Source organism: Actinomycetota bacterium (genome assembly GCA_040757835.1).
Lineage (GTDB): Bacteria > Actinomycetota > Geothermincolia > Geothermincolales > RBG-13-55-18 > SURF-21.
Genome location: JBFLWJ010000006.1, coordinates 1 through 115343 on the forward strand (window position 1 = coordinate 1; position 115343 = coordinate 115343).

The following is a 115343-nucleotide window of genomic DNA, read 5'->3' on the forward strand; positions in this document are numbered from 1 at the left end:
GCGAGCAGCATATACCATCGCGCGCTTGGTCTTTCGCGGGTGATTTTTCGCCAGCCGGTACGCCCTATCTGCGTATGATTCTTAAGGGGGAGCAAGCGGAATGTCAAGCAGTAAATGGTTTTTTTTTTACAGCTGTGGTCGCATTGGTTTATGCATCACGGTATGGACCGCTTCCCTATAGGATCACCAATACCACCAGGAGGACCGCAGCGAGGACCAGGCGGTAGATGGCGTAGGGGCGGAAGGTGCCGGACTTGAGGCGCGAGAGCAGGAAACCGATGGCGAAGTAGCCGGTGAGGGCCGCCGCCGCGGCGCCCACCAGCATGGGCCAGAGCTGGTCCCCGGTGACACCGTCCAGCACCAGTTTCAGGCCCTCGTAGGCCGCGGCCGCGCCGATGATGGGCACCGAGAGCAGGAAGGCGAAGTCGGCGGCCTCCTCGCGCTCCAGGCCCGCCGCCCGGGCCACCGAGATGGAGATGCCGGAGCGCGAGACCCCCGGCATCAGGGCCAGGGTCTGCCCCACCCCCACCGCCAGGGCCTCCCGCCATCCCGCCGCCTGCCAGTCCTTCGTCTGCGGACCCAGGGCGTCGGCGGCCCAGAGCACCAGCCCGAATAGGGCCAGCATCACGGTCATCAGCAGCGGCATGCCCTCCATCATCTCCGAGGACTCAGCGAACAGGGCGCCGATGATCAACCCGGGGATGGTGGCCAGGAGCAGCAGCCAGCCCAGCCTGGCCTCGGCCTGCCCGCGTTCCTTACCCGTCACTTCCCTCCACATGGAGGCGATGATTGCCCCCAGCCTGCGGCGGTAGTACCACACCACCGCCAGCCAGGTGCCGACATGGAGGGCGACCAGGAAGGAGAGGTCGGGCTCGCCCCAGCCGAAGATGTGGATGAGCAGCGCCAGGTGGGCGGAACTGGAAATGGGCCAGAACTCGGTCAGTCCCTGTACAGCCCCCAGCAGGAGGGCCGGCAGTATCCCCATCACACCCCCCGGGAACGCAGATAGTCACCGCGGTCGGCGAGTATCGACAGGACGCGCGCCGCCCGCTCGGGGTTGGTATAGATGCACAGCCGGTCGTGGGGGAAGGCGTCGGTGCCGTCCTGGGTCACGTCCATGTACTGCTGGGGCATGCCCACGGTGACGATGGGCTTGCCCTCCTCGGCGGTGAGGCCCACCACCCGCTGCGCGAAACGCAGGCTGCGGTCCTTTACGTACATCCTCTGGACCTCCGCCGCACGCTTCTCCTCTTCCTCCCGCTGCTCGTGCTTGAGGCCGAAGGCCGAGGAGGCGTTGATGGTGCCCAGGGAGAAGACCGCGTCGTATTCGTCGCTCTGTGTCAGCAATTCAAGGCAGCGGGTATGGTCGTCCAGGTTGAGGATGCCCACCAGGTCCACGGGGTTGCCCTTGCTCCAGTAGGAGGGCAGGAACGAGCCGATCTTTTCGCGCAGGCCGTCGGACAGGGGCACCACGTCCAGGCCGCCGCGCTCGCACAGGTCGGCCGCGATGACCCCCCACCCGCCGCCCCAGGAGAGGATGGCCAGCCGGCGGCCCCGCGGCACCGGCAGCTTGGCCAGGGCATCCGAAAAATCCAGCATCTCCTCGGTGGTCTCCGCCTGGATCATCCCGGTCTGGGCGATCATGCCCTGGTAGATCTCGCGTGAGCCGGCCATGGCGGCGCTGTGCGAGGCGGCCGCCCGGCTCCCCGCCCCGGTACCCGCCGCCTTGTAGATGACGATGGGTTTTTCGAGGGAGATTTCCTCGGCCAGCTCCAGGATGCGCCGTGGCTGCTTGAAGCCCTCCACGTAGAGCAGGATGACCCTGGTCAGCTCGTCGCGGGCGAAATATTCCAGGTAGTCGGCGAACTCGAGGTCGCACTCGTTGCCGATGCACACGAAGCGGGAGAAGCCGATGCCCCGGAAAGAGCCCCAGCCCAGCATCTGGGTGCCCAGGTTGCCGCTCTGGGCGGCGAAGGCCACGTGGCCCGGGCGCGGCCTGACCGGGGGCATGAGGGCGGTAAGGCTCCAGGGGGCGGAGTAGATGCCCATGGTGTTCGGGCCGACGACCCGCATGCCGCAGGCGTGGGCCTTGGCGACCATGCTCCCCTCCATCGCGCGTCCCTCGGGGGAGGACTCGCTGAAACCGCCCGAGATGGCGATGACCGTCTTGGCGCCCGCGGCGGCGCAGTCCTCCAGCACTCCCTCGACGTTCTCCGCCGGGATGGTGATCATGGCCAGGTCGATCTCCTTGCCGATCTTTGCCGCGCTGGGGTAAAAATCGATGCCGTTGAGGCTGCCGCCCCGCGGATTGACCAGGTAGAGTTCCCCCTTGTATCCGTCCCGCATGATATTGCTGGGGACTATCCTCCCCCACTTGGCCAGGTTCTCGGAGGCCCCGATGACCGCCATACGGCGGGGGTTGAAGAGCGCCTCTACCGCGTCCATGCCTGTATTGCTCAAAGCAGACCTCCCGTGTTCGCCGCTGGCCTCGCCGCGCGGGCCGGTACCGGCGGGTTGATGCCTACAGTTTCTGGATCCTCTCCGCCAGTAGCTTTCCCTGTTCTATATATGGGTCGACGCTGCCGCTCAGGCTGACGAGATAGGTTATAGCCTCGTTCCACAGCTCCTGTGCCTGGGAGACCGCGTTGGAGAACCACTGCCGGAACTGCACGAAGGAGGCGAGGTCCTCAGGTTTGACCGCCTGGTCCACGGCGGCGACGGCCTCGTCGATGGAGCGGAAGAACTGCGTCAGCTTGTCGCGGTAATCCCGCAGCTTTTCCGGGGGCTCCATGTTCTCGAGGTCCTTGAGGTAGCCCTCCATGGTCTTGCGGTCTTCCGCCGCGGCCGCCTTGATCTCCGGTACCCCGGCGCTGTCGGGCAGGGCGGGCAGGGCCAGGTTCTCGACATCCTGCAGCATGGGCAGGACCACCTCGAAGAAACCCAGGGCGTCCCGCACGTCGCGCATGCCCTCCGCGCCGTCGGCGTAGAACTGGAGCAGGTCCACGTGCAGCGGCACCGCCAGCTGGGGTGGATACATGGGGTCGGCGCTGTCCCAGGCGGTGCCGAAGATGCCTTCCGCCTTCTCGAACACGGCCCGGATCTCCGGCAGATCGTAGTAATCCGTGAAGTCGAACTGGTTCAGCTCCTCGATGGTCACCCCCAGGTCCCAGGCCACCCCGTCATGCAGTTCGGAGATGCTCTTGCGGTACTCGGAGAGGCCCATCTCCCCGTCGCCCCCGCATCCAGCCAGGAACAGCAGCAGGCCCACGGCCAGCAGAACGACTATGATCTTTCCTCGCACTTATTCCCTCCCGTGTCGGGGTTCAAGGTCCAGACCATTATAATATCTAAACGCGGATAGCCTGAAACGGAGCCGGGGAGCCGGCATACATAATTCAGTGCATTGTTCATTAACCTTGCGCGGCGGTGCTAGAATATATATTTGCGGCCTCTAGAGAATCGTTTCGCGGGGGAGAGAGTTGCACAGGCGAGAGACATTGCTGAGTGGAAACGGCAGCGAATCGGCCAGCACGGCATATAAAGTCCGTATCACCAAGGGGTTCGTCGACGCCGACTTCGGGGACGGTTTCCTGGTGGAGGTGTGGGATTTCCGCGTGCAGCGCCTCGTCTACGGCGAACGCTATAAGGAACTCGGGGAAGCCCGCCGCCGCCAGACGGAGATCAGGGGGGACCTCGACACCATGAGCCTCGACCGCTTCCGCACGGCGTACCTGTCGCGCCATCCCCGCACCTGAGGGGTGCCGGACCGCGGGCGCCTACGCGTAGAAAGAGAGCATGCTACGCAGGCGCGCGCGCAGCCTCTCTTTTAGCTCCGGCGGCGAAAGGACCTCCACCCCGGGGCCGAAACCCAGGATCTCCCTCTCCAGCCAGGACAGGTTATCGGTGTTTACCGTGCATACCAGGCGCCCCCTGACCATCTCGGCGTGGGAGAAGATGGGTTTCTCCGCCGCCCTGCGGGCCAGCGCGGGCGAGAAACGCAGGCGGACCTCGATCTCCCCCCCGGCGGCGCCGTAGGCGCTCCGCGGGGTCTCCTCCGCTTCCTCATCCGGCGGCGGCTCGAACTCGCCCGCGGTCACCTCCATGTCCTTGATGCGGTCGACCCGGAATACCCGCACCTCCTTGTTGCGCCGGTCCCAGGCCCGCAGGTACCAGTTGCCCATCCCGAACTCCAGCGAGAGGGGGTGGACCAGGCGGCGCGTGATCTCGTCCCGGCCGTAGGTGTAGTACTCCATCTCCACCACGCGGCGCTGCTCGCAGGCGCGCGAGAGCTCGGCGACGATCTCCAGCCAGGGGGTGGGAGGGCTGAACTCAACGCTGTCCCGGATGACCTCCCTCGGCACGGACCCCTCCTCGAGCACGCCGGCGATCTTGTCCATGGCCGAGGTGAGGGCGGAGGAAGCGGGGGGCCCGGAGAGCCTGCGTACCGCCTCGCACGCCAGGTAGAGGCCGGATAGCTCAGCCGAGGTGAAGCGCAGGGGGCGTGCGAAATAATCGGCCATGCGGATGTGGACGCGGTCGCCGTCGATGTCCACCTCGATAAGGTCGGCCGGGGTGTAGTCGGGCTGTCCGCACATGAAGATGAGGTCGAGGTCGCTGATGATCTGGGCCTGGGACACCCCGAAGACCCCGCTGAGCTCTCCCAGCGTCACTCCCTGGTTCTTGAGGACGTAGGGGATGAGTGCGAGCAGCCGCTGGATCTTGCCCTCGGGGTCAGGCATCGCCGCCACCCCCCAGCCCGTCCAGCATGAGCGACAGCCGATCCTTCACGCTCTGCCGCAGCTGCGGCGGGGAGAGCACCTCTGCGTCCTCCGCGAAGGAGAGGACCCAGGCGAGGAAGGCGTCCTCGTTGCGCACGGTGACGCCGAGTATTCCGCCCCCGTCCTCGCCGGGCTCGAAGGGATAGACGTCCCCGAGGTCCTTCTCCACCTGCCAGGCGATACGGGGCGAGAAGCGCACTCTAGCCTCGTATTCCGCTCCCTCCTCGAATTCCCAGGGCAGCATACGCGAGTAGTCACCGAGCCTGAAATCAGAGGGGCGCTCGAAGTCGGGGCCCTCCTCTCCGGCTCGCGCCAGTTCCACATCCGACTCGATGCGGGAGACCCGGAAGGAGCGGACCTCCTTGCGCAGGTGGCAGTAGCCCACCAGGTACCAGGCCCCACGGTCGAAATAGAGCCCGTAGGGATCGATCTCCCGCTGCCTCGCCCTGCCCCTGGCTTTGCCCTTATCCATGGTGTGATAGACGAAGCGCACGGTGCGCCTGCCGGCCGCGGCCTCCCACAGCACGCTGAGCCCCTCCAGGGGCTCTGGCGGAGGAGCGAACCTCCAGTGGCGGGACCTGGTCTGCACCTGGCGGCTGCCGTCGCCGAGGTCCGGGCTCAACTTATGCAGGGCCGCACCGGCCTCTCGCGAAAGGGGCGTGACCTCCTCGGATGAGAGGCGGTTTACCAGCAGCAGGGCCACCTTCTCCTCCGGGGTGAAGGCGATCTCCGGCAGGTAGTATTCCTCCTTGGGGATGCGGTAACCCATCTCCTCGCCGAAGGCGTCCACCGGCTCCACCAGGATGGGTATGCCCATCTCGCGCAGCTCGCTCTTGTCCCGCTCGAACATGCGCTTGAAGGAGGGCATGGTCGCCTGCCCGTAACCCGGGATGGAGTGGCGGATGCGCTCGAGGGTCACCGGGCGCTGCGCCTCCAGCAGCATGGCGATGAGGTCGATGAGCCGCTCGGCCTTGTTCATGGCCCGCACCCCCGTCCCGCGCCCGGGCGGCGCGGACTGCGGCGGCGGCCCTTGTCACTGGGAGGTGCTAGCATCTCACTTGGAGCGAAAAGATCTGAAAGGCAGGTAGATGAGACCATGAGATCGTTGCGGCCGGCAATGTTTATATCGGGCCTTGTCCTCGCCTCCCTGGCCGAGAGCGCGGGGCCTTTCTGGTTCCTGGCGGCGGCGGGCAGCTTCCTCTCCTTCGCCGTCCTGCTGGTCCTTTCGGTGCGGGGCGAGGCCGTCGCGAGGAGGCACGCCGAAGAGGGGCGGGAGGTCACCATTTCCCTTCCCCCTCCCCTGTACCTCGAGGAGATGGCGGGTGCCGCAGATCCAGTGTCTTGCCCGACGCATCCAGGCTGGATGCCGACTGACACGCCTCTTCCAGCGTCTGTCCGGCGGCAGAGCTGCCGTGTCCCCTGACCATGGCTGCCTTGTAGTTACGTGTGAATTGTTTCAGCATGCGCGGTTTCCCCCGTTATAACGCGGCCATCTTCCTAACAATATATATCATGGTGGAAATGGGGTCAGCCCCTGGCATGTGACATTATGAAGAACCGGCCGGATGCAGAATTTATCAATCGTTATAAATGCCACATGCCAGGGACTGACCGTGTCGGCGGGAAATCCGTATGTTTTTTTGCTATCATTTAGCCATTACGCCATGCGCTTGGCGCCCACAAAATTGCCGGTAAGGACAAAGGGGGGATATCCATGGACGGGAACACCCGTACGGGCAAAGGCGACCGCCTGAAAAAGACCGTCGAGAGCCTGGACAGACACGGCCTCAAACTGCTCGTTCCCCTGGCCATCCTCTGCTTCCTCCCCCGCCTCGCCGCCAAGGCCATCGAGATGGAGGGGGAGAGCAAGGGGTTCGGGGTCAGGCAGTTCAAGCTAACCACCAGAGACGGCACCACGCTATCGGCCGTCCTCTACACCCCCAAGGGTGAGGGGCCGTTTCCAGCCCTGGTCATGGTCCACTCCTGGATGTTCTCCCGCTGGCAGTGCCATCTCTACGCCCCTTATTTCGCCTCTGCGGGATACGCAGTGCTCTCCTACGACTGCAGGGGCTGGGGTTCCTCCAAGGGAAGGGTGCACTGCGCCGATCCAGAGCGCGAATTGAGCGACCTCCAGGACGCTATCGACTGGCTGCTCGCGGAGAGCGGCGTTCCGATCAAGGATGGGGCGCTGGGAGTGACCGGTATCTCCTACGGCGGGGGCCACTCCTTCCTCATCGCCTCCCGCGACCCGCGCGTGCGGGCCGTGGCGCCCATGTGCGGGTGGACCGAACTCAAGGAGAGCATCACCCCGCGCAACTCGCCCAAGATATTCTGGAGCTTCGGCCTGCTGCTCACCGCCTCCTGGGCCACCAGGATGGACCCCCGCAACATCCTCTACCGCTGGTTCGGGACGGTCCTCTTCAGGCGCGGCAGGATCGCCGACTACGAACGGGACATGCGCAGCCGCTCCTGCCTCTACGACGTGGAGAACACGAACACGCCCATGCTCATCGTCGGCTCCTGGAACGACGACCTCTTCGAGCCCAACCAGATGATGGAGTATTACTGCAGGCTCGACGCCCCCAAGATGCTATACATAGGCAACGGGCTGCACGGGCTGGACCCCGGCCTGGGGCCGCGCTGGGCCGGCAAGGAGATCTGGGAACTCACCCGCCGCTGGTTCGACTACTGGCTCAAGGGTGAGGACAACGGCATCCTCTCCGAGCCCGCCGTGCGCCTGTACAAGCCGTGGAAGCGCCGGGTGGAGCCGGAGGACGCCTGGCCGCCTCCAGACGTCAAGACCCACCGCGTCTACCTGGGCAGAGAGAACGGGGATTTCAAGATGAGCTCCCGGCCCAAAGGGGAAAAGGGCGAGCGCGAGCTCAAGCCGAAGCTGCTGAGCCCCGCCCACTCCGGGCCTTCGGTGGTGCGCCCGCAGGCCTTCGGCATCCCCGTGAAGGGGCCGAGGGAGGACGAGGGAGAGGGCTTCTTTTCCTTCACCACCGCGCCCGCCAAGAAAGACTTCGAGCTGGTCGGCGTGCCCAGGCTGCGGGTCACCCTCAAGCCCAGACAGGAGAGGGTGCAGATCAACGCCCTGCTCTACGACGTGTCCCCCTCCGGGGACGCGCCGAAGCTGATCACTTATGGCACCGCCACCCTGGAGGGGATGACCCCCGGCAGGGAGACGGCGCTCTCCCTGGACCTGGTGGCCGCCTATCACCTGCTCGAAGCGGGGCATTCCTTCCGCCTCACCCTGAGCGGGGCCAACATCCCCTTCGTCCTCCCGGTGTTGGGGAAGGGCGCGCAGGTGCTGTACGGCGACGGCGAGAGCATCCTCGAGCTGCCGCTGCGGGAGGTGGTCGCGGTCTGACGCCCCGCCCGCTGCCGCAGCCGCCGCGGCGCGGCCCCCAAACGAAGTCACGGGAGTGGGCTACAATAGGGCGGAGGGCTCGACCGTTCCGGCTGCGGAGGTGAAAGGCCGATGACCGTACGCCCGCCCAGGACAGCGACCTTGCTCGTGACGGTGATGATCCTGTGCCTCGCCGCCCTCCTTCCCGCATGGCCGCAGGCCGCGTATGCCGGGGACGGCACCTGCGGTGAGGCCAGCGCCGCCGCCTCCACCACGTGGTACTTCGCCGAGGGCTACACCGGGCCGGGCTTCCAGGAGTGGCTGACCCTCTTCAATCCCCAGGAGTCACCGGTTAGCCTGGACCTTCACCTCCTTTACAACGGAGGGGCATCGCAAACGGTGCCTGCCGAGCTTCCGGCCCGCTCGCGCGTGACCTTCAATATCAACGACCTGGCCGGAGCGGACGCGGAGGTCTCGCTCTACCTGGAATCGCTGCAGCCAATCGTCGCCGAGCGCCCCATGTATTTCACCTACCGTGGCAAGTGGAAGGGATGCACGGTGACCAGCGGGGCGACGGCGCCCTCCAAGACCTGGTATTTCGCCGAGGGCTGCACCCGCGCGGGGTTCGAGGAGTGGCTGCTGCTGGCCAACCCCGGGGACATGGGCGTGTCGGCGACGGTCCACTTCGTCCTGGAGGACGGCTCCGTGGTCCCGGTGCCCGTGGAACTGCCACCGCGTTCCCGCCGCACCGTCTTCGTCAACGCAGCCGTCGGTGAGGGGCGGGATGTCGGCGCCCGTGTAGAGGCGGACGCTCCCATCTGTGCCGAGCGGGTCATGTATTTCAACTACTACGGCATGTGGCCGGGGGGCCACGCCTCCAGCGGCCTGGCCCAGCCCCGCCAGACCTATCTCTTCGCCGAGGGCTATACCGGCGCCGGCTTCCAGGAGTGGCTCACCCTCTACGCGCCGCGGCAGAGCAGCGGAGAGGACGGCACCGAGATCACCCTGGACTGCCTTTTCCAGGGCGGAGAGGTACAGACCTTTCAGGTGCATCTGGACCCCGACACCCGCCGCACCCTGTATATCAACGACATGGTGGGGGCCGGAAAGGACGTCTCCCTACAACTGTCCGCGGACGAGCCCTTCCTGGCCGAGCGCCCCATGTACTTCAACTACCTGGGGGTGTGCCGGGGCGGCCACGTCTCCAAGGGAGTGGAGGAACCGGGCACCCACTGGTACCTGGCCGAGGGCACCCTCTACTACGGGTTCCATACCTACCTCTGCCTCATGAACCCGGGCGAGGAAGCAGCATCCGTCGAGGTCGATTTCGTGTACGCGGAGCAAGGGTTCGAGATGCCGGAGCAGTACGATCTCCCGCCGCGCTCGCGCCTGACCCTGAGGGTAAAAGGAGAGGTGTCGTATTACTCCGATGTCTCTTTCGAGATCACTTCGGATACCCCAATAGCCGTCGAGAGGCCGCTTTATTATCCGGGCAGCAGCTTCGAAGCGGCCAACGCCATGGACACTATCTGGGGCCTCAGTGCGATCATCGGGCAAAGAGTCGAGGGTACGCAGGGAGAGCTGGCGGCCGCCCAGTACCTTGCGGGTGCCCTGACGAATTATGGATATAAGCCGCAGATCCAGGAGGTACCCTTGCCCAACGGCGCCGTCACCCGCAACGTCATTGCAACCTGCGGCCCCGACTGGGCGATCCAACCCGGTTACGAGAAATACCTGGTCGTGGGAGGCCACTACGACACCAAGATGAACACCGGCAGTCCCGGCGCCAACGACAACGCCTCCGGGGCGGCGGTGGTCCTGGAACTGGCCCGCTGCTTCGCGGAGCACCCTCCCCCGAATTTCATCATCCAATTCGTCTTCTTCGGAGGAGAGGAGCGTCTGGTGGAGAACAGCGACCTCCACCACTTCGGCTCGCGATACTACGTGGGCAATCTGACGACGGACATAAAAAGCAGGATGATCGGCGCCATCGTCGTGGACATGGTGGGGGTGGGGAGCCAGCTCTACGCCCGCACCATGGGCATCGGGCCCATGGACCTCTGCAACAGCCTCATGGCCTACGCCCAGGGGACAGGCGTATACCTGCCCTACATGCAGGATTACTCCTACTCCGACCACGAGCCCTTCGAAAAAGCGGGCATCCCCGCGGTTTGGCTTGAATACAAGGACGACCCCTGGTACCACACCCCCGGCGACAGTTTCGACAAGATAAACCCCGCCTTCATCGAGCACACCGGCCGCCTCCTGGAGGGCTTCATCCGTACTTCGGTCAACTGTCCGACGTGAGGTTCCCTTTGAGGTCCGGTGCGGACCCATAATCGTTTGAGGGCTAGCGGCGGGAGCCTACCACCTGCGCGGGAACGCCGGCGGCGATTGCGTAAGGCGGCACGTCGGAGTTGACCACCGCACCTGCCGCCACCACCGCGCCGTCCCCGATGGTCACCCCCATGAGGATCACGGCGTGGGAGCAGATCCAGCAGTCCTCGCCGATGATTACGGGGCCGTAACTGCCGCACTGGAAACGCATGGGCCCCTCACCGCAGTCCATGCCGTGGTCGGCACAGTTGATGTTCACGTAGGGGCCGAGCATGGAGTTCCTGCCGATGCGGCAGTCGTCGAAGGCGTTGATGATGTTGAAGGGGCCGACGGCGGCGCCGTCCTCCAGCCGCAGGGTGGCGTCGTTGGCGGCGAAGAGGCGGGACCAGGTGTCCAGGGAGCAGTTCCTGCCGATGATGATCCGTCCCCGGTCATTGCCCCTTATCTGCACCGGGGTGGGTATGAAGGTGCCGTCCGCGATGGAGCAGGTCGCGTCGCCGCACAGCGCCACGTCGGGACTTGCGCTGATCCAGACGTAGGGGCCGCACTCCACCCCGCCCCGCCGCAACTGCCACTGGTGATAACGGATGCCGGGGTGCATGGCGGCGAAGCGCAGGCGGTCCCACGCGCTACCAGGTCCTTTCAACCCGCAACCTCCTCTCGAAACGCGCCAGCTTGTAACCCGCCCACATGGCGTACATCAAGTGTACCTTGAGCAGCTCCCTCTCCTCCAACCACTTCATGTCCGGTCCGTAGGCGATGTCCCGCACCAGAGCCTCGGCTATGAACTCCACCCCCTGGGGCTCCCCTTCGAAGGGTATGGCCCCGACAGCCTCCTCCTCATACATGACGCGCAGCTTGTCCACCCCCACCTCCACCGACTCCCGCCGCCCGGGGTCGGTGAACAGCACCGGCTCGGCGCCCAGGTCGTCCGCCGCCCTGGCCAGTATATATCCCTCGAGGAAGGTGGAGTTGATGATCCCGCTAATATCGCTTATGAGGCTGCGCGAACTCACGCGGGGAAAGCAGTTGCGTACCACGCGCTCCATGAAAAGGTCCAGCCACAACATGGCCATGGAGCGTGAAGCCAGGTCCAGGTCGGTGAACCTAATACGGCCGCGGTAGTCCTCGTATCTCTCCCGTAAGTTCATCTTCTCAGAGCTGCACCATCTGGTCGGCGTAAGCATCATAGTCGTCCCCACAGGTGAAGATGATCACCTGGCACCTGCGGGAGAACTCCCTGAGTACGTCCATGGCCCGGTCCAGGCGTCGGGGGTCGAAGGTGACGAAGGGGTCGTCGAGGAGGAGCGGGGGATGCTTCTCGCCGCATATGACCTCAACCAGGGCCAGGCGCGCGGCGAGGTAGAGCTGGTCGATGGTACCGCGGCTCAACACGCCCGGTTCGACCTCGCCCCCCTTCTCCCCCGACCACACCTTTATATCGAAGGTCCCCTCGTCCACCCGCACCCGCTGATAGCGGTTGTCGGTGATGCGCGCGATCATGTCGCCGATCATGCCCTCCAGGAGGCGCGCCGCCGAGGAGAGGGTGGTGCTGGACGCTCTCTCCAGCCATCCCTGCGCCAGTTCCAGTGCTCGCGCCCGCCGGCGCAGGCGGTCCAGCCTCTCCTGCAAGAAGGCTATCTCCTCACAGGTCCGCAGGTGCTCCTCCTCCACACCCTCCTCGCTGACCGCGACCTCCATGCGTATACGTTCCTCTTTGAGCCCGTCCAAGCGGGAGCGCAGGGCTTCCTTCTCGCGCAGGACTTCCTGCAACCGCGCCGCGTCCACGGTACGCCCCCGCAGTTCCTTGAGCCTTCTCTCACGCAGGCTGACCTCCGTGGCCAGCTGCCGCGCCTCCTTCTCCACCCGCGCTATGTCGCCGTCGGGGACGAGCACCTCGAGCTTGTCAGCGATCTCCTTGCGGCGCGCCAGCAGTTCCAGGTAGCCGAGCTTCATCTCGGTGAAGCTCTCCAGCGAGTCGCAGCCGGCCTCGGATATGATCCCCTCCGCCTGCGAGTTGATGCCCCGTTCCCGCTCCTCCAGCTCGCGCACCTGCTCCTCCAGGGCCACGTGTTCCCTGCCGCGGCGCAGGAACCCCAGGTAACCGCCGGGCACGAGGGACAGGACCAAACACGCCACGCCAGCCAGGGAGATAAAGAGCATGTAGGGGGAGAGCGCGATCCCCGCCAGCCCCACCAGGACGAGGGTGATGCCCACCAGGAGCACGTAGGGCGCCCAGGCCCGGTAATGCGTCCTCCTGGCCTCAGCCAGCCTGCCGCGCATGATACCCAACCCCTCCGAGACTCCAGCCCGGCGCAGCTCTATCTCCCCCAGTTCATCCCGCCTGCTTTCGAGGATTCCCTTTAGCCCGCCATACCGGGCACTCTCTTCCTCCGCCAGCCTGGCGTCCTCCGCGATCAGAGATGACGCTGACTCGAGCTGACGGTAGCGGCGGTGGAAGTCCTCGATATCCTCCTCTATATCCGCGCGCTCCGACGAATCCTCCGACAGAGCCATCAAGGCCTCCAGCCTGCCCTTTAGTTCCTTTGTCTCCGAACCGATCTCCTCCAGGCGCCGCCGCGCCTCTCTCCTGGCCTCGACCAGGGCCGCCAGCTCGTCGCGCCTCTCCCGCCATCTCTGCAGCTCGTCCTCGGCCTGGGCGATGGGGCCAGGGTTCTTCGCGGGTCCGCGCGTGCCGCGCAGCAGTTCGGACAGCTCGCGCCCCAGCGTGGTAAGCGCATGCGTCGCCCCCGTGCCCGCATCCGAGCCGGTGACCGTGCGCTGGAGGCCCTCGCTCAGCTCCTTGTTCCCCGCCGAGATCGCGGCGACCTCGTCCTGGCGGATGCCGGCGGTGGAACGGTAGGCGACATCCGAACCCACCCCCAGCCAGTCCTTGATGATCTCGTCGATAACCGCCTGGTCGCGGGTATCCGTATCTCCCCAGACCAGTGACGCGCTCTTCGCCGCGAAGTCCTTGACCAGGCGGAAGGGCCTGCCGGACGCCTCCCCCGCCACCTCCAGGGCGAAGCCGTCCTGTTCGCCCCAGGTGACGCTGTCGCGCACCTCCTTGCGCGTAGCGTCCACCTTCCAGAAAAAGGCAGCGAGGAGCGCCTGGAGCAGGGTTGACTTCCCGGACTCGTTGGGGCCTTTGATCACGTTTATCCCCTCGTCCAGGGAGATGCTCACCTGCCGGAAGCGACGGAACCTGCGCAGGGTCAGCTCGGTGACCTTCATCGCTCACGGCCTCCCCGAGAGGTGGGCAAGCCCCAGCCGCAGGGCCTCCTCGGCCACCAGCAGCTCCTCGCCCTCCAGGCCTGCCATCTCCTCCCGCGCCAGGCGGATGAAACGGCCGGTTACCGTCTTCTCGGCGTAGGTTTCCAGGTCGTGCTCGGAGAGCCCGGAGGGAGTGATGACCAGCTTGAGGTGGAAGAAGAGCGGAGACAGGTCTTCCTCCATCCTGTCCCAGTCGCAGATCACCCATTCCTCGCCCCACAGGCCTTTGATGCGGACCTCCAGGGCGAGTTCGCGATCGGCCAGGCGCCTCAGGTAGGCGTATAGCTCAGCCGGGCCGCCGACCTCCCCGGCGTCCAGCTCCAGGCGGGACATGCGCCTGCGGCCAACGGGGATGGTCTGCACCCGTGCCGGGGCACCGTCCTCCAGCTCTACCAGGATGACCGTACCCTCCTCACCCTTGCCCATATCGAGGGGCTCCGGGGGACCGCTGAAGAACGCAGCCGTGCTCCCCTGACTGTAGTCGCCGCGGGAATGCCAGTGCCCAAGCGCGAGATAGTGGAGGTTGCTTCCGCCAACGCTGCGCGCGGAGACGAGCATCTCGTCCTGCTCGACCTTCCCTGGCACCACGAAGGAGGCGTGCAGCAGGCCCACGCGCCAGCGCGCGGCATCCCCGGCGCGGAACCCGCTCAGGACGTCCAGGCCCTCGCCGCTCGCGGCCATGCCATAGACGTCGAGGCCCAGTCCCGCAACGGAGAAAGGCGACATCTCAGCGCCCCGGAAGACGTGCAGGTGCTCAAGGGTGGAGAACTCGGGGCCCTCGTAGACCCCGCCGGGCTGCAGGCGGTCGTGGGTCCCGGGGACGATAAAGGTCCAGATACCCTCGCCATCGAGGCGGCGCAGTTGATATATCACCTCGCCTACCAGGCCGGGTTGGGGATAGGCGGAATCGAAGAGGTCGCCCGCGATGAGCAGGGCGTCCACCTGGGAGGTGAGGGCGAGATCGATCACCCGCGAGAAGGTGGCCTTGAGCTGGTCGCGCTGTTCCCTGCCGCGCCGCCCCAGAAAGGCGAAGGGAGCGCCCAGGTGTACGTCGGCCGTATGCAGGATCTTAAGACCAGCCATCCGTCCTCCTACGTCGATGAATCACAATCATTATAAGGCAGGGCGGGGACGAACGTTGCATACAGCGAGTCCCGGCCCTGTGAGCGGCGCAGGCCTTAGGTGACAGGTTTGGCCATTGATACAGACCAGGTGGGAAGTGATGGCGACGCTGGCCGTGGCTTATGGGAGCTGGGGTGGCAGCGTAGATGTATAATCTTGTCATGGATGTGTGGGTTTATGTCGTTATCATCGTCGGCGCACTGCTGCTGCTCGCCCTGGTGCTGTTCTTCAACCACATGATCAGGCTGCGCAACAAGACCAGGAGGGCTTGGAAGGACATCGACGTGCAGCTCAAGCTGCGCCACCAGTTGATCCCCCTCCTGGTATCGACGGCGGAGGGCTACGCCCTGCACGAGAAACAGGTCCTGGAGAAGGTCACGCGCACGCGCGCGGAAGCGGTGGCGGCTTCCGGTGTGGCGGAGAGGGGGGCCAGGGAGCTGTCCCTCGCCGCCGCGCTGGGTGAGATATTCGTGCTGAGGGAGAGATATCCCGAGCTCAAGGCCGACGAAAGCTTCCAGAGGCTCTTCGAGGAACTGGTCACGGTGGAGGACCACCTCGCCGCCTCGCGCAAGTATTACAACGGCTCGGTGCGCATCTACAACACCTTCATCCAGAGCTTCCCCCAACTGCTGCTGGCGCGGCTCTTCGGCTTCCGTACGGCCGAATACTTTCAGCAGGAGGGCGGCGAGGTCTAAGTGGGGTCGTGTCTTCAGAATTCAATTTCCCCGCAGGTAGGCGGGCAGACCAGCCGTCTCCTGAAACAGAATTCATGAAGACACGACCCCTTATACGCCGTATCCGGGATTGCGCAACAGGCTCCTTACCCCTTAGATGGTAGGTTGATCGCTCTCGTTGCCGGTGGACACCAGCAGCCTCAAGGCCTTGTTCACGTATTCCGCCACCTGAAGAACGTAATCCCTGTCCTCCCCGGCAAGGCGTTCCACCTGCCGTGCCACCACCTCGGCCTGCTTGTCCCTCATCGCCTCCATCCTGCGCTTGCCGCCCGGGGAGAGCGTGACCACCACCTTGCGCCTGTCGCTTAAATCGCGGGTGCTCTTCACCCAGCCCCTCTGTTCCAGGGTGTAGACCATGCGGCTCACTGTGGAGGGGTTGATGAAGAGCATCTTCGCCAGGTCGCTCTCGTTCAAGGCCCCGTGCATGTAGATGGTGATCAGGGTCACGTACTGGGTATAGTTGATATCGCTGTCCTTGAGGATGGCGCCGAATTCGCCGTACTGCTCGTGCATGAAGAGGAAGACCGTCTCCACCATGTCGGCGAAGACGCTGCTGGTCTCCTTGCCGTCTGGTGATAAATTTGCATTCTTCATATTTTTCATGCCACAATTATTGTAGAACCCCTCGTCCCCGCGGGTCAACAACACGCCGGTGGCAGGCCCAAATTGACCTCATCGAACTGGGGCGATAAAATATGACTGATAGTCATAATTTCTGTGAGGGTATATGAGCAAGGAAGAGAAGGCCCCGGCTCCCGTTCGCGGCGTGCGTTTCGCCCAGGACCGTTCACGCGAGACCCTGCGCCGCATCCTGGACGCGGCGGAAGGGGTCTTCGCCGAGAAGGGCTACGACAAGACCACCGTTGCCGAGATCATCTCCCGCGCCGGTATCGGGCACGGCACTTTCTGGCTCTACTTCCGCAACAAGGACGACCTCCTCGGCTTCATGCTCCAGGACATGGTCAAGGAGTTCGAGGCCTTCGACTGGTACGGCGGGGACGCCCTGGAGGGACCCTCCGTGCGCACTCCCGAAGAGGTGGAGGAGATAATCCGTGGGGTCATGGGCATCTTCGCCCGCTATGCGACTATCCACCCCCTCATCGTGCGCGCCTCCCTGGACAGCGAGGAGTTCCGCATCCTGCTGGAGGAGTTCAACCAGCCCTTCCTGCGAATCGTCGAGACCAAACTCCGCGAGCACCTGGACAAGGGCTGGTGCAGGGACCTGGACCCAGAGATCACCGCCCTGATCATCGTGACCCTGCTGGAGTACGCCAACCTGCAATGGCAGCAGAAGGGGCGGGCCCTGGACGGGGACGCCCTCATCCACAACCTGAGCATGGTCATCTACCACACGTTGAACCACTAGCGAAGGTCAGGGTGGCGCTCCCGGAAAGCCCGCACGGCGTCGCGCACGGTGTGGAACATGTTCTCCTCGCCCACCCTAGCGGTGATGCCGTCCCGGCGCATGAACGACCTCACGGGTGCGTGCACGCGCGCGACGAGCACCTCCACGCCTTCCTCCGCCAGAGCGGCGTGGAGGGCGGTGAACTCGTCGCTGGCGGTGGTGTCCATCTCGTAGATCATCTCGCAGTCGACGATGACCGTCCGGGGACGCGGGTCCGCTCCCTCCACCAGTCCCCTGATGTCGTCCGTGAACTCGTCCACATTGGAGAATATCAGGGGAGCGTCGAAGCGGTAGATGATCAGGTAGGGAGAGTAGGGCTTGCACTCTGGGCGTTCGGCGATGTCCCCATGCTGGGTGCCGCTGTCGTCGACGCCCAGTACGGCGGAATGGGGCGTACTGGTCCTCAGGATCAGGCCGGCCAGGGAGAGCGCGACTCCGATGATGATGCCGAACATCACGCCGAAGATGAGCACGCCGAAGAATGCTCCCAGGGCGAGGGCATAGTCGGCCCTGCTGGAACGGGCGTAGCGGACGAAGGGCCCGACCTTTATGAACCTGCCCACGGCGAAGATCACGATGGCCCCCAGGGCGGCCTGGGGAAGGTACTTCAATGCGGAGGTCAGGAAAAGCGTGGTGAAGACCAGCGCCGCGCAGAAGATGGATGAGAGCTGCGTCCTGCCTCCGGCCTGCTGATTGATGGAGGTGCGCGAGAAGCTGGCATCGACGGCGAAACCGCTGAGAGCCCCGGCGCCCAGGTTCGCAGCCCCCAGGCCGATCATCTCCTGGTCGGCGTCGATCTCGCGGCTGTCCCCGGCAAACGATTTGGCGATGGCCAGCGACTCGGCGAAGGCCAGCAGAGCCAGCCCGATGGCTCCCGGCAGGAGGTGGACGATGTCCAGGGCCCCGACGCCCGCCATGGACGGCCACGTCATCCCCGGGGGCACTTCCCCGACCAGCGCCACGCCGTGCTCCCCCAGGTCGAAGGCGAGGGCGATCACGCTCGCCAGCACTACCAGCACCAGGGCCCAGGGCAGCCTGGGAGCGAGACGCCGCGATATCACGAGAAACAACAGGCAACCGGCGCCCAGGGCGAGGGTCGTCCAGGACCACGAGCCGGCCTGGCGGAAGACGTCGGCGAACTCGGCGAAGGTATTGCCTCCCGAGGTCTGGATGCCGAAGAGCTTGTGGGCCTGGCTCACCGCGATGAAGATGGCGGCGGCGGACATATATCCCGCCAGCACCGGCTTGGCCAGGAATTTGGCGAGGAAGCCCGCCCTCGCCAGGCCGCCGATGATGAGCAACAGCCCGACTGCCAGCGCCAGGGCCGTGCTCAAAGCGACATACCTCTGTGGATCGCTCCCGGCGAAAGCGCCCACCGTCGCCGCCGATACGGCCGCGATGGCGGCCGTGGGCCCGACGTTCACGATGCGGGAAGTCCCGAAGACGGCGTAACCCACGAGGGAGAGGCACGCCGCGTACAGGCCGTACTGCACCGGCACGCCCGCGATGCCCGCGTAGGCCATGGCCATGGGTACCGTCGCCGCCCAGACCGTGAAGGCGGCAGCGATATCACCGGCCAGAAGACCACGCCGGTAGGACGGAAGCCACTTGAGGACAGGCACGTGGCGCTCCAGGAACTCTTTCTCTTTCCCCGGGCTGCTGTCCATTATCTTCCTGACCGATGATCCGCTATCACATCATGCCGGCTCCTTGCCGGAGCAGAGCTTCCGTCTGCTTCCAAGGTATCACAAGCAAGCACTCCCATGTGCCCTCACACGGTGGTGCGGCCCGCGGCCGAGATCACGGACCCGGCGAGAACGGCGGGACGGGCAGCGCCGCATTCGTTGTATGATAATACCGTCTCGAACGAGTGTCAGGAGAGGCATCCATGAGCAAGGGGACGAAGGACGGGCCCGGTTTCTGGCACCGCCACGTGCCCATCGCCTACTGGCTCCCGGACTACGAGAAGAAATGGCTCGGCGGCGACCTGGTGGCCGCCCTGACGGTGTGGGCGCTGCTGGTCCCGGAAGCCCTGGCTTACGCGGGCATCGCGGGCGTGCCGGTGCAGTACGGCCTCTATGCCGCCCCCCTGGCGCTGCTGGCTTACGCCGTCTTCGGCTCGTCGCGCCACATGGTCTTCGGCCCCAGTGCCGAGGGCGCCGCCGTCTCCGCCGCCGTGGTGGCGCCCCTGGCAGCCAGCGGCGATCCCGACAACTACCTGGCCCTCACCATCACCCTGGCCCTGATGGTGGGGGTGATCATGATCGTGCTCGGCCTGGCCCGCATGGGTTTTCTCGCCAAGTTCTTCGCCGCCCCCGTCCTGGACGGGTTCATCGTCGGAGCCGCCATCTTCATAGCCGTGGGCCAACTGGGCAAGGTCTTCGGCGTATCCACCCAGGGCGACAACACCTTCGCCAAGTTCGCCGACGTCTTCCGCCAGGCCGGCTCGTGGTCCTGGACCACCATCGCCGTGGGCGCGAGCTGCCTGCTGCTCCTCTTCGTGCTGCACCGCTTCGTCCCCGGACTGCCGGCCGCCCTGACCATCATGGTGCTGGCCATCATCGTCACCGCGGCCTTCGGCCTCTCCGATCACGGCATCTCCATCGTGGGCGAAGTGCCGTCTGGTTTCCCGAGCTGGTCGCTGAAAGGGGTCGGTCTGAGCGATATCACACAGATGTTCCCCGGCGCCCTGGGGCTGGTGGTCCTGGTCTTCGCGGAGTCCCTGGCCACGGCCAAGGTCTACGCCACCAAGTACGGCTACCGCCTGGACCCCAACCTCGAGATGGTCTCCTACGGCGCGGCCAACCTCGGTGCCGGGCTCTTCCAGGGCTTCGCGGTTACCGGCAGCGTCTCCAAGACCGCCGCCAACGACGCGGCGGGAGCCCAGACCGAGCTGGCCATGGTCTTCTGCTCGGTGCTCTCCCTGCTGACCATCGTCTTGTTCGCCCCCCTCTTCAAGTACCTGCCGGAAGCGACCCTGGCCGCCGTGGTCATCCACGCCGTCGCCAGGCTCATCCGTTTCAAGGAGCTGCGCCGTCTCCACCGCGTCAGAAGGGTGGACTTCCTGTTGGCGTTCTCAGCCTTTCTGGGAGTGCTTCTCTTCGGGCTCCTGGAGGGCATCCTCATCGGCGTCCTCCTCTCCCTGGTCCTCTTCATCAGGAGCGCCAGCAGCCCGCACTGGGCGGTGCTGGGGGTGGACGGCAGCGGAACCCGTTACGGGGACCTCAAGGAACACCCCGACTGCCGGCCTGTCGACCCCGGGCTCATCATCTTCAGGTTCGACTCCCCTCTCATCTTCTCCAATGCGGACGAGTTCGCGGGAGAGGTCCTGCGCCTGGTGGAGGAGGCCGACCCGCAGCCGCGCACGGTTATCGTGGACGGAGAGGACATGTTCGATATCGACACCACCGCCGCGGACAAGCTCATCGAGCTGCGGGAGGGGCTGGAGGCCAGGAACGTAGCGCTCTACCTGGCCAGGGTCCATGCCCCGACCCTCGAGTTCATGCGCCGCGAGGGCGTGGTGGAGGCGGTGGGAGAGAGCAACATCTTCCCCACCGTCGCCGATGCGGTAAAGGCCTTCGAGAAAGGGCTTTAGCGCGCGGGATAGGGACCTTTGCCGTACCGTGCGAGCGTTAGATCCATATAGACGGAAAGGAGCAAGTGGTGGCGGATTATCTTACCTATACGGACGGCGAACCGTTCCCGGGGACCATCGGACGCACCCAGGCCGATTCCGTGCCCGCGTGGCCGGTACCGCCGCGGGCGCCGGAAGGCGCTCCCAACATCCTCATGATCGTCCTCGACGACACCGGCTTCGCCCAGGTAGGGTGCTTCGGCGGTCTGGGCGGTCTCATCGACACGCCCAACATCGACCGCCTGGCCGCGGGCGGCCTGCGCTACAACAACTTCCATACCACCGCCCTCTGCACCCCCACCCGCGCCTGCCTGCTCACCGGGCGCAACCACCACAGCGTGGGGACGGCGGTGATCATGGAGTTCCCCAACGGCTACCCCGGCTATAACGGCTACATCCCCAAAGAGGCGGCCATGCTCCCCGCCGTCCTTGTGGAGCGGGGATACAACACCATGTGCCTGGGCAAGTGGCACATGGTGCCGCCCGAGCACGCCACCGCCTCGGGCCCCTACGACCGCTGGCCCCTGGGGCAGGGGTTCGAGCGCTTCTACGGCTTCCTCCTGGCGGAGACCAACCAGTGGGAGCCTGAGCTGTGGTACGACAACCACCGCGTGGACCCTCCCCGCGGCGCCGAGGAGGGCTATCATCTCAACGAGGACCTGGCGGACAAGGCCATCGAGTGGATCAGCGAGCAGCAGGCGGTGACGCCTTCCAAGCCGTTCTTCATGTACTTCGCGCCCGGCGCCACCCACTCGCCCCACCACGCCCCCCGGGAATGGATCGACAGGTACAAGGGCCGGTTCGACGAGGGCTGGGACGTCATCAGGGAGAAGACGCTGCGGCGGCAGAAGGAGATGGGCATCGTGCCCGAGGATACCGTGCTCCCGCCTCGCAACCCCGGCGTGCGCGCCTGGGACGGATTATCCGAGGACGAGAAGCGCGTCTTCCGGCGCCAGATGGAGGTCTTCGCCGCCTTCCTCTCCCATACCGACCACCATATCGGGAGGGTGCTGGACTTCCTGGAGCAGGCCGGGATCATGGACAACACCATGGTCGTCTTCCTCTCCGACAACGGCGCCAGCGGCGAGGGAAGGGCGGACGGCCTGGTAACGGAGATGAGCTTCTTCAACTTCGCCCCCGAGACCCTGGAGTTCATGCTGGAGAAGCTGGAGGAATGGGGAGGCCCCACCACCCACCCCCACTACGCCACGGGCTGGGCCGGAGCCGGCAACACGCCCAACCGCTGGTACAAGCAGATGGTGCACGAGGGCGGTGTACGCGACCCCCTCATCATCCACTGGCCAGCTCGTATCGTGGACAGGGGCGCCGTCCGCTCCCAGTTCCACCATGCCGTGGATATCATGCCCACCCTGCTCGAGGCCATCGGCATCGAGATGCCGGCCCAGGTGCGCGGGTACGCGCAGATGCCCCTGGAGGGCGAGAGCATGGCCTACAGCTTCACGGACGCTGACGCCCCCACGCCCAAGACGGTGCAGTACTTCGAGATGCTGGGCCACCGCGCCCTGTGGGCCGGCGGCTGGAAGCTGGTAACCGCGCACCCCTCTCTCATCTTCAGGTGGTCGAACAACCTCCTGGAAATGGAGGCGCACGACGGCGATTTCGACGCGGACACCTGGGAGCTCTACCACATCGACGAGGACTTTTCCGAGATGCGCGACCTCGCGTCGGAGCGACCCGAGAAAGTGCGCGAACTACTCGACCTCTGGTGGGCGGAGGCCGGCAAGTACAAGGTGCTGCCCCTGGATGACGCCATCGTGGCGCGGGCCGTAGCGGACGAGCGGCCGCACGTCCTGGAGGAGCGAGAGGTCTACACCTACCACCATCCGGTGAGGCTGGTGCGCATGGGCTCCCCCGACCTCAGGGACCGCTCCCACGTCATCACCGCCGAGGTCGAGATACCGCCAGGCGGGGCGGAGGGGGTCATCGTCTGCAACGGCGGCCTCGACGGGGGCTACTCGCTGTGCGTGAAGGACGGCAGGCTGCATTACGTCAGCAACTGGCTCTCCCGCGAGCATTACGTGGTCACCTCCGAGGACCAGCTGCCGGAGGGGCAGGTGGCCCTGCGCATGGAGTTCCGCAGGACCGGGGACCTCGCCGGCACAGCGGCGATCTTCGTGAACGGCCGCAAGGTGGGAGAAGGCGACATACCCCATACCAACCCGACGGTCTACGCCTTCACCGAAGGGCTGGAGGTGGGCTCCGACTCGGGCTCGGCGGTGTGGCCGCAGTACCGGCCACCCTTCTCATTCACCGGCACCATCAGGAAGGTGGAGATAAGGATGGACGGCCCCGGCTATAACGACCCCGAAGGCGAGGCCCGCGTGGCGCACTACCGTCAGTGACCCCTGATGGGGGAGACGCTTGCGCGCGTCTCCGAGTGGATCACCGGGACCAGGCGAGCTGCGCCGCTCGTATTGACCATCATGGAACCGTAATACACTCAGAGCCGGTCTATAGGAGGTTTAAGAATAGCAAGGGTGGAAATAATACAAGGGTTTCACGGCCAGAATCCCACATCCACACCTTACCGGGTTGAGCAGAGAGGGGGACCATGGACATCAAGGACTTGCGTGACGCGGTGGCTGCCATGATGCCGGAGGTGCGGGAGGACCTGGAGCGGCTGGTGCGCATACCCTCGGTATCACTGGAGGGCTTCCCGCCCGAACCATTGCGCGAGATGGCCGATGCCGTCGTGAAGCTCGCGACCTCGGTCGGCTTCGCAAACGTCCGCCTCATGGACATGCCCGACGGGTACCCCACCGTGCTCGGGGAGATAGAGGGGCCTCCCGGCGCGCCCACCGTCCTGCTCTACGCCCACTACGACGTGCAACCGCCCGGACCTGAGGAGGAATGGACCTCGCCCGCCTTCGAACCGGCGGTGCGGGACGGTCGCCTGTATGGACGGGGGGCCGCGGACGACAAGTCCGGCGTGGTCATGCACGCGGCCGCCGTGCGCGCTTTCAGCGGCAGGCCCCCCGTGGGAGTGAAGCTGGTCATCGAGGGCGAGGAGGAGTCCGCCAGCCACCTGGACGACTACGTGCTGGAGCACCCGGACCAGTTCCAGGCGGACATCATCGTGGTGGGAGATATCGGCAACTGGAAGGTCGGGGAGCCGACCCTCACCACCACCCTGCGCGGCATGGCAGCATGCACGGTGGAGGTGAAGACCCTGCGCAGTCCCGTGCACAGCGGCATGTTCGGGGGACCCGCTCCCGACGCCCTCATGGTGCTCATCCGGCTGCTCTCGGGCCTCCTGGACGACAAGGGCAACACGGCAGTGGAAGGTATCGCCCCGTTCCCCTGGGGGGGGCTGGACTACCCGGAGGAGGTCTACCGCGAGACCCTGGGCATACTCCCGGGGGTCCCGCTCATAGGAGAGGGCAGCGTGTCCGACCGCCTGTGGGCGAAGCCCTCGGTGACCGTCATCGGCCTGGACGCTCCGGCGGTGGAGGGCGCGGCCAACGCCCTGGTGCCCTCGGCCAGGGCGCGGGTGAGCATGCGAGTGCCGCCGGGACAGGACCCGGAACAGGCCCGCAAGAGCCTGGAGGACCACCTGCGCGCATCAGCGCCCTGGGGCATCGCGGTGGAGGTGACCGAGGGGCTGTCCGGGCCCGGTTTCTCCGCCCGCACCGACGGCCCCGGCTACGCCGCGGCCATGCGCGCCATGCGCGAGGTCTACGGCAAGGACAGCGTGCTCATGGGTCAGGGTGGCTCGATACCGCTCATCAGCAACCTGGCCACCGCCGCCCCCCAGGCGGAGATCATCCTCTGGGGCGCCGAGGACACCGCGGCGGCCATCCACTCCGCCGACGAGAGCGTGGACCTGGCCGAGCTGGAGCGCTGCGTCCTGTCCGAGGCGCTGCTGCTGCAATACCTGTCCGAGAAGTGAGGGGGACAGTCTGTCCTTCAGGCTTGTGACCGCATAGAAGGGAGGAGCCGATGGCTGAAAACAACGGGGGGAACGGGACAGGGGTGACCAAGTACCTGAGCTGGACCACCATCTGTTTCATGACCGTGGCCTGCGTGGCCAGCATCCGTAACACGCCGTCCATGGCCATCTACGGGTGGTCCTGCATATTCCTGTACCTCTTGCCCGCCATCGTCTTCCTCATCCCCACCGCCCTGGTCGCGGCCGAGCTGGCCAGCGGCTGGGAGGGCGGCATCTACCGCTGGGTCACCGAGGGCATCGGCCCCCGCGCCGGGTTCATCGCCATCTGGACGCAGTATGCCATGACCCTCACCTACTATCCCAGCCTGCTGGCGTCCGTGGCCAGTACCCTGGCCTTCGTCATCAATCCCGACCTCGCCGCCAGCGGCATCTACACGGGGATCATCATCCTCGTATTCTACTGGATCGCCACCCTCATCTCCTTCCGGGGGCTCTCGGCCAGCGCCATCTTATCCAGCGGGGGCATGGTCATCGGCACCCTCATCCCGGGGGTAACCTTGGTGGTGCTGGGCATCATCTACGTTGCTGGTGGAGGCACCAACTACGCGGCGGGCACCGGGTTCTTCCCGGAGTTCACGGGCATCGCCAGCCTGGTGCTCATCGTAAACAACTTCCTCTCCTACGCCGGAATGGAGGTCAACGCGGTGCACGTCAACAGCATGGAGCGCCCCGGCAAGGACTTCCCCAAGGCCATGTTCGTTGCCTCCGGCATGGCCGTGGCCATCTTCGTACTGCCGGCGCTGGCCATCTCCTTCGTACTGCCGCGGGAGACCATCAGCCTCACCGCCGGCGTCATGCAGGCCTTCCAGCAGTTCTTCGAGTACTTCGGGATGGGGTTCCTTACTCCGGTCTTCGCGGTGATGATCGTCTGCGCCATGCTCGGGGGCATGATGGGCTGGCTCGCCGGCCCGTCCAAGGGCCTGCTCATGGTGGGACGGGAGAACGGCTACCTGCCGCCGGTACTGCAGAAGACCAACAGGAACGGCATCCAGTCCGGCATCCTCATCGGCCAGGGGATCCTCGTCTCCATCGTCGCCCTGCTCTTCGCCTTCATCCCCAGCGTCAGCAGCTCCTTCTGGATCCTCTCCGCCATGACCACGCAGATCTACCTCATCATGTACGTGCTCATGTTCATAGCCGTGGTGAGGCTGCGCCGCAGCCAGCCAGACCGCGTGCGCGGCTATAGGGTGCCGGCCCTCATGGCCATAGCCGGGGTCGGACTCGTCTCCTCGGTGCTGGTCTTCGGCATCGGGCTTATACCGCCATCGCAGTTTGGCACCAGCAATCCTGGCCTGTATTCCCTGATGCTCTTGGGTGGGACCCTGATCCTGGGTATAGGCATCCCCGCTCTGCTCCTGTGGCGGCGCAAGCCGTCCTGGAGGAATGAAGGCGAGGCGGCGGAGGAAGGAGGCGCGTCATGAGCGGCTCCATCATGAAAAAGAAGTGGTTCAAGTGGACCGTATCGGTAATCGTCATCCTGAGCATGCTGGGACTGTCCGTCGGGGTCTGGTACTGGATAGGCAAGCCCAAGGTCAACGAGGAAGCCCAGGACAAGGCCCAGGAGCTCTTCGACCTGGCACGGGAGGCGGGGCTTCTGCAGGAGGTAGAGGACGAGGCCGCCTTCGTCGATGACCTGGCCCAGGTGTTCGGCGACGACGGGGGCTACGCGGTGGAGGTCGTCGAGGGCAACCTGGCCGAGGCCGTCCTCTCCTACGACCAGGCGCGCACCGGCGAGGTAACCCAACGCCCCATCATCGCCGAGCCGGAGTGGATCGAGTTCCAGCTGCTGGTGATCAAGGTCTACAATCCCGAACTGTACGTGGATAAGGTGCTCCCCTACATCAGGGACATGGACTTCCAAGGCGAGCTTCCCGCCTGGCTGCAGGAGGACCTGGAGACGCTTTAATCGTTTGTCGTGCTGGATAGTCGGGCGTTTGGCTCCGGGAGGGCAGGGTGCCGGATAGCGAGGGGCCGCAGGAAGGCAAGCACCAGATAGGCCTTATCCCCTGCGTGGCCTTCTGCGTGGGGACCATGATCGGCGGCGGGGTCTTCACCCTCTCCGGCATCGCCGTGGACCAGTCCGGCCCCGCGGCCATCGTCGCCTACCTGATCGCAGGCGCGGTCATGCTGCTCTCGGCCCTCTCCTTCGTGGTGGTGTCCAGCCGCTCGAAGCCTGGGGACTCCGGTTACGCCCCCCTGGGGGAGATCCTCTCCCCGGGCTGGCGCTTCATCGCCATGTGGGGCTTCTACCTCAACGCCGTGGTCTGCATCGCCTTCGTGCTCCTCTCCTTCGGCTCCTACTTGAACGAGTATTTCGTGAAATCCCTGGGCGAGACGGCCGCCGCGCTCATCGCCGTCGCGGCCATCGCCCTGCTCAACCTAGGCCCGGCCGACATCATCGGCAAGGCGGAGACGGGGCTGGTCGCCCTCAAGGTGGCCATCCTGCTGCTGCTCTCCGGCTACGGTATCGCCTTCATCGCCGACGTGCAGTGGACGCCCTTCTTCGCCGGCGGCCGCGGCTCGGTGCTCACCACCACCGCCCTGCTCTTCACCGCCTACACCGGCTTCAACGTGGTCACCAATATGGCGGGCTCGGTACGCGACCCCGACCGCACCGTTCCCCGCGCCATCGTCATCTCCATCCTCGTCGCCGCGACGGTATATATCGGGGTCATCATCGCGCTTCTGGCCAGCGGGCAGTCCGACTTCGGGGAGGCGGGCCTGGGCAAGGCCGCGGAGGCGCTCATAGGCCCTTGGGGCGGCCCCCTCGTCGCCTTCGCGGCATGCGTCTCCACCCTCTCGGCGGCCAACGCCAACCTGCTGGGATCGAGCGAGCTGATGATCCGCCTCGCCGGTCAGGGCGACGTGCCCCCGGCGGCAGGCCACTTGTCGAAGCGCGGCCACCCGGTTTTCAGCGTGTTCCTGGCGGCCATCATCGCCGCCCTGCTCATGGTCTTCTCGCGCGGGGGAGACCTCATAGTCGCCCTCTCCAACGTCACCGCCATCATCGCCATGCTCGTGGTGGACGTGGGCGCTTTCCGCCTGGCCCGGCAGGGCTGGCCGGGCGGTGGAGTGAAGCTGCCAGGCGGGGTGACCATCCCGGTCATCGGCTTTCTGGCGACCGGGGCCCAGCTCCCCTCCCTGGGCCTGAAAGCGGTGCTCATCGGTACGGGCATGACCCTCGCGGGCTACGCCATCTACGCCCTCCGCCACAACGGGTGGCTCTCCCACGAACTGGAGGAGCTGAGGCGGCGCATCCGCGAGCTGGACACACCCCTGGGCCGCGCGCTGCGAAGGATGATCCGGGAGTAGCCCGGGCCTTCAGGAACCGGTGTTCCCCTCGAAGGTGCGCTCCGGGACCACCTTCAACTCGATATGCACGTCTCCAGCCCGCTCGCCGATAGAGGCGAGGAGTTCATCGAAGGGCGGGAGGTCTCCATCGCCCGCTACGATCACGTCCACGTGGCGGCTGTCGACCTCGATGCTGAAGACCTCGTAGCCGCTGCCGTCCAGCCACCTCTCGGTCTCCTCCAGCGCCTGCTGATGCAGCACCTGCTCCGAGGTGACGTGATAGCTGGTGATCCCCAGAGGTATCGTGATGATGACTGTGGCAAGGGTGACGACGAATACCGCCCAGCGCTTGGCCCTCCTCCCCTGGAGGTGTAGGGCGGCGCCACCGTACCCCATCACGGCGAAGACGACCAGTCCGGCGATGACGATGGCCAGGAAGTTGGTTATGAAGAGGATGAAGGCGCCCAGGGCGTCCCCGTATGCGCCCGCCGCGAGGCAGATGCCCACCACCGACAGGGGAGGCACCAGGGAGACGGCGATAGCCACGCCGGGCAGGGCATCGGAGACGTCCTCGCGCCCCGTGGCGAAGGCGCCGGCGGCGCCCGACGCCAGGGCGATGATGAGGTCGATGAGGCGGGGAGAGACGCGCGCCGCGATCTGTGAGTTGCCCTCTATCTGCACCGATCCGGAAAGGACCCCGGCGAGGAGAAAGGCGAACCCCACCACCGCCGCGGTGCCCGCTACCACGATTAGCAGGGAGCGTATGATGTTGTGCCCGTCCCCGCTGACGATGCTGAGGGAGACGGCCATGATGGGCGTCATCAGGGGCGCCACGATCATGGCGCCGATGACGCTGGCCACCGAGTCGCTCACCACGCCGTAAGTGGCGATGACCGCCGAGAGCAGGAGCAGGACGAAGAACCTCACCAGGCGGTCCCGCTTGGGGTGGCGGTCGAAGAGCAGTTTCTCCTGCAGCAGCTCGACGTCTTCGGCGGTGACCTCGCCGCCGTGCAGCATATCGGCTAACCCTGCCATGTATCACCTCCCGGGTGATTCACCATCCCCGCACAGCGGACATGTCCCGCCCCCACGCCCGGGACCCCGCGGAAGTGCGCGTGTACATATCACCCAGATTATTCCCCGAAACACGGCCGGTCCCTTTCTTCCGTTATTCCTTGATCTGAGCGGGGAATAATGGGGTAGGCGCATGGGAAAGCCCCGGGTCCAGCGCACGGTGTTCATACAGGCGAAACAGGGAGGAGGAGACGGGATGTGCTGCTGTATCGCCGCCGTCGTGGGGGTCTTCGCACCCCGCCTGGCATTGCTCATCGTGTGGATCTTCACGCCCTACGTGACCCGCGCCTTCAGCACCTTCTGGTGGCCGCTGCTGGGGCTCATCCTGCTCCCCTATACCACCCTCATGTACGCCCTCGCCTACCTGCCCGGCTTCGGGGTCTACGGGTGGCGCTGGATCTGGGTGGTACTGGGGGTCATCCTCGATATCGCCTCGTACAGCAGCGGGGGTGTGAGCAGGAGCAGGCAGGCGCAGATGGCATGACCTGCCCACCAACCGACGCGAGTCCGGCGCAGCCTCGCGGCGACGAGATCGGGGGACAGGACGCCGGTCGCGGGCATCAAGCCAAAGGACAGAGCCGCGTCGCTGCAGAAGACAGCAGTAGACGAAACCGGTCGCCGGCGTTCCGGTCACGCCGGCAGCCCGAGGCGCGAAATGGAGGCGCTGTCCGAAGCCTATGATGAGGTGAACGAGCGGAGTTTGTCCGGATCGAAGGAGGTATGGACATGGTAGGTGCTTTTATCGTGCGCAACTGGACCTATATGCTGCTCAAGGGGATCCTGGGGGTCGCCTTCGGGATCATCCTGCTGGTGTGGCCGCGTGACACCATCGAGGCGCTGCTGATCATCTTCGGCATCTTCGCCCTGCTCGTCGGGATCATCTTCGCCATCGCTTTCTTCGCGGAGGTGTCGCGCAAGGAGAAGTGGGGTCTATCCCTTGGCATTGCCCTGGTCAGCATCTTTCTGGGCATCCTGGCCATCGTCCGCACGGAGACGACCGCGGTGGTCTTCCTCTTCCTGCTGGCGGCATGGCTGCTGGCATTCGGGGCCATCCAGATGGCCCTGGGCACCTCCATGGACCCGCAGTTCAAACTCCGCTGGCTGGTGGTCATCGAGGGGATCGTATCCATCATCGTCGGCCTGTGCCTGTTGCTCTTCACCGCGCCCACCCTCAAGCTGCTGGTCTTCTTCTTCGGCCTGTACATCATACTCATGGGCATCATCGATATCGTGGTCAGTTTCATGCTGCGCAAGTATATAAAGGCCGGCGGTCCGGAAGTGATCGTGGTCGAGGGTTAGTCAAGAATACCTGTCGGATATCGGCCGCTCCCGCCGGTGCGGGAGCGGCCCGTCCTTTTTCAGGTCCTAAGCATATGCGGGCGCCGCCGGTTCCCCTTTGAGCCAGCTCCTGATCACGAAGGCGAAGATGACCCGGAGCACCCCCATGCAGACGGCGTAGATGCCGAGGATGAGGATGACGGTCTTGATGCCGAAGAGGGGGTTGAACATGAACACGAACCCGATGACCAGTGAGATCAGCCCGAGTATGCCCAGAAACACCTTCCAGCCGGCGCTCGCTTTCACCTCGATGGCTGCGAATAGCTCCGTCATGCCCATGGCCATCAGCCAGACGATGATGAGCACGAGTACCGCCGCCACCCCGACGCCGGGGCGGGCCAGCACGATGATGCCGATGACGATCTCCGCCAGCCCCAGGAACAGCTCCAGTACCCAGCTCTCCTGCTTGCGGGCCGCGATGATCGCCCCCACGATGTGCACGATACCGAACAGGATGGCCAGCACTCCGAAGAAGATCAGGAGCACCAGGGTAGTAGCCTGTGGCCACACCAGGATGGCGATGCCGAAGGCCAGGGTCAGCAGCCCGTTGAGCAACATCAGTCCCCAGTGACGCGCGATGAATGCCTGCTCCATGCTTCGCTCCTTTCCGTCGCAAACAAGCCTCGCAGTTATTTTAATCCATGATCGCGGCCTCGTCTGCGGCGCCGCATCCGTACCATCCGACACACCCGTTCATCTCATTCCCGCCGACCCCTGTTATAATATTCAAGCCCATACAAAGACCGAGCATTTATTCGGGGAGGGACGTTATGAAAGCCATCGTCGTCGGGGCCGGCACATCGGGACTTGCCGCCGCGTATACCCTGCGCAAGCGGGGCGCCGATGTCGTCGCCCTGGAGGCCAGTGAGCTGGCGGGGGGACGCATCATCGGGGCGCGCAGGCAGGGCTACACCATGGACCTGGGCGCGCAGTTCTTCTTCAAGTACTACGACACCACCTTTGGGCTCTGCCGCGAGCTGGGTCTGGGGGACGAGATCAAGCACTTCCCCCTGAAGGTGGCCATCGCCAGGAAAGGCGGGCTGTACCCCGCGATCGCCAGCCTGAATCCCCTCGACCTGTGGCGCAGCCGCCACGACCTCCTGCGCTTCCGCGGCCTGTCGGTGCTGGGGATGCTGCAGTTCGCGCGGATCATGCCCCTGGTGCTCAGGCGCCGGCGCGACCTCAACTTCATCGATTACGGCAATATGCTCGACCTGGATGATGAGAGCTTCGCGGAGCTGGCCCTGCGGCGGGGCGGCGAGGACATCCTCGAGTACCTCTTCCAGCCCATCGCCTCCTGCCTAACCCTGGGTGAGCCCGAGGATGTAGGGGCCGGTTACGGCCTTACCCTTCTGTGGTATGCCCTGAACGGTCTATCCACCCTCTCCCGCGGTATCGGTTCCCTGGCCGAGCGCCTCTACGAGGAGTGCGCCGGCGACGTGCGTCTCTCCACGCCGGTGCGGAGGATCGTCATCGAGGGTGGCGCGGTGAAGGGCGTGGAGACGGCGGACGGCCTCATGGAGGCGGACGCGGTGATCTGCACCACAACCGCCACCAAGGCCCTGGAGCTCATGCCCGGCCTTCCCGCCAGCCTGCGCGCACCCATGGAGAAGGTGACCTACAGCGCCTGCTGCCACGCCATGTTCGGACTTGAGGAGCACCTGCTGCCGGAGGGATGGTACGCTGTGGGGCTGCCGCGCAAGGAGGGTACCTCCATGGCCGGTTTCGTGGACAACAACATCAAGTCGCCTTTCTATACCCCCCCGGGAGGTGGCATGGTACACTGCTTCACCTTCGGGAAGCATGCCTTCGAACTCAACGCCATGTCCGACGCGGAAGTCTTCTCCCGCCTCAAGGGTGAGATAAAGCGCTACATCCCCACCATGCCCGATGAGCCCGTTTTCTCGGAGATCTACCGCTGGGACGAGGCGGTCTGCCTCTCACCCCCGGGCATGCTGCGGCAGGTGTATAACATGAAGCGTGACCACTACCGTGACGTGAAGGGGCTTTACCTGGCGGGAGAGTACCTGAACATGCCCTCGGTGGATGGCGCCCTGCGCAGCGGCATCGACGCCGCCGCGGCCGCCCTCCGCGGCTAGGGGTCAGGTCTTGGATCTTGGATACCGCGGTATGTTGACAGAAATCCCTTGAATTACAGGTCTGCCAACCGGTATTTACTTGACCTTCCATATTATGGCATGCAAGATACAAGACCTGACCCCTGCAATGGAAAAGCCGCTCGCCTAATGGCAACCGGCTCGACTACGCGATCTCACGAGGGGTCAGGTCGGCTTATCGCCCTTCCCTTCTTCTTCATCCTCTTGCCGCACGCGGCAGGCGCCCGATATTCATGTTGGTACCCCGAGGCGCGGCAGGATAAGTCCGCTCAGCACCAGCCACACCCCGATCACCGCTACAAGGATAAGCCACTCCATCTTCCATCAACTCCCGGTCCGGACCGGACCTTTACCAGGGACGTCACGTGGAGCGGGTGCCGCATGATTCGGCACCGAGTCCCTTGTCCGAACCCCCGATGCCGATGACCGAAAACAGCTTGCGCACCCTCCCGGAACCGCACTTGGCGCATACCAGCTCCTGCTTGTCGGCGTCCTCTGCCTGGCGGAAGAAAGCGTCGAAACGGTTTCCGCATTCCTCGCACCGATACTCGAAAATAGGCATCCTTACCTCCCGTCGTGATTCCTTGACGAGCATAATAATATCTTTCCGTCCTGTCGCGAACCATGATCTAACTCAACCGGTTTTTTCGGGGGTCCTTGCCTGACCCTACGGGGACCCTAGACGAAGCCGCAATGGTTATCTCAAGCCGGGGTGAGCAAAGTCCGATTATCACGGTGCGGGGAAAAAACGAGAGCATTTCTCGTAATCGAATGGTTCCTATGGACTCTGAAACACGCGTCGCTTACGTTGCCTAACACCAAATGAGGACAGAGCTTATCATCGATCAACACGCCAAGGAGCATTAAATGATGGGTGAACCGGCTGTATATCACCCACTAACTTCCGTGATATCAACGGGTGGATCGAATGCCCCTGGTGAATTGAGGATACCGGCGCCGAAACGTTCCCGACTGCGTCATCCTTCTGCGAGACAATATAGTACCCTCGGGGGATATGGAAAACTGCCCGCCTTTTCGATGTCGTTATCGTAGTAACGGATGAGCGAGGATGCATAGGAGCTGATACCAGATGAAGCCAAGTGCGTTTCCAGGTTATCACGGGAGCAGGTTCTTCCCGGTACTCCTGTTCTGTCTCTTCCTCGTTTTCGCTCTTGCCTCCCCCGCCCTCTCAGCCGTTGAGGAGACTGGCCAGGCCGGCGAGATCCGTATCCTTCTGGGTTTCAAGCAGGTAGCCACGGCCGCGGACCTGGATGCAGTGCATTCGGCCTTGGAACCCCTGCTCGATGCAGTCCCCGCATGGGAGGGACCGGAACTCATGCTCCCCAACGTCGCTCGCATCCGCCTGCCGGATATCACCGATCTGGCCCGCCTCAGGGAGCTGCTGGGAGCGCTTCCTTTCACCTCTTTCGTGGAAGAAGACCATGTCACCCGCGCCTCCTATACCCCTAACGACCCCAGTTATCCGGAACAATGGCATCTCCCCTCCATCTCCGCACCCCAGGCGTGGGACGCCACCATCGGTTCCACGGACGTTACTATTGCGATCATCGATACCGGAGTGGATTACAACCACCAGGACCTCAAGGACAAGTGCGTAGCCGGCTACAACTACGTGGATCGCAACTCTGACCCCATGGACGACCACGGCCACGGCACCCATGTTGCCGGCATCGCCGCCGCACTGGGCAACAACTCCACCGGCGTGGCCGGGGTGGACTGGAAGGCGCGCATCATGCCCATCAAGGCCCTCGACTCGCGGGGTTCAGGCTATGTCTCGGACGTGGCCACGAGCATCCGTTACGCAGCCGACCACGGAGCCGAGGTCATCAACATGAGTCTCGGCACTTCCGAGTATTCCTATACCCTGGAGGAAGCGGTGAACTATGCCCACAACAAAGGGGTCATAGTGGTGGCGGCATCCGGTAACGAGAGTTCCAGCGTGAGCTACCCGGCGGCCTGTAACCATGTCATCGCGGTGGGGGCACTGGAGTCCAACGACAGCCTGGCGTACTTCTCCAACCGCGGTCAGGAGCAAGACCTCACCGCCCCGGGCGTATCCATCCTTTCCACCCTGCCGGGGAGCTACGGCAAGATGAGCGGCACATCCATGGCTTCCCCGGTAGTGGCGGGATGCGCGTCCCTGGTCCTGGCGGCCCACCCGGGGTATTCACCCAACCAGGTGGAGCAGGCATTGAAGGACACGGCGACGGACCTGGGCGCCAGCGGTTTCGATAACAACTACGGCTACGGCAAGGTCAACGTCTATGCCGCCGTGAGCGGCACGCAGCCGGAGCCCGAGCCGGAACCGGAACCGGAGCCGATAGATTGGGACCCTCCCGAACCTGGTGGCGAGACGGTATGGTACCTTGCCGAGGGCTACACCGGGCCCGGGTTTCAGACCTACGTCCTGGTGCAGAACCCCAACTCCGAGACCGCCTCCCTGCGCGCCGAATTCGTCGACCCCTCCGGCAACTACCTGGAGCAGTACTACAGCCTGAAGGGGGGTAGCCGCCTCACCCTCAACCTCAACGCCATCTTCCCCTCGCGAGACGTCTCCACCTGCGTCTCCTCCCTGAACGACGTGGGGATAGTGGTGGAGCGCTCCATGTACTTCAACAGCGCCGGCCGCACCGACGGACACTGCACGCCCGGCAGTCCCGGGCTCTCGACCACGTGGTACTTCGCCGAGGGCTATACCGGACCGGGCTTCGACGAATATATCCTGGTGCTCAACCCCTGGTTCACCAGCAACCGCATGCGGCTCACCCTCTACGATGCCTCCGGGGGCGAGCAGGCTTACGACTATTGGCTGATGCCGGCTTCCAGAATGACCCTGCACATCAACAGGCTGGCGCCCGGCAAGGACGTCTCGGCCAAGGTCGAGACCGCATACGGCGCGGTTGCCGAGCGGGCCATGTATTTCGATTACGGTGGCCGCAACGGCGGGCACTGCACCCTGGGGTCACCGTCCCCCTCCACGACCTGGTTCTTCGCCGAGGGCTATACCGGACCGGGCTTCGACGAATGGCTACTGCTCTATAACCCCAGCGGCTCCGACCGTACCGCCACCGTCACCTACCGCTTCCCCGACGGCGGGCAGTTGCAGGCCAACTACATCGTCAACGCCCACACCAGGTACTCCGTACACGTAAACCTCGAGACCCCCGACCGCGAGGTGGCCATCAAGGTGAGCAGCGGAGGGGACGGGCTGGTTGCCGAACGGGCCATGTACTTCGTCTATCAGGGAAGGTGGGACGGCGGTCACTGTACCGAGGGCGCACGTTCCCCGTCCGAGCGTTGGGACCTGGCCGAAGGGTACACCGGCGATGGGTTCGAGACCTGGATCCTCATCCAGAACACCAGCCCCTACGAGGCGGCGGAGATCCGCATGGCCTGCATGGGTGCCGCGGGCATCACCTCCACGCGCACCTACCAGCTGAAGCCGGGCTCTCGCACCACCATCTACTTGAACGAGATGGCCAGGGCGGGGGACGTCTGCGTTTCCCTTTATTCCGCCAACGGCGTCCCGGTGATCGTGGAGAGGGCCATGTACTTCGACTGCGGGGGCATCGACGGCGGGTCGGCGAGCATGGGCTGCAACTGAGCTGTACTGGTATTCCATATCCTGCCATATCAACCCTCTTTTCGTTGCCCGGCTGCCGGAGCCATGCTAGTATGGGATCATTCCGCCGCGGGGCACCATCCAGCTTTTAGCGGCACCAGCGGTACAGCGGGAACCCCGGGCGGAGAGCGAGGGTCAAATACAGGGAAGCTAAGAGGCAGGAGAGATGAGCAGGTTATCATACTGGTATTCGGGGCTCAGCCGCGGGGCTAAACTGGGCATAACCGCCGGGGGCGTCGCCATGGCCATTATCACCGCCGTCGCCATCCTCTACCTTGTGCTCACCCCGGACAAGGTCGAGGTGCGCTACGGCACCATCGTCTGGGACCCCATAGACGGACACGTGTGGGAGGATAACACGCAGACCATCTGGGTGGAGGCCTCCGAGGCGGGCAACTACAAGGTGGAGCGCATCGAGAAGCTAAGCCCGGAGCACGAGGAACAGAGGGCGAAGCTCGAGCAGGAGTTGGCGGAGCAGCAGCAGGCGCAGCAGTCCAGCGGCTTCGAGAGTATAGAGTCCGCCTTCCCCGCTGACACCTTCGCGCAGCTCAATGCCCTGCAGCAGAACATCGAGACCACGGGCCAGGACATCATATCGGGCATGGAGATGGCCAACCAGATCTACACGGCGCAGTTGACCCTCATCGAATACCGCAACCAGGCAGCCAACTTGGCCCTGCCGCCGGAGCTGGAGGGGTTGAGGGCCCAGGCGCTCCAGGTGATGGACATGTACATCAACGCCTGCGACCTCTACCTCGACGCCATAGCCAGCGGCGACCTCACCCTGGTGGACCAGGCCAACGCGCTCATCCAGGAAGCCAACGGCATCGTCCAGAGCCTCATCCCCTCGTATTGATCCCATGCTGATGCCCGATCCAGCGCATGCATGCGGCCGGCGATGCGTAGCGCCGGAGCCAGCATTCATGATGGCCCCAAGCGCCTTTGTAGAAGACCCACGCTTGTTCTATTGATCCTGAAGCAGCATAACAGTTACGAACCACCAGGGCCGACGTTTTACGCCAGTACGTGGGGTCAGGTCTTGTTTTTAGATATGGAGGGCTTGCGTCCTTGCAGGTAAAAGGAGGTAAAAAAGGCCATACATACCGGGGTATCCAAGAAACAAGACCTGACCCCATCTACTATGGTAGATTCTAGGTTCAGGGTTTATGAGGGCGGGGCCGATATCGAAAGGGTAACCGAGCAGGGACACGGGGCTACCTGTTCCACGGAGAACCAAGGAGAAAAATATGGAAGAGGGCGTTCAGGAGAAACCGAAGCTTTTGTTCCGTCTGCTGGAGGGCGCGTTCATGGCCCAGTTCTACGTCATCAAGGCCCTGTCCTACGTACTCCCACCCTCCGCGATCTACTTCATACCCAAGGCCATGGGCTACGCCTTCTTCTATGCCCGGCCCGGGATGAGGCGCAGGCTGGCGAGGAAGATGACCGACGCCATGCCCCACCTCACCGACCCCCGTGAGCTGGACCGCTTGGGACGCCAGGTATGCAGCGGAGTGTTCATGCCCCTCTTCGACATCTTCGTGCTGGCGCGCCACGGCGACCGCTACATGCGCGAGCTGCGCCTGGTAGGCATGGACATCCTCGAGGAGGCGGAGGCCCGGGGCAGGGGCGTGATCTTCACCGGCGCGCACACCGGATCCATCGGCATCATCCACGCCGTCATGGCGCGCCTCGGCAAGCCGTACACGCCCATCGCCTTCAACCCCAAGGACACGGTCATGCCGCGCTACGTCGAGACCCTGGAGTTCTGCAGTGGTATCCTCGGGTGCGACGTCGAGGAACCGGTCTTTTTCGTGGGCGAGGACATCATCCCCAAGGTAAAAGAGCACCTGAGGGCGGGTAAGCGTATCGGCCTCACCTTCGACATCGGAGGCAGCGGCATCGTGGAGTTCTTCGGGCGGCCGGCGGCACTGGCCACCGGCGTCGCGCATTTCGCATACGATTCCGGGGCCCCCATAGTCAACTTCTCCTTGCGGCGGGGCAAGGGACCGTTCGACAACACCCTCAAGATCCAGGGCGTCGTCGATTGCGACACCGGCGCGGAGCGCAAGGGCGAGGTACTGCGGGTATTGCAGGAGGTCGTCAACTACGGCGAGGAGATCATCGGGGAGATCCCCGGGCAGTGGATCAGCTGGTTCGGGCTGTGGAGCTTCTGGGACGGCGCCCGCGAGATCATGGAAGGCAAATCCAAGAAGCAGGGTTGACGCAAGGTCGGTCGGTTGATGTTAGCGAGCGATGCGAGCAGTGACGGCAGGGAGATTGGCGGGACCGATGCCGGCCTTTTCCTGCAGGTGGTGGAATTCGCCCTTCTGGGCCTGTTTCACCTCAACCGCCTGCTTTCCGTCTTGCTTACGCCGGAGATGATGAAGGCGCTCTTCATGTCCGCCGGGTACATCACCTACTATGCGTTCCCCCCCATGCGACGGCGGCTGGACGGCAAGATCCGTGCGGCCATGCCGGAGGCAGGCGGAGCGCGGGATATCTCCCGCATCGGCCGGCGCGCCTGCTGCGCCCTGCTCATGCCCGCCCTGGAACTCACGATGATGCACCGCCACGGAGAAGATTACATGCGGGGGCTGCGGGTGGAGGGGATGGAGCACCTCGAGGGGGCCGACGCCGCCGGCAAGGGGGTCATCCTGGTCGCCGTCCACCAGGGGGCCAACGCCACGCGCATCGCGGTGATGTCCCGCCTCGACAAGGCCTATACCCCCATCTTCCTGCACCCCGGCGAGTCGCCGGTGGAAAACTATTACAGTACCCTGGCCCTCTACGGCCAGGAGCTGGGCTGTGACCGGGAGTGCCCCGTGTTCTGGACCGGACAGGACACCGTGCGCAGGGTACGCGAGCACCTGGAGCGGGGGAAGCGCGTGGGCATCGATATCGATGTGCCCGGCCGTTGCAGGGTTGATTTCTTCGGCCGTACCGCCTCCCTGGCTGACGGGATCGCGCGCTTCGCCCTGGATACCGGCGCGGCCATCGTCCCCTTCCAGCTGCTGCAGGGGCGGAGGGCCCTGGAGCACGTGCTGAGTTTCCGCCCGCCCATCGCGGCCGCCTCCAGCGGTGACCGGGAGGCGGATATCCGCTCGATCATGGGCGAGGTCGCGGCCACCGCCGAGGACATGGTCAGGGACGCCCCCGGGCAGTGGATGAGCTGGTTCGGGATACCCGGTCTGTGGGGGCAGACCTGCGACAGCGGGAGAGGAGGGTGATGATGCGTGTAGCCGACGACATCCTGCGATGCCCGGTATGCAAGGGCCCCTTCGACCGCAGTGACGCCTACCTCACCTGTCCCGCCTGCGCCACCGCCTACGCCAGGCTAGACGGTATGTGGGACCTCATACCTCCCGGCTCTTCCGCCCTCAAGCTCTCCGAACGGGAACACTATACCGAGAAGGTCGACTACTACCTGAGCATGCACTCCACCTGGTGCGGCAGCCCCTTCTACAACCACTACCACGCCGCCTTCCTGGAGGGATTGCGCAGGCTGCCCCGCGGCTCACTCATCCTGGAGACGGGGTGCGGGCTGGGACACGACGGGCTCGAGCTGCTGCGTGATGGCTATCGCATGGTGGAGACGGACATCTCCCCGGGTTCGCTGGCGGAAGCCAGGCGACTACACGCCGGGGAAGGTTTCGCGCAGACCTCGGCGCACCTGCTGGTGGACGCGGAGAACCTGCCCTTCGACTCGGGGTCTTACGACGGTGCCTTTACCGTCGCCTCCCTGCACCACCTGCCCGACCCGCTCACCGCCCTGCGCGAGATCAGGCGCGTGCTGAGGCCCGGCGGCATCTTCGCCCTGGGCACCGAGCCCAACAGCTGGCAGAACCATACCATCTACCCCCTGGGCAAACTGCTCTTGGGACTGTTCAAGCGCATCGCCGGCAAACCCGTCGCCGTGGAGGAGATGGTCTCGGAGGCGGACAAACTGACGGAGGGCTTCTCGGCCCCCCAGCTCGCGGGGCTGCTGCGCGAGGCGGGCTTCGAGCGGGTGGCGCTGCAGCCCGCAGGCTATATCTCCGCGGCCCTGTTCTTCCTCTCCACCGAGCTGTCGCAGACGGTCGGCCGCACCCTGCGCGCCTTCCCCCTTGAGAAGGCGGCCATACCCGTCGACGAGGCGCTGGGCAGGCTTCCGCTGCTCTCGCGCTATCCATGGCACTGGAACGCCGTCGCCTACCGGCCGGGGGTGGTGGGACGATGATGGGGAAGCGGGTGACGACCTCAAACCCGGCCGTGGAGGCAATTTTGTTACGATGTTGTTACGAACGGGTTGTTTTTGTGTGACTTACCTTGAAGTAACTTGATAAATCATCTAAACAATGTTAGATAATATGTATACGGTTTTCGGTATGGTGACTGGGTAAACAAGCAGACGAACGAGGGCAGTATCAAGCAAGCAAACGGGCACTGACGGGGGGTGTTGGAGGACAAAAACGCGGGCGCAAAAGGTTTTGGTCCACTCGGGCGAAGAATCAATTTTCGTGATCCTTCCTTTTTATCCCGATAAACGGCCTTGACCCCGGTTCCCATCCTCTGCATCTCACCGTTAATTCCTCCGATAGAACAGGAGGGCAAACGCCGGACGTAAGGACGAGACGGAAGGCGCCGAGACGAAGAAGGGCTGACGAACAGCGATGAGGGTTGCCCTGGTACACGAATGGCTTACAAGTATAGCGGGCTCGGAGAGGGTGCTTCTGACGTTACATGAGATGTACGCGGACGCTCCCATCTACACCTCTGTCTTCACCCCGGAACAGTTCCCGCAGCTCGCGGGCTGCGATGTCAGGACCTCTTTCATGCAGAAGGTGCCCTGGGCCAAGACCAAGCACCAGGCCTTCCCCTTCCTGCGCACGGTGGCCTTCGAGCGCTTCGACCTCTCCGCATATGATGTCGTCATCTCCTCGGGCCATGCCGAATCCAAGGGAGTGATCACGCGGCCGGAGACCCTGCACATCTGCTACTGTTACACGCCCATCCGCTACTACTGGAGCGGATACCACCATTACCTGGAGAACCCGCGCTACGGCATCCTCAACCCGCTGGTCAAAGCGGCCATGCCCTACATGACCAACTACCTGCGGGTATGGGACCGCTGCGCCGCGGACCGCGTGGACCTCTTCGTGGCCATCAGCGAATACGTGGCGAAGCGCATCCGGAAATACTACCGCAGGGACGCCGACGTCATCTATCCTCCCGTGAACACCTCGTGGTTGAGCATATCCCCCACCGTCGACGACTATTTCCTCCTGGCGGGCAGGCTCATCCCTTATAAGCGCGCGGATATCGTGGTGGAGGCCTTCAACCGCCTGGGACTGCCGCTGAAGATAGTGGGCACGGGGACGGAACTGGACGCGCTGCGCGCGGCCGCCGGCCCCAACATCGAGTTTCTCGGCCGGGTGGGCGACACGGAACTGGGGGAACTCTACTCCCGGTGCCAGGCCCTCATCTTCCCGCCGGAAGAGGACTTCGGGATCGTGCCGCTGGAGGCCATGGCGGCGGGCCGGCCGGTCATCGCCTACCGCGCCGGCGGGGCCCTCGAGACGGTGGTGGAGGGCGAGACCGGGATGTTTTTCGATCGCCAGGACGGGGAATCTTTGATGGAGGCCGTAAGGGATTTCGATGCCGGCCGTTTTGATCCACATCGAGTTAGGCGCCAGGCCCTCGCCTTCGATGTGGAGGTTTTCAAGGAGCGTATAGCGGCTTACGTGGAGAAGGCGTGGAGACGCTTTGAGCATAATCCGGCTACTCTCAACAAAGCGGGGCACCTGGTAAGCGTGCCCGCACCGCACACGAAGACGGAGGAGGAGCATGGACAAGCAACTGACGAAAAACGGGTTGTCTGAGACCGAGATCGTCACCTCGGAGGTGGAACTCTCTCTGCAGGCGTCCGCGGGCTTGGCGGACGAGGAACTCATGGCCATCCTCTCCGAAGCGGAGATGAGCCTGCTGGAGCGGCCGGTTTCCAAGCAGGTCGAGGTCGTGGTGCGGGTCGCTTCGCGCCTGCTCATGGACGGGTTGGCGTTCTTCCTGTCCATGTGGGTCGCCTACTGGATCCGCTTCGAGAACGCCTACGTCTTGCGGACCTTCCCCCCCGAGAACCTGGTGTCCTTCGGCGGCATCGCCATGGCCATGCTGCTGGCCTCGCCCGTCCTCTTCTTCGCGCTCAAGATATGCGGGATGTACGACACGCGCACGCGCGTGCGCATCCTCGACCGCATCCCCAAGATCGTGGGGGCGGTCAACGTCTATCTGATCTTCCTGCTCATCATGTCCTTCCTCCTGGACTCGTCGGTCTCTACCCGCGGGTTCCTGGTCTTCTTCTGGATGCTCTGCATCCTCTTCCTGTTCACCGGCCGCCTGGTGCTACAGGTGCTGCTCTCCGCGGCCGGCATCAACGATGTGGTCATGCGCAACACCCTCATCATAGGCTCGGGAAAGGTGGGCAAGGAGGTGGCGCGCAAGCTTATCCACCACGACTCCTTCGGGCTGCGCCCGATAGGCATGATCGACGACGATCCACTGTATAAGGAATTCCAGGAACCGGAACTGAACGGCCTGCGCGTGCTCGGGGGGCTGGACGACATGTCCCGCATCATCGGGGATTTCGACGTCGAGAAGGTGGTTATAGCCTTCACCAACGCGACCTCCGAGAAGCTCCTGGACGTGGCCTCGAAATGCAACAAGGCGGGCGTTGAGTGCTCGATCATCCCCCGGCTCTTCGAGGTGATCACCGACGAGATAACCGTGAACGAGATCGGCGGCATCCCCCTCATCCGCCTGCGGCAGAAGAAGATCGAGGGCTACCGCAAGCTGCTCAAGGCCGCCGAGGACTACGTACTGGGGACCATAGTGCTCCTGCTCACCTGGCCCATCCTCGTCGTGACCGCCATCGCGATAAAGCTGGACTCGCCCGGGCCGGTATTCTTCAAGCAGAAAAGGCCGGGAAGGAACGGCAAATGCTTCAATTGCCTGAAGTTCCGTTCCATGGTGGACGGCGCCGACAAGATGCAGGCCGAGCTGGTCAACGGAAACGGGAACCTGGACGAGAACTGGCTGATCTGGAAGGACCCCGAAGACCCACGCATCACGAAGGTCGGCAAGTGGATACGCAAGTTCTCCATCGACGAGCTGCCGCAGATCTTCAACGTCCTCTCCGGCAAGATGAGCCTGGTGGGGCCCCGGCCCTCCCTCAAGGAGGAATACAGCTGCTACAAGGAGTGGCACTTCCAACGGCTGAACGTGAAGCCCGGCATCACCGGGATGTGGCAGGTGAGCGGCCGCAGCGACCTGCCCTTCGACGAGATGATAAAGCTCGACCTCTACTACATCGAGACCTGGTCGCTGTGGACCGACTTTAAGATCATCATGCGCACTTTCTCGGCGATCATCTCATCCAACGGCGCCTACTGAAAAGCGGCCCGTGCAATAGCGTAGGGGGGTTTGGGGGGAACCGGGTGGCCCCACCGCCACCCGGTTTCGTATTGCCCGTTGATTGAAACCCGGCCTGCGTCAGCCCCAGGCGGGCGCGCCGTTTCCACGCATGAAACACATCCCGGCCCAGCAGCCAAAGGACACCGCCACCCCCACAGCGAAGAAGACTTCGAGGCGCGCGAGGCGGGACCCGTTTCCGGACGTTCTGTCCCCGATGTCTGCACGGTCCCGTTTCCCCGCCGCATCCCCAAACCATGGGTGGCTATGGACAAGGAGGCGGGCGGTGTTCGAGCACGACGACTGGTGGTCGCTGAAACCCTACCGCATGTGGCTGCGGCGCTTCGGCGGCGCGAGCTGGTTCACCCTGGGCATCATCGCCATCGTCACCCTCATCTTCCTGGACCTGATGGCCACCAAGTCCCTGGTGCTGCCCATCGTCATCGCTGCCGCCCTGGGCGTGATCTTCCTTCCCCTGGTCAACTTCCTGGCGCGCTGGCACGTCCCGCGCTGGCTCGGCGCCGTCATCTGTATCATCATCATAGCCCTGGTCGCGGGAACCGTCGCCATGATCGTCCACGGCATCGCCACCCAGGGAGAGTCCATCGTGCAGACCATCGAGGACGCTTTCGCGGATATAGAGACCTGGTTGGGCGACGCGCGGATAAGCCAGGACATCGCCGGCTGGGCCGAGTCCTCCACCGAGACGGCGTATAAGAACCTCACCGGCGGGTTCGCCTCCAAGCTGTTCAACGGACTGGCGAGCATGGCCTCCCTGGGGCTCGGCATGTTCCTCAGCTTCTTCATCCTTTTCTTCGTGCTCAACTACGCCCACCGCGGGGCGGAAAAGATCGGAGCTGTGAACCGGACGTGAGCGTGCTGTCGGCCGCGATGTGGGGTGCCATCGGGGCGGCGGCCCTTCTCATCGGGGCCGCCATCGCCATACTCCACAAGCCCTCCGAGCGGATGACCGGCATGGTCATGGGGTTCGGGAGCGGCACCCTCATCAGCGCCATCGCCTACGAACTCGTCCCGGAATCGACACTCGGCGGGGGCTTCTGGATAATGATCGCGTTTTTCGCCGGGGCCCTCACTTTCTTCGCGAGCGACTGGTTCATCGACCGCCTGGGGGGCGCGCACCGCAAGGATATCAGCGGGGGCGAGGGGGGAGGCTCGGGCATGGCCATCTTCCTGGGCACGCTACTCGACGGCGTGCCGGAGTCCATGATCCTGGGGATCGGTCTCGGATTGGGCGGCTCGGTGAGCACTGCCTTCCTCTTCGCCGTGTTCACCTCCAACATCCCCGAGGGCGTGGCGGGGACGGTATGCCTGCAGGCCGAAGGGCGTTCCGACCGGAGGATACTGCTCATGTGGCTGTCTCTTCTCCTGGCCTCCGCTGCCGCCGCCGGCCTGGGTTACCTCTTCACCGAACAGGCGAAAGTCATCGAGGGCGCATACCTGCAGGCCTTCGCGGCGGGAGCCATGCTCACCATGCTCGCAGACACCATGATGCCCGAGGCGTTCAAACACGGGGGCAAGGTGGTGGGCCTGTTCACGGTACTGGGGTATCTTGCGGCGGCCGTGCTCTCCGTGCTTGAGTGAGTGACACAAAGGGCGCTCATCTGCTAGTATGTGTGTCAAGTCGCAGGTCACACCGACATGAGGGGAGGACAGCGATGTCCGGGCGCGGTAAATGGTCGGTGGTGATCGTCGCCTGCATGGCCATCTTCATCATCGTCCTCGATTCCTCGGCGATGAACGTCGCCATCAGCAAGCTGGTAGAGGACCTTCACACCTCCCTCAGCTTCATCCAGGCCATCATCGCCATCTACGCGCTGGTGATAGCCTCCTTCATGATGCTGGGGAGCAAGCTCCAGGACATCCTGGGCAGGAAGCGGACCTTCCTCATCGGCACCATCATCTACGGGTGCGGGACGCTCATCGCCACCTGCAGCCTCAACGCCTGGATGCTCCTGGTCGGCTGGGCGCTCCTGGAGGGGGTGGGAGCGGCCATGATGCTCCCCGCCACCACCACCCTTGTCAGCGCCGCTTACACCGGCAAGGACCGCGTGCTGGCCTTCGGGATCTGGGGCGGGATCGCCGCGACCGGCGCCGCCGTGGGGCCCATCGTCGGAGGCTTCTTCACCTCCTATCTCACCTGGAGGCTGGTCTTCGCCTCCGAGATACTCCTGGTCTTCGCCATCCTGCTGCTCAGGTCCCGCCTGAGCGAGTCAGAGCCCGAACTGGGGTGGAAGGACCTGGACAAAGGAGGGGCGGTCATGTCCATCATCGCCATGTTCCTGTTCATCTTCGGAGTGCTGCTGCTGAGGACGCCCGACTTCTGGCCCATCGTCCCCCTGCTGACCATCCCGGGTATCGCCCTCTTCGTGGTCTTTCTCTGGTACCAGGGCGGGAGAAAACGGCGAGGCAAGGAGCCGCTCTTCGACACCTCCCTGCTCAAGAGCCGCGCCTTCGACCTCGGCAACCTGACCTCGATGATCCAGCAGGTCGCCCTGGCCGCGGTGCTTCTGGTAATACCCATCTTCCTGCAGCAGGTCAACAAGGTGAGCCCGATGATGACAGGGGTGGCCCTGCTCCCCCTGTCGCTCTCTATCTTTGTCTTCTCCCTTGCCGGCCGCCGCTTCCTGATCCTTCTGCGCCGTCCCAAATACGTGGTGATGCTGGGTTTCGCGGTGGCGGCGGTGGGGCTGTTCCTGCTACGGGACGACTTCTCTGTGAACACTATCTTGCCCGACCTGATCCTGGGATCAGTGGTTCTGGGCGTGGGTATCGGCCTGCTGCTCTCCCAGCTCACCGAGATCACCATGTCCGCGGGCGGCAGCGGGCAGGAGGCGGACGCCTCCGGGTTCCTCAACACCTCGAAGAACCTGGGTTACTCAATGGGTACGGCCCTCATCGGGGTGCTGCTCCTCCTGGGGTTGTTCAGCGGCCTGGTCACGGAGATAAGCGGTTCGAGCCTGGCCGTGGGGATGTCCGAGGAGCAGGTACAGGAGAGCCTGGTGGAATACGTGCAGAGCATGCAGACCTCTCCCCCGCCGGGCATCCCGGAGGACAAGGTCCCGGAGGCGACGGAGGTCGTGGACTCCGCCCTCTCCTCCGCCATGGAGATGTCCTTCATCGTCCTGGCGGCGGTCATGCTCCTGGGTCTGGCCGCATCTGTCTTCCTCCCGAAAACGGAGCCCAGGAAGGACGCCGGGGACGGATGAGGCCCGCCGTCCCTATTGCCTGCCGCGCATGGGGATTAGGCGCAGAAGGGGCTTGGCCACATCGGTGAGAAGGATAAGTACCGCGACCGCCGCCAGGCAGATACCCCACTGCTCCCGGGACAGCGGCACCGTATCGAATATCCCCCCCAGCAGCTCCAGCTCGGTGATGAGGAAGACGCTCAGGATGCCCCAGAGGAAAGAGAACCATAGCTTCGGGTTGGTGAAGGTCTCGCGGCGGAAGACGCTGCTATCGGGGAAGCGCAGGCTGAGCGCGTAGACGATGGGGGCGCAGGAGAATACCACGAAGGCCATGGTGCGCCCTACAACCTCGGAATCGTAGTGAGCCCTTCCCCAGTGGAAGACCGCGACCACCGCAGCCGCTATGATCAGGCCCGAGAAGGCGACCTGGGCCGCATAGCGCAGACCGAGCACCGGCTGGTCGGCCGGCCTGGGTTTGCGCTGCATCAGTCCCGGTGTCGGGGTGTCGTATCCGAGCACGGCGCCGACGGGCACGACCTCTCCGAACTTGATCCACAGTACCTGCAGCGGGTTGAAGAGGGTGACACCGACGAACAGGCTAGTCCCCAGAAACGCCAGGATGAAGGCCACCAGGTTGGACATCTGCAGGCGTACGAACTTCATCAGGTTGTCGTAGACCACCCGTCCTTCCTTGACGGCGCTGACTATGGTGCCGAAGTTGTCATCGGTCAGGATCATCTTCGCCGCTTCCTTGGAGACGTCCGTTCCCGTGATGCCCATGGCGATGCCGATGTCGGCGGTCTTGAGGGCGGGAGCGTCGTTCACTCCGTCGCCGGTCATTGCGACCACATCCCCCTGCGCCTGCAGGATCTCGACCAGGCGCACCTTGTCATGGGGAGCGACGCGCGCGATGATCCCTATATCCTCGACCTGACGCGCGGCCTCTTCCTCGTCCATCGCCTCGAACTCCTGGCCGGTCACCGCGCGCCCCTCTATGCCCAGCTCCTCTGCGACGGCGGCCGCGGTGACGGCGTGGTCCCCGGTGATCATCCTCACCCGGATGCCCGCTTCCTTACACGCGGAGATCGCCTCCCCCACCTCGGAGCGCGGTGGGTCGGCCATGCCCACCATGGCCGTGAGCACGAGGTCGTTCACCTGCGCCAGCAGGTCGCCTTCCGCCTCGAAGGAATCGCGTTCAAAATCACGGCTGGCCACGATCAACTCGCGCAGGCCCTGCTCCGCCAGCTCGTCGTTGGCCTCCAAGACACGGGCACGCAGCTCATCGTCCATGCTCAACACCTCGCCGTCCCATTGGCGCACGAAGGAAGAGCGGTCGATGACCTTGTCCGGCGCACCCTTGACGAAGCAGCGCACGACCTGTCTGCCCGTCTCGTCGCTCATCTCGTGGAAGGTAGCCATGAGCATGTACTCGGAGTCGAATGGCAGGGTGGCGACGCGCGGATAATAGGCCCGCGTCTCCTCCGCGTCGATCCCTCCCTTGGCCGCCAGGACCACCAGTGCGCCCTCGTTGGGGTCGCCAACGCATTTCCCGTCCTTGATGGTGGCATCGGAGCAGAGGACCATGGGAAGGAGCACGGCGTCCAGGTCGGTCTCCCCCGCCCCCGCCACACGCTGGATATCCCCCTCGAGGCCGTAGCCCTGGCCGGTGACGTTGTAGCGCATCCCGGGCAGCAGCAGTCTGCGCACGGTCATCTGGTTCATGGTCAGGGTGCCGGTCTTGTCGGTGCAGATGGCGGAGGTGGATCCGAGGGTCTCGGCCGCGGGCAGGCTCTTGACGATGGCGTTCATGCCGGCCATCACCACCGTCCCCATTGACAGGATGGTGGTGACCACCGCGGGCAGGCCGGCGGGGATGGCGCCGATGGTGAGCGACACCCCGAAGAGGAAGATGGTGTCGAAGGACTCGTCCTTGGAGATGCCGACTATGAGTACGGTGATGAAGGCCGCCGCCGCCAGCACCAGGATTATCTTCACCAGGTAGTCGATCTGACGGGTGAGGGGCGTCTCCTCCTTCTTCCTGCCCTGCAGGGAGCCTGCGATGCCGCCCACCTCGGTGGACATGCCCGTCTCCGTGACCACCATCTCGGCGCGGCCACGTGTCACCGTGGTGTTCATGAAGACCATATCGGTGCGGTCGCCGAGGGGCACGTCCACGGATGCGACCGGGTCCGTGTTCTTGAGGGCGGAGGTGCTCTCCCCGGTCAAAGACGACTCCTCCACCTCCAGGGTGGCGGCCGAGACCAGGCGCCCATCGGCGGGGATGCGGTCACCCTCGCGCAAGAGCACGATGTCCCCGGGGACCAGCTCCCCCGCCGCGACCGCGATGACCTCGCCGCCGCGGCGCACCCTGGCCTCGGACAGCAGCATCTCCTTGAGCGCCTCGATGGCGCGGCTGGCCTTGCTCTCCTGCCGCAGGCCCAGCAGGGCGTTGAAGACGGTCACCAGGAGCACCAGGACGAAGCTGGGCCAGTTCTGGATGAGGGCAGCCACCACTGCCGTCCCCACCAGCACCAGCTGCATGAGCGGGCGGTACTGGCGGAGGAAAGCCTTGAGGAAGGTCTCCTTCTTGGTCTCGGCAAGCTCGTTACGGCCGTATGTGCGCAGGCGGTCGGAGGCCTCATCTCCACTGAGGCCGTTTGATGGATCGACTTCGAGCCGCGTCAAGCTCTCCTCTGCGCTCAATGCATGCCACGGGACCGGCGCGTTCCCCGGACTTCCCGGACTTGGCTCCTCCGCGGTAGTGGTCATTTCGGACATGGCGTTTCCCTTTCTATCGCAAGGTTAAAGACCCTTGATGAACCGGCGCGTAGTGAAGGACATGAAGAGTTACCGTACCACTCTGATGACGTTACCCCGACCCGCGTGGTAGGTCGGGGTAACGAGAAGTCTGGCCGCTCTTACATCTACTACGGAGTCTGTGCCTTGCTCACCACGATGGTGACGGTGCTACCCTTGCGCGCCGGCTGCCCCGCGGCGGGACTCTGGCTGATCACGATACCCACCTCGATCAAGCTGCTGGCCTGCTCCACCACTTTCACTTCCAGGCCGGCGTTCTCGAGCTGCGATACGGCCGTGCTTTCCTCCACCCCCACTACGTTGGGGACGATGATGTTCTCGACCTCCCCGCCGACCTGCAGGACGACGCTGACTTCGGGAGTGATCAACATCCCGCTCAGGGGAGACTGAACCAGTACCGTCCCAACCCTGGTCTCGTCGAGCACGGTGCTGTTCTCGGCTCTGATATCCTTGATGCCCATCCCGTTCAGGGTGTTCACCGCCGCCGACTCGCTCATCCCCAGCAGGTCGGGCATCCTCATTTCAACGGTCACAACAGCGGTGACGGTACTGCCCTCGTCCAGGGTGGTACCTTCGACGGGGTCCTGTGCCACAATCACGCCTTCCTTCTGGAGTTCGCTCTGTGCATAAGTCCCCTGCGGCCGCATATTCAACCCTATGTTACTAAGGGCCTGTGTGGCCTGCTCCTCGGTAAGGCCGACGATGTCTGGTACGGTCACCGTCTGAGTCCCGGAGGCCTCGATCAGGACCATGACCACCACGACAACGGCGATCGCGCATAGCGCGATGACGGTGATCCACACCCATTTAGGAGGTGATCCCAGCCCGCCGCCTGGCTTGCCTTTCTCAGACATCTTTCCCCTCCCTCTTACGCGAGTTACGTATCACCCCGGTATCATAAGGGATCGGTCTTACCCCATCTTCGCCTTGATCTTGGCCACGCGCTTGTCGTACTTCTCCTGCGAGATCTGTCCCGATTCCAGCATCTGCTGCAGGGCGTAGAGCTGCTCCGTCGCCTGGGCGGTCTTGTAATATTCCTGGTTCTCCCGCACCTGCTTCGCTCTTTCGACGTCCTGCTCGGTGACCGGGCGGGCAATGAAGTAGATGAGCATGCCGAAGAGCGGGAAGATGAGCACGAAGATCACCCACAGCGCCTTGGCCCAGCCGGAGAGGTTGGGACGCTGGAAGATGTCGCACAGGGCGAATATCCAGACCATCATCAGCGGGATGTAGATGAAGAAGACCACCAGCCATTCCCAGAACTCCATTTTCCCTCCTATCTCCGTCCTCCCCGGGCAAGGGCGGACGGATAATCAAAGCATCGGCGGCGCCTGCGGACCAGCATTAAAGCAGCTTGGCCTTCTGGGCCTGGAACTCCTCCTCGCTGATGACGCCCTTGTCCTTGAGCTCGGAGAGCTTAGCCAGCTTGTCGGTCACGTCCGCCGCCTGGGCGGCCTGCATGCTCTTCTCGTACTGCTGCTGCCGCTGCACGTCCTGGGGCAGGATGGGGCGGGCGATGAAGTAGATGAGCATGCCGAAGAGCGGGAAGATGAGTACGAAGATCACCCACAGCGCTTTGACCCAGCCCGAGAGGTCCACGCGCTGGAAGATGTCCACCAGGGTGTAGATCCACAGCATCATCATGGGGATGAAGATGAGGAAGAGGAAGAACCAACCCCAGAAGTCCATCTGACATCACTCCTTTCGGTAAATGCTTTCCGGTCTCTCACAGTCAACGAACGATAAATATCAGCATCACGTACCATAGAACTCGGGACGTCCCCGGCATATGCCTATTCCTTTGGAAAGAAGCCAAGGCCCGCCGTCCCCGGACCCACGTGGCAGCCGATCACCGGACCGGTCTTGCACAGAATCAACTCCTCGGGATCGAAGTCGAGCTTGCCCTCAACCCTGTTGCGCAGCTCGTCCGCCCTTTCCGGGTCCTCCACGTGGCTGATGCCCAGGCGGATCTTTTTACCGCCCGCCTTGGCGATGGCGATCTCCACCAGGCGGTCCATGGCTTTCTTCGCCCCGCGCACCCTCTCCTGCACGTCGATCATGCCGTGGATGAAGAGGATGGGTTTCATCTGCAGCATGGTCCCAAGCAGGGCCTGGGCGCCACCGATGCGGCCGCCGCGGTGCAGGTACTCCAGGGTAGCGACCATGAACATGAGGGTGCTGTCCTTGATCAACCTGCCGGCCATGGCCTTGAGCTCCGCCATGTTCATCCCCCGGTCCCGGGCCTCGGCCAGTTCCATGGCGATCATGCCCAGCAGGCCGGTGGTGAGGCGCGAGTCTATGATCTCGATGGGGAAGTCGCCCATCTCCCGCGCCGCCATCCTGGCCGCGTCGCAGGTGCCGCTGATGCCCTCCGAGATATGGATGCTGAGCAGGGCGTCGTAGCGGTTGGCCATCTCCTGATAGGCCTCCAGGAACTCCCCGGCCGCGGGCTGGGAAGTGGTGGGGAAGGTGTCTGAATGCTTGAGACGCCGGAAGAACTCCTCGTCGGTTATATCCATCCCTTCCCGGTAGGTGACGCCCTCGAAGATCACCTTGAGGGGTACGACCTTGATGTCGTATTTGTCGATGTACTCATCATCAAGATACGAAGTAGAGTCGGTTACAATGCCGATGTTTGCCAACATTTTCCTCCCTGCTCGATCGACGCACTATATTATTCTGTCCTGCCCGCTGGTAACCATGCCAGACGTGGTCGCCGGAATCCCCGGCCATCCTCGTTGCCGAACGCCCCATTCATCGACCCGGGTCAGTCAACCACAGATATAGTTTCCCACCTTGCGAGAAAAATAAACATGGCATGGAAAGTGCCTCCTTCTTATTCCAGGGATACGCCTGCGGGCATGAGTCCGTTCCTCTCCAGCAGTACGCGGATGTAGGCGTATATCCTGGCCACCTCCTCGCGCTTGAAGCGGACGTGCCCGCCCCCCGGGATGGTCACCAGTCCGTTCCTGACCCCCGCCCGGTCGAGTGCCTCGTGCAGGCGCACCGCGTGGCCGTAGGGGACGACGGGATCGGCGTCGCCGTGGATCATCATGATGGGCGGGAGTCCCGGGCGCACCCAGGTGATGGGCGACATCTGCCGGGCCAGTTCCTCGACATGGGGCGTGGTGCCGAGCCAGGCGAGAGCATAACCCTTGCGGTTGGGCCCGTCCAGGAGGTCGACGACGTCGGTGACGCCGGACCACTCGATGATCGCCGCCACCTCCAGTTCCTCTTTACCTGCCTGCCTGGCGGCGTAGAAGCGCCAGATCATCTCCTGGCGCTCCGCGTCGTTGCTGCCCGGCACCTCCCAGTCGAAGCCCGCGGAGGAAGGCAGCATGCCGGTCATCAAGGCCAGGTGGCCTCCCGCGGAATGGCCGAACACCACTATCCTGCCTGAGTCGAAACCGTACCTGTCCGCATTGTAGATCACCCACCTCAGGGCGGCGCGGCAGTCCTGCACCGCGGAAGGCGCGGGAGAGATATGGGCCATGCGGTACTGCACGTTGGCCACGGCGAAACCCATCTCGATGAAGGGCAGGAAGATGAGCGCGAACTGTTCCCGTTCACCGCTGATCCACCCGCCGCCATGTATGTAGATGAGGGTCGGGACCTTCTCCTCCAGGCCTTTCTCGGGCAGCCACAGGTCGAGCTTGCACTCGTAGTTGTTGGCGACGACATAGGTCAGGTTGGGGATCATCTTGTAACCGATGAGGATCCTGGTAAGGACGTCGTCGACGGGATTGACCTCGATGCCGGCGAATTCGCCATGCCAAGGTTCTCTCATATCCGTACCTTTCTCAAGGTGGCAGGGACGGCCCTGGACGTGGAAGTCCCGCTAGGGAAGCGCCCTTCGTGCCGTCAGCTCTTATCTTCTCACTTGACCGAAAAGGATACCGCCAGGGCGCCGTCGTCACGCCTCAGCTCGAGCTTACCTCCCCTGATGGTGTAGCGGGCTGCGCTCTGCAAGGCGGCGAGGTAAGCCGCCTCCTGCTCCGCCAGCGCCGGGTCGCTGGAAGCCATCATGGTTGAGGCCAGGGGACCTATGGTTATCTCGATCCCGTCCACGCTGTACTGCCCACTGAAGGTGTTGACGCCCGAAGAGCCGGAGACCTTGCCGCCCGTATCGAATAGCGCGGTAAGCTCACTGCCGGAGATGGGGGACACCACCGCCTCCTTGCCGTTGTTGTAGCCGGTCACGATCCAGTCCGTGCCGGCGAGGGCGGGGGCTTCCTCCTCCACATAGGAGAGGATCTCGTTGCCGTCCTTGTCGAAGATGGTCAGGCTGCCGCCGGATGCGGTGAAGGTGGACGACTCCTGCAAGGCGGCGAGGTACTCCCGTTCCAGCTCCATCAGTTCCTCGGGGCCGGCCATCATCGTGGTCGCCGCCATGCCGATGGTGAGGTCCGCGCCGGAGAGCTCATACGGTGCGGTATAGGTGTTCACGCCGGAGGAGCCGCTCACCCTGCCGTTCTCGAAGAGGGCGCCCATGCCGAACTCCGGGTTGACCGCCTTCTCCTGGCCCTGCTCCGTGATGGACTGCAGTGCCCAGTTGATACCCTCGAGTTTTCCGCCCGAGCCCCCCTTCGCACCGCCGCATCCCACCAGAAAAACGGCTATAGCCACAGCCGCCGCCACCGGCACGTACCTGACAGATCTCATCGGCTTCTCCTTAAGAAGTTGGAAAAGGTCGGTTTCTCCAAGACACCACCGTATCCGGCCCAGGTCCGGATACGGTGGAGAGAACGGAGTTCCTACCCCAGTATGGCCGCCTTCTGGGCCGCGAATTCCTCCTCGGTGAGGATGCCCTGGGCTTTCAGCTGCCCCAGGCGCTCGAGCTGCGCCAGCTTGTCATCCGTGCTCGCAGCGGGTGCCGGCGGTGGCTGCGAGGGCGCCTGCTGCGCGTAGACCTGCTGCCCCGCATTGGCGTAAGCCGCCACGTTTTTCTCGGCCTGCCTGCGGTTGACCGCGTTTGCCGTCGCCTGGGCGGTGCCGGCGATGACCGCGGTGCGGGCCATTCCTCTTACTAGTCCTGGCATCTTGCGCCTCCTTTACTCCACGCCGATGGCGACGAGGGCTTCTTCCATGATCGGTCCCGGGATGCGGAAGGTCATGGCGACCTCTCCCCCGACTCCCAGGATGGCGTTGCGCAGGCCCACGGCCCAGGTGTTCTCGATGGCCAGGGCCATCACCGCGGAGCCAGGCACCATGCCCTCGATGAGGGTATCCGCGTCATCGGAATCGAAGAGGCCGCGCGTCCCCGTCTCGATGAAGCCCAGGGCCGCCTTGTCCTCCGGGTCGAGGTCCTCCAGGTCCAGGGTGAGCGCGAGCCCGTCCTCCCCCTTCACGATGACCATGGCGTCGAGGACGCGAATCGCCCCCTGTCCGGCGCGCATCTCCAGTTCCGCGAGGACGCTGCCGTCGAATCTCGGCTCGCCGAAAGCGACGAGCACCACGTCTACCGGTCCGAGTTCCATACCGCACCTCCTGCGTCATCCGGCAGGTACGCCGCTATCCAAAGCGTACTGCCGCTTGTTCTGCCATCTATCCCGATAAGAGCCGGCAACGGGCTTCCGGCCCTGGAATCCCGCCGGAACAGTCCCCATGACGCCCATGCCGGACATCTGCCATCGCAGGAATTATCTTACCCATGCGCAAGGCGGTTTTAACAATATCTCCTTCACGAGAAGGAGAGGGGTATGGCTGTTTTTCGCGCTTGCCTCGACGCCACGGTTTAAATCTCATTATACAGGGTACAATGAGTCGAAGGAAGATGTGGACCCTGGGCGAAACCCTTATATATGGGGCATCAAGATCTGCGGCCTGTTAACCATGGTCGCGTAGAGCGACCGCGATAAGAAAGGAGTGTGTATGGAAGACGCCGAGATGCGAGAGGCAGTAGGGATGTTCGCGAAACTGTGGTGGATCGAACTGGTCATGGGGATCCTGTGGATCGTCGTATCCCTGGTCATCCTGCAGTTCGAGGAATCCTCGCTGACCACCATCGGCATCATCGTAGGGATAATGTTCATCGTCGCGGGGCTGCAACAGTTCTTCATCTCCTTCATCGCCGAGGGATGGAAATGGCTGTGGGTGGTCTTCGGGATCCTGTTCATCATCGCCGGAATCGTGGCTTTCGTCTACCCCAAGGAGACTTTCGCCGCGCTGGCGGACGGACTGGGCTTCCTCTTCCTCCTGGTGGGGATCTTCTGGATCATCGAGGCCTTTGCCGGCAAAGAGGACAACCCCCTGTGGTGGTGGGGGCTGGTATCCGGGATCATCATGATCGTGCTGGGTTTCTGGGCGGCCGGGCAGTTCTGGTTCACCAAGGTTTACATGCTACTGGTCTTTGCGGGCATCTGGGCCCTGCTCACCGGGATCACCGACATCATCAAGGCCTTCCAGATAAAGAGACTGGGAAAGATGGTGGCTGCCTGATAGAAGGAGGTAGGCAATGGAGGAGGGAAAGGGCTACGGGTGGATGGTCTTCGCTTCCATCATCCTGGTGGTCGTGGGCATCTTCAATATCGTCTGGGGGATCACGGCGCTGGCCAGGGACGAGTACCTCATCAACCAGGTGCTCTTCGCCAACCTGACCTTCTGGGGGTGGTTCTATCTCATCCTCGGTATCGTCGGGACCTGCGCGGGTTTCTCCATCCTCGCCAAACAGCAATGGGCCCGCTGGTTCGGGGTCATCTGGGCTGGAGTCAACATGGTCCTCATGTTCATGGTCATCTGGGCCTATCCGTTGTGGGCGCTGGCCATCATCACCCTGGACACGCTGATCATCTACGGCCTCGTCACCTATGGGGGGCGCGAGGAAGAGACGGCGGCGTAGAGCGAGTACCCAAAACAGGACAGCCGGCTGCGGCTCTGGACCACAGCCATCGCGAAGGGTAGCATCGGTCGTTTTCGAATCGGCCTGTAACCTGACGCCCGTATGCCCGTGCGTACAGATTTACGGTTAATCCAGGGCCTCTGTGGCAAGAATAGGTACTGGCGGTGTATCGCGAGGAAGCAGCCTTTCGGCTGTATGCGGAGGGGAAGAGCCTTAAACGGAGGGAGCAGCCATGAACGGCGAGAAACCCGGCGGGGGGGAGAACGAGGAGCAGCTCAGGGCGGAGATCGCGCGGCTGAAGGCGGAGAAGGCTGAGCTGCAGGCGAAGCTGGATGCGCCGAGGGCGTCCCGGGAAAGGCACTTTCCATGGCGCGGCATCGTGGCGTGGATCCTCGTAGTCCTCGCCTGTTTCATGGCCATCCTCTCCCCCATCGCCGTGTGGGCGCGGGCCAACTTCCTGGACACGGAGCAATTCGTCGAGACGGTTGGACCGCTGGCTGGTGACGAGACCGTTGCCAAGGCACTCTCGGACGAGATCTCGGCCCGCCTCTTCACCGCGCTGGAGATCCAGGAGCGTATCCGGGACGCCCTCAATGAGTTCCTGCCGGAACAGCTCGACTTCATCGCCGGGCCCATCGCCAGCGGCCTGCAATCGCTGACCAACAAGATAACCTACGAGGTCCTCACCAGCTCACAGTTCGAAGCGGTCTGGTACAAGATCCTGGAAGTGACCCATTCCACCGCGGTGGGCATCATCCGGGGAGACAAAGCCATCACCCTGGAGAGCAACGGTGAGGTGGTGCTGGACGTCGGGGAGCTGGTGGCCAACGTCAAGGACCGGCTGGTGGAGGCCGGCCTCACTTTCCTGGAAAGGGTGCCCATCCCGCAGTTCAGCAAGGAGATAGTGCTCTTCGAGTCCGACCAGCTGGGCATGGCCAAGACGGGAGTTGAGATCCTCGATACCCTGAACTGGTTCTTGCCCCTTATCGCCCTCGTCCTCTTCGCCGCCGCGGTGCTGGTGTCGGAGGACCGCCGCAGGTTCCTGATGATCTCCTCCGCGGCCCTGGCGGTGGCCATGGCGCTTTCGTTGATGGTCCTCAACCTGGCAAAGGGAGAGCTGCTGGGGCAGGTCAGGAACCCGGCCAACCTGGACGCGGCCACCGTGATCTGGAACCAGCTCACCACGGGCCTCATCAAGGCGAACACGGGCCTGCTGGTCCTGGGGATCGTCGGCGCCGTGGGATTCGCCATCGCCGGCCCCTACGCCTGGGCGCTATGGCTGCGGGACAAGACGGGATACCTCTTCAGGCTGCAGCGCGAACGCCGCCTCGAGGGCAAGGAATCCGGCCCGGTAGGGATCTTTTTCGCAGCCCATATCTGGGGCATGCGGGTAGCGGGCGCCGCCGTCCTCTTCGGGATCCTGTGGTTGATGCGCCCGCTCAGCGGCGTCAAGGTCATCGTGGTCCTGGGCATATATCTCATCTATCTCGTCATCTGCGAGCTGCTGCGGGGCAAGCTGCCGGAGGCGGAGGAGGAGGGACCGGCCGAAAAGGCGGCTCCCGGTGACGGCCCGGAGGGACCGAGCGGGGAAGGAAGCGTCGACCCCGGGAAAGAGCCCGAAAAGGAAGGGGCGGAAGAGGAAGAGGTAACACCGGGAGGTGGCGCGGCGGAGCAGACGGAGGACGGATAACCGGGCCGCGCACGCTTACCAGCCGGCTCGAAGGAACGGTTCACCGGGACGGGCCCCCGCCCGTCCCGGTCTCATACATCTTCCCTGGGCAATTTGAGCTGCACGCCCTGGGGCTCATCCATCCCCCCGCCACCGGTTTCCCACCGCAGCTGCAACACGTGCACGATCTCCGCGCCGAGGAAGATGAGGATGCCCACGACGTAGAGCCAGAGCACGATCCCCAGCACCACCCCCAGCGAGCCGTAAAGGGCCTGGTTCTTGGAGATCTTGGTGAAGTAGATGCCCAGCCCGTATTCGGCGGCGTCAAGCAATAGCGCGGCGGTGATGGCGCCCCACAGCACTTCCTTCCAGCCGGGCCTCACCAGGGGGATCCTGCGGTAGAGGACGGCGAAGATCAGCGTAGAAGCCAGGGGGCTTAAGAGCGCGCCGAATACCACGGCCAGGGTTGAAAGCACCGGGCCCGTCTCGCGGTTGAGCCACGAGAAGAACTGGGAGGAGACGAAGGTAACGGCGAGCCCGACGATACCTACCAGCAGCAGCAGAAACATTACCCCGAAAGCGAAGAGTTTCTTCTTGACGAAGGACCTCTTGTAGGTCTCCCAGACCTCCTCGAAACCGGTCTGGATGGCGTAGGTGATCTTGCTGATGGTCCACAGCAGGCCGATGATGCCCAGTATGCCCACCACGTTCCTCAGCCGCACCAGGCTTTCCGAAGCCGCGTTCACGGTCGAGGGCATATCCGGCAACACGTTCCGGATGGCCTCGGTGACCTTCTGCATGACGTCGGAGTTGTAGCTGAAGATGAAGCCGATGACGGCGGCGATGAGCAGGAAGAGGGGAAAAATGGCCAGGAAGGCCGAGTAGGCGAAGTTTCCCGCGTGGAGGCTCATGCCATGGCGGAAGAAGTTGCGTATGGCCTGATCGATAACGGCGATAAAGCCGTATCTCTGCGCCAGGTGCCCGTAGAGACGTCCAGCACGTTGGGTGGCCTTGCGCGACCACCGCACGATGAGCTTTGTTTTCTCGTTCAACCGTTCTTTCCAGGCCATACTGGCTCCTCCATGATCAATGGACAGGAGACCGTAGAAGAGGCTGCATCCCCGATGAAGGCGCCCTTTCCCGACCGTGCTATTCTACTACGATTTTTCCCCGGATTCCCTAGCCCATGATATATTTGGCACCCCGGATGGAACAATATTGTATGATTAACGCAAGGAGTCACTGACCCAGGTCGTTGAACTCCATATAACGTATCCGCCGGAAGGCGCCGAGGTAGGAAGGAGTGGGAGGATGAGAAAGAGCATACTGGCATCCGTGGTCGTCCTGTTCATGCTGGCGGGAGCGATAGCCACCTTCGCCGGCTGCGGAGACGGCGAGGTGGCGGAGAAGGTGCAGTCGCTGACCTCCAGCAGCCCGGAAGTACAGGAGCTGAAGAGCGCCCTCACGGTCATGCTGCAAACCGGCACCTACGAGAGCATGGATACCTTTGAGGCCGCCTGGGCGGACGTGGAGAGCGCCTACGACGACGTGGTCACCGCCGCATCGTCAGCCGGCCAGGATATAGGAAACCTCGAAGACGCGTTTGCGGGACTAAAGGATGCCATCTCCGGCGTTACCAGTGACGCTTCCCTCGAAACGAAGGTCGATGATATAAAAGACGCCGTGGAGGAGATGCAGGATGCCGTGAAGGCCATCTCTCCCACCGCAACGACCAGCGGCTAGGCGTGGCCGCCCCGAGCGGATCATACAGCTCCTCCGGCGGAGGGGCTGTATAATGAAAGACAACGCCCCATAGAACCTGGCATGAACTAGCATGCTGCGGGTCGTGGAGAGCGCCTCCCACGTTGGAGATAAGGCAAGGGGGGATGCGGTTGGCCACATCAAAACCGACCAAGCGGAAACAGCAGCGGATCGAGACCAGGCAGAGGATATTCGACACCGCCATGGGCCTCTTCACCCGCAAGGGATACACCAAGGTGAGCGTCAACGACATCTGCGAGAAGGCAGGCGTGTCCAAGGGGACCTTCTACTACCATTTCAAGTCCAAGAGCCAGGTGCTGAGCGAGCATTTCCTGAAGATAGACGATTTCTATACCGTTCTGATAGAGCAACTCAATAAAGAGGAGAAGAGCCCGACCAGGCGCCTGGTCACCTTCACCACCAAGAGCTTCTCGTACGTCAACGACCTGGGAGTGAAGATCACCAAGATCATCTGGCACAGCCAGATCAATCCCCTCGAGAAGAAGCCGGATATGGCCAACCCGAGGCGGCCCGTGTACGGGATACTCGAGCAGTTGATCAGGGAGGGCCAGGAGCAGGGTGAGCTGCGGCGCGACGTCAGCGCCGAGACCATGGCCGACCTCTACGTCCGCTGCTACCGGGGGATCATCTACGAGTGGTGCCTGCATAACGGCAAGTTCGACATCATCGAGGCCTGCGAGGATTTCACGAAGCTGGTGATCGAGGGCTTCAAGAAGCAGTGAGCCCTTCCTGGCTGTACCGCCTCACCGCCCCTTAGCTAGCGGTCACGCTGAGGCGGGCAAGACCGCTATGACTTCGCAGCGGCTCCCTCTCACGCCTTCTTCTTGTCGAGAAAGGATGAGGGGTCGGTCCAGGCATCGCTGCGCTCGGGCTCCGCGTCGGGGTCGTGCTCCGGCGGCGGGCCGTGGAAGTCGGCGGGGTCGTACTTATAGCCCTTGTAGTCGTCGGGGTTGACCCGTTTGCCCTCCACCCTGATCACCTTGGCCGGGTTGCCCGCTACCACCGAGTAGGGCGGCACGTCCATGTCCCACACCACGGCGTTGAGGCCGATCTGCGCATATTCGCCGATGGTGGCGCTCCCCCCCACCATGGCGCCGTGATAGATCTGCACGTAGTCGCGCACGTCCATGAAGGGCTTGTTTTCCGGCAGTCCCACAGCGCCCACGGCCACGTGCGAGTAGATGCGCACCCCCCTGCCGATGCGGGTCTGCCTCCCGATGAGGGTGGCTACGGGGTGATCCAGGTGGAAGTCGGGGCCGATGTCGGCGTCCGGGTGTATCTCCACCCCGCACATGAAGTAATTCAGGCGGTAACCGAGGAAGGCCAGGTTGATGTGGCCCTTGAGGTAGAGCATGCGGTAGATGCGGTAGAGGGCTATGGCCTGGTTGCCGGGATGCAGGAAGACGTCCCGCATGAGGCCGCCGGCCCCCTTCCGCTTCACCGCCAGCTTGAGATCGTCGAGAAAGTGGCCTCCAGTCTCATCGGCCATCGCCGCCGCCTCCTTCCTTTCTCCCGCCCCCGGACCGTTTCGCCTTGAGCCATCTTCTCGCCGTGTCCAGGGAACCGTAGACCAACATGGAAGCCTCGTAGGGCTTGCTGTCCAGGAACTTCACCGTCTCTCTGGAGAGGACGCTGCGCTCCCTGAGCACCTGCGGCAGGCCCAGCAGGGTGTCGAAGATGCCCCGGAAGAAATAGCGGAAGGTATGGTACTTGATGGACTGCAGGACGAAGAAGACGGTGTAGTAAAAGACTTTCTTCACGGCCGGACCCAGGGGATAGAAACGGGCCAGGAACCACCAGCCCCCGGTCATGGTGATGTACATGCGGTGGCCGGGGTTGCGCACCTCCTTGGAGATCTTGTGCCGGATGGTCGCCGAGGGGAGGTAGACGATGCGGTAGCCGCGCTCGATGGCCTTGGCCGAGATGTTCCGCTCGAACTGGTAGAGCAGTATCTCCGGCTCGATGTAATCTATCTCCTCCAGGACGTCCCGCCTGATCAGGGCGCCGTTGCCGTGGAAGGTTGGCACGTCGAAGATGCGGTCCGAGGCGTGCTCCTCGGCGGTGAACCAGCGCAACGGGTCGTAGACCTCGCCGCTGTCGTAATAGAGGTTCTTGGAATGGACCACCGCGATGCGCGGGTCCGAGGCCAGCGCCGCCACCATGCGCTCCACGGCGTCCGGCGCGAGGATGCCGTCATTGTCCTGGTGCAGGATGACGTCGCCGCGGGCCGTCTTCGCCCCGATGTTCAGGGCCTGGATTACGATGTTGTGGGGAGACTGGATGAAGAGGACCTCCGGGAACTCCTCCTCTATCATCTCCCGCGTGCCGTCCTGCGAGTTGTTGTCGACCACGATGATCTCGCTGACGGGGTAGGTCTGGGCCTTGATGGCCAGCAACGCCTCCCGGAGGTCGTTCTTGCGGTGCCAGTTGGGGATGACCGCGCTGATGGTCGGCCTGTATTGACCTGTCCTGCCGGGTTCGCTCATCTCCTGTCCCCTCTTCGCGCTCCGTTTTCTACCTATACGAATCGGCTTGTGCCGCAAGAAACAATATAGCCTTTGTCCGCCGTTGGGTCACGCCCGCCTACCTGCCGACGTGGCCCGTTTGGTAAGATGCAGGAAGTATCGGAGATAAGCTCGGGAAAGGTCCGGTCGTTGTACGGCGAGTCATACTACCGCTACCGCGAATCGAAGCGCGATTTCCGCGTGGAGACGCAGCTGCTCTACTCCCTGCTCCGGCCCGCTCCCGGCTCCCGCATCCTGGAGGTGGGGTGCGGGGGAGGCGCCCTCCTCGCCTTCCTGGCAGGGAAGGGCCACGATGCCGTGGGACTGGACATCTCGGAGGATGCGGTGGACCTGGCCCGGCGCGCAGCGCCGTCCTGCCGGGTGGTGCGGGCCGACGCCGGCGTCCTGCCCTTCGAGGACGTTTCCTTCGACCGCCTGCTCAGCCATCACCTCGTCGAGCACCTGGACGACCTCCCCGCGGCCCTCGCGGAATGGCGCCGGGTGCTGGCCCCCGGGGGGATCATGGCCGCCTGCACCCCCAACCGCCTCTATGCCAGCCCCCAAATCTTCGAGGACCCCGGCCACCTCCACATCTACGAGGGGAAAGAGCTGGCGGAGACGGTCGAGAAGGCGGGTTTTCATGTCCAGCGGTGGTTCACCGTCTTCCCGCACCTGCTCAGGGACACCATCAGTGTGCACGTGGGAGTGCCCGCCTGGCGGGCGTTCTACCGCCTGCCTTATTTCCGGGAACGAGGCCGCAGCCTGCTGCTGTCGGCCGTGAGGACCTAGGGGTTACAGTGGCGAAATACCGTCTCCTGGTGGTAAACCACGCGGTGGAGATCGGCGGCGCGGAGCGCGCCCTGCTGGGGTTCCTGGACTGCCTGGACCGCGACACCTTCACCCCCGCCCTGGCCTGCCCCCACCCCGGCCCCCTCACCGGCGAGGCGGACCGCCGCCTCGTCCGCGTCCACATCGGTTTCCCTTCCCCGCGGCTGCTGGAGGTGAAGAGGAAGTCCATCGGGAAGGACCGCCTGGCCGCCGCCGCCTACCCCTGGGACCTGGCGCGCACCGCCTGCGGCCTCGCCGCCCTCATCAGGAGGGAGGGCTACGATCTCGTGCTCACCAACAGCGCCAAGGCCGACATCTACGGCAGCATGGCGGGGAAGCTGGCGGGAAGGCCGGTGATATGGAGGCTGCACGATATCGCCAGCGGAGACGCCTTCAGCCGTTTAAACCTCTTTCTCTTCCGCGCCTCGGCCTCCCTCTTCGCCGACCGCGTGCTGGCCATCTCGGAGGTGGTGAGGCGGGCCCTGGTGGACCTGGGGGTACCGGAGGCGAAGGTGGGCATGGTGCACAACGGCATCCTTCCCCCGCGCGCGGCGGCGGCCAGGCAAGAGGTGCGCGCCGCCTGGGGTGTGCCCGCGGGTGCCCCCCTGGTCGGCATGGTGGGCCGGCTGGTGGACTGGAAGGGGCCGGACTACTTCATCGCCGCCGCGGCCGAGGTCGCCGCCAGCCTGCCCGAGGCGCGCTTCATGCTGGTAGGGGACGCCATCTTCGGAGAGAGGTCATACGTGGACGGGCTCAAGGCCATGGCGCGTGGGTACGGGCTGGAGGGCAGGGTGATCTTCACCGGTTTCAGGGAAGATGTCGAGGAGATCATCGCCGCCATGGACCTGCTGGTGCACGCCTCGGTCCTGCCGGAACCCTTCGGGCTGGTGATCATCGAGGCCATGGCCCAGGGGCTGCCGGTGGTGGCGACGCGCGGCGGCGGTGTGGGAGAGGTCGTGGACGACGGCGAGACCGGCCTCCTCGTCCCTCCCCGGGACGCAGCGGCCATGGCGGAGGCCATCCGCGGGCTGCTCGCGGACCCCGCGCGCGCCGCCAAGATGGGGAAGGCGGGGAAGAGAGCGGTGGCCGAACGTTTCGACCTGCGGGACAAGGTGCGCGAGATGGAGGCGGAGATGCTGGTGGTGCTCGCAAGTAAAGGAGCGCGAAGGTGATCATCGGTATCGAGGGCCGCACCCTGCAGGGGGAGAGGTACGGGGTGGCCCGCTACCTCATGAACCTGTTGCGGGAGATGGTAAAGCTCGAGGGTGAGAACCGCTATATCGTCTACACCTCGGGACCCATCGCACCACTGGGGTTCGATTCACCGAACCTGGAGATAAAGAGCATCACCATGCGCCCCTCCCTGCTCTGGCGCCACCTGCGCCTCCCCCTGGCCATGCGCCGGGACGGGGTGGACCTGCACTTCTCCCCCTCATATTTTCTCCCGCTGGTGAAATTGTGCCCGGCGGTGGTGGTGGTACACGACATCACCTTCAAGGTGCACCCCGAATGGTTCGTCATGGACCGCCGCTTCCGCTTTGATGACCTCTTCTGGCGCGAAGTGGCCAAGGCCGAGCGCATCGTCACCGTGAGCGATCACTCCAAGCGCGACATCGTGCGCGTCCTGGGCGTGGCCGAGGAGCGCGTGACGGTCATCAGGGAGGCGGCCGACGCCTTCTTCGTGCCGGTGCGCGACGCGGAGAGGCTTGACGCGGTGCGCGAGAGATTCGGGCTGGCACCCGGTTTTCTCTTCACGGCGGGGTCCATACATACCCGCCGCAACCTGGAGCGGCTCATTGCGGCGGTCTCCGCGGCCTCCGGCGAGCTGGACGCGCCCCTGGAGCTGCTCATCCTGGGGACCCCCGCCCCCTTCAGCCCGCCCGTGGACATCGCCGGGACGGCACGCCGCTGCGGCATGGAGGAACGCGTCAAGCACGTGCCCTACGTCTCCGAGGAGGAACTACTGCTCCTCTACAACGCCTGCGGCCTCTTCGTCTATCCCTCCCTCTACGAGGGATTCGGGTTGCCGGTCATCGAGGCCATGGCCTGCGGCGCGCCTGTGGCCTGCTCCAACACCACCTCCATCCCCGAGGTGGCCGGTGACGCCGCCGCGTACTTCGACCCGGAGAGCACCGGGGAGATGGCCGCCGCCATCCGCGAGGTCATGGGGGACGCTTCCCTGCGGGACAGGCTCTCCCGCGCGGGCATGGAGAGGGCTGCCACCTTCTCGTGGCGCAAGGCCGCGGAAGAGACCCTGGCCGTCTTCAAGGCGGCGGCGGGGAGATAAAGGGCCCACTTACGGGACCAGGGGGTTACGACAGAGCTTCGCCAGCCAGGTCATCCAGCGAGGCCGCCATGCCAGTCGGGATGCAAGCAGCAAGCCCTTGCCGCACTTTCTCGATCCCCGACCAAGCTATCCAGCACACACCGCCTATCCCTTTTTCTTCTTCATCGCCTCCCGGGCGTCGAGGATGAGGTCGAAGGGAGTACCGGTCCTCAGCTCGCTGGCGTCACGCACCTTTACCCCCTCCTTGCGCCAGGTGAGCAGGTGGTCTATGGGCGTGGAGGGGGCGCGCGCCGGGTTGGGGTGGTCGTAGTAGAGTTCCGGCCTTACTTTGAGGTCCGCCTGCCAGGCCACGCCGAGGTCCGTGGATGACATCAGCTTCACCGCGGGGTCGCCGCCAACCACGGTGAGGTCGGGCACGTCCTTGGTCACCACCGACCCCGGGACCACGCCGCAGTGCTTGCCGATGGTCACCCCGGGCATGATGATGGAGCCCGAACCGATGGCGGAATTGTAACCGATGGTGGTGGTCATCACCCGCATGGGCAGGTCGCCCACGGAGTTCACGGCCGCGTCGTGGGCGTGGATCATCACCCCGTACGCCACCTTCGCGTAGTCCTCGATGAACACCGACTGGGGCGTGGTCATCTCTATCCATACCCCCAGGTCGATCCAGGCGGTGTCCGCGACGTTGACCCCGCGCTTCTTCAGGAGCCTCTTGCGCGACTCCGCGTCCGGGTGCCACATGGAGAGCAGCATGAGCAGGCGGTAGTCGAGGAAAGCCACGAGGTCCAGTACCTTGTTGGTCACCTTGCCCGCCAGGATATTGCGCGCCAGGAAGGAGTAACCCCTGGCCAGTTTGAGATAGTTCTCCCAGTCCATCTAACCCCAGCTCCTTTCGCCCTCGCGGAATGCCCTTGCATCGCCGGCTTTCCTCTATATACAAAGAATAATCGTCCAAAACCAGCTTATATTGAGCCCGACCCGGCGCGGGCGTGGCCACGGCGGCTCCATGCATGTATATGACCTGCCGAGGCGCGGGGTTACACCCCGGCAAGCAGGGCGGGAACTCCTTGCGCGGGCTGGGGCGGCCAGCCCTTGAGCCGCGGGACTCCGGCGCCGATATTGCTGTTATAATGAACCCTGTTGGTGGGGGGACCGTCCAAATGTGGGCTTTATCAGCGGGACAAGGTCCTCTCGCGCGGCGCAGATGAGCGAGCGGCCATGGGAAAGGTTGGAGTATGAAAGTTCAGGATATCATCCCGGCGATCACCAAGAGGATCTGGATCGTCATCGCCATGGTGCTCTTATCGACCCTGGTGGCGGCGGTAATCGCCCAGGTGCAGTCCCCGGTGTACAAGGTGGAGACGGCCATGTCGGCCACCGCGCCCATCAACCCGACCACGAAACTGCCCGACGCCACGGTGCAGGCCGCCTATATCGCCCTGATGCCCTCCATCGCCAACTATGCCGAGAGCATCGGGGTGGCGGATGCGGTCAGCGTCCGCCTGGCCAACCAGGGCATCGAGGTCTCCCCCGAGGAGCTGCTGAAGAAGGTCAGCGCCGTGCCGGAGGCCAACTCCACCTCCATGAAGATCACCTTCAGCGACAGCAAGCCCGACCGGGTGGCGGACATCGCCAACGCCTGGGGGGACGTGATGGTGCTCAAGACCAACCAGACCACCGAGTTCTACGACGAGGAGTTCAAGAAGCTGCTCTTGAACGGCAACATCGTCTTCACCAACCGCGCCGTCGTCCCCGAGAAGCCCACCCAGCCCAAGACCTTCGCCTATGTCGGGCTGGGCTTCTTCGTCGGGCTGGTCATCGGGCTGGTGCTGGTGCTGCTCATCGAATACTTCAACCCGCGCTTCCGCAACCCCCGCGAGGTCGAGGAGACCCTGGACCTGCCCATGCTGGGAGTGCTGCCGCGGGAGAAGGGCGCCCGCAGCACGGCCCTCCTCTCCTCCTTCGGAGAGGGCTCGCGTACCTGGGAGGCCTACTCCGAGCTGCGCTCCAGCCTGATCATGCCCCCCGAGGGGTCGCCGGCGTCCGTACTGGTGGCATCGGCCATCCCCTTCGAGGCGGGGGCCGCCGTGGCCGCGAACATCGCGGCCAGCATCGCCAACACCGGGCGCAACATCCTGCTGGTGGACTGCGACCTGCGGGGGCGGGCCCTCTCCAGGCTCATGGAGGCCGCCGAGAAGACCGGCCTCTCGGACGCGCTGCAGAAGGGGGATGCCCTCGGGGGCGCTGTAGTCGCGTCCAGGATAGCCAACCTCTCCTTCCTCCCCGCCGGCTCCAGGAGGGACAACTCCACCGACCTCCTCTCCCTGCCCGCGTTCGCCGAGGGGCTGCGCGAGCAGGAGCTGCGCTTCGACAAGGTGCTGCTGTACGGACCTCCCCTCACCGGCTCCGTGGACGCGGCGGTCGTCGCCGCGCAGGCCGAGGCGAGCCTGGTGATCATAGACGCCGACCACTGCACGCGCAAGGCCGCCCAGGAGGCCATGTTCAGCTTTGAACGCCTGGGCATCGTGCCCACGGGGGTAACGCTGGCGAACGTGAAGGTCAAGGGCCGCGAGCGCGCACCGCGCACCAGCGAGGCAAAGCCCGCGCGGGGTGAGACGCAGGCAAAAGGCGGAGCGCCCGCCGCCCCGGTTGCCGCTCCCCCCGTGGCAGCGGCGCCGGTTGCCGAGGCGGAGCCGTCCGTACCCCGGGAAAAGAAGAGCGGGCGCGCCAGGGAACGGCAGGACAAGAAACAGGCAGCCGCAGCTACGGCGGCCGCGGCCTCAGCCGCGGTGTCCTCCGCCACGCTGGCCACCGGTGCGCAAAAGGCCGGGGAACGGCCGGAGGAGAGGCCACCCACGGAAACGGCGGCCATGGCCATGGCGAAAATATCCGACGCGGCCCTGGCCGAGGCGGTCGAGGAGGAAGTGCTCGAGGAGGTCGCGGAGGACATCGGGGAAGCGTCCAGCGCCGCACCGTCCGCCTCCACGCCCTCACCCCCGCCTTCGTGGGACCATACCCCCGCCGCCGCCCAGGACGGGCTGCAGAAGATCAAGGAGAGCGTCGCGGAGGACTTCCGCCGCATGGGGGAGACGGGCGCCCCCATCCCCAAGAACTGGCTGCGGGCCCTCAACTCCGACAAGGCGGACGTCCGGGAATCGGCGACGGCCGCGATCACCATCTATTACCGTTCTTTCCTGCGCCGCTACAATATCGGTGACGAGAGCGTTGGGCGCATCACCGCTTCCATCATCCAGATGATGCGCCGCGAGGGAGAGTACGCGGGCATAAGCGAGGAGGAAGCGCAGCGCCGCCTGAAGCAGATGCTGGTGGACGCGGGCGCAAGGTTATCGTTCCCCACGCCCGCCGGCGCCCCTCCCGCCCCCGGGCAGTCCGGCGGTACGGGGCCGGGCGTGGCCGGGGAAGGCGAGAAGGACGTGAGGCGCCAGGAGAAGAGGCGCTTCCGCCTGGATGGCCGGGGCGGCAGGAAGGCGGCCGGAAGGGGCGGGGGCACGGCGCCAAAGCCCGGTGAGGAAGAGGGCGGCGACTGGGAATAGGAAAGGAATGACCTGGGGTCAGCCCGGGATATGGGTGACTGTGGTTGGTGCGCATAGTGACCGCCCAGCGCGATTCTCGAAGTCCCATGTCCGGGGGTGACCCCGCTTATATGGAGGTTGTGAGCGAGAGATGGAGCGGGTAGCCCGGCTTTCGAAGAACACCGCGGCCCTGGTGGGCGCGAGGATCGTGACCTCGAGCCTCACCTTCATCCTGGCCATCATCATCAACCGCAACCTGGGCCCGGAAGCGGCCGGCATCTACACCTACGCCTTCACCCTCTACACCATCTTCCAGGTGATACCGGACTTCGGCCTCGGTAACATATCCATCCGCGACGTCTCCCAGCAGGTCTCCCGGCTGCGCCGTTACTTCGCGAACATCGTGTCGCTGCGCTTCCTCCTCGGCCTCATCGCCTTCTCCCTGCTCATGTTGACCAACTTCATCAGCCTGGCCGTGCAGGGGTCGGGGGGGCTGTCCGGGGACAAGTTCTGGGTGGTCTTCACCATCGCCTTCTGCCTCCTGGTCGAGCAGCCGTTCTCCAACTCCCTGTGCGAGAACTTCATCGCCCTGGAGAGGCTGGGGGTGGTGGCCCTGGTCTACCTGATCATGGGGATCATGAAGGTGGCCATGTCCATCTACGTGGTCACCGCCGGCTTCGAAAACGTCCTCGTCTACCTGGTGCTCATCTACATCATCACCATCATCTACTCCATCTTCCACCTCTACCTGCTCTACCGGCGCGTCCTGCGCCGGACGGAACCTGCCGAGGCGGAGATCAGCGACATGGTGGTGGCCGAGGCGGTCACCCACGGGCCGGTGCCGTTCGGCGACGCGGCCATGGAGGCGCTGCTCGCGGATTACTCCTATGCCGGGCTGTCCGAGGAGACGGAGAAGGTGGACGCAGGCGCCGGGGAGGAAACTCAACAACCACCGGTGGCCCCCCCGCCGGAAGAGCCGGCCCTGGTCACCAGGATCGGCCCCTTCACCATGGACGGCAGGTTCTGGCGCTACCTGCTGGTTAGCGCATGGCCCCTGGCCATCGTCGCCGCGGGCGTGACCATCTACGCCGGCATGGACGTCCCTCTCATCTCCTGGATCAGGGGAGACACCGAGGTGGGCTTGTACAGCGCCGCCGGCATGTTCGCGAAGGCCCTGGTGTTCTTGACCCTCGCCCTCAACATGGCGGTGCTGCCGGCTGTCTCCAAGGTGGGCGGCAAGCATCCCGACCGGCTGGGGCAGGTGTGGGAGCGCCTCATCCACTACGCGCTGCTCCTGGTGGTGCCGCTGGTGGTGATCATCCCCGTGCTGGCCCGTCCCGTCCTGGTGCTGCAGAGATTCCAGTACATCGAGGCCTGGCCCGCCACCTGGCTGACCATGGCCGCCATGACCTTCACCTTCATGACCGCGGTCAGCTACCCCTTCTTCATCGTCATCAACAAGCAGAAGACCATCTCCATCGTGGTCCTCTTCGGCCTCCCCCTGAAGGCCGTCCTGGGGATCGTGGCCATCTCCATCTGGGGATATATTGGCGCCGCGGCGAGCGTGCTGCTCAGCGAGTGCGTGGTCTTCTGCCTGCTCTACTGGAAGCTGTCACGCGACCTCGAGCACCGTATAAACTTCCTCCGCTTCGCGGGGGTACCCGCGCTCATGCTGGGAACGCTCTACGGTATCGCCTTCGTCCTAAACAGCGCGCTGGCGGTGGGCAAGGACACCTTCGCGAGCGCGCTGCAGGCCGCCTTTATCATTGCGGCCGCGCTGACGATTGTTTATATAGTACTGGCCATCGTGACCAAGGCCCTGAGCAGAAAGGGCTTGCAGGAACTGAACGAGCTGCTTACGGTGTGAAGGTGACCGGTCCGGTGTTCGGAATGAGAGGCAAGTGATGACATTCGGCCGGAGATGCAAGTTGTATCTGGCGGCGCTGGTGATCCTCGCCGCCGGCCTGCTGTCGAGCGGATGCGGCTGCGTCCTGGGCCAGATCATCGACCAGGCCGGCGTGACCGTGAGGGGACTGGCCTGCGCCAACGAGATCGCCCAGAAGGCGGGCGAGGGCTACGACGTACGCGAGGCGCGGGCCAAGTGGCTGGAGGCCCTGGACGCCTATAACCAGGGCGACTATTCCAGGGCGGACGAGCTAATCGACGCGACCTACGACGCCATGGCCGACATGGAGAAGGTGGCGGAGCGGGTGTACTACCCGAGCTCGGGCGGTCTGACCGTCTCCGGCCTGCTCTTCCGCCCCGCCGAGGGCAGCGGCCCCTGGCCCACCATCATCGTCAGCCACGCCGGTTTCGGCACCGCCGGAGACTTCAGCGACGTGGCCCTGATCATACGGGACCAGGGCTACCTGGTCTTCAACCCCGACTTCCGGGGCAGCGGCATGTCAGAGGGCAGCCACGAGGGGGCCAAGGGGGAGGTGGACGACGTGATCGCGGCCATCGACTACCTGGAATCGGAGGGGCTCATCGCGGACGGGCGCATCGGCCTCTACGGCCAGAGCCACGGCGCCGCGGTGTCGGTGCTGGCCGCGGAGCGCGACCCGCGCATCAAGGCGGTGGTGGCCGAGGCGGGCTTCTACGACGCCGTTGACCTCTACAACAGCGGCATCAACTCCCCCGACCCCAACGTCAAGAACGTCCTCAACGAGATGCTGCCAATGGTGGGCGGCACGCCCGAGCAGGTCCCGCAGGAATACGCCGTGCGCTCGGCGCTGAACTACGTCGATTCCATGCAGGCCGCGACCCTGCTCATCCACGGCGAAAAGGACCCCCTCTGCCCCGTGGACCAGGCGCGCCGGCTCTACGACGCGCTGCAAGCGGCCGGCAAGACGGTGGAGATCAAGCTCTACCCCGACGAAGCCCACTGCGTCGTCGATCCCGCGGGCCGGCTGGAGGTGTGGGACCTCATGTTCGCCTGGTTCGAGGAGTATGTCTAGCGGGCGCGGCGGGGCCGCACCAGCCCGGCCAATGCCCGCGTGGGGTGATGAGTATGCCGAGCGATGAGCGCGACAGGCCGGCGCCGGTCTCACCGGAGCTGTACACGCGCGAGTACTTCACCACCGACTGCGAGGGGTACGACCTCTTCCTGCAGGGGGCGGAACGGCTCCCCGAGCGCATCGAGGTGGCGCTGGACTCCGCGGGAGACCTACGCGGCAGGCGCATCCTGGACATAGGGTGCGGACGCGGCGAACTGGTGTGCGAGGCGGCGCGGCGCGGGGCGTACGCCGTGGGCATCGACTACGCCCAGGCCGCCATCGAGCTCTCGCGCGAGCGCCTGGCCAAGCTGGACACGGAGCTGCGGGAACGGGTGGAATTCCTCCTGGCCAACGCCACGGGGCTGGATTTTCCCGACGGCAGCTTCGACGCCGTCTTCCTGGTGGACGTATACGAACACCTCCACCCCCACGAGATAGAGCATACCCTGGGCGAGGTGAAGCGGGTGCTGCGTCCTGGCGGCCGCCTCGTCGTGCACACCGGGCCCAACACCTGGTTCTACCGCTTCGGGTATCCCTTGGTGCGCGAGGCGGCGCGCCGCCTGCTGCGCCGTGAGTTCCCGGAGAGCCTGCGCGGGCAGTACGACGACATCATGCACGTGAACGAGCAGGACCCCCTCTCCCTTTACCGCGGCCTGACCGCGGCGGGATTCAAGGCGGCGGTGAGGCCGCGCAGTTTCCTGGAGGGCATCGACCCTGAGAGCTGGGAGAAGGCGATGATGGGGGTGCTCTTCGCGCGGCCCCTGGGATACCTCTTCTGCACCAGCCTCATGGCCACCGCCGTCCCCCGCGAAAGCGGCGGCGAGGCGCGCCTGCGCACTGTCCGCATGCTGCGCATGCTGGACACCGTACAGGGCGACATCCTGCTGGTGGGCGAGGGCGAGGGCATGCTGGCGCGGCGTCTTGCCGGTCGGGACGGCGTCCGCGTCACCTGGCTGGAGCCGGGGAGCCCCGGGGGGGTGGCGGGTGAGTCACCCCTGGTGGCGGAGGGATACGAACGCCTGGTGGGCGGCCCCGACTCTCCGCCCTCCGCGCCCGGCGGCTTCGGCGCCGTGGCGGCGCAGTTCACCCTGGACGAGGTGGAGGACCCGGCCGCGGCGCTGCGCGCCTGGCATGGGGCGCTCAGGGACGGGGGAGCCCTGGTCCTGGCGGCCCGCAACGGCCTCTTCGGGGGCCCCGAGCAGAGGCCCTCTTCCCGGCCCCGCCGCACCTTCACCCCCGCGGCCCTGTCAGCCCTGGTGGAGGAGGCGGGCTTCGCCGTGGGCGAGGTCTCCACTCTCCTGCCCGACCTCAAGCTGCCGGCGCTCTACCGCGGCGACCTGGGTTTCGCCCTGCGCCTGGAACGCATACCATATTTTGCCATGAAGGGCAAGCTGCTCTTCCTGCGCGCCGTGAAGGGCCCCGCGCCCGGAAGGGGGAAGGCGCCGTGAGGGTGGGGATCGACGCGCGCGGCCTCTGCAACATCAACCGCACGCGCGGCATCGGACGCTACACCGCGCGCCTCACGGAGGCCCTGGTTGGTTCGGCGGGCAAGGATACCGCCTTCACCCTCTTCGGTTACGGGGAGGGCCCGGAACCGGGGCTCCTAGACGCCGGGGTGCTGGGCAGGGTGGAGTGGCGCTCCATGCGCCATGTCGAAGGCCTGTCCTACGCGGGGCTGCTGGCGGACCACCTGAGCATGGCCCGGGCCGTGAATTCATCCGGGGTGGACCTCTTCCACGCCATGGACCACAACATGACCCCCTTCCTGCGCGTCCCCAGCCTGGTCACCGTGCACGACCTCATCCTGCTGGTGCTGCGCGGTCCCTACCTCGGGCCCACGGCGTGGGCGTGGATGCTGGCACACAGGCGCGCGGCGCGGCGGGCGCGCCTGGTGGTGGCGGTGTCCGAGAACACCCGCCGCGACGTCGAGCGCATCTGGTCCATCCCCGGGGAGCGCGTCGCCGTGGTCCACGAGGGGGTGACGCCGGAATACCGTCCCGTCGAGGACGCGGAGAAGCTGCGGGAGGTGGGCGAGGGCTACGGCATCGCCGCGCCATACTTCCTCTACCTGGGCGGTTTCGACCCCCGCAAGAACCTGCGCAACATGCTCGCCGGCTTCAAGCTCTTCCTCCTCGCCACGGGCGCTGTCCACAGCCTGGCGCTGTGCGGGGACGCCAGGGGGTTCGAGGGCTACCTGACCGATACCGTGGAAGAACTGGGGCTGGAGGAAAACGTGGTTCTCACCGGCTTCGTGCGCGAGGATGACCTGCCCGCCCTCTACAGCGGGGCGGACGCCTTCGTGTGCGTCTCCCTCTACGAGGGCTTCGGGCTGCCGCTGCTCGAGGCCATGGCCTGCGGTACGCCGGTGCTGGCATCGGGCGTATCCTCCATACCCGAGGTAGTGGGAGACGCCGGGCTGCTGGTGGACCCCCTGGAGCCGGCGGAGATAGCCGCTGGCCTCGAGCGCCTGGCCGGTGATGAGGGCCTGGCGGCGGAGCTGTCCGCGCGGGGGCGCGAGCGCGCGGCCGCCTTCACCTGGGAACGCGCGGCCGGGCGCATCCTGGAGCTCTACGGGTCCGTGAGGGGGGGTGGGTGAGCTGAAGGTACGCGAGGAGAAGAGGTCCCTGGCCGGCTCACCCGCACTGATACGGGTGATGGCGCTCCTGGCCGTCATCGGCTTTCTGGGGCTGCTGGTCGGCGCCATGTCCTCGCGCCTGCCGGTGCTCATCCTCTTCGGGGTCCTCGGGGGGGTGGCCCTGCTGGTCATCGTGTGGTTCTACCCCTTCTTCGGGGTGGTGCTGGCCTTCATCTCCAACCTCATCATCCCCCAGGCGGGGCCCAACTGGAACCTGGGCATCCAGGTGGCCATCGTCGGGGAGACGCGGGGGCTCCACTTCAACGTGCACGAGATCATCATGGCCATGGTCCTTCTCGCCGTGCTCATAAAAATCCTCATCAGCGTGTGGAAAAAGGACTGGGACGACGTGAGGGACCTGGTGAGAAGCCCCATCTCCATCGGGGTGGCCCTCTACGTGCTCACCAGTATCCTGGCCTGCTTCATCGGGCTCATCAACGACGCCGAGGGGTTGCTGGTGCTCTTCCGCTTCGTGCGCACCACCTTCTTCTTCTACATCTTCTTCATGATGATCTACATCGTCAGGAACCGCAGGCAGTTCCAGGTGCTGATAGTTGCCATGCTCGTCTGCTTCACCCTCATCGCCGCCTTCGGGCTGGTGCAAAAAGCCCTGGGCGAGACCTGGTCCAACCAGTTCAACGAGAAGGTGCTGAAGAGGCTCGGCTACCCGGCCGATATCAACTACGTCGCGGGCGAGAGCAGCGCCCAGGCCTACCGCATCAACTCCACCTTCGCTCACCCCAACATCCTGGGAGGGTACCTGGTCTTCGCCCTGCCCTTCTTCGTGAGCTTCCTCAGCCTTACCTGGCGCCTGCAACGCTACCGGCTGTGGCTGCTGTTGCTCGTGGCCCTGGGGATAAACCTCGCCGCCCTCTTCCTCACCGGCTCGCGTGCGGCCTGGGTGGCCGCCGGGGTCATCGCCTTCCTCTACGGCATCTTCGGCTTCTTCGACCGCCGCATGTGGCTGGTGCTGGTCACCGTGCTGCTGGTCTTCGCGCTCATCTTCGTCATGCTCAACCCGCCCGAGTTCGTGAAGAAGCGCTTCAGCGGCCTGAGCGCCAAGGAAGCCGCCGATTCACGCATGTACCAGTACAAGCTGGCCCTGGACTACTTCCTGGAGCACCCGCTCTTCGGCATCGGAATGGGCATGGAGGGGCAGCGCATCATCGAGAACAACCTGCGCTACACCTGGGCCGCGGTGGAGAACGTCTGGCTCACCTATATGGTCTCCCATGGCGTGGTCGGGCTCAGCGCCCTGCTGCTGGTGTTCATCCTCTACTGGATGGTCCTGTTCAAGGCGCGCAGCGGGTCGAAGAACGATCCCTTCATCTACTTCAACGCCGAGGCCTTCATCCTGGGCATGGTCGGTTTCGCCGTGTCCAACATGTTCGGTGCCTGGCTGCTCTTCGCCATCCCCATGGTCACCCTGATGTGGTTCTACATGGGCATGGCGGGGAGCCTGTACAATATCTACCAGGCCGAGCAGGAGGTCACCCAGCCGGAACTGCCATCTCCCGAGCCTTTCGTGTCCGCCCTGCCCTTCCCTAACGCCGCCTATCAGGAGCCGCGCGGTACGCCATGAGGTGACCGCCGCCGTCGAAAGAGCAGCGTCACCATACATAAAACAGTTTGCAATTCGAAACCATTCGGTTATAATGTAGTTGCCATAGATAGCGATAGCAGCTCACGATAGGGAAGCGACGATCCGTAGCGCGTGACATGGTTACCAGTGCTGCGGGGAGCTAGTGGTGAAACCGGCCCGATCGTTTTAAGCGGTCGGGTTTTTTCATACAAGTATAGGCAGACAAGTAAGACGGGCAGACAAAAGGAGGACGCAAGAAGGGGTAGAAGGGCAGGGAAAAGGGAAAGCTTTCCGGTCGTGGCCAGAACTCACTCGGCGTAGATATCTGGAACAGACCCCGGAAGGAACCTCCCGAAACCACCCACTGGCACTCTTCGGATGTTGCGCTCGCGAAACCGGACGTTAAAGCGAGCGCCGCGTCCCGATCTTGGGAAAGGCACTATTGCGGAGGTGACGTCAATGAGCAAGTCGACCAGGTGGTTGGCACTCGTCTCCATCACGGCACTGGTACTAATGTCGCTTCTGGGCGGGATCGTCTCCGCCCTGGCCGGAAACGGCGCTGCGTCAAAGGCAGGTGCCGGAAGCGTGATGGCGGAGGGTGCGGCAGTCATCACACCGGAGCAGAACCCGCCCCCGGACGGGGGGGAGACCACTGAAAAGGCGGTCCTCGAGGAGACGCAGAGCGGGATCTTGTGCGAAAAGGGCAAGATCATCGTCATCAAGTTCCTCGACGCCAACGAGAACAAGGTGATGGACAAGGGCGAGACGGGCATGGCCGGCGTGACCGTCACCATCAATGGTGGAAACCCCAAGGTGACCGGGAGCGACGGCAAGGTCGTTTTCGACGGGCTCCTGCCCGGCACATATATTGTGGCCGAGGTTGTCCCCGCAGGTTACCACCCCACCGACAAGGCCTCCTACACTATCGATATATGCTGGGATCAGTGCAAGACCGTCTATATCGGCAACGCCCCCGACGAGGAGCTCAAGGGCTCCATATCCGGCCACAAGTACAACGACGTGGACGCGAGCGGCGGCTACAGCGCGGGCGACCTCCCCCTGGCCGGAGTGACCATCAACCTGCTCAAGGACGGGCAGGTCATCGACTCCACCACCACGGCCGCGGACGGGAGCTACTCCTTCAGCGATCTGGCGCCCGGCAACTACGAGGTAGAGGAGGTCCTCCCCGCGGGGACCGAGGCCACCTCGCCCACCAAGCTGGCGGCGCCGGTGACGGAGAACTGCCTGGACGTCACGGGCAAGGACTTCTTCAATAAGGTCATCGAAATAGAGCTGAAGGGCTCCATCTCCGGCCATAAGTACAACGACGTGGACGCAAGCGGCGGCTACAGCGCGGGCGACCTCCCCATGGCGGGAGTGGTGATCGAGCTGTGGAAGGACGGCGCCAAGGTAGCCCAGACGACCACGGCAGCGGACGGGAGCTATTCCTTCACGGACCTAGCCCCCGGCGATTACACGGTAAAGGAGGTCCTGCCCCTGGGGACCGAGGCTACCTCCCCCACCAGCGTTGACGTCACGGTGTCTGAGGAAGACCTGGACATCACCTGCGTCGACTTCTTCAACAAGGAAGTCCCGCCCGAGTGCGACGACGGCATCATCGAGGGCGTGGTCAGGGTGGACGAGGACTGCGACGGCGAGTTCACCTGGGACGACCCGCTCCTCGACGGCGTCATCTTCAGGCTCTACCATATCGAGGACGGGGGCGGCCTCACGCCGGTCGTGCCACCGTCCCAGATAAGTGGACCGGGTTGGGGATACAACGTCTTCCTCCCCCTGGTCATACCGGTCTATTATCCCGGCGGGCACGTCATCTGGGAAGGCCTGCCGCGCGCATACGGCGGCAGCACGACCTCTGCCCGTTACCGGCTGGTCATGGAGGTGCCGGAGGGGTACACGCCCATCGGGCCGGTCAGCTACGACCTCGAGCTCCACAACTGCCCGTGGCCCTGTTTCTGGTTCAGCAAGAACTTCCTGCTCTCCAGGAACTCGCACCTGCGCGGGCACAAGTACGAGGACGTGAACTGCAACGGCGTATACGACGCCGCGATGGATAAGCCGCTCGAGGGCTGGACCATCGAGCTCTACAAGGACGGTTCGCTCATCGCCACCACCACGACCAACGCCGCGGGCGAGTACAGCTTCGAGGACCTCCCCGAGGGCGTGTACACGGTCAAGGAGGTGCTGCAGGACGGCTGGATGTACAGCTATCCCGCGGACGGTACCTTCGTGGACGTGCCGGTTGGATGCGGGGACGTCGACGGCAAGGACTTCCTCAACAAGCGCTACCTCGGCATCAGCGGGCACAAGTTCCAGGACGCGAACTACGACGGCGTCATCGACGCCGGGGACCCCGGCGTGCCGGGCGTGGAGGTGCAGCTGTTCAAGTGGGACGAGGGCAGCGGCGAATACGAGTACCTGGCTTCGACGGTGACCGGGGCCGGCGGTTACTACGAGTTCACGGACCTGGTGCCCGGTGACTACAAGGTGCAGGAGGTGCTCACGCCGGAGCTCCTTGAGGACTGGTACATCGTCAGCCCCGAGGGCGGCGTGTTCGTCCCCGTGGAACTGGAGTGCGAGAGCGTCGAGGACCTGGACTTCCTCAACGCGCTATACCTCGGCATCAGTGGGCATAAGTACGAGGACGCCGACGGCGACGCCGAGATCGGCGGGGAAGACCCGGGGGTGCCGGGAGTCGAGATCCAGCTGTTCATCTGGAACGAGAACAGCGGCGAGTTCGATCTCCTGGCTTCGACAGTGACCGGAGCCGGCGGTTACTACGAGTTCACGGGGCTCAAGCCCGGTACCTACAAGGTACAGGAGATACTCACACCAGCGCTGCTGGAGGACTGGTACATCATCAGCCCCGAGGGCGGCGTGTTCGTCCCGGTGGAGCTGACGAGCGGGGACGTCGAGGACAAGGACTTCCTCAACGCCCGCTACGGCGCCATCGAGGGATGGAAGTACTGGGACAAGGACGAGAACGGCATAATGGACGGTGATGACGAGGGGCTGGCCGGCGTGGCCATCATCCTCGATCCTCCCCCGGACCTGGGCGCGCCCCGCGTGGCCATCACCGACGCAGAAGGACATTTCTTCTTCGGCGGCCTCAAGCCGGGCACCTACACGGTGAGCGTGGACGAGTCCACGGTGCCCGACTACTATCCCATCAGCCCGGTCACCGTCGAGGTGGACGTGGTCAACGCCGTGACGGTGCAGGTCTATTTCTCCGAGGCGCCCTACGGTTCCATCTCCGGCAAGAAGTGGCTGGACGCCAACGCGGACGGGATATGGGGCGAGGACGAGACGGTGGTCATCGCGGGCATCACCATCAACCTCTACGAGGGCAACCCGCCCGGAGAGCTCATCGCCTCCACTGTTACCGGTGAGGACGGCTACTACGAGTTCACCAAGCTCAAGCCCGGAATCTACACGGTGGTAGAGGAGGGCAAGGAGGGTTACTTCGCCTGCACTCCCATCGAGGTGGAAGTGGTCCTCTCGGCCGGAGAGGGAGCCGTGGTGGACTTCGGCAACTGCCCCTACGGGCGCATCGAGGGGTTGAAATACCTCGATGAAGACGGTGACGGTGCCCAGGATGCCACCGAGAGCGGTCTCGAGGGAGTGGAGATCACCCTGGTCGGGCTGGACGTCGATGTCATCGCCATCACCACCACCGGTGAAGACGGCAGCTTCGTCTTCAACGACCTGATCCCGGGAAGGTATGTGGTCTCGGAGACCGTTCCTTCCGGTTATTACTTCACCCGTCCCATAAGGGTCGAGGTGGTCGTGGGCGCGGGAGAGAGCATATCGGTCATCTTCGCCAACGCGCTCTACGGCAGGATCGTCGTGAACAAGTGGCTGGACGACGGAGACCAGCTGCTCGACCCGGAGAAGGACACGCCCAAGGCGGGCATGCCCATCAAGCTCACCGGCAAGACCGTCAGGGGCGAACTGGTGAGCATTGAGACGGTGACGGACGAGGACGGTAGTTATACCTTCCTCCTGCTGGAGGCTGGAGACTATACCGTGACCGAGACCTACGACCCGGAGAAGATGATGGCCATCACGCCGGACAGCGTGGATGTGGCGCTGCCCCCGGGCGGAGAGGAAGTAGTGGACTTCCTCAACGCCGAGGTCGAGGTGTCCCCCGAAGTCATCGAGGCGGATACACTGCCGCAGACCGGCATCAACCAGCTACCGCTGCTGTTCGCCGCGGGGACGCTGGTGCTCGCGGGCCTGGTCTTCCTGGCCCTGGGTCTGCGCAGGCGCTTCCAGGAATAATACACGATCCGACAACGTCACACCGCTTAGGAAAGGGCCCCCACCGGGGCCCTTTCCGATGGGGTCAGCCCCTGACATGTGACATTTACTCGATTCAGAAAGATCGAAGAAGATACCTCAAATGAAAATGACACATGTCAGGGGCTGACCCCATCGGCTACTACCACTCGAACCCTATGCCCGGGTCGTCGTAGGGGATGCGCTCCTCATCGGGGGCGGAGGGGTCGTAACTCTCGGTGGTATGGTAGAAGAGGCCGGCCGGCCGGTCTCCCAGCACCTGGTAGCCGTGGGCCACGCCGGGGGGGATGACCACCAGCAGGGGCTTGTGCTCGCCCGCGTAGATGACCTGGGTCTGCCGGTAGGTGGGCGAGCCCTCCCGGAGGTCGTGGAGCACCACCCGCGCCTCGCCCATGGCCATGAACCACAGGTCGTACTGCCTGCGGTGCCAGTGGAAGGCCTTGATGACGCCGGGGTAGGTGACGGTGAAGGTGGTCTGCCCGAAGCGCTCCAGGAGGCCGTCGTCGTCGCGCAGCACTTCCAGCAGGTATCCCCTCTCGTCGCAGAAACGCATGAGGGGCTTGACGCGCACACCTTCTATGTTGCCTGCGGGCATTCCGTCCATGTTCATCACCATAGCTAAGGTTAGCGGAGCGGACCCCCCAAGGCAACCCGGGGCCAGTCCCTCCGCTATGGCGAAGGCCGAATAGAAAAAATGTCACATGTCAGGGGCCGACCCCCTCCGTTAGACCCCGTACGTTATTCGTGCTAAGTTTCTACTGTGGGTGCTCCGACAGTTCGCAAGGAGGAGGACGGGGATGCGCGTTATCGTCTGCGGCGCCGCCGGCCAGCTGGGCACGGACCTCGTAAGCGTCTTCGAGGCCGGGGGCGAGGAGGTGATGGGTTTCGACCTGGACCTCGACATCACCGACCATGCCCTGGTCATGGAGAAGATACCCTACCTCCGGCCGGACCTGCTCATCAACTCCGCCGCTGACCTCGACGCCGACCAGGCGGAGCGGGACCCCGAGCCGTCTCTGAAGACCAACTTCACCGGCACCCAGAACCTGGTCCTGGCCTGCCTGGAGGCGGGCTGCCCCATGGCCTTCATCAGCTCGGACTACGTCTTCGACGGCCTCAAGGGCAGTGCCTATAACGAACTCGACGAGCCCAATCCCCAGGGGGTTTACGGCAAGGCCAAGCTGGCCTCCGAACGCTATCTCGCCTCGTCCCTCCCCCGCTGGTACGTGTTCCGCACCCAGTGGCTCTTCGGCAAGGGCGGCAAGCGCAACTTCGTCAAGAGCATCCTGCGCAACGCCAAAGAGAAGGGCAGCCTGCGAGTGGTCACCGACGAGGTGGGCACCCCCACCTGTACCGCCGACCTGGCGGAGATCATCTACAACGTATGCACCTCCGACTGGCACGGCCTCTACCACGCCACCAACGAGGGGGTGTGTTCGCGCTTCGAGTTCGCGCAGCAGATCGTCGAGATCGCCGGCATGGGGGACGTGCCGGTGGAGCCCATCGTCTATGCCGACCTCGACCTCCCCTGCCCCCGGCCTCCCTATTCGCCCCTGGACAACATGAACCTGCGCCTGCAGGGTTTTCCGCCCGCCCGCCATTACCTGGAACCCCTGCGGGAATATATCGCCTGGCTGCTGGAGAGCGACGGTTATTGAGATTCAGCGGGACTCGTGTAAGCAAGCGACTCGGCGACTATTGAACTGGCTTCACGCTTCCATAGTAGATTATCATGGCCTCATATCTGCATTGATCAAGGGCAAAGGAGGGACCGTGGGATATAACAGGAACAACCTTTCCTATCTTTACCACATCAAATCCGAACCAGAGCTGCGAGACGGGAGCAGATGGAGAAGGAAGCCCGATGCATTGGGTTGCGCTTACCTGATACTTGGTGTATTTATGGGCCTCATATATGCGGCCTCTATTGAAGGAATATTCGGTTCTAGCGTGAAGGAGAGTAATATGCATGACCTCATCGTGGTGGGGGCGGGGTGTGCCGGATGCGTGGCCGCGCAGAGGACGGCAAGCCGGGGACACAAGGTGCTGGTGCTCGACCGCCAACCCCTGGTCGCACTGGGGCACACCTGGGTGAACGGCGTGGAGCGCACCATCTTCGACCGCCTGGGCATCGCCATGCCCAGCGGGGAGGAGACCATGCCGTCGCCCCTGGGCTCGCGCCTCTTCGGGCCCACGGGCAGCCGTTACATAGAGACCACGTCCACTCCCACCATCGAGGTGCGCATGAGCGTCTTCGTTCGCCGCCTCCTCGCATCCGCCTTGGAGGCGGGCGCGGAGTTCCGCGAGTCCACGCCCGTCGCAAACCCCCTCATGGAGGGGGACCGGGTCGCCGGCGTGGTCACCGCCTCGGGGGAGGAGTTGCCGGCACGAGTCGTCATCGACGCCTCGGGGTGGGAGGCGGTGCTGCGCCACGGGCTCCCCGAGACCTCTCCCATCCCCCGCGAGATGGACGAGGGATACATGGTGACCGCCTGGAGGGAGCAGCGGCGCTTCGGCCCCGACGAGGCGGCGGAGGTGCCGCGCGTCCTGGGCATCCCCCCGGGCGTCAGCGTGAACCGCGTGGGCTGGCGCGGAGGATATTCGGTGCTCATGCTGCATTGGGACCCGCACGAGAGCGAGCTGGACATCCTGGTGGGCTTCAACCAGGCCGAGTCCAGCCAGTCGGCCGGCGAGTTCGCGCGCGACTTCTTCCGGGAGAAGGGCCTGGGCGGCGAGCTCTTCTACGGCGGCGGCGGCCTTATCCCGGTGCGGCGTTCCCTGGACGTCCTGGTGGACCACGGCATCCTGCTGGCCGGGGACTCCGCCTGCATGGTCATCCCCGCCCACGGCTCAGGCGTGGCCTCGTCCCTCCTCGCCGGAGACCTGGCCGCGCGCACCATCTCGCGCTGCCTCGCGGAGAACGACACCAGCCGGGAGAACCTCTGGGAATACGCGGCGGCCTACCAGCGCGGACGCGGGGCCCTCATGGCCTATTTCGACGTCACGCGCGGCCTCACCGACAACTTCGACCAGGCGGACATGGACAAGCTCGTGGGTTACGTCATGACTTCCGGGGATGTCGAGGCCGGCCTCAGGGCCGAGCCGCTGGCCATAGACCTCAAGGACGCGTTGCGCCGCACGCGCAGCCTGCGCCACCCCATCTTCACCGCCCGCTTCGCCTGGCTGGCCAGCGCCGCCATCACCCTGAAGAAGGCCTACGAGGACTACCCCGAGCGCTACGAGGCGGCGCGGCTCGCGGAATGGCGCGCCAGGGTGGACAAGGCCAGGAAGCGGCTGCAGGCGGACTGATGGGGCGGGCTTTCTAGCCGAAGCACTCTTCCAGCCTGAGGCAACCCACATAGGCGGTGACCGAGGCCACCAGGGCCAGCCACAGGCCCCAGCCCACGCCCTTCATGGTGGTGGCGAAATCGGTGCCCGTCGCCTTGTCATATCCCACTCCCCCGATGATCCTGAGCACGAAGAAGAGCAGCACCGCGAAGACGCAGAGGAACGAGAGCACTTTCATCGCTTTGAGCCAGATATCGGGCCTGCCGATGTCGAGGAAGAGCAGGGCGCCGGCCGCCCACACCAGGGCGGTGAACACGGCCACCAGGATGCCCTCAGGAAAGGTGATGCCGATGAGAGCCCGCGAGGGGTTGAGTTCCGTCCCGATCCAGGGGAACACGGCGGAGACGATGAGCGCCAGGCCGCCCCCCACGGTGATAGCGCTCCAGCGCACGACCCGCCTGCGGTCGAGGACACCGGAAAGCCTCTCGGGGATGGCGGGCCTGGATGCCCGCTCGCCGCCTTGCGGGGCCGCGCTCCTCACCGCGGCGGCCGCTCCCCCGACCTTACCCGGGTAAGCCGGGGACCTGGCGGCACTGGCCTCCAGCTGCTCCCAGCGGTTGCGCCTCTCCTCCCGGCTCACCCCGGACGGCGCGGTCTGTTCCGTCTTCTCCTCGTCCCCGTGATAAATACGCGCTATGAGGTCCTTCCACTCCCTGTCCCGGCGGAAGTCATAGCCTCCGGAAGCGTCCTCAGCCCCCGCCTCACCTTCCAGGAGGCTCTTGGCGGCCTCCAGCTCGCTCTGCATCGCCTTCTCCTTGTCGAAGGCCTCGTCCTGTTCCTCCGCGGCGATGGTCATACCGAGATCGGCGCGCACCCTCATGAGGTCCTCCCGGAACTCCCGCAGGTCGGGATAGCGCTGGTCCGGGATTTTCTGCAGGGCGCGGTGGACGGCGCGCACCAGGTTCTCCGGCAGGTCTTTCCGCAATTCGTCCAGGGGCACGGGCTCCTCGGACGCGACCTTGAAGATGATGGCGTAGTCGTTCTCGGCGTCGAAGGGGCGTTTGCCCGCCAGCATCTCGTAGAGGGTGACACCGAGGGAGAAGATGTCCACGCGGTGGTCGTAGGACATCCCCTTTATCAGTTCGGGTGCGATATAGTTGGGGGTCCCCATGATGACGTCGGTGTGGGTGCGGTCGCTGACCTTGAGCATCTTCGCGATGCCGAAATCGGCAACCTTGATGTTGCCGTTCTCGAGCACGAAGATGTTGTCGGGCTTGATGTCGCGGTGGATGATGTCGTGGGAATGCGCATATTGCAGGGCCTCTCCGATCATGGGGGCGATGCTCATGACCTCTTCCGCGGAGAAGGTGCGCTCCGCCAGTATGTCCCGCAGGGTCTTGCCCTCAAGGTATTCCATGACGATGAACTGGCGGGTGTCCGCGGACAGGATATCGTGCACGGTGAGGATATGGGGATGGGTGAGGCGTGCGGCGGCCTTTGCCTCCAGGCGGAACCTCTCCCTGACCTCCTCCTTCTCCTCGTCGCTGAGGTAATCCGGGACGGCCAGTTCCTTCAGGGCGACATCCCTGTCCAGGACATCGTCATGGGCCAGGTAGACCCTCCCCATGGCCCCACGGCCGATCTCCTTCAAGATGCGATATCTAGCAGCCATTGCACATCACCGCGCGCCGAACAGCCGACAGAGTTTGCTTATCTCGGGTTATCGACCGGAAGCGTACGGAAATTGAGATAAGGTTCAGGCATGGAAGATGAGCTTCATGGTGCCGAGGAAGATCTCGTCCCCTTCCGTGAGCACCTTGGGCTCGAAGGCCTCGAGCTTCTCGCCGTTGACGTGGGTGAAGTTGGTGCTGGAGAGGTCCATGATGTAGTAGCGGTCCTCGCCCAGACGCGTCACCTTGGCGTGGCGCCTGGAGATGCCCATCTCCACCCCGTCAAAGGGGGTGAGGTCGACATCGGGCAGGGAATGGGTGGCCGGGTCGGTCCTTCCCAAGGTGTGCTCGGCCTTGTCGTCAAGGCCGATCTTGTGCCCACTGCCCTCGATCTCCAAATATGCCATACTCTATTTTTACCAGTCTTTTGCCCCGCGCAAAAGCCCCCAAACGCCATACCCGGCTGCCGGGCTCAATAGTGTATCTCCATGGCGCGGGGCGGACAGACCTTTATACACAACTCGCAGGCCACGCATTCCTCGTCGTCGAACCCGACCTCCATGCTGTCCCGCTTGACGAAGAGCGCGTCGGTGGGACAGACCGCGATACATGCGCCGCAATGGGTGCACTTGAGCTCGTTGCGCCGGATGTCCTGGGACAGGGGCTGGATGGTAACGCCGCAGGACTCTATGTAGGCCATGCCGCGCTCGTAGTCCTTCTCCTTGCCGGTTATCTCCAGCACCAGCAGCCCCTCCTCGCGCGGGGTGATGGAGGCCTTGAGGATGTTGAAATCCAGGTTGAAGTCCCGCACCAGTTTGCTCACGATGGGCTTGTCCACCTGCTCGTGGGGGAAATGCAGCACTATCTTGTGCCTTATCATCTATTCCACCCCCTCCTGCCTCGCGGCGCAGGGCAACAGCTCCACCGGCTGGGCCAGGAGGAAACGACCCTGCGTGATCCACTCCTTGAGGGCAGTGGCGATCTCCCTCGCGCGGCTGTAACTCGAGAGGGAGGCGGTGGGTACGTCCCTGCCCTCGAGCCTGACGCTGCCGCTCTTGAGCTCGGCGTAGGTGACCTCGGCCAGCACCTTGCCTGTCCCTTGGGGGTAGTCGAAGGAATAGTCCACCACCGGCGCCACCAGGTCCTCGTCGCGCACGGCGGCCGCCTTGACCACCTCTTCGTCCAGGACGGGGATGGGGACTCCTATCCCCACCGCCAGGCTGGCGCCGTATCCCAGGATAGAGTAGCCGGTGAGGAAACGCGGGTCCATCCCCCTAAGGTCCCCGATGACCGACAGGGTGCCGGCGGGTCGGGTCGGTGCCCCGGAATCTCCACGGGGAACGTCGGTGTTGTGCTGGGTGCCGTACCAGGCCACGTAACCGACCCCCCCGCCCAGAAAGATGCGGGTGCCGATGCCGATGGTGCGCAGCAGCGGGTCCTTGAGTAGCGGCGACAGCTGGCCCGCGCTGCAGTAGTTGGCGTTGCCCAGCTCCGGCCGCAGCACCCCCATGTAGGTGTAGATCACGCGGTCGGACAGGTTCACCGCCACGTTGTAGTTCTGGTAGGCGTTGCGAGGATTGAAGAGCCACGCCTCCTTGACGTCTGCCAGGGTCAGGTCCTTCTCCCAGTGTTTGTTGGGATAGCAGTCAGTGCCGTAGGAATCGGCCCGCAGTCGCAGCGTCTTCCCCGCCACCAGGTCCTCGATGACGTGCCCTCCCCCGTAGCGGAACTCGCCCGGGAAGACCTCGTTCAAGGGGTCGTGTTCCGCCATCTCCGTGGCCCCGATATAGATATCCACGGCCGCTATGCCGCAGTAGACGGGCACGTCGTTGAGCCAGGCACGCAAGATCTTCATGCGCGGCTGGGCATGCCCGACGTTGATGAACGCCCCGGATGAACACATGGGGCCGAAAGTGCCGGTGGTGATAACGTCCACCTTGCGCGCCGTCTCGGCGGCGCCCTCCTGCTCCACCAGGTCGATGACCTCTTCCGCGGTGACCACTACCGCCTCGCCCTTTTTTATCCTCTCGTTTATCTCCGCTATGGTCTTTCCCATCTCCATACATCCTTTCCGATCAGCCGGTCATAACATGCCATCAGAAAAGCGGGGCATGACCCATACGGAGGCCACCACCACCTTAGTGTCTATCACGTTTCCGGTTCTTCTCATCTTCATCCGTCCAGTCCCTCGCTGTCATCGCTGACATCTCCGGCCACCCCAGGACGCCTCTTTCTCAAGTCTCCGTGCGAGCGATGTAAAAAGACCGCCGGCGAAGGCGCACGGCGGTCAGGTAACCGTCTTGCCCGCACCGGGTACGGCGCCGCTGCGCGATACCCTCGCCTGTGATCACGGAGGCATCCGTCCTCGCCTACTCGCTCGCGCTTTCAGCGGGAAGCTCCGGGGCCATCTTCGGCCCGCTTCGCGCACCGGTTCTCAACTTCCGCCCGGCTCTCTGTAGCGCTACCGCGGGCTTACTCCTCCCCTTCATCGCCTTTCGCGGTGGGTATTCCCTTGTCAATAATCCCCAGTAATCCATGGGGATAGAATGAATGATACTTCCGCATGCGGTTCCTGTCAATTTTAACCCCCGGCATATGCCCTGTAAGGCCGCATTGACCACGTCTCGCGAACGCGGAATAATGGCAGCAAACCCGGGGGAGGTGAGCGCCGGTGATAAGGTCATTGGGGGAGGGGGACCGCGAGGTCGCCCTGCGTTTCCTCGACCGCGACCACGAGTGCAACCTGATCATGATCTACGACCTGGACCATTTCGGCCTGGAAAACCGGGGCCATCCCTTCCAGGGAGACTATTACGGCTCCTTCGGCCCGGAGGGGCTCAACGGCGTCGCGGTCCTCTTCAATTTCGGCTCCCTGTTCATCTACGCCCCCGATGCGGAAGCGGCGCCACGGCTCGTGGAGCACATGGCCTCCCTGGAGAGGAAACCATCCTACGTCATCGGCCGCGCGGAGTGGGCGGGTCCGGTCATAGACCGGCTGGAGGAGCAGGGGCTGCACCCCACCGGGGCCGAGGATCAGGATTACCTGGTCCTGACCCGCGGCTCTTTCCGCCCGCGCTCCGGGCACGAGACCCGTTTCGCGGAACCATCCGACCTCGAGCGCCTCATCGAGCTGAACCGAGCCTTCCAGATCGAGTACTTCGGCGGCCTCACCGATGCGGAAGAGGAGCTGGGCAGGATGGCCGAGGTGCGCATGGAGCGGGCGGGGATCGCCGTCGCCGTGGCTGACGGCGAGATCGTCTCCAAGGCCGAGAGCATGGTGCGCACCGAGCGTGCGGCCCTCATCGGCGGCGTCTATACCGTGCCAGCGTATAGGGGCAGGGGCCTGTCTGCCGCTTGCATGTCGCGGTTGTGCGGGGAGATCCTGGGCAGCATCGGCAAGGCCTGCCTCAACGTCTCCACGCGCAACACGCCCGCACGGAGGGTCTACCGCGGCCTGGGTTTCGAGAGGTCCTGCGACTACCGCATGGCCCACTACGCATGAACTGCGTACGTCAGGGGTTCACCTCGTAGAGGAAGGCGTCGTCGAACCATACGCTCCCCTTTGCCGCGGCCCCCACCGCGCCCACGGTCTGCAGGCTGACCACCGCATAGGCCGCCCCCGCCGGAGCGAAGGCCTCGCAGGACAGAGGGGTCCAGCCGTGGGTCGAATAACCCTGGGTAGTCTCCAGGGGCGAGGGACTCGTTCCCACCTGGTTACCAGAGGCATCGTACCAGTATATGGCCGCGCCGATGGAAGCACCCTTGAACATCCTGGTGCGGCAGGAAACATGCAACCTGTATCCTTTCCCCGGCTCTATGCCGCTGGCCATCGCGCTGTTCCACGCGCAGATATAGGGGGGTGTCGAGAAGGCCGGGTCCTTGATGCGCAGTGACCTCTCACCGCTGTGGGACTGCATGCGGTTGGCCTCGTAGCTCACGCTCCCGCCGGGAAGCGCGAGCGGGCTCCATCCCGGCAAGGTGCCGTCGGCATTGACGTCCTCGAAGCTCGCGTTGGAGAGCAGGTTCGGCGGCAGCGACGCAGGCATGGTCACGGTCACTGTCCGCTGCCGGTCGAGGGCGATGGAGGGGATGGAGAGCGACGCGCCCTGCAGCGTATATCCGGACCCCTCGACCAGCTGCGCCCCGTCCAGCCTGACCTCGAGCCCCGATACCGGCGGCCAGGCGTGCAGCAGTTCCAGGTCGGTCCTGCCCAGAACGTCCGTCACGGGGATTGCGCTGGGGTCGGTGTTCGAGTCCAGGCGCAGGGTCACCGTTTCGCCGGCGCCGATGTCTGCCCCGGCGGCCGCGAGGTCCAGGGTCAGCCTCTCCACGTTCCTCGTGTGTGTGTCCAGCGCGTTTGCCGCGTTGTCGACCTCCGCACGGGCCAGGGCCGCCTCCTCCCCCGCCGCCGCGAACCTCTTCATCTTCAGCCAGTAGGCCTCGCTGACCTCGTCGTCGTAGCTCTTGTAGGCCACCTGGGTCGGGTGGCGCTTTCTGGCCTGGGCCGCGAAGAAGGCGGCGGTGACCTCGTAGGGTTCCATGAAGCCGTGGCCGCCGTAGGGGCTGGTGACGTACTCTGAATAGTACGGTCCCTGCGCGGACCAGGTGGTGAGCAGGTCGTGGATGTCGCCGCCGTTCTCGAAGGTCGCCGTGGCGGGGGAATACGGGGCTGGGGCCTCAACGTGCCACCAGAAGTGGGACGCGGGGTCGCTCCTCCTCCACCACATGACCGTGAGGTTCTCGCGCATATTGGGGAAGTTGCTGTCGTTCAGGCCCTGGACGATGCGTACGGGCATGTTGGCCATGTTCTCCAGCACGTAGCGGGCGCTGAAGTCCTTCATCAGCGGCGTGTCCAGGGGCTGGTCGGGTTGGTGCTCCATGCCCGCGATGAGCCTCCAGGTGCTGCACACGAGGTGGTCGCTGTACCTGGCGAAGGGCTCGCCCGGATCGACGGGGAAGTGGTCCCGCAGGAATTCGTAGTCATAGACGAAATCCGAGGCCCCGGCGTTGGGGGAGACCGCGGCTACGAGCCCGGGGGCATGGATACCGAGGATATAAGCCCCGCATGCGCCCATGGACAGCCCGGACGCGTAGATGCGGTCCTCGTCGATGTTGAACTTCTCCATGGCCTGGTTGATGCAGTCCAGCGTGTCCTGCTGCCCGTACGCGAAGTCGTTCTGCACCCGCAGCTCGCCGAACTCGTGCACGCCCCCCAGGCTGCATACCGACACCTCGCCGCTGACGGGCGGTTCCGGCACCAGCCACCCCGTACCGTACGGGGAATCGTCCCCCGGTACCTGCAGGTTCACCGGCTTGTCGTTCACCGCCACCCGGATATAGCCGTCGTACGAGGTCACCTTGAGGCGGATCCAGGTGTCTCCCGCCGTCAGCGGCTTCCACTCCAGGGCGGTCTGTCCGATGAGGGTCCAGGCGCCGCCGCCATAGCGGAAGAGGCGCACGTACTTGACGGTGCCGGCGCTGGTGGTCTCGGTCAACAGGTCGGCGTGGTAGCAGTCACCGGTGACGGGGTCCCGGCGCAGGTTGATCCCCATGGCGCTGACGCTGCCGGCGCGGCTAAGCTCCCGCATGCTTACGCGCACGGCGTAGTCCTGGCCGCTGGAGCCCGACCGCACCAGTTCCTTCCATGCGCTCGAGCCGTCCGACTGGCGCAGGGCACCGCCAACCGCGGACCAGCTACCTCCCGCCACCGCCCACCCGTCCAGGCTGGACATGTCGTCGATGATATCGGGCTCGCGATTGGCCCCGGAGTCCTTCCTCACCCCGTCGATATAGTAGCTGCCCAGGTTGCGGCACCAGGGCGAGAGCACGATCCAGCCACGGGTATCGGCCACGCTCTTGATGCTGTTGGAGAACATGTCCCAGGGATTGTTGGAGATGATGGCGGTGCCCTCCAGGGCGTGCAGCTCCACCCACAAGGGATAGGAGCGGGAGGGATCGTAACCCTTGGGCAGGTAGATGCTGCAGGGGAGGTTAAGACCATCGGCGGTGGACACGAAATCGTAACGCACGGCCTGGCCGCCCACGGTCGGCTCTCCATAGGGGAGGTATTCGCACCCGGAGAGAAACGTGAAAGGGGCGCAGATAAGGGCCAGCGACAATGCCAACGCGATTGCTCTGTATATCCGGCGTGTCCATCGCATATTCCTACTCCTTCCTCGCGGACAGCGACAACGCAGCGCGCACGCAGGCAAGCGATTGTGAGCAGGACCACATCGTCAGGGAGCGTATATGAAATAACCCACAGATATTCTACCCGTTTATGCCCGGCGATCAACCCCGGTCTTGCCGTACGGTAATGTTCAATAGCTCCTTCGAGCTGCCCGCCCTACTGGCGTACGATGAGCACGGGGCACTTGGCGTGGTGGGTGACGCGGTTGCTCACCGAGCCCATGAGGAAACCGCCCAGGGCGCCGCGGCCGTGGCTGCCCATTACGATCATGTCGTAGCCGCCCTCCTCTTCCTCCTGCAGCACCTCCGCCGCCGGGTTGCCGAAGCGTATCCTGGGCATAACCTCGAGGCCCGCGTCGCGCAGGGGCCGGGCGCTCTCGGCGAGCATCTCCTCGGCACGCTTGTCCAGCTCCTCGCGCAGTTCCTCCGGCGGCGGCATGAGCACCTCGGGCGCGATGAGGCCGTCGGACCAGAAGGCGGAATAGACCGGTTCCTCCACCACGGAGAGCAGGGTGATCTTGCACGGCGTGTTCGCGAAGAGCTTCGCGGCGAAGGCGATGGCCTTCTCGGCCGTATCGGAGCCGTCGGTGGGAAGCAGCACCTTGTCGATCATCTGTCTCTCCTCCCGGTTATTGGGCTCGGCATCAAGTATCACGACGGAGCGGGTCGTGGCAGTATCCCGAAGACACGCGAGCGAGCCATCCACCTCTCCCAATGATAGTAATAAGATACTACGCCGCGCGGCGTGCTACCAGCCGAGGGATTGCGTCATCCCCTTCTTCTCCTCCAGCCCGCCGTGCCCGCCAGGGAGAGCAGTCCCAGGGTCAGGCCCAGCATGAGCAGGGCGGCTCCGCTGCCCGCGCCGCACAGGGAGGACACGGTGAAAGCTCCGGGAAGGCGGGCCTCATCACCGTCGGGGTTCGCAACCACGACATCATAGGTCCCAGGTTCGGCCCCAAAGAGGCTGATCCCGCAGGTTATCTCCTCCGTGGAGACCACGCTGGTGCTGACTGCCCCGATGACCACTTCGCCCTTCTCCAGTCTTACGTTGGCGCCGGGCTTGAAGTTGGTACCGGTCACGGTGAGGTTCAAGGCCACTGTATGCTGTATCCCGCTCTCGGGGGTTACGGAGGCGACCGAGAGCGGTATGGGTTCCCCTCCGTTCTCGGTCTTAAGGACCAAGGGCGCCCCGGACGCGTCTTTACCCCCTGCCCAGGCGGTAGAGGCATCCACGGCACAGACACAGGAGAGACATCCCCCCGAGGATTCGTACTGCGTGGTCCAGGTCGTTCCCCCATCGCTGGTCTTGAGGATCACGCTCCTATCGGCGGTCGTATATGGCAAGTTCAGCTCGCCGACGGCCCATGCGGTGGAAGGGTCTACCGCGGAGATGCTGGAAAGGATAAGGCCGCTCTCGCTAAATTGTGTGTCCCAGGTCGCCCCGCCATCACCGGTCCTCAGGATGACGCCCGCTCCCGTTCCAGGATGGCTGGTCGTCGCGTTACCGATGGCCCAGGCATCGCTGGAGTCAAAGGCATGGATATCGAAGATATACAGATCTTCCAGCTCGTTCGTATCCCAGGTAGTTCCTCCATCCGTTGATCTCGTTACTACGGGTGGGATGCTGCAGAGCGATATCCAGAGGGTAAGATCGTCGGCGATTTCCAGGCTCGACACGCCTTTATAAAAATCGATAGCGCCAGGAAAATCGAACGCACTTGTGTAATCCCAGCTGGAGCCCGCGCTGGATGTCCCGAGCAGGCTCCACCAGCAATACACATCCGGGAGGTAGAAGAGATTGTAGTAAAAGGCCAGCAACCATGCGGTGCTACCGTTCAGGGCACACAGGTCCTGGCACCATACACCGCCGTGAGCGGAGGTGGAGCCGTACCGAGCGGTTTCGTTCCAGGTAACTCCCCCGTCGCACGTCCTATAGACCCCACCCCACTTATTGGTCCATACGGTATTCTCGTCCACCGCGCATACGTCCGGGGTGCTTCCCCCATAAACGGGCGTCCCGAGGTTCTGGACAGACCAGTCAGAGCCACCGTTTGTTGTCTTGAGGATACCCATATCCGGCCATGAGGTGACATCTACCGCGGCCCACGCGGTCGCCGCGTTTACCGCCGAGATGCCCGTGATCTCCCCTTCCGTATAAGGGATATCCTGCTCCTCCCAGCCCGAGCCGGGTTCGGCCAAGGCGATACCACTGCCGCTTCCCGTTGCCGGCAGGCCTAAGGTCAGCAAGAACAGTAAGAAAACCAGAATGATGGCGCGGACATACCTTGCAGACCTAGAACAGCTTCGCATCTCGCAACCCCCGATCGTCTCAAGTATGGGTTCAAGCCGGGTGCTGGCTTCCCGTCAATCCCTCAATGCGCCCTTCGCCAATTCTATCATGACTGTGTGGTCGCCTGACCTCACCGGCGGGTCCTGGCGGCCTTCCTGCTCCAGCCTGCCGTGCCCGCCAGGGATAGTAGTCCCAGGGTCAGGCCCAGCATGAGCAGGGCGGCGCCGCTGCCCGCCCCGCAGGGTGAGGTCACGGTGAAGGCACCGGGCAGACGGGCCTCCTGGCCGTCGGGGTTCACCACCACCACGTCGTACGCACCCGGCTCGGCCCCGAAGGCGCCCACGGTGCAGGTGATCTGGTTCTCCGAGATCACATTTACGTTGTAGGCGTTCAGCACCGCCGCGCCCTTCTCCAGGCGTACGCCGGCTCCGGGCTGGAACCCACTGCCTGCGATCTGCAGATCCAATGCCCATGCGAATTGAGAGCCGGTGTTGGGGGCGACGGAGGTGACCGTGGGTGCGGGATTAACGTAGGGACCCGTAAAAGCGACTTCGTTCGAGTTACCGGAAGCCGTGGCCACCCTGACCTTGATGTTCCCGTTGGCGCCCGGCGGCACCTTGACCACGATCTCACTGTTCGACCAGGACAGGTATGCGGTTGCCCGAACAGCTCCGAAGAAGACCCCCGAGGAATCTATCGCTGCCCCGAAGTCGCAGCCGGTGATGGTAACGACGCTTCCGATATCGCCGGTGGCGGGGACCAGTGCCACGATATCGGGCCTGGCGTCTCCACCATTGCTGGTCTTGAGGATAGTACCGCCTGTGCCGACGGCCCAGGCGGTGGATGAATCGACGGCCGAGATATCATTGAGGTTGAGACCGGTGCTGGACTGCTGCGATACCCAAGTGGCGGCGCCGTCACCGGTCTTGAATATGGTGCCGGCGCCCCCCACCACCCACGCCGTTCCCGTATCCACTGCGCATACATCGTTGAGGGTGACCGCCAGGTTCGAGGCCTGCGGAGCCCAGTAACCACCTCCATCATGGGTAACCAGGCCTCCGTACTGTGCCAGCACCACAAGACACAGGTAGTATTGGGGCGGGAAAGTAAAGGGGTCCTTCACTGCGAGTCCCGGCAGGGGGCTGTAGGAGATGTCCCTGCCAACGGCAATGACATGATCGGCATCCGCTGCATCTATGCCGTTGAAGCCCTCGTTGTACGTTCCCAACTGGCTCGCCGACCAGTTCGCCCCCCCATCAGACGTCTTGAGGATTATCGGATAATAGGGGGCGTTCTCGAACGGAGGCGGCGTGTTGTAGAAGTTGCTGTAGGATTGGCTCAATGCTGCAGCCCAGGCCGTGTTGATATCGACCGCGCTCACGGAGGTCAAGGTGAGTTGCGTGGGCGATGCCTGGACGGTCCAAGAAGCTCCACCATTGACGGTCTTTACGATCGTTCCTTTCGATCCCACCGCCCAGGCGGCGGAGGAATCCAGCGCAGATATACCGTTTATCTGGCCCCCTGATAAGAAATATTGCGGGGTCCAGCTCGACCCACCGTCTGTCGTCCTGTAGATAAAGCCTGTCCCGCTTGTCGCATCTCCCTCTCTTCCCACTACCCACAAGTCATTCGCATCGATCGCGCAGATGTCCAGGATGTGGGTGGTCGATGATTCGTAAATAGTATCCCATGTAATCCCTCCGTCAATGGTCCTGAGGAGTATGCCCTCTCCTCCCGCCCATGCGACCTGCGGGCTGATCGCGGAGACGCAGTTCAGGTCCCTTGTCATCCCCATAGAGGTGTCGATCATCTCGAGCCAGCTGGCGCCGCCGTTCGAGGTCTTCAGGATAGTGCCGTTCGCGCCGACCGCCCAGGCCGTGGCCGCGCTCGCCGCATATACCGAATTGAGGTCGACCGCGACTGAACCTTGCTGCGACCATGTCATGCCACCGTCCGTGGTCCCCAGGATCGTGCCACCATATCCCACGGCCCATGCCACTTGATCGTTCCAGGCACTCACCGAGAGCAGGGATTCGGTTCCCGTTCTCACCAGCTCCCAGGTCTCACCACCGTCTTCGGTCTTGATCACCGCGCCGGAGTCCCCGATCGCCCAAGCCACGTTCAAATCTACCGCACAAACCTCTCGCAAGCCCGGAAGGTCCGTCGCCTGCATGACCCAGCTGTCTCCCCCATCCGCGGTCTTGAAGAGAGCCCCCGCCGAGCTGAAGAGTTCCCTCTGGGGGGTGACCGCCCATGCGGTGTTGGCATCCACCGCTGAGATGCTCGTTAAACCCATCCCGCTCGGGGTATCCTTGCGAACCCATGTATTCCCGCCGTCCGTGGTCTTCCAGATCATCCGGTTCATCAGGGTCCCGTACTCCGATCCCGCCACCCATGCAGTCATGCCGTCGACAGCGGAAACGGCCTCCGGCACTCCGGCACCGGTCTTCTGGACAACCCAGTCGACTCCACCGTTTGAGGTCTTGAGGAAGTCTCCACTACTGCTCACCGCCCAGACGTTATCGGAGTCCGCCGCCGCTATGCCACAGAGGTTATTCGCTGTTCCCGTTCCCTGCAGGTCCCAGGTCGCGCCCCCATCCACGGTTTTCAGGATGCTCCCGGATGCACCCGCTACCCAGGCGGTCGACTCGCTGACCGCACAGACCGCATTCCTGCTGAGCCCGAAGTAATTCTCGCTCTGGTTGGTCCACCCCGAGCCGGGGTCGGCCAGGGCGCGGCCTCCGCCTGGGTCCGCTGATAGAAGGGCCGCAAATGACAGCAGGAAGAGCAGTATGGCCGAAGCGATAGTAACGGGCATGCTGATCGCTTTAGGGCGGGTTAGCATAGTGATCCCCCTTTCTTCGTCGGGCGAGCGCCTCATCGCTCTCCGGGGCAAAGCACCGGCAAGGCTTCGCCACATGAGCTAAGATTTCAACCCCACAATGCGCCCCATTACGCATTGGTAACATATATTTTAATTCGATGAGTTCGACCCGGCAACCTTACCGACAACTTATCGGGTTACCCCCTGCCCACGTGAACGGAAGCATGATGACGCGGGCGCCTGCCTGGACTGTTCGCTACCCTTGCGCGAACAAATAGCCTGTATTAATATGTTTAAAAGCGACATGGAGTCGGAAAAGGAGGTAGCCATGAGTTGCGGGGAGGAACACGAGGAAATGGGGAGGTATGCGGCGGAGAACCATTGTGCCGCCTGCTGCGATGAGCCGGGCGGACCGAGGCCCAACCCCCTAATCATGGCCTTGCGCTTCGCGGTCTTCGGGGTGGGTTGCCTGGTCGCGCTGGTGGGGATGATCAAAGAGAAGAAGTTCAAACACCTGGCTTTCTGGCTGGGCTCCTGGGGCCTCTTCCTGACCTGGCCCCGCTACCTCATCTGTGCCCGCTGCGAGGGCTACGGCAATATGTGTTACTCCTATTACCTGGGCAAGTACACCTCGCTGCTTTTCCCCAAGGTGGAGGGAAAGGAAGTGGGCCCGCTGGGCTTCGGCATGGAAATCTTCTGTCTCGCCTCCATGTCCTGGACGCCCGCGCTGGCGCTGCGCAACGACCGCAAACTGATGCTGCGCTACATGGCGATCATGCAGCTGGTCCTGCTCGGCCAGTTCTTCCACGCCTGCCGCTACTGCGCCGCACACTCCACCCAGGAGTGGAAGGACTCCTGCCCGAATCACCGTATCTGGAAGAAGCTGCTGAAGATCTCGTAGGCGCGACCCCGCCCACGCGGACATTGATCCCGGCGTCCGCCATATGATGATATCATTTAGCTGATTATGATATCATCATATCTGGAGGTGATGTCGGTGGTCAGGACTGTCATCCAGTTGGACGAGAATCAGTATCGCGAGCTGAAGAGGATAGCGGGCGAGAGGAACAGATCGATGTCGGCATTGATAAGGGAAGGTGTTAACAAGATCATCCAGGGATCGTTAAGCCCCGAGGACATGAAGAGGCGTGCCCTGGAAGTAGCCGGCAGGCACCGTTCCGGCATCGCGGACCTGGCGGAAAAACACGACTCATACCTCGCTGAAGATTACGGGGAGAGAAAAGGGTGAGGTGTTTCGCCGATACCTCAGCGCTCATAGCGCTTCTGAATGCCGACGATGAGCATCATGCCAGGGCAAGAGCAAGGTGGCAACGGCTGCTCACCACGGACGCTTCCATGATCACCAGCAACTATGTCATCCTGGAGACCTTCATCCTCGCCCAGCACCGTCTCGGCATGCAGGCGGCCAGGGACTTCAACGACGCCGTTGTCCCGGTGCTCAACACGGCATGGATAACGGAGGAGGTTCACAACACGGCGGCGGCCTCGCTCATCATCTCCGGCAAGCGCAACCTCAGCCTCGTTGACTGCACCAGCTTCGAGATCTGCCGACGTCTGGGCATCGAGAACGCCTTCGCATACGACCGCCATTTCCGCGACCAGGGTTTCAAGCTCATAAACTGAGAGCCAAAAGGAGGCTCGCCCCCCGGCTTGCCATCTCCCGTGGAAGTGCTATGATGACTATAGTCATTGACTATAGTCATTGAAAGTCCTGGAGCGCCTCGAGGGGGACCATGGGAGCGAGACCCAGCCAGCAGACGGCCCGGCAACCCGGCAAGAAAACGGCCCTCAAACAGGTGGGCGGCGAGACGGCCCGTCAGGGCATGCCGGGAGAGAGGATATCGCGCAAGCAGCAGGCGGAGAACACCAGGCGCAAGGTGGCCGAGACGGCGCTGCGCCTCTACGCCAGCAGGGGCTTCGACCAAGTGGCCGTGGACGATATATGCCGCGAGGCGGGCGTCTCCAAGGGCACCTTTTACGTGCATTTCTCCTCGAAGGACCAGGTGCTGGTGGAGGAGTTTCTCGGGCTGGACCGCCACTATCTCGACTTCCTCCCCGAGACCGCAAGGACCGGCACGGCGACCGGCCGGCTGCTGGCCTTCGGAAGATACTCGTTGAGGCACATCTCCAGCCTGGGCAAGGACTATATCAAGGCAGCCTATTCCAGCCAGGCCGCCCCCGGCCGCGGGCCGTCCCCCCTGGCATCGAGAGAGCGTGCCTCCTACCTTATCGCGCTGCGGCTGGTCATGGAGGCGCAGGAAAGCGGGGAGTTGCGCCGCGACCTTTCCGCCGAGGAGATCACCCTGGCCCTGGTGCGCGCCATCCGCGGGGTGGTCATCGAGTGGTGCCTCCTGGACGGCGGTTTCGACCTGGAGCAGGCGGGCGGGCCGCTGCTGGAAATCATGCTGAACGGCCTGAAACCGCGGGAGGGAACGGCCACCAAGGGCAGGCCGGCATCTCCCGGGCGCAAAGGGAGGGGATGAACGTGTCCTATAAGCTCACCGTACCGGGACAGGAGAAGGAGCTGCGGCGGTCCTTCGTGCGGGAGATCGCCCCCGACGTGTGGATGCTGGAGGGTTACATCAGCGACTACTTCCTGCTCAAGCCCGCCTCCTCCAACATCTTTATGCTCAGGGACGGCGACTCGATGCTGCTCCTGGACACCGGCACCTACCCGTTCTACCGCGAGCGCATGCTCGATCTCATGCGCCGTTATAAGGGAGACGGAGTCAAGCGGGTGGACCTCATGCTCACCCAGGGCCACTTCGACCACGCCTCAAACAACGACGTCATACTCGAGAGCGGCCTGGAGTGGCGTTTCCTGCTGCAGGAGCCGGAGGTCAAGGTGCTCGATTATGCGAGCGACTGGATGGCGGACTTCCGCGACCTGGAGCAGCTCTACAACATCTATTCGCTCTTCGACGCTCGGGGCATAACCGCCCCGGTGAACCTGGCTTCGCGGGTCTCGGTGGGCCTGGCGCGCGCGGTGCTGCGGGCCAACTTCAAGCTCATGTTCATGGGCATCGACTCCCTCTCCGGCCGGGCGACCATCCTGCCCAGCGCCGCCAAGGTGAAGCGCAGCTTCGGAACGGTGGAGCTGGAGGGATGGGAGGTGGGGCGTTTCTTCGCCATCCACGACGCCTCCCATACCGCGGGGCACATATCCCTCTACGACCCCGAGAACAGGCTGCTGCTGGCGGGAGACGTGACGGTGGAGATCAACCCCGCCTTCTACTACTCGTCCTTCGAGAGGTGCATCTCCACCTGCGGCCAGTTCCGCCGCATGGCCGAGGAGGGGTTCATAGAGCTGGCGACGGATTCACACCGCAGCACCACCTTCTTCCCCGACGTCATGGACAGCCTGGGCCTCGCGCCCTTCGACGACATGGAGCTGGTGGACGTGGCGCGCGGGCAAGAGGAATGCGTGCGTTTCTTCGGGGCCTTCGAGGCTTTCTACTCGAACCTGCGGGACGATGTACTGGCTGCCCACGCGCGGGCGGGCGAAGCGACCATACCGGAGATCACGGAAGAGCTGCGCTCCATCGACGAACCCGCCGTCAACCAGAGGAAGAAGATGAAGTTCCAGCGCATACCCGGCCGCCTGGACGTGCTGGTCGCGGTGGTGATCAAGGAGGCCGGCGCCGCAAGCCGCAGGGAGGGGGAGCGCGTGCTCTTCTCTCCCGCCGGATAACAGGGAGGTAGGGATGGGTCTGTTCAAGAAGCTGAGGGTCTGGGAACTCTTCGGCAGGATGATGAACTCCCCCGTGGGCACCAGGTTCATAGACACGTTCCGCAAGCTGGTGGAAAAGGCCATGAGGCTGATAGCGGCGGGCAAGAGAGAAGAACCGCCCGCTTTCACGCCATGGCGGAAGCCGCTGGCGGAGGCCCGGGTCAGCCTCATCACCACCGCCGGCGTGCACCTGGCCGAGCAGGAGCCCTTCGACACCGGCGCCGCCCTGGGTGATTCCAGCTACCGTCCCGTCCCGTCCGGTTGCGACGTGCGTTCCCTGTGCATCTCCCACACCCATTTCCCGCTGGAGCGCGCGCAGGCGGACATCAACGTCATCCTGCCCATCGAGCGGCTGCGGGAGCTGGCCGGGGAGGGCGTCATCGCTTCCGTGGGCGAGCACCACTACTGTTTCGGTTTCGACCTCCACGTGAAGGAACTGGTGGACCCCGCCACGGGGACCGCCCACGAGATCGCGCGCGCGCTCAGGGATGACGGCGTGGACGTGGTGCTGCTCACCCCCGGCTGACCCATGTGCAACCGGGCCGTGAGCCTTATCGCGCGCGTGGTGGAATCCTACGGCATCTGCACCGTGTCTCTCTCCCTCAACCGCGAGTTGTCGGAGATGATCGGCGCCCCGCGCACCCTCTACCTGCGCTATCCTTACGGCGCTCCCCTGGGGGAGCCGGGCAACGTCAACCAGCAGAGGGCCATCCTCAAGGACATGTTCGCGGCGCTGGAGACCATCAGGGAGCCGGGGACCATCATCGACCTGCCCTACCGCTGGCGCCGCGACACCTTCGCGCCGGTGAGCTTCTAGCTGCTATGCTTGTGGTGGACGGACGTACCGGGTGCATTACGGGTAATATAGCGGGGGGTGAAGTTGAAGAACAACGGATTAAACGCTTTCTCGTCCTGGAGCGGGGGCAAGGATTCCTGCCTCGCCCTGCACCGCTCGCTGGCCGGCGGCAACGCCGTCACCGTTCTCCTCACCATACTGCACGAGAGCGGCGGGTTCCTGCGCACCCACGGCACGCCCAGGGCGCTTATCCAGCGCCAGGCGGAATCCCTGGGCCTCTCCATCCGTTTCGGGAATTCCACCTGGGAAGGCTACGAATCGGCGTTCAAAGAGGAGATCGCCGGACTCAAGGCGGGCGGAGTCGGAGCCGGCGTCTTCGGGGATATCGACCTGGCCGAGCACCGCGAGTGGATAGAGAGGGTATGCGCGGAGGTGGAGATCGAGCCCCTGCTCCCGCTGTGGGGCGAGAAGAGGGGTGATCTGGTAGCGGAGTTCATCGACCTCGGCTACCGGGCGATGATCATCTCGGTGCGCAAGGGCACCTTGTCGGGCGACTGGCTGGGAAAGACCCTTGACCGGCCGGCCTTGTCCGCCCTGGAGGAGCAAGGGGTGGACGCCGCCGGAGAGGGAGGCGAGTACCACACCTTCGTGTACGCGGGTCCGCTGTTCCGCCACGCGGTTGATCTCCGGCCGGGCGGGATAGAGGAAAGAGACGGCATGTTGCGGCTGCAGCTGGAGACGTAATCCCAGCCTTGTGGGCTGCACCAGTTTCGAGATATTACGACGCCTGGGTATCGAGAGGGTTTTCGCCTTCGAAAGGCATTTTCACAATCAGGGATTTAAACCTTAGACTGATTTCAACGCTAGCCTTGATTTCCATGTTAGTCTTCTTAATCAGCTGCAATGCTATATTTATCACTATCCACCAGTATAATTATATTAGTTGTCTTTGGGGCATTCGACACGTGAGAGGGAAACGGGCTATGCAGTATCTAGCGCATTCTGAGAACGAGTTACATGAGGTGCATGAGAAAGATCTGGATATACCCCATCTCGGCAAAGCGGCAGCTACAAGATATACAAGTCCTCCACGGGCAAGCGAGTGACAGTTCCTTTTCACTCGGGAAAAATCCTCCACCCCAAAATATTGAGGAATATACTTCGAGATATGGGTTTGACGGTCGAGGAATTCAAAAAACTTCTCTAGCTAGGAAAGCTATCCATCAGGGGATCTTCTCCACGCGGAAGGTGGTGCGCCATGGCGGGGTGCCGTGGCGCATGTAGACCACGCCGCTGCCGCGCAGCCCCAGGCTCTTGGCCTCACGGTAGACGTAGATGACCGCGTCGTGGGCGCGCGCCCCCAGCTCGGCCCCAGCGTTGTGCACGTGCATCTCCAGGTGGCGAGAGTCCAGGCCGGCCAGCCTCCCCACCTTGCGGGCGTCCACGTAACAGCGCTTCGACTTGAGCATGAGCCAGTCGCCGGCCTCGCGCGTCTGCAGCCTCAGGTCCTCTCCCTCCTCGCCCAGGCACTTTCCCGCCATGTCCACCTCCACGCAGCAGGAGTGGGCGCGCCGGAAACAGTAGTCGCCCACCGTCTCCGCGGTGATGTCCAGGTACCTCGACTTGAGGCCCGCGAAGTTGCCGATGCGCCTCGCCCTGATGGCCAGGCGGCGGTCCGGCGTCCCCTCGGCCTGCATGCCCACGTAGTCCAGGCCATCCGGTATGTCCAGCACCCCGCCGCCACGGCGGGAATACGACTCCACCCCCAGGCTGGTGAGATAGCCCACCGCTTCGCGCTGCCACTGCATGCGTAGCTGCAGGTAGTCGGAGGAGGCCTCGTTCATCAGGCGCAGCGCCAGGTCGACCACCTCCGCGTCGTCTCGCGCAGGCAGCGCGCGCCGCACGCGGGCCTTGGTGAGCTTGTCGCGGGAGCGCAGGTTGAGGAAGAAATCGGCCAGGGCGAACTCGCGGAAGCGCGCCTTGCGCGCCTCCTCCTCGCGGCGGTTGGCCTCCAGGATGTCCTCCAGGGACTCCCCGCTGCCCGAGAAGATCGGTTTGGGTAACTTCATATGCATCACCCGCAGGCAACAGGCTCCGGGTCGCAGCGTCTCGAGCGCAGGCGACTCGTGGCGGAGCGGGCGTGTCGAGATTGCTTCGTCACTTTGTTCCTCGCAATGACACTATCTTCAAGCGTACAGGTCGTGGGCCTTGCCGGCCACTACGCGCACCAGGTCCTGTCCCCGCGACACCGGGAATATATCGTAGCCCGCTTGGCGGATGGACTCCGCCTTCTCCGTCCACGCCTGGTCGATGAGGAAGACCGAGCCGGAGTTCTCCGGGTGCATCAGCAGCGCCTCGCCCAGGTGATAGGAGGCCTCGGAGATATTGGTGATCTCGGTGTCGGATATGAGGCAGAAATGCTTGGGGCGGTGGGTCTCCAGGGACGCCAGGTGGCGGAACTCCTGCACCGGGAAGACGGTCCCTCCGCCGTAATAGGTGACCAGCCCCTCCTCCACCCGGCGCAGGTCCCATACCGGCTTGACCACCAGGGAGCGCTGCTGGTCGGAATAGACCACCAGGCCGACCTTTGCCCCGAGGTTGCCGGCGCTGCGCGCCATCACGAAGCCGGCTAGCACGGCGTTGGCCACCTCGGAGGTGGGGTTGGTCATGGATCCGGAGGCGTCCAGGATGATGATGACGTCCGGGGGCGTTTTGCGCCGCGACACCACCTCCATCTGTACCTTCTCCCACTGCTTGGTGGTGAGGGTGGGCACCGCCTTGCCGCAGGTGTACAGGGTATAGGGGAGGTCGAGGCGCTCGAAGGGGTCTGCCATCCCCCAGGCCAGGGGAGCGTGGGGGACTTCTTCCCCCGCCTCGCTGCGCACCGGCTGGAAGCGCACCTCGTAGCGGCGGGAGAGGTCGCGGTAGTACCAGACCAGGGCCTGGGTCTCCGAACCGGCCCCTATCCCCCCCACCAGCTCCTTGAAGTCCTGCATGCCCATCTCCATGGCCATGGAGCGCAGCGCCTCCTCGGCGGAGCGCGCGCGCAGGTCGTCTATGCCGTGGTCCATGAGGCGGCTGTCGTCCATGTCCGCGGGGTCCTCGTAATAGCGGTGGAGGTAGCCCACGAGGAAGCGCACCTTCTCCTCCCACCCCGCCGCGGCGAAGGGCCGGTCCAGCACGCGCGCGGCCAGGCGGCGGGCGTCATCGCGCATCTCCTTGGGCACCCTGCCCACCAGGGTATCGGGGGCCTCCCACATCTCCTCGAAACAGCAGAGAAGGAACTTCCATATCTTGGTCTGCTTCTGCCCCTTTGACTTGTCCAGGGCATGGTAGAGGCCGATCATCTGTTCGCGCATGCCGCTGCGGGCAGCATAGGTGACGTTTACCATGTCGCAGAAGAGGCGCTGGATGGATATGGCCTCCTGGAAGGTGACCGTGCGCCCGCGGTCCTTCACCTCCTCCAGGGCCAGCTTAGCCGAGGCGGTGAGGCGCAGCGAGGTGCGCATGTCGAAGGGGGCCAGGGCGTAATGGAGCAGCTGGTAGACCACCACGGCTTCCATGTTGCGCATACCCAGCTTCTCCATGACCTCGGGGACGTTGATGTACACGCGGTTCTCCGAGGGTTCCCAGATGCCGAACTCTTCGTTGAGCTTGGCGGCGAAGGCGTGCCCGGCGGGATCGATCACGAACTCGGGGTCCATGATGCGGGGGTAACTGCAGAAAGCCCGCGCCCGCCCCAGTATCTCGTCTAAGTCGACGCCCTGAATGCGCAAACCGGCCTCACCTCCGGGTCTCGCGCGCTATCTCCCGGTAGACCTGGCGCAACATGGTGGCGATGGGGTACTTCGCCGGAGAATCGTAGCTCTTGAGCGAGTCCAGGGCCTCGAGGACCAGGCCGGCATCGACGGACTGGTTCCTAACCGCCTGCTCGTACAGCTCGAGCACGCCGTCCAGGGTCTTGATCATGCGCCGGCTCTTGAGGTAATGGTTGCGCGAGGTGGCGAAGAGGTCCTGCACCAGGGCGATGCGGTCGTTCATGAACTCGGGCCGCTCCGACCAGGCACGGTCGGTGGGGATCAGCTTGAACCACAGCACGTAGGGTACCACCGCTTCCACTTCCTCCAGGCCCGCCCGCTCGCGCCCGCGGAACCAGGCCAGCGCCTTGGCATAGCGCTCGATTGTCTTGCCCGCACGCACGCTGACCTCGTTCTCTGTCTTGTAACAGATGTTCTCGGTATTGTGGTAATGGCAGCCGCCCAGGTGTCCGCCGCCGCCTGCTCCCCCGTCGTCCACCTGTGAGCAGAGTATGGGGGGCTTCACGAACCAGGCGAAGCCCTTGCTCTTCCGCTCGATGTCCGGGGAGGCCAGGGTACAGCCGTTGAGCTCGGAGATGAAATTGTAGAGGATGTAGAGGGCGTCGGGCTCGATCTCTATCGCGGCAATCTCTTCCCTCATGGTCTCGATGTCGGCTGTGGATATCTCCACCCCTATCTCGTCACGGAGGTGGGACACGTACGACTCCTCGTTGCCGGTGAGCTTGCGGTCCTCCCCACCCTGCGCCATCTCCAGGAAATAGGGGTTGAGCGTGGGCGCGAAGACCCCCACGTCGATACGGTCGAGGAAGGGCGGCGTGAGATCGGACGACGCCACGTCGCGGAAGTTGGCGGTGAGGAAGGTCGCGCCCTCCGCAGCGTAGATCTTGGAGTCGCCGTAGACCGAGAAACCACGGTCCATCATCTCTAAGAGGTTGTTGGTGCGGCCGGGAGTGAGGCGGTTGACCTCGTCCACCATGCGGAAAGGGGAGAGCATGAACTTTCGCGGGATGATGTCTTCCTCGCCGTCGCGCATGAGCTTGCCCAGGTGCGGGCGGCCGATCATCTTCTCCTCGGTCAGTTCGTGGTGGCCGTGGATGGTCGCTTCGTGTATGGCCTCCATGACCTTGAAGTCGGCCTCGCCGTCCCCGAAGGCCTCCTTGAGCATGGTGCCGTGCACGAAGGCGCCCACGAACTCGGCCGAGGTGGTCTTGCCGGATCCGGGTGAGCCATAGAGGATCATGGTGCCGTTGCGCAGCACCGAGGTGAGCAGGGCCATGAGCAGGGGAGAGTTGTAACTCTCCTCGGCGATGACGATGCTCTCGGTCTCGTTCAGGTTGAGCGGCACTTCCTTCTGCTCGTGGAAACGCACATCGTGGTTGAGGTTGATATAAAGCCCGCTGTCCTCGATGGCCTTGTAGATACGTTGCAGCTTAAGGTTCAAATCGCTCATATCCAGGCTCTCTCCTCTTCTTCTGCTCTACCCCCGCCCGCCATGCTCTCCCGCCCGGCGGGGCCTCTGATATAATGATTCTACCTTATCTCGATGGCGGTAAGGATAATGTTCGTCAAAGTGGGGTCTCGGGTTTTCACTCTCGAATCTGAAGACGTGTAAGCCGCTACCGGCGGGTGGAGGCCCCGTCCTCGCGGGGGAGATGGCAAGGGAGGTAGCCGTGGAGACCGAGAAACTCGTAAAGATCGGCAAGCAGCTCGCGATCATGCACTTCTTCGAGGCCTTGCTCGCCAGGCGCGCGGCCAGGAAGCGTGGACTGAAGCCGAACAGGTATTTCTGCCTCACCCTGATGTTCGGGGTCTTCGTGCTGGTCCCGCTGCTGCGCAAGCCCAAGCTGGAGAAGAAGGCCGCCGCGGTAGACATCTAGCGGTGGAGCCACGGGTGGATATGGAACCGGGCTGGCCGATAAGGGCCTTGAAGCTCTGGATCTTTGCCGCGGTGGTCGGCCATACCCTGCAGGCCCCCTTCGCCTACTTCGCCGCCAGGAAGAGGGGAGAGGACCCGTGGAGATGCGTCTACGACACCTTGGCCCTGGGGGCCATCGCCCTCATCCCCCTGCTGCGCAAACCCAAGCTGGCCGATGAGGCCGGACGAGTGAACGCCTGAACTTCTCCGGCATCTTTGGGATCGCTGGTCCGGTTCGGGTCAGCCCGCTTACTGAACAATCAGGGACAAATAATATGCAGGCTGTTGACTGGGAGCCATTGCCGTGCTATAAGTTAGTTAATATTCACTAACCTAAATGCGAGGCGACGATGGCCGGCAGGAACGAGCGCATGAGCGGGGCGGAGCGCAAGCAGCAGATCATCCAGGCGGCTATCACCATAATGGCCGAGCACGGCCTTCCGGGCACCACCACGCGGCGCATCGCCGAGGAGGTTGGGGTATCCGAGCCCGCCCTGTACAAGTACTTCCCGGGGAAGAAGGAGCTGCTGCTGGAGGCCCTGGCCGAGGTGGGCAACCGCTTCTTCTCCACCCTCGCCACGGCCGCGAGCGTCGGCGATACCGTGCCCGAGCGCATCTACAACATGAGCGCCTCCTTCTACGAGTTCGTCATGGACCACCCCGATGAGTCCATGCTCCTCTTCGAGACGGTCACCGGGGCGCGCGACCCGGAGATAAGGGCGGCGCTCAGCGACAAGATGCTGCAGTACACCAACGCCCTCGCCGGGATGTTCGAGGCCGGAAAGAGGCAGGGCTCGGTGAGAAAAGACCTTGATACCACGGTGGCGGCCTGGCAGATCCTCTCCCTGGGTATCACCCTGGTCTTCGCGGCCCTAACCGGGCTTGAGGACGTGCTCACCCGCGACAAGGCCCTGCTGGCGGTGACGGAGGTGTTGGAGAACATCGTGAGCAATGCTTCGGCAAGAAATACTCAGCAAGCGTGAAAAGGAACGCTACGCAGTAAGAGAAAGGAGAGGGAGAGATGAAAGCACTGGTCTTGGGCGGAGGCATGGCCGGGCTGGCCACGGCCATCAACCTGCTGGACCTGGGGATCGAGGTGGAGCTGGTAGAGGCCGACGAGATCTTCGGCGGGCGCGCCAGTTCCTGGCTGGACGAAGACGGGGACATGATCGACAACGCCCTGCACGTCTTCTTCCCCTATTACGCCAACCTGCTCAACTTCTTCAACAAGATGGGCATCGAGAAGAACATCCAGTGGAAACAGACCGAGTTCTACTATATGCAGGAGGGCGGTAAGGAGGCGGTGCTGAAGTTCGCCAACCTGCCCGCGCCATTCCATGCCGCGGTGGCCTTCGCCAGCCTGCTCAAGTCCTACACCGCCGTGCCCAGGTGGAAGCTGCTCTTCACCGCCGCGGGCATGGGCGGGGCGGTCATGTACTCCAACCACAAGATCGACAAGCTGGACGAGGTGACCTTCGGCCAGTGGCTGGTGCGGCGCGCGCCCAGGGACGCTTTCCTGCCCCTGGAGCCGGGCATCAACGGCCTCACCTTCACCCCCTCGTGGATGATCTCCGCCAAGGTCATGCTCAACTGGTTCCGCAAGGTGGCGGCGGACCCGGACAGCGCCCGCGTGGGCTTCGCCAACGGCGGCCTGGGCGATATCTGGGTGGATACCTGCCTCGATTACATCCATTCCAAGGGCGGTAAGACGGAACTGAAGCAGGCGGTCACCGCCATCAACCTCCAGGACGGCAAGGTCAAAAGCGTCACCGTGGGCGGCAAGGAGAGGACCGCGGACATCTACGTCTCCGCCATCAGCCCCTACGCGCTGCGGCGGGTGCTCCCCAAGGAGGCCTTCTTCTACGAGTACTTCAGGGACCTGTGGCACTTCCAGTACGCACCCTCGCTGTCGCTGCAGGTATGGTTCGACCGCAAGCTCACCGACGTGGACGTGACCTTCTTCTCCAACAACTGCATCTTCAACACCTACGCCGACCTCTCCAACGTGCTCCCCCACATCTTCAAGGGGGGCTCCATGTTCGAGATGGTGCTCTCCCCGGCCGACCACATCGAAGGACTGCCGGACGAGGTCATCTTCGACATCGCCATCAAGCAGATCAAGGCACTCTTCCCCACGGCGCGCGAGGCCGAGGTGCGCAAGTACAAGGTGGTCAGGGAGCGCCAGGGCGTCTACCGCGCCCTGCCGGGGATGGAAAAGCACCGCCCCTACCAGCGTTCGCCCCTGGACAACCTCTACCTCACCGGCGACTTCACCAAGACCCACGTCTCCTCGGGAGGCATGGAGGCGGCCATCTGGAACGCAAACCACGTGGCGGAGGTCATCGCCCTGGACAAGCTGGGGCGCACCATCTCCCTCAACGTGGAGTTCAAGCCCAAGAAGGGGTTCACCCCCCTGCTCAAGCCGGCGACGCAGATCGGTATGGCCCTCGGCGGGCTGGCATTGGCCAGGGGAGCCTTGAAACTGCTCAAGGCATCGCGCAGCGAGGCTTGATCTAAGATTCAGGGTTCAGGCCCTGTATGTTTTCACCCCCGGGTGTCAGCAGGGAACCGATCCGACCATCCCCCCGTAGGTCGGAACAGCAGGGGCGCGGCTGACCGCCGCGCCCCCTCCCTTGGGGCAGGTTTGGTTGAAGGATGGTGGGTTTCCGCCAGCCTTCAAGATCCTCAGGTCCTCCGAGTCCACGATCCTCTTCAGCGGTCCTTTCAGAATTGAAGGTTGAGATGTGGTCCCCCGGGCGGGATTTGAGCCCGCGACCTGCCCTTTGTGAGGGAGCTGCTCTGTCCGCTGAGCTACCGAGGGCCCACCATCCTTACTCCGACAATCTACAAACAAGATGATTTTACCAATCCAAGGTGACAATCAGGCTTTCCTACTCAAGCGATGAGCATGACGTTTGTATGTGATAAAATAAAGGTACTTCGTGAGGGGGCTGCTCTCAGTGTAGAGCTGCCGGAGAGAGACGGGAAACCGCCTCTCTTTCTTTTTCCAACCCATCGATCAATATAATTAAGATGCGGTGTCTCGGGCAACAATAATCATGACATCAAGATAACGCCCGTAAGGATTGCGAGGTAACCATGCCGTTCAAGGATTTCAACGACAAGCACAGGGAGGTGCTGGACAGCATGCTCCTGGACATCCCGGGGGTGAAGGCAGGGAAGATGTTCGGCCTGCCCGGGTACTACGCGGACGGCAAGCTCTTCGCCTGCGTCTGGGAGGACGGCGTATCCATCAAACTGCCGGAAGATTTGCGCACAAAGATGCTGAAGCGCAAGGGAGTGGAGCCCTTCGTGCCCATGGAGGGGCGCCCCATGAAGGAGTGGGTGCTCATCAACCGCGAGAACTCCCGGGACTACCTCAAGCTCGAGGACGTCTTCGTCTCGTCGGTGGAATACGTCCTCTCCCTGCCGAAGAAGAGCCCGCGCAAGAGGGGGTCAGCCCCTGACATATGACATTATTAATAGAGACCTTTATCTGGACCTGCGAGATCAAGAAATGTCATATGTCAGGGGCTGACCCCATCACTTTACGTTGTAGATGTAGAAGGTGCCGAGGGCCTTGGCCACCATTTCACTCCCGTTCACGACCTCCGATTCCAGGATGGCGATGCGCGATCGCCTCTCCAGTACCTTCGTATCGCATACGAGGTTTCCGCTCTTGACCGCCGACATGTACGCTATCTTGATCTCTACGGTGGTGCACAGCTCGTTTTCCTCGAGGACCGAATAGAGCGCCCCACCCATGCCCGTGTCCGCCATGGCATAGACGGCGCCGCCGTGCAGGACGCCGTGCGGGTTGAGCAGCTCGTCCTTGACCTGCAGCTCGCAACGGCTCTTGCCTTCGCCGAAAGCCGTGAACTCCAGGCCGATGAGTTCGCCAAAGGGATTGAACCCCTTGGATGCGGTCGGGAACTCCTTTGGCATCTCAACCCTTTCCCGCGATGAGCTGCTACGAAACCGTCGTACCACGAGGAGCACCGACGTGGCAGGCCGCCGCCGTGCCCGACACCACCATGATAGCACCGGGGCGGTCAGTGTAAAGGAAGCCTGTCCGGGACGCATGGGGTATACTTCTTAAAGTCCTCTCGCGGAACGGGAAAGGAGTGGGTCTTATGGCCGGTGATTTCCTGCGGGGAATAGAGCGGGCGCATGCCAGTATCGACGGGCTCGATTTCGAGTTGCCGGTGGTCATCAGGGAGGCGCGCATCTTTTCCAGCGTCTTCCCAGCCTCGGCGAAAAAACTCCGAGACCTCATCCAAGAGCGGGAGTTAGTCCCCGCGCAGCTGCTCCCGGGCATGGGGCTGGTCCAGCTCACCGCCTACGAATACACGGACACGGACATCGGCCCCTTCAACGAGTTCTCCGTGGTCGTCCCCCTTTACGCGCCGGGCTTCCCCAAACTGCCCTTCCTGAACCTGAACAGGGCCAGGGTCACCCGGGAGGTGCACAACTTCCTGCTCCATCGGGGGGCGACGTCGCAGACGGCGGTACGCATCCTCGGGGGTTATCACCGCTGGCCGGAGTTTTTCTCCTCCATAGACATCAGCGAGGACGCGGACTGGGTCACATGCGAGTGGAGGGAGGGGGACGACCTCATCTGCCGCATGCGCGGCCGCAAGCTCCAGGCGCGGCACATGGGCCGGGTCAAGGTATTCGTCTATACCTCCGCACACCCCCGTCCTCAGCTCGCCGACATCAACCCCGACCAGAGCACGACCACCCGCGGCCCCGCCAACGCCGAGCTGGTCCTGGGGACCTCCCACCCCATCGCGACGGAGCTTTCCCGGGTGCTGGCGTCCACCAGGCCGCGCATGTACACCTACGGGCCGCGCTGGCAGCTCATCGCCTACGGCCCGGAGCAGCCGCCCACATCCTGAAAAAACACACCGCGCGCAAGTCGGTCGTGGTGGAGGAGACGAACAGCTCCTCGCCCCTTTACGACCAACTTTCTCGGTCGCCAAACACCCGTTCCCCCCCGGCTGCCCTCAAGCTCGCCCGGTGAGCAGGCGAGACTAAAGAGAGACATGCCTTTATGAGGCGATGCGTCTAAACGGCTTCGGCCAATGATGAAAAGGACCGCGGTTTGTCGAGATGAAGGCGGCGGAAAGCACCAGGGTCACACGTTCCAGGGTCATCATCTGGCTGCCGTGCCTGCTCTCCTTCTGCCTCGCCATCGCGCTCATCATCTACGCGGTAATGGGGTGGGGAGGAGCAGCGAGCAGCAAGAGCAGCCCAGGGGCCCCTGACTATGCCGACCCCGGCAGTTTCACCGAACAGGAGGTGACGGTAGGGAACGGCGAGTGGTCCCTGCCGGGCACCCTGACCATGCCCGGGGGTGACGGGCCCTTCCCGGCCGTGGTGCTGGTGCACGGCTCGGGTCCCAACAACCGGGACGAGGGGGGCGACCTTATCGCTCCCTTCAGGGACCTGGCCTGGGGGCTCGCTTCGCGGGGGATAGCCGTCCTCCGTTACGACAAGCGGACCCTGGTCTACCAGGACGAGCTGGCCGCGCAGGGCGGGAAGATCACCGTCTGGGAGGAGACGGTGGATGACGCCGCGGCCGCCGTCGAGCTGCTCCTGCGGACGGAAGGCATTGACGCGGGCAACGTCTTCGTGCTCGGCCACAGCCTGGGCGGCATGCTCATCCCGCGCATCGCCGGCGCCTCGCCGCGGGCCCGTGGGTTCGTCATCCTGGCGGGGGTCGCTCGCCCCTTCGAGGACCTGATCCTGGAACAGACCGAATATATATTCTTCCTGGACGGGGAAATCACCCCGAACGAGCAGGCCTCTTTGGACCAGTTGCGTACCGCAGTGGACCTGGTGAAAAGCCCGGGGCTGTCGCCATCCACCCCGGCGTCCGAGCTGCCCTTCAATACCTGGGGCGGCTACTGGCTGGACCTGCGCGGTTACGACCCGGCAGGGTCCGCCCGGAGCATCGACCGCCCAATCCTGGTGCTGCAGGGGGAGCGCGACTACCAGGTGACCATGGATGATTTCAGCCGCTGGGAGCAAGCCCTTTCCGGCATGCCCAACGTCGCGCTCAGGACCTACCCCGACCTCAACCACCTCTTCATCACGGGGACGGGCAAGAGCGTGCCCGCGGAGTACAACCAGCCGGGGCACGTCTCGCAAGAGGTCGTCGACGACATCGCCTCCTTCGTAAAAGCCAACCTGGCGGGAGAATAGGCTTTCAGCTCACGCCGCGGGTGGACCCCCGGGCATCTTGTGCATGCAAGTTAATGGCGCGGCCTGCCGAGAATAACATGTAGTTATGGTTTCATCTCCAGGTTGCCCGTAGCGGCCCGGGAACAAGAGAGGAGCCCGATACCCTTGGCATCAAGACACATCTTCAGCGTCGCCCTCACACGCGCCGCAATCGTGGCCGTTCTCCTGGCCGCAACCGTCCTGTCGCTGTTGGCGGTCCCCCGGCCAGAGCGTGCCGCAGCGGCAGTGCCCATCGACCGCAACCGCATCAAGCAGGTCATCTATCCCACCTTCGGGTACCCCCAGATATCCCGGTGCGGCGACCAGTTCACGCTGGAATTCGACCCCCGCGACCAGGACTGGAGCCAGCCCCTCACAATCCTTGACGGATTCACCGTCTTCGCCAACGCCTCCAACACCCCTTATGCGGTGCACCGGCAGCTGCGCGTGGACTCCTTCAGCGTGGGCTACAGCGCCCGCTGGCCGGAGTACTCCCAGCAGGCGCAGCCCAAAGCGCTCCTGTACCTGGTGAGAGTGACCGTGCCCGGCAACGTGCCCTACGACCTCTACGACCTCACCGTCAACGGCCACAGGCCCGACGGGGGCTGGATCTCGGACTCCCAGCCCCACGCCCTGCAGGTTATCGAGGCGTTCAAGGACGATTTCAACCTCTGCCAGCTCACGGACATCCACGTATGGGGACCGGAGGCCCACTCCCCCGGCTCCAACGCCACCCACCAGAGGAACTACCGCCACGCCGACTATCGTGAGGAGGACGGTTACGGCGCGGAATACTACCACAAGGCCATCCAGCAGGTGAACCTGCAGAAGCCGGACGTATGCATCTTCACCGGAGATTTCGATTTCTCCCAGAAGTGGCTCTATGAGCATGACTACGCCGCCATCGCCGCCTACGCGAACACCCCCTGGAACGGCTACTACTACGAGCCGTGGTTCGAGATGGACTGGTTCTACGAGGAGACCTTGAAGCTGGACGTGCCGGTGTTCATCCTCCCCGGCAACCACGATGGTTACGCCCGCTACAACCTCGACAACTCCCGGCTGGAGGAGGACTACCTGACCTCGTGGAGAGACCTCTTCGGGCCGCAGTACTTCTCCTTCAACTACGGCCCCGACTATCATTTCACGGCGCTCAATACCATGGACTGGACCTCCAGCCAGCGCAACCTGCACTGGTTGATACCCGACGAGATGCTGCGGCCGGGGAAGTGGCAGGGGCAACTGCGGGGCGGGGGGGACGCGTTCCAGGCCGGCTGGTCCCAGGCACGCGAGGACGCCATCGACTTGAGCAAGCTCACCGGGCAGCTGGCCTGGGCCCGGGACGACCTCGCCGCCCACACCGGCGCCAAGATGCGCACCATCGCCCAGCACCACGACCCCTGGAAAACGGCCGGCTCCGGCTCCATGTTCGACGACGCCGACATGTTCGGCATCAGGCTGGGGGGCCGCGGGGAGGGGCGGCTGGCGGCGATCAAGCTGGCCCGTACCTACGACGTGAGCCTGGTCATCAGCGGCCACGACCACTCCGACTCTTATGGCAGCATACCCTGGGCCGCGGGCGGGGGCGAGGTGAAATACGTCAACACCACCTGCACCATGTTCCAGGACGCCCCGAATATCCTGGACCCCAAGTGGGACAAGATGTGGGTCTACCCCGGCTACCGCACCATCCATGTGAGCAACGGCAACGTGGTCAACTTCTATTACAAGCTGGCAGGCGACCAGAACGGCAACCCCCTGCAGTACTCCTGGCCCTTTTACGCCGGGACCAACGTGGGGGGGGAGAGCAACTTCAACAACATGATCGATGCTGAGGTCAGCCACGTATGGGACCCGGTCCCCGGGGAAGCCGAGGACGTCACCTGCACCATCACCAACCACCTCTGCGGCTACGAGGTGGTGCCGGGCGGGGAATGGAGCGGCGACCTGCGCGGCGCCTTCCTGGAGTTCCCCATGCCCTACCTCAGCGGCGGTTATTACTACACCGTGACGGGCGGCGGCTTCGGCGAGGTCTACGACAGCGACAGCCCCGGCTCCCACCGCATCTGCCA

99 protein-coding genes, 1 tRNA gene, 1 pseudogene and 1 riboswitch (1 of these 102 running past the window's edge) are annotated in these 115343 nt (G+C 64.0%); of the genes and pseudogenes, 60 read left to right on the forward strand and 41 right to left on the reverse strand.

All coding sequences use genetic code 11. The features are described from left to right. Positions 1-175: 175 nt before the first annotated feature. From AB1384_07160 to AB1384_07170, 3 genes are all read right to left on the reverse strand, one after another. Positions 176-985 carry an undecaprenyl-diphosphate phosphatase gene (locus AB1384_07160; protein ID MEW6554047.1) on the reverse strand — a complete coding sequence of 270 codons (810 nt, stop codon included), beginning with the start codon at positions 983-985 and terminating at the stop codon, positions 176-178. Further along, a complete protein-coding gene (locus AB1384_07165) occupies positions 985-2460 on the reverse strand; it encodes a CoA-binding protein (GenBank protein MEW6554048.1) in 1476 nt (491 codons plus the stop codon). The genes AB1384_07160 and AB1384_07165 overlap by 1 nt, the downstream gene beginning before the upstream one ends. Before the next feature lie 61 nt (positions 2461-2521). After that, complete coding sequence (locus AB1384_07170; GenBank protein MEW6554049.1) at positions 2522-3301, reverse strand: hypothetical protein; 780 nt, start codon at positions 3299-3301, stop codon at positions 2522-2524. Between the two features lie 178 nt (positions 3302-3479). On the opposite strand from AB1384_07170, the gene AB1384_07175 reads away from it, so the two are divergent. Beyond that, positions 3480-3755, forward strand: coding sequence for a hypothetical protein (locus tag AB1384_07175; GenBank protein MEW6554050.1), 276 nt, complete (start codon positions 3480-3482; stop codon positions 3753-3755). 21 nt (positions 3756-3776) lie between these two features. On the opposite strand, the gene AB1384_07180 is transcribed toward AB1384_07175, so the two are convergent. Together AB1384_07180 and AB1384_07185 are read right to left on the reverse strand one after the other, a co-directional pair. Further along, positions 3777-4739 carry a WYL domain-containing protein gene (locus tag AB1384_07180; GenBank protein ID MEW6554051.1) on the reverse strand — a complete coding sequence of 321 codons (963 nt, stop codon included), beginning with the start codon at positions 4737-4739 and terminating at the stop codon, positions 3777-3779. Continuing rightward, complete coding sequence (locus AB1384_07185) at positions 4732-5757, reverse strand: YafY family protein (GenBank protein MEW6554052.1); 1026 nt, start codon at positions 5755-5757, stop codon at positions 4732-4734. The genes AB1384_07180 and AB1384_07185 overlap by 8 nt, the downstream gene beginning before the upstream one ends. Positions 5758-5874: 117 nt before the next feature. Here AB1384_07185 and AB1384_07190 point away from each other — a divergent pair, with 117 nt between their 5' ends. The 3 genes from AB1384_07190 to AB1384_07200 all read left to right on the forward strand — a co-directional run bounded on the left by AB1384_07190 (position 5875) and on the right by AB1384_07200 (position 10434). Further along, positions 5875-6201, forward strand: a complete 327-nt coding sequence (locus AB1384_07190; GenBank protein MEW6554053.1) for a hypothetical protein — start codon at positions 5875-5877, stop codon at positions 6199-6201. Between the two features lie 291 nt (positions 6202-6492). Further along, positions 6493-8148 carry a CocE/NonD family hydrolase gene (locus AB1384_07195; GenBank protein ID MEW6554054.1) on the forward strand — a complete coding sequence of 552 codons (1656 nt, stop codon included), beginning with the start codon at positions 6493-6495 and terminating at the stop codon, positions 8146-8148. 111 nt (positions 8149-8259) lie between these two features. After that, on the forward strand, positions 8260-10434 hold the full coding sequence (locus AB1384_07200) for a M28 family peptidase (protein ID MEW6554055.1): 2175 nt from the start codon (positions 8260-8262) through the stop codon (positions 10432-10434). 43 nt (positions 10435-10477) lie between these two features. On the opposite strand, the gene AB1384_07205 is transcribed toward AB1384_07200, so the two are convergent. From AB1384_07205 to AB1384_07220, 4 genes are read right to left on the reverse strand one after another with little or no spacing between them, the layout of a single operon-like run. Beyond that, positions 10478-11110, reverse strand: coding sequence for an acyltransferase (locus AB1384_07205; GenBank protein MEW6554056.1), 633 nt, complete (start codon positions 11108-11110; stop codon positions 10478-10480). Further along, the gene (locus AB1384_07210; protein MEW6554057.1) at positions 11094-11615 is read right to left on the reverse strand and encodes a hypothetical protein; all 522 of its coding nucleotides are present in this window, start codon (positions 11613-11615) and stop codon (positions 11094-11096) included. Before AB1384_07210 ends, AB1384_07205 begins: the two co-directional genes overlap by 17 nt. 4 nt (positions 11616-11619) lie before the next feature. Then, positions 11620-13698 carry an AAA family ATPase gene (locus tag AB1384_07215; GenBank protein MEW6554058.1) on the reverse strand — a complete coding sequence of 693 codons (2079 nt, stop codon included), beginning with the start codon at positions 13696-13698 and terminating at the stop codon, positions 11620-11622. 3 nt (positions 13699-13701) lie between these two features. Further along, on the reverse strand, positions 13702-14820 hold the full coding sequence (locus AB1384_07220) for a DNA repair exonuclease (protein ID MEW6554059.1): 1119 nt from the start codon (positions 14818-14820) through the stop codon (positions 13702-13704). Positions 14821-15005: 185 nt separating this feature from the next. Here AB1384_07220 and AB1384_07225 point away from each other — a divergent pair, with 185 nt between their 5' ends. Beyond that, positions 15006-15554 (forward strand): LemA family protein, encoded by a 549-nt coding sequence (locus AB1384_07225; protein MEW6554060.1) that lies wholly within the window; start codon positions 15006-15008, stop codon positions 15552-15554. Between the two features lie 132 nt (positions 15555-15686). Here AB1384_07225 and AB1384_07230 read toward each other — a convergent pair whose 3' ends face one another. After that, a complete protein-coding gene (locus AB1384_07230; GenBank protein ID MEW6554061.1) occupies positions 15687-16187 on the reverse strand; it encodes a MarR family transcriptional regulator in 501 nt (166 codons plus the stop codon). Positions 16188-16320: 133 nt separating this feature from the next. On the opposite strand from AB1384_07230, the gene AB1384_07235 reads away from it, so the two are divergent. Continuing rightward, positions 16321-16959 (forward strand): TetR/AcrR family transcriptional regulator, encoded by a 639-nt coding sequence (locus tag AB1384_07235; protein MEW6554062.1) that lies wholly within the window; start codon positions 16321-16323, stop codon positions 16957-16959. On the opposite strand, the gene AB1384_07240 is transcribed toward AB1384_07235, so the two are convergent. Continuing rightward, positions 16956-18665 (reverse strand): SulP family inorganic anion transporter, encoded by a 1710-nt coding sequence (locus tag AB1384_07240; GenBank protein MEW6554063.1) that lies wholly within the window; start codon positions 18663-18665, stop codon positions 16956-16958. The two genes, AB1384_07235 and AB1384_07240, sit on opposite strands and share 4 nt — an antisense overlap. A 221-nt stretch (positions 18666-18886) precedes the next feature. On the opposite strand from AB1384_07240, the gene AB1384_07245 reads away from it, so the two are divergent. The 6 genes from AB1384_07245 to AB1384_07270 all read left to right on the forward strand — a co-directional run bounded on the left by AB1384_07245 (position 18887) and on the right by AB1384_07270 (position 27914). Continuing rightward, a complete protein-coding gene (locus AB1384_07245; protein MEW6554064.1) occupies positions 18887-20593 on the forward strand; it encodes a SulP family inorganic anion transporter in 1707 nt (568 codons plus the stop codon). Between the two features lie 68 nt (positions 20594-20661). After that, the gene (locus tag AB1384_07250; GenBank protein MEW6554065.1) at positions 20662-22995 is read left to right on the forward strand and encodes an arylsulfatase; all 2334 of its coding nucleotides are present in this window, start codon (positions 20662-20664) and stop codon (positions 22993-22995) included. Positions 22996-23204: 209 nt separating this feature from the next. After that, positions 23205-24542 (forward strand): dipeptidase, encoded by a 1338-nt coding sequence (locus AB1384_07255; GenBank protein ID MEW6554066.1) that lies wholly within the window; start codon positions 23205-23207, stop codon positions 24540-24542. Between the two features lie 50 nt (positions 24543-24592). Continuing rightward, positions 24593-26023, forward strand: coding sequence for an APC family permease (locus AB1384_07260; GenBank protein ID MEW6554067.1), 1431 nt, complete (start codon positions 24593-24595; stop codon positions 26021-26023). After that, the gene (locus tag AB1384_07265; protein MEW6554068.1) at positions 26020-26508 is read left to right on the forward strand and encodes a hypothetical protein; all 489 of its coding nucleotides are present in this window, start codon (positions 26020-26022) and stop codon (positions 26506-26508) included. The genes AB1384_07260 and AB1384_07265 overlap by 4 nt, the downstream gene beginning before the upstream one ends. Positions 26509-26555: 47 nt before the next feature. Then, positions 26556-27914, forward strand: coding sequence for an APC family permease (locus AB1384_07270; protein ID MEW6554069.1), 1359 nt, complete (start codon positions 26556-26558; stop codon positions 27912-27914). 9 nt (positions 27915-27923) lie between these two features. Here AB1384_07270 and AB1384_07275 read toward each other — a convergent pair whose 3' ends face one another. After that, the gene (locus AB1384_07275) at positions 27924-28928 is read right to left on the reverse strand and encodes a TIGR00341 family protein (GenBank protein ID MEW6554070.1); all 1005 of its coding nucleotides are present in this window, start codon (positions 28926-28928) and stop codon (positions 27924-27926) included. 172 nt (positions 28929-29100) lie between these two features. Here AB1384_07275 and AB1384_07280 point away from each other — a divergent pair, with 172 nt between their 5' ends. Together AB1384_07280 and AB1384_07285 are read left to right on the forward strand one after the other, a co-directional pair. Beyond that, on the forward strand, positions 29101-29451 hold the full coding sequence (locus tag AB1384_07280) for a hypothetical protein (GenBank protein MEW6554071.1): 351 nt from the start codon (positions 29101-29103) through the stop codon (positions 29449-29451). A 242-nt stretch (positions 29452-29693) separates the two neighbouring features. Continuing rightward, positions 29694-30266 (forward strand): DUF308 domain-containing protein, encoded by a 573-nt coding sequence (locus AB1384_07285; GenBank protein MEW6554072.1) that lies wholly within the window; start codon positions 29694-29696, stop codon positions 30264-30266. Positions 30267-30332: 66 nt separating this feature from the next. Here AB1384_07285 and AB1384_07290 read toward each other — a convergent pair whose 3' ends face one another. Next, on the reverse strand, positions 30333-30899 hold the full coding sequence (locus AB1384_07290; protein MEW6554073.1) for a DUF308 domain-containing protein: 567 nt from the start codon (positions 30897-30899) through the stop codon (positions 30333-30335). A 176-nt stretch (positions 30900-31075) separates the two neighbouring features. Between AB1384_07290 and AB1384_07295 the strand changes: the two genes are divergently transcribed. Then, complete coding sequence (locus AB1384_07295) at positions 31076-32404, forward strand: NAD(P)/FAD-dependent oxidoreductase (GenBank protein ID MEW6554074.1); 1329 nt, start codon at positions 31076-31078, stop codon at positions 32402-32404. A 379-nt stretch (positions 32405-32783) separates the two neighbouring features. Here AB1384_07295 and AB1384_07300 read toward each other — a convergent pair whose 3' ends face one another. Next, positions 32784-32984, reverse strand: coding sequence for a zinc ribbon domain-containing protein (locus AB1384_07300; GenBank protein MEW6554075.1), 201 nt, complete (start codon positions 32982-32984; stop codon positions 32784-32786). Positions 32985-33512: 528 nt separating this feature from the next. Between AB1384_07300 and AB1384_07305 the strand changes: the two genes are divergently transcribed. The 10 genes from AB1384_07305 (at position 33513) to AB1384_07350 (ending at position 46735) form a co-directional block, all read left to right on the forward strand. Then, positions 33513-36047 carry a S8 family peptidase gene (locus AB1384_07305; protein ID MEW6554076.1) on the forward strand — a complete coding sequence of 845 codons (2535 nt, stop codon included), beginning with the start codon at positions 33513-33515 and terminating at the stop codon, positions 36045-36047. Between the two features lie 184 nt (positions 36048-36231). Further along, a complete protein-coding gene (locus tag AB1384_07310) occupies positions 36232-36921 on the forward strand; it encodes a hypothetical protein (GenBank protein ID MEW6554077.1) in 690 nt (229 codons plus the stop codon). Between the two features lie 391 nt (positions 36922-37312). Then, the gene (locus AB1384_07315; GenBank protein ID MEW6554078.1) at positions 37313-38287 is read left to right on the forward strand and encodes a hypothetical protein; all 975 of its coding nucleotides are present in this window, start codon (positions 37313-37315) and stop codon (positions 38285-38287) included. A gap of 18 nt (positions 38288-38305) precedes the next feature. Continuing rightward, a complete protein-coding gene (locus AB1384_07320) occupies positions 38306-39292 on the forward strand; it encodes a lysophospholipid acyltransferase family protein (protein MEW6554079.1) in 987 nt (328 codons plus the stop codon). Then, positions 39292-40281 carry a methyltransferase domain-containing protein gene (locus AB1384_07325; GenBank protein ID MEW6554080.1) on the forward strand — a complete coding sequence of 330 codons (990 nt, stop codon included), beginning with the start codon at positions 39292-39294 and terminating at the stop codon, positions 40279-40281. Before AB1384_07320 ends, AB1384_07325 begins: the two co-directional genes overlap by 1 nt. A 487-nt stretch (positions 40282-40768) precedes the next feature. Further along, positions 40769-41923: a glycosyltransferase gene (locus AB1384_07330; protein MEW6554081.1), complete on the forward strand. Its 1155-nt coding sequence runs from the start codon at positions 40769-40771 to the stop codon at positions 41921-41923. Next, positions 41889-43490 (forward strand): sugar transferase, encoded by a 1602-nt coding sequence (locus tag AB1384_07335; protein ID MEW6554082.1) that lies wholly within the window; start codon positions 41889-41891, stop codon positions 43488-43490. The genes AB1384_07330 and AB1384_07335 overlap by 35 nt, the downstream gene beginning before the upstream one ends. Positions 43491-43794: 304 nt before the next feature. After that, positions 43795-44382 carry an AI-2E family transporter gene (locus AB1384_07340; protein ID MEW6554083.1) on the forward strand — a complete coding sequence of 196 codons (588 nt, stop codon included), beginning with the start codon at positions 43795-43797 and terminating at the stop codon, positions 44380-44382. Then, positions 44379-45110, forward strand: coding sequence for a ZIP family zinc transporter (locus tag AB1384_07345; GenBank protein MEW6554084.1), 732 nt, complete (start codon positions 44379-44381; stop codon positions 45108-45110). The genes AB1384_07340 and AB1384_07345 overlap by 4 nt, the downstream gene beginning before the upstream one ends. A 74-nt stretch (positions 45111-45184) precedes the next feature. After that, positions 45185-46735, forward strand: a complete 1551-nt coding sequence (locus AB1384_07350; protein MEW6554085.1) for an MFS transporter — start codon at positions 45185-45187, stop codon at positions 46733-46735. A 12-nt stretch (positions 46736-46747) separates the two neighbouring features. Here AB1384_07350 and AB1384_07355 read toward each other — a convergent pair whose 3' ends face one another. From AB1384_07355 to AB1384_07395, 9 genes are all read right to left on the reverse strand, one after another. Continuing rightward, positions 46748-49492 carry a cation-transporting P-type ATPase gene (locus AB1384_07355; protein MEW6554086.1) on the reverse strand — a complete coding sequence of 915 codons (2745 nt, stop codon included), beginning with the start codon at positions 49490-49492 and terminating at the stop codon, positions 46748-46750. Positions 49493-49641: 149 nt separating this feature from the next. Then, positions 49642-50385 (reverse strand): PASTA domain-containing protein, encoded by a 744-nt coding sequence (locus AB1384_07360; protein MEW6554087.1) that lies wholly within the window; start codon positions 50383-50385, stop codon positions 49642-49644. A 57-nt stretch (positions 50386-50442) separates the two neighbouring features. Continuing rightward, the gene (locus AB1384_07365) at positions 50443-50799 is read right to left on the reverse strand and encodes a PLDc N-terminal domain-containing protein (GenBank protein MEW6554088.1); all 357 of its coding nucleotides are present in this window, start codon (positions 50797-50799) and stop codon (positions 50443-50445) included. 76 nt (positions 50800-50875) lie between these two features. Continuing rightward, complete coding sequence (locus AB1384_07370; GenBank protein ID MEW6554089.1) at positions 50876-51220, reverse strand: SHOCT domain-containing protein; 345 nt, start codon at positions 51218-51220, stop codon at positions 50876-50878. Between the two features lie 104 nt (positions 51221-51324). Next, positions 51325-52176 (reverse strand): DegV family protein, encoded by an 852-nt coding sequence (locus AB1384_07375; GenBank protein MEW6554090.1) that lies wholly within the window; start codon positions 52174-52176, stop codon positions 51325-51327. 191 nt (positions 52177-52367) lie between these two features. Next, positions 52368-53318 carry an alpha/beta hydrolase gene (locus AB1384_07380; GenBank protein MEW6554091.1) on the reverse strand — a complete coding sequence of 317 codons (951 nt, stop codon included), beginning with the start codon at positions 53316-53318 and terminating at the stop codon, positions 52368-52370. 89 nt (positions 53319-53407) lie between these two features. After that, a complete protein-coding gene (locus AB1384_07385) occupies positions 53408-54193 on the reverse strand; it encodes an META domain-containing protein (protein ID MEW6554092.1) in 786 nt (261 codons plus the stop codon). Between the two features lie 92 nt (positions 54194-54285). After that, a complete protein-coding gene (locus AB1384_07390) occupies positions 54286-54570 on the reverse strand; it encodes an SHOCT domain-containing protein (GenBank protein MEW6554093.1) in 285 nt (94 codons plus the stop codon). Between the two features lie 12 nt (positions 54571-54582). After that, positions 54583-55008: a DUF6325 family protein gene (locus AB1384_07395; protein MEW6554094.1), complete on the reverse strand. Its 426-nt coding sequence runs from the start codon at positions 55006-55008 to the stop codon at positions 54583-54585. A gap of 394 nt (positions 55009-55402) precedes the next feature. Here AB1384_07395 and AB1384_07400 point away from each other — a divergent pair, with 394 nt between their 5' ends. The 3 genes from AB1384_07400 to AB1384_07410 all read left to right on the forward strand — a co-directional run bounded on the left by AB1384_07400 (position 55403) and on the right by AB1384_07410 (position 58059). Next, on the forward strand, positions 55403-55969 hold the full coding sequence (locus AB1384_07400; protein ID MEW6554095.1) for a DUF308 domain-containing protein: 567 nt from the start codon (positions 55403-55405) through the stop codon (positions 55967-55969). Positions 55970-55985: 16 nt separating this feature from the next. Continuing rightward, positions 55986-56369, forward strand: coding sequence for a hypothetical protein (locus AB1384_07405; GenBank protein MEW6554096.1), 384 nt, complete (start codon positions 55986-55988; stop codon positions 56367-56369). 232 nt (positions 56370-56601) lie between these two features. Beyond that, positions 56602-58059 carry a hypothetical protein gene (locus AB1384_07410; protein MEW6554097.1) on the forward strand — a complete coding sequence of 486 codons (1458 nt, stop codon included), beginning with the start codon at positions 56602-56604 and terminating at the stop codon, positions 58057-58059. A 71-nt stretch (positions 58060-58130) separates the two neighbouring features. Here the strand turns inward: AB1384_07410 and AB1384_07415 are convergent, their stop codons facing one another. Beyond that, positions 58131-59108 (reverse strand): YihY/virulence factor BrkB family protein, encoded by a 978-nt coding sequence (locus AB1384_07415; GenBank protein ID MEW6554098.1) that lies wholly within the window; start codon positions 59106-59108, stop codon positions 58131-58133. Between the two features lie 241 nt (positions 59109-59349). On the opposite strand from AB1384_07415, the gene AB1384_07420 reads away from it, so the two are divergent. Continuing rightward, complete coding sequence (locus tag AB1384_07420; protein ID MEW6554099.1) at positions 59350-59781, forward strand: hypothetical protein; 432 nt, start codon at positions 59350-59352, stop codon at positions 59779-59781. A gap of 149 nt (positions 59782-59930) precedes the next feature. After that, positions 59931-60542 carry a TetR/AcrR family transcriptional regulator gene (locus AB1384_07425; protein MEW6554100.1) on the forward strand — a complete coding sequence of 204 codons (612 nt, stop codon included), beginning with the start codon at positions 59931-59933 and terminating at the stop codon, positions 60540-60542. A gap of 89 nt (positions 60543-60631) precedes the next feature. Here AB1384_07425 and AB1384_07430 read toward each other — a convergent pair whose 3' ends face one another. Both AB1384_07430 and AB1384_07435 read right to left on the reverse strand, forming a co-directional pair. After that, complete coding sequence (locus tag AB1384_07430) at positions 60632-61309, reverse strand: hypothetical protein (protein ID MEW6554101.1); 678 nt, start codon at positions 61307-61309, stop codon at positions 60632-60634. Further along, positions 61299-62306 carry a glycosyltransferase gene (locus AB1384_07435; GenBank protein MEW6554102.1) on the reverse strand — a complete coding sequence of 336 codons (1008 nt, stop codon included), beginning with the start codon at positions 62304-62306 and terminating at the stop codon, positions 61299-61301. The genes AB1384_07430 and AB1384_07435 overlap by 11 nt, the downstream gene beginning before the upstream one ends. A 168-nt stretch (positions 62307-62474) precedes the next feature. Between AB1384_07435 and AB1384_07440 the strand changes: the two genes are divergently transcribed. Genes AB1384_07440 through AB1384_07450 form a run of 3 tightly spaced genes read left to right on the forward strand, consistent with a single transcriptional unit; the run spans position 62475 to position 65439 of the window. After that, positions 62475-63113, forward strand: coding sequence for a class I SAM-dependent methyltransferase (locus tag AB1384_07440; GenBank protein ID MEW6554103.1), 639 nt, complete (start codon positions 62475-62477; stop codon positions 63111-63113). An 8-nt stretch (positions 63114-63121) separates the two neighbouring features. Next, positions 63122-64324 (forward strand): glycosyltransferase family 4 protein, encoded by a 1203-nt coding sequence (locus AB1384_07445; GenBank protein MEW6554104.1) that lies wholly within the window; start codon positions 63122-63124, stop codon positions 64322-64324. Next, complete coding sequence (locus tag AB1384_07450; protein ID MEW6554105.1) at positions 64321-65439, forward strand: glycosyltransferase family 1 protein; 1119 nt, start codon at positions 64321-64323, stop codon at positions 65437-65439. The genes AB1384_07445 and AB1384_07450 overlap by 4 nt, the downstream gene beginning before the upstream one ends. A 144-nt stretch (positions 65440-65583) precedes the next feature. Here AB1384_07450 and AB1384_07455 read toward each other — a convergent pair whose 3' ends face one another. Then, positions 65584-66318 (reverse strand): acyltransferase, encoded by a 735-nt coding sequence (locus AB1384_07455; protein MEW6554106.1) that lies wholly within the window; start codon positions 66316-66318, stop codon positions 65584-65586. Between the two features lie 359 nt (positions 66319-66677). Between AB1384_07455 and AB1384_07460 the strand changes: the two genes are divergently transcribed. The 7 genes from AB1384_07460 (at position 66678) to AB1384_07490 (ending at position 80487) form a co-directional block, all read left to right on the forward strand. Then, a complete protein-coding gene (locus tag AB1384_07460) occupies positions 66678-68996 on the forward strand; it encodes a hypothetical protein (GenBank protein ID MEW6554107.1) in 2319 nt (772 codons plus the stop codon). A gap of 130 nt (positions 68997-69126) precedes the next feature. Beyond that, positions 69127-70842, forward strand: coding sequence for an oligosaccharide flippase family protein (locus AB1384_07465; protein MEW6554108.1), 1716 nt, complete (start codon positions 69127-69129; stop codon positions 70840-70842). A gap of 61 nt (positions 70843-70903) precedes the next feature. Then, entirely contained in the window at positions 70904-71932 is a 1029-nt protein-coding gene (locus AB1384_07470) for an alpha/beta fold hydrolase (protein ID MEW6554109.1), read from the forward strand. Between the two features lie 53 nt (positions 71933-71985). After that, entirely contained in the window at positions 71986-73419 is a 1434-nt protein-coding gene (locus AB1384_07475) for a methyltransferase domain-containing protein (GenBank protein MEW6554110.1), read from the forward strand. Then, positions 73416-74567, forward strand: a complete 1152-nt coding sequence (locus AB1384_07480; protein MEW6554111.1) for a glycosyltransferase family 1 protein — start codon at positions 73416-73418, stop codon at positions 74565-74567. The genes AB1384_07475 and AB1384_07480 overlap by 4 nt, the downstream gene beginning before the upstream one ends. Beyond that, positions 74560-76188, forward strand: coding sequence for an O-antigen ligase family protein (locus AB1384_07485; protein ID MEW6554112.1), 1629 nt, complete (start codon positions 74560-74562; stop codon positions 76186-76188). Before AB1384_07480 ends, AB1384_07485 begins: the two co-directional genes overlap by 8 nt. 102 nt (positions 76189-76290) lie before the next feature. Then, positions 76291-76375: riboswitch (cyclic di-GMP riboswitch) on the forward strand. A gap of 272 nt (positions 76376-76647) precedes the next feature. Next, positions 76648-80487: an SdrD B-like domain-containing protein gene (locus AB1384_07490; GenBank protein ID MEW6554113.1), complete on the forward strand. Its 3840-nt coding sequence runs from the start codon at positions 76648-76650 to the stop codon at positions 80485-80487. Positions 80488-80647: 160 nt separating this feature from the next. On the opposite strand, the gene AB1384_07495 is transcribed toward AB1384_07490, so the two are convergent. Beyond that, the gene (locus AB1384_07495) at positions 80648-81109 is read right to left on the reverse strand and encodes a dTDP-4-dehydrorhamnose 3,5-epimerase family protein (protein ID MEW6554114.1); all 462 of its coding nucleotides are present in this window, start codon (positions 81107-81109) and stop codon (positions 80648-80650) included. A gap of 193 nt (positions 81110-81302) precedes the next feature. Here AB1384_07495 and rfbD point away from each other — a divergent pair, with 193 nt between their 5' ends. Both rfbD and AB1384_07505 read left to right on the forward strand, forming a co-directional pair. Then, positions 81303-82163 (forward strand): dTDP-4-dehydrorhamnose reductase, encoded by an 861-nt coding sequence (gene rfbD / locus AB1384_07500; protein MEW6554115.1) that lies wholly within the window; start codon positions 81303-81305, stop codon positions 82161-82163. Positions 82164-82470: 307 nt separating this feature from the next. Further along, entirely contained in the window at positions 82471-83814 is a 1344-nt protein-coding gene (locus tag AB1384_07505) for an NAD(P)/FAD-dependent oxidoreductase (GenBank protein ID MEW6554116.1), read from the forward strand. A gap of 13 nt (positions 83815-83827) precedes the next feature. Here AB1384_07505 and AB1384_07510 read toward each other — a convergent pair whose 3' ends face one another. The 4 genes from AB1384_07510 to AB1384_07525 all read right to left on the reverse strand — a co-directional run bounded on the left by AB1384_07510 (position 83828) and on the right by AB1384_07525 (position 87519). Continuing rightward, positions 83828-85465: a serine/threonine-protein kinase gene (locus AB1384_07510; protein ID MEW6554117.1), complete on the reverse strand. Its 1638-nt coding sequence runs from the start codon at positions 85463-85465 to the stop codon at positions 83828-83830. Between the two features lie 84 nt (positions 85466-85549). After that, positions 85550-85870, reverse strand: a complete 321-nt coding sequence (locus AB1384_07515; protein ID MEW6554118.1) for an FHA domain-containing protein — start codon at positions 85868-85870, stop codon at positions 85550-85552. Positions 85871-85935: 65 nt separating this feature from the next. Further along, positions 85936-86343 (reverse strand): NIL domain-containing protein, encoded by a 408-nt coding sequence (locus AB1384_07520; protein ID MEW6554119.1) that lies wholly within the window; start codon positions 86341-86343, stop codon positions 85936-85938. Beyond that, the gene (locus AB1384_07525) at positions 86344-87519 is read right to left on the reverse strand and encodes a homocysteine biosynthesis protein (GenBank protein ID MEW6554120.1); all 1176 of its coding nucleotides are present in this window, start codon (positions 87517-87519) and stop codon (positions 86344-86346) included. Between the two features lie 615 nt (positions 87520-88134). On the opposite strand from AB1384_07525, the gene AB1384_07530 reads away from it, so the two are divergent. Next, positions 88135-88965 carry a GNAT family N-acetyltransferase gene (locus AB1384_07530; protein MEW6554121.1) on the forward strand — a complete coding sequence of 277 codons (831 nt, stop codon included), beginning with the start codon at positions 88135-88137 and terminating at the stop codon, positions 88963-88965. Positions 88966-88975: 10 nt separating this feature from the next. On the opposite strand, the gene AB1384_07535 is transcribed toward AB1384_07530, so the two are convergent. From AB1384_07535 to AB1384_07550, 4 genes are all read right to left on the reverse strand, one after another. Then, positions 88976-91588 (reverse strand): hypothetical protein, encoded by a 2613-nt coding sequence (locus AB1384_07535; GenBank protein MEW6554122.1) that lies wholly within the window; start codon positions 91586-91588, stop codon positions 88976-88978. Positions 91589-91809: 221 nt separating this feature from the next. Then, on the reverse strand, positions 91810-92265 hold the full coding sequence (locus AB1384_07540) for a universal stress protein (protein ID MEW6554123.1): 456 nt from the start codon (positions 92263-92265) through the stop codon (positions 91810-91812). A 155-nt stretch (positions 92266-92420) separates the two neighbouring features. Next, positions 92421-93329 carry a hypothetical protein gene (locus AB1384_07545; protein MEW6554124.1) on the reverse strand — a complete coding sequence of 303 codons (909 nt, stop codon included), beginning with the start codon at positions 93327-93329 and terminating at the stop codon, positions 92421-92423. A 743-nt stretch (positions 93330-94072) separates the two neighbouring features. Next, positions 94073-96760 carry a YCF48-related protein gene (locus tag AB1384_07550; GenBank protein MEW6554125.1) on the reverse strand — a complete coding sequence of 896 codons (2688 nt, stop codon included), beginning with the start codon at positions 96758-96760 and terminating at the stop codon, positions 94073-94075. Between the two features lie 334 nt (positions 96761-97094). Here AB1384_07550 and AB1384_07555 point away from each other — a divergent pair, with 334 nt between their 5' ends. From AB1384_07555 to AB1384_07595, 9 genes and pseudogenes are all read left to right on the forward strand, one after another. Further along, positions 97095-97667: a hypothetical protein gene (locus AB1384_07555; protein MEW6554126.1), complete on the forward strand. Its 573-nt coding sequence runs from the start codon at positions 97095-97097 to the stop codon at positions 97665-97667. A gap of 96 nt (positions 97668-97763) precedes the next feature. After that, positions 97764-98015, forward strand: a complete 252-nt coding sequence (locus tag AB1384_07560) for a ribbon-helix-helix protein, CopG family (GenBank protein MEW6554127.1) — start codon at positions 97764-97766, stop codon at positions 98013-98015. Beyond that, complete coding sequence (locus AB1384_07565) at positions 98012-98410, forward strand: PIN domain-containing protein (protein ID MEW6554128.1); 399 nt, start codon at positions 98012-98014, stop codon at positions 98408-98410. Before AB1384_07560 ends, AB1384_07565 begins: the two co-directional genes overlap by 4 nt. Positions 98411-98520: 110 nt before the next feature. After that, positions 98521-99270, forward strand: coding sequence for a TetR/AcrR family transcriptional regulator (locus tag AB1384_07570; GenBank protein MEW6554129.1), 750 nt, complete (start codon positions 98521-98523; stop codon positions 99268-99270). Then, entirely contained in the window at positions 99267-100478 is a 1212-nt protein-coding gene (locus AB1384_07575; GenBank protein ID MEW6554130.1) for an MBL fold metallo-hydrolase, read from the forward strand. The genes AB1384_07570 and AB1384_07575 overlap by 4 nt, the downstream gene beginning before the upstream one ends. A gap of 13 nt (positions 100479-100491) precedes the next feature. Continuing rightward, positions 100492-101043 carry a glycine/sarcosine/betaine reductase selenoprotein B family protein gene (locus AB1384_07580; protein MEW6554131.1) on the forward strand — a complete coding sequence of 184 codons (552 nt, stop codon included), beginning with the start codon at positions 100492-100494 and terminating at the stop codon, positions 101041-101043. Between the two features lie 18 nt (positions 101044-101061). After that, positions 101062-101334 carry a hypothetical protein gene (locus tag AB1384_07585; protein MEW6554132.1) on the forward strand — a complete coding sequence of 91 codons (273 nt, stop codon included), beginning with the start codon at positions 101062-101064 and terminating at the stop codon, positions 101332-101334. Positions 101335-101397: 63 nt separating this feature from the next. Beyond that, entirely contained in the window at positions 101398-102057 is a 660-nt protein-coding gene (locus AB1384_07590; GenBank protein ID MEW6554133.1) for a diphthine--ammonia ligase, read from the forward strand. Between the two features lie 298 nt (positions 102058-102355). After that, positions 102356-102520 (forward strand): annotated as a pseudogene (locus AB1384_07595) (type II toxin-antitoxin system HicA family toxin). A 16-nt stretch (positions 102521-102536) separates the two neighbouring features. Here AB1384_07595 and AB1384_07600 read toward each other — a convergent pair. The 3 genes from AB1384_07600 to AB1384_07610 all read right to left on the reverse strand — a co-directional run bounded on the left by AB1384_07600 (position 102537) and on the right by AB1384_07610 (position 106581). Next, on the reverse strand, positions 102537-103382 hold the full coding sequence (locus AB1384_07600) for a hypothetical protein (GenBank protein MEW6554134.1): 846 nt from the start codon (positions 103380-103382) through the stop codon (positions 102537-102539). A 117-nt stretch (positions 103383-103499) separates the two neighbouring features. Then, complete coding sequence (locus AB1384_07605) at positions 103500-105089, reverse strand: vWA domain-containing protein (GenBank protein ID MEW6554135.1); 1590 nt, start codon at positions 105087-105089, stop codon at positions 103500-103502. A gap of 7 nt (positions 105090-105096) precedes the next feature. Further along, positions 105097-106581: a hypothetical protein gene (locus AB1384_07610; protein ID MEW6554136.1), complete on the reverse strand. Its 1485-nt coding sequence runs from the start codon at positions 106579-106581 to the stop codon at positions 105097-105099. 220 nt (positions 106582-106801) lie between these two features. On the opposite strand from AB1384_07610, the gene AB1384_07615 reads away from it, so the two are divergent. The 4 genes from AB1384_07615 to AB1384_07630 all read left to right on the forward strand — a co-directional run bounded on the left by AB1384_07615 (position 106802) and on the right by AB1384_07630 (position 109558). Beyond that, positions 106802-107008: a DUF4499 domain-containing protein gene (locus tag AB1384_07615; GenBank protein MEW6554137.1), complete on the forward strand. Its 207-nt coding sequence runs from the start codon at positions 106802-106804 to the stop codon at positions 107006-107008. 14 nt (positions 107009-107022) lie between these two features. Then, positions 107023-107247 (forward strand): hypothetical protein, encoded by a 225-nt coding sequence (locus tag AB1384_07620; GenBank protein ID MEW6554138.1) that lies wholly within the window; start codon positions 107023-107025, stop codon positions 107245-107247. Positions 107248-107396: 149 nt separating this feature from the next. Continuing rightward, on the forward strand, positions 107397-108029 hold the full coding sequence (locus tag AB1384_07625; protein ID MEW6554139.1) for a TetR/AcrR family transcriptional regulator: 633 nt from the start codon (positions 107397-107399) through the stop codon (positions 108027-108029). 38 nt (positions 108030-108067) lie between these two features. After that, positions 108068-109558, forward strand: a complete 1491-nt coding sequence (locus AB1384_07630; GenBank protein MEW6554140.1) for an FAD-dependent oxidoreductase — start codon at positions 108068-108070, stop codon at positions 109556-109558. A 233-nt stretch (positions 109559-109791) separates the two neighbouring features. Here the strand turns inward: AB1384_07630 and AB1384_07635 are convergent. Beyond that, positions 109792-109867 (reverse strand) — tRNA-Val (locus AB1384_07635). 278 nt (positions 109868-110145) lie between these two features. Here AB1384_07635 and AB1384_07640 point away from each other — a divergent pair. Continuing rightward, on the forward strand, positions 110146-110520 hold the full coding sequence (locus AB1384_07640; GenBank protein ID MEW6554141.1) for a TfoX/Sxy family protein: 375 nt from the start codon (positions 110146-110148) through the stop codon (positions 110518-110520). Between the two features lie 69 nt (positions 110521-110589). Here the strand turns inward: AB1384_07640 and AB1384_07645 are convergent, their stop codons facing one another. Beyond that, a complete protein-coding gene (locus AB1384_07645) occupies positions 110590-110991 on the reverse strand; it encodes a PaaI family thioesterase (protein MEW6554142.1) in 402 nt (133 codons plus the stop codon). A 188-nt stretch (positions 110992-111179) separates the two neighbouring features. Here AB1384_07645 and AB1384_07650 point away from each other — a divergent pair, with 188 nt between their 5' ends. The 3 genes from AB1384_07650 to AB1384_07660 form a co-directional block, all read left to right on the forward strand. Continuing rightward, positions 111180-111944, forward strand: coding sequence for a hypothetical protein (locus AB1384_07650; GenBank protein ID MEW6554143.1), 765 nt, complete (start codon positions 111180-111182; stop codon positions 111942-111944). 214 nt (positions 111945-112158) lie between these two features. Continuing rightward, positions 112159-113253 (forward strand): alpha/beta hydrolase, encoded by a 1095-nt coding sequence (locus AB1384_07655; GenBank protein ID MEW6554144.1) that lies wholly within the window; start codon positions 112159-112161, stop codon positions 113251-113253. Between the two features lie 144 nt (positions 113254-113397). Further along, positions 113398-115343, forward strand: partial view of a DUF5719 family protein gene (locus AB1384_07660; protein MEW6554145.1) — the 5' portion only. 2488 nt of this gene lie beyond the right edge of the window; 1946 of the gene's 4434 nt are visible here — the first part of the coding sequence; it begins with the start codon at positions 113398-113400; its stop codon lies off the right edge, out of view.

Bases quoted from the DNA above. Each gene is read 5' to 3' on its own strand.
- AB1384_07275 (MEW6554070.1), bottom strand. From the start codon at position 28,928: ATGGCAGGGTTAGCCGATATGCTGCACGGCGGCGAGGTCACCGCCGAA.
- AB1384_07220 (MEW6554059.1), bottom strand. From the start codon at position 14,820: ATGGCTGGTCTTAAGATCCTGCATACGGCCGACGTACACCTGGGCGCT.
- AB1384_07475 (MEW6554110.1), top strand. From the start codon at position 71,986: ATGCCGAGCGATGAGCGCGACAGGCCGGCGCCGGTCTCACCGGAGCTG.
- AB1384_07200 (MEW6554055.1), top strand. From the start codon at position 8,260: ATGACCGTACGCCCGCCCAGGACAGCGACCTTGCTCGTGACGGTGATG.
- rfbD (MEW6554115.1), top strand. From the start codon at position 81,303: ATGCGCGTTATCGTCTGCGGCGCCGCCGGCCAGCTGGGCACGGACCTC.
- AB1384_07265 (MEW6554068.1), top strand. From the start codon at position 26,020: ATGAGCGGCTCCATCATGAAAAAGAAGTGGTTCAAGTGGACCGTATCG.
- AB1384_07325 (MEW6554080.1), top strand. From the start codon at position 39,292: ATGATGCGTGTAGCCGACGACATCCTGCGATGCCCGGTATGCAAGGGC.
- AB1384_07580 (MEW6554131.1), top strand. From the start codon at position 100,492: ATGGGTCTGTTCAAGAAGCTGAGGGTCTGGGAACTCTTCGGCAGGATG.
- AB1384_07645 (MEW6554142.1), bottom strand. From the start codon at position 110,991: ATGCCAAAGGAGTTCCCGACCGCATCCAAGGGGTTCAATCCCTTTGGC.
- AB1384_07290 (MEW6554073.1), bottom strand. From the start codon at position 30,899: ATGGAGCAGGCATTCATCGCGCGTCACTGGGGACTGATGTTGCTCAAC.
- AB1384_07400 (MEW6554095.1), top strand. From the start codon at position 55,403: ATGGAAGACGCCGAGATGCGAGAGGCAGTAGGGATGTTCGCGAAACTG.
- AB1384_07180 (MEW6554051.1), bottom strand. From the start codon at position 4,739: ATGCCTGACCCCGAGGGCAAGATCCAGCGGCTGCTCGCACTCATCCCC.
- AB1384_07520 (MEW6554119.1), bottom strand. From the start codon at position 86,343: ATGATAAGGCACAAGATAGTGCTGCATTTCCCCCACGAGCAGGTGGAC.
- AB1384_07650 (MEW6554143.1), top strand. From the start codon at position 111,180: ATGGCCGGTGATTTCCTGCGGGGAATAGAGCGGGCGCATGCCAGTATC.
- AB1384_07380 (MEW6554091.1), bottom strand. From the start codon at position 53,318: ATGAGAGAACCTTGGCATGGCGAATTCGCCGGCATCGAGGTCAATCCC.
- AB1384_07405 (MEW6554096.1), top strand. From the start codon at position 55,986: ATGGAGGAGGGAAAGGGCTACGGGTGGATGGTCTTCGCTTCCATCATC.
- AB1384_07190 (MEW6554053.1), top strand. From the start codon at position 5,875: ATGAGATCGTTGCGGCCGGCAATGTTTATATCGGGCCTTGTCCTCGCC.
- AB1384_07235 (MEW6554062.1), top strand. From the start codon at position 16,321: ATGAGCAAGGAAGAGAAGGCCCCGGCTCCCGTTCGCGGCGTGCGTTTC.
- AB1384_07490 (MEW6554113.1), top strand. From the start codon at position 76,648: ATGAGCAAGTCGACCAGGTGGTTGGCACTCGTCTCCATCACGGCACTG.
- AB1384_07230 (MEW6554061.1), bottom strand. From the start codon at position 16,187: ATGAAGAATGCAAATTTATCACCAGACGGCAAGGAGACCAGCAGCGTC.
- AB1384_07280 (MEW6554071.1), top strand. From the start codon at position 29,101: ATGGGAAAGCCCCGGGTCCAGCGCACGGTGTTCATACAGGCGAAACAG.
- AB1384_07255 (MEW6554066.1), top strand. From the start codon at position 23,205: ATGGACATCAAGGACTTGCGTGACGCGGTGGCTGCCATGATGCCGGAG.
- AB1384_07240 (MEW6554063.1), bottom strand. From the start codon at position 18,665: ATGGACAGCAGCCCGGGGAAAGAGAAAGAGTTCCTGGAGCGCCACGTG.
- AB1384_07260 (MEW6554067.1), top strand. From the start codon at position 24,593: ATGGCTGAAAACAACGGGGGGAACGGGACAGGGGTGACCAAGTACCTG.
- AB1384_07435 (MEW6554102.1), bottom strand. From the start codon at position 62,306: ATGAGCGAACCCGGCAGGACAGGTCAATACAGGCCGACCATCAGCGCG.
- AB1384_07395 (MEW6554094.1), bottom strand. From the start codon at position 55,008: ATGGAACTCGGACCGGTAGACGTGGTGCTCGTCGCTTTCGGCGAGCCG.
- AB1384_07370 (MEW6554089.1), bottom strand. From the start codon at position 51,220: ATGGACTTCTGGGGTTGGTTCTTCCTCTTCCTCATCTTCATCCCCATG.
- AB1384_07495 (MEW6554114.1), bottom strand. From the start codon at position 81,109: ATGGACGGAATGCCCGCAGGCAACATAGAAGGTGTGCGCGTCAAGCCC.
- AB1384_07355 (MEW6554086.1), bottom strand. From the start codon at position 49,492: ATGTCCGAAATGACCACTACCGCGGAGGAGCCAAGTCCGGGAAGTCCG.
- AB1384_07410 (MEW6554097.1), top strand. From the start codon at position 56,602: ATGAACGGCGAGAAACCCGGCGGGGGGGAGAACGAGGAGCAGCTCAGG.
- AB1384_07455 (MEW6554106.1), bottom strand. From the start codon at position 66,318: ATGGACTGGGAGAACTATCTCAAACTGGCCAGGGGTTACTCCTTCCTG.
- AB1384_07350 (MEW6554085.1), top strand. From the start codon at position 45,185: ATGTCCGGGCGCGGTAAATGGTCGGTGGTGATCGTCGCCTGCATGGCC.
- AB1384_07210 (MEW6554057.1), bottom strand. From the start codon at position 11,615: ATGAACTTACGGGAGAGATACGAGGACTACCGCGGCCGTATTAGGTTC.
- AB1384_07390 (MEW6554093.1), bottom strand. From the start codon at position 54,570: ATGCCAGGACTAGTAAGAGGAATGGCCCGCACCGCGGTCATCGCCGGC.
- AB1384_07640 (MEW6554141.1), top strand. From the start codon at position 110,146: ATGCCGTTCAAGGATTTCAACGACAAGCACAGGGAGGTGCTGGACAGC.
- AB1384_07295 (MEW6554074.1), top strand. From the start codon at position 31,076: ATGAAAGCCATCGTCGTCGGGGCCGGCACATCGGGACTTGCCGCCGCG.
- AB1384_07160 (MEW6554047.1), bottom strand. From the start codon at position 985: ATGGGGATACTGCCGGCCCTCCTGCTGGGGGCTGTACAGGGACTGACC.
- AB1384_07465 (MEW6554108.1), top strand. From the start codon at position 69,127: ATGGAGCGGGTAGCCCGGCTTTCGAAGAACACCGCGGCCCTGGTGGGC.
- AB1384_07215 (MEW6554058.1), bottom strand. From the start codon at position 13,698: ATGAAGGTCACCGAGCTGACCCTGCGCAGGTTCCGTCGCTTCCGGCAG.
- AB1384_07610 (MEW6554136.1), bottom strand. From the start codon at position 106,581: ATGAGCGATTTGAACCTTAAGCTGCAACGTATCTACAAGGCCATCGAG.
- AB1384_07320 (MEW6554079.1), top strand. From the start codon at position 38,306: ATGTTAGCGAGCGATGCGAGCAGTGACGGCAGGGAGATTGGCGGGACC.
- AB1384_07510 (MEW6554117.1), bottom strand. From the start codon at position 85,465: ATGGCTGCTAGATATCGCATCTTGAAGGAGATCGGCCGTGGGGCCATG.
- AB1384_07460 (MEW6554107.1), top strand. From the start codon at position 66,678: ATGAAAGTTCAGGATATCATCCCGGCGATCACCAAGAGGATCTGGATC.
- AB1384_07515 (MEW6554118.1), bottom strand. From the start codon at position 85,870: ATGGCATATTTGGAGATCGAGGGCAGTGGGCACAAGATCGGCCTTGAC.
- AB1384_07185 (MEW6554052.1), bottom strand. From the start codon at position 5,757: ATGAACAAGGCCGAGCGGCTCATCGACCTCATCGCCATGCTGCTGGAG.
- AB1384_07415 (MEW6554098.1), bottom strand. From the start codon at position 59,108: ATGGCCTGGAAAGAACGGTTGAACGAGAAAACAAAGCTCATCGTGCGG.
- AB1384_07315 (MEW6554078.1), top strand. From the start codon at position 37,313: ATGGAAGAGGGCGTTCAGGAGAAACCGAAGCTTTTGTTCCGTCTGCTG.
- AB1384_07540 (MEW6554123.1), bottom strand. From the start codon at position 92,265: ATGATCGACAAGGTGCTGCTTCCCACCGACGGCTCCGATACGGCCGAG.
- AB1384_07300 (MEW6554075.1), bottom strand. From the start codon at position 32,984: ATGCCTATTTTCGAGTATCGGTGCGAGGAATGCGGAAACCGTTTCGAC.
- AB1384_07570 (MEW6554129.1), top strand. From the start codon at position 98,521: ATGGGAGCGAGACCCAGCCAGCAGACGGCCCGGCAACCCGGCAAGAAA.
- AB1384_07285 (MEW6554072.1), top strand. From the start codon at position 29,694: ATGGTAGGTGCTTTTATCGTGCGCAACTGGACCTATATGCTGCTCAAG.
- AB1384_07305 (MEW6554076.1), top strand. From the start codon at position 33,513: ATGAAGCCAAGTGCGTTTCCAGGTTATCACGGGAGCAGGTTCTTCCCG.
- AB1384_07550 (MEW6554125.1), bottom strand. From the start codon at position 96,760: ATGCCCGTTACTATCGCTTCGGCCATACTGCTCTTCCTGCTGTCATTT.
- AB1384_07525 (MEW6554120.1), bottom strand. From the start codon at position 87,519: ATGGGAAAGACCATAGCGGAGATAAACGAGAGGATAAAAAAGGGCGAG.
- AB1384_07360 (MEW6554087.1), bottom strand. From the start codon at position 50,385: ATGTCTGAGAAAGGCAAGCCAGGCGGCGGGCTGGGATCACCTCCTAAA.
- AB1384_07335 (MEW6554082.1), top strand. From the start codon at position 41,889: ATGGACAAGCAACTGACGAAAAACGGGTTGTCTGAGACCGAGATCGTC.
- AB1384_07430 (MEW6554101.1), bottom strand. From the start codon at position 61,309: ATGGCCGATGAGACTGGAGGCCACTTTCTCGACGATCTCAAGCTGGCG.
- AB1384_07630 (MEW6554140.1), top strand. From the start codon at position 108,068: ATGAAAGCACTGGTCTTGGGCGGAGGCATGGCCGGGCTGGCCACGGCC.
- AB1384_07625 (MEW6554139.1), top strand. From the start codon at position 107,397: ATGGCCGGCAGGAACGAGCGCATGAGCGGGGCGGAGCGCAAGCAGCAG.
- AB1384_07575 (MEW6554130.1), top strand. From the start codon at position 99,267: ATGAACGTGTCCTATAAGCTCACCGTACCGGGACAGGAGAAGGAGCTG.
- AB1384_07385 (MEW6554092.1), bottom strand. From the start codon at position 54,193: ATGAGATCTGTCAGGTACGTGCCGGTGGCGGCGGCTGTGGCTATAGCC.
- AB1384_07245 (MEW6554064.1), top strand. From the start codon at position 18,887: ATGAGCAAGGGGACGAAGGACGGGCCCGGTTTCTGGCACCGCCACGTG.
- AB1384_07600 (MEW6554134.1), bottom strand. From the start codon at position 103,382: ATGAAGTTACCCAAACCGATCTTCTCGGGCAGCGGGGAGTCCCTGGAG.
- AB1384_07195 (MEW6554054.1), top strand. From the start codon at position 6,493: ATGGACGGGAACACCCGTACGGGCAAAGGCGACCGCCTGAAAAAGACC.
- AB1384_07225 (MEW6554060.1), top strand. From the start codon at position 15,006: ATGTATAATCTTGTCATGGATGTGTGGGTTTATGTCGTTATCATCGTC.
- AB1384_07420 (MEW6554099.1), top strand. From the start codon at position 59,350: ATGAGAAAGAGCATACTGGCATCCGTGGTCGTCCTGTTCATGCTGGCG.
- AB1384_07365 (MEW6554088.1), bottom strand. From the start codon at position 50,799: ATGGAGTTCTGGGAATGGCTGGTGGTCTTCTTCATCTACATCCCGCTG.
- AB1384_07310 (MEW6554077.1), top strand. From the start codon at position 36,232: ATGAGCAGGTTATCATACTGGTATTCGGGGCTCAGCCGCGGGGCTAAA.
- AB1384_07555 (MEW6554126.1), top strand. From the start codon at position 97,095: ATGAGTTGCGGGGAGGAACACGAGGAAATGGGGAGGTATGCGGCGGAG.
- AB1384_07655 (MEW6554144.1), top strand. From the start codon at position 112,159: ATGAAGGCGGCGGAAAGCACCAGGGTCACACGTTCCAGGGTCATCATC.
- AB1384_07505 (MEW6554116.1), top strand. From the start codon at position 82,471: ATGCATGACCTCATCGTGGTGGGGGCGGGGTGTGCCGGATGCGTGGCC.
- AB1384_07375 (MEW6554090.1), bottom strand. From the start codon at position 52,176: ATGTTGGCAAACATCGGCATTGTAACCGACTCTACTTCGTATCTTGAT.